A 115,343-nucleotide genomic window follows, 5' to 3' on the forward strand; every position below is an offset into this window, starting at 1 on the left:
AAGCCCTCCTCTGCCTCGCCCGCCGCAGAGCCGACGTGCTCTACGCCATGCTCCGCGACGGCACCTTCTACCAGCCCCAACCCGCCCCAGCCCCTTGACCAAACAGATAGGGGCACCCCCCTCCCTCCCCCGGAGCTCCGTATGACTGCCGTGGATGAGCGGTCGTCCGTGGAGACCAGCAACGCCGCCAGTTCTGGCCTCTACACCTACGACCTCGCCCCGACGAAGAAAGAAGGGCGCCGCTGGGGCGCCTACAACGTCTTCACCCTCTGGGCCAACGATGTGCACAGCCTCGGGAACTACGCGTTCGCCATCGGGCTCTTCGCACTCGGACTCAACGTGTGGGGCATCCTGGCAGCCTTCGCGCTCGCCTCCGTCCTGCTCTTCCTCCTGCTGACGCTCTCCGGCTTCATGGGCCACAAGACGGGCGTCCCCTTCCCCGTGATGAGCCGCATCGCGTTCGGCGTCAAGGGCGCGAAGATACCCGCCGGCGTGCGCGGAGCCGTCGCCATCGCCTAGTTCGGCATCCAGACCTACCTGGCCTCATCCGTACTCAGCGCCCTGCTGGTGGCGATGTTCCCCGGCATGGGCCACCTGGACGACAACGCGGTCCTGGGCCAGTCGACGCTCGGCTGGATCACGTTCCTGGCCCTGTGGGCCCTGCAGATCCTCATCGTCAGCTACGGCATGCAGATGATCCGCCGGTACATGGCCTTCGCCGCGCCCACGACGTTGATCACCATGTGCGCGCTCGCGGCCTGGATGTTCTTCCGCGCGGACGGCTCCGTCTCCCTGTCCATCGACGCGCCGCTCACCGGCGGAGCGATGTGGCTGCAGATCCTGCAGGGTGCCGCGCTGTGGGTGGTGGTCTACGGCACCTTCGTGCTCAACTTCTGCGACTTCACCCGGTCCGCCAGGAGCCGCAGCTCCATCGTCCGCGGCAACGTGATCGGCATACCCGTGAACATGCTCTTCTTCGCCATGATCGTCGCGGTGCTCAGCGGGGCCCAGTTCAAGCTCGACGGACATGTCATCACCAGCCCCACGGACATCGTGCGGACCATCCCGAACATGTTCCTGCTGGCCGTCGCCTCGCTCGCCCTGATCGCCCTGACCGTCGCGGTGAACCTGCTGGCCAACTTCGTCGCGCCCATCTACGCGCTGGTCAACCTCTTCCCCCGGCGGCTGAACTTCCGCAAGGCCGGGCTGGTCAGCGGCGTCCTGGGGCTGGTGATCCTGCCCTGGAACCTCTACAACAGCCCCGTCGTCGTCAACTACTTCCTCGGCGGGCTCGGCGCCCTGCTCGGACCGCTCTTCGGCGTGATCATGGCGGACTACTGGCTGCTGCGGAAGGCCCGCGTGAACGTGCCCGACCTCTACACCGAGGACGCCCAGGGCGAGTACCACTACCGCCGCGGCTACAACCCGCGCGCCGTCGCCGCCTTCGCGCCCAGCGCCGCGGCGGCTGTCGTGCTGGCGCTCGTCCCCGCCTTCCACGCCGTGGCCGGCTTCTCCTGGTTCATCGGCGCCCTCCTCGCCGCCGCCGGGTACGCGCTCATCGCGGACCGCGGCGTCGCGCTCCGCGACGTGGACGGCGAGGCCATCGCCGTCGCCGCCGAATGACCGCACCACCAGTCGAAGACACCAACCAGCAGCAGAGGGCCGGAGCATGCGCATCCTCATCGTGAACGTCAACACCACGCGGTCCCTCACCGACGCGATCGGACGGCAGGCGGGAAGTGCCGCGTCGCCCGGGACCGAGATCGTGCCGCTCACCCCCTCGTTCGGCGCCGAGTCGGTCGAGGGCAACTACGAGAGCTACCTCGCCGCGCTCGCCGTGATGGAGACCGTCCGCGCCTACCGGGAGCCGTTCGACGCGGTGATCCAGGCCGGATACGGGGAGCACGGACGCGAAGGGCTCCAGGAACTGCTCGACGTCCCCGTCGTCGACATCACCGAGGCCGCCGCGAGCACCGCCCAGTTCCTGGGCCGCACCTACTCCGTCGTCACCAGCCTGGACCGTACGGTGCCCCTGATCGAGGAGCGCCTCCACGCGGCCGGGCTCAGCGCACGGTGCGCCTCCGTGCGCGCCAGCGGTCTGCCCGTACTCGCGCTGGAGCAGGACGAGAAAGCCGCCGTCGACGCCATCGCCGAGCAGGCCGCCCGTGCGGTGGAGGACGACCGCGCGGAGGTGGTCTGCCTGGGCTGCGGCGGCATGTCGGGACTGGCCGACCGCGTCGTCGAACGAACCGGGGTGCCCGTCGTGGACGGGGTGACCGCGGCCGTGAAGATCGCCGAGTCCCTCGTCGGCCTCGGCCTGTCGACGTCCAAGGTGCGGACGTACGCACCGCCGCGGCCCAAGGCGGTCCTCAACTGGCCACCGGTGGCGCGCTGACGCCGGTCCGGAGCGCGGGCCGCCGCGCCCGCGCCCGCACCCCCACACGTCATCAGCAGGCGAGTCCCCGCCAGGGGACGCCCGCTCGGAGAGTCGAACCGGAGGACGAGGCCATGATCCACCTGCACACCCGCGACGCGGTCGAGGAGTATCTGCGGGTGCGTGCGGATCTGTTCTGGGCCATGTGCACCGACCACCACAACGGCGTCGCCGCCCAGGAGATCGCGCGCACGGCCGCCGGCGCCTACAGCCCGCCCGTCATCGTGGAATACCTCTCCTGCGTCGCACTGCGCGACGACGCGCGGGCCGCCCTCCGCCGCGCCGGACTCGACCGCTGCGTGGGCGTGCGGTCGACCGGAGCGGGAGGCGGACCGCGCGCCGTGCTGCTCGCCGCGACCCGCGACCCCGCGGAACTGGAGGCCGAGGAACGCCGCACCCTGCCCGAGCGCGTCACCACGGCGTTGGGAAACGCGGGCATCCACCTGGAGATCCGCGACCACACCGCGCTGACCGCCGTGCTGCACGGCGGCGAGGAGGTCCGCCTCCGCCGCGCACGGCACCGGGCCGCCTGAGGGAACCACACAGGCCGCGGAGGCGTCGCGTCCCCTACCATGCCGGGCCATGGCGATGTTCGTGCACGTGACGTCCGCGGCGAACGCGCCGCGCATCCGGCGGTCCGGCATCCGCGCGGCCGGTCACGGCCAGGGCGGGGCGCGCGGGGTCCACTGCTTTCCGGTGCTGCCCTCGTACACGCTCACCCACCAGTGGGTGCGCGAGCTGGCCCGGTTCGGCAGCCGGGGCGGGCTCGTGGCCGTCCATCTGCGCCTTGCGGACACCGAGCCGGTGCTGGTCGGCCGGTACACGGACCGGGCGCGGAACGCCCAGGAGACCCTGCGCGCCGCTGAGGCCGTACGCCGGATCGCGGCGCTGCCCGACCCGCGCGGGTGGGAGGTGTTCGTCCCCAGGGCGGTCACGGCGCGCGAGGTGCACCGGGTCCGCGGCGCGCCCCGCGTGGCGGGCTGGCGCCACCTGCCGGACGCGCACGGGAGGCGGCCGTGCACCTGCGCGGGGTGCCGGGAGCGCGGCGGGTACGGAGCACGGCGGCTGCGCGAGCGTCTCCCGCACCCGCTGGACGGCCCCCCGCCACCCGTCCGGGTGCTGCTCGAGAGGGTCGCGGCGGCCGGCGACCCCGGCGACCCGGCCGTGCTGCGCGAGGCACTGCACTGGTTCGGCATGCGCCGTCGGGGCCCCCTCGACCAGTTGCGCCCTCTCGCCCGCCACCCCGACCCCGGGGTGAGGGAGGACCTGGTGTGGGCGCTGGCCCGCTGGTCGACCCCGGGGGTCGCCGCGCTGCTCGACGGTCTGGCCGAGGACCCGCACCCGGACGTCAGGGAGGCGGTGGAGGACGTCAGGGACGGCTGACCGCAGCCGCGCGTCACCCCGTCGCGGGAGGGGTGCTCAGGCCGTAGGTGCGCGCCGCCGTCCCCGACCACACCTGGACCTGTTCGCTCGGGGCCAGCGCGGCGGTGAGCGTGCGGGTCGTCGCCATGACGTCCGCGTAGCGGGCGGCCAGTGTGCACACGGGCCAGTCGGAACCGAACATCACGCGCTGTGGGCCGAAGGCGTCGAGGGCCGCGTCCACGCAGCCGCGCAGCTCCTCGACCGTCCAGGTGTCCCAGTCGGCTTCGGTGACCAGCCCCGAGAGCTTGGCGACGGTGTTGGGCAGCGCGGCCAGGCGCCGCAGCCCGGCCTCCCAGGCCCGGGTCTCCCCCGTGGCCAGTGGCGGCTTGCCCAGATGGTCGAGCACGAAGGTCAGTTCGGGAACGGCGGCCGCCGCCCGCTCCGCCGCCGGCAGTTGGTGCGGCAGGACGACGAGGTCGTAGCTGAGTCCCCGCGCCGCCACGGCACGCAGTCCGCGCAGAACGTCGGGGCGCACCAGCCACTCGGGGTCGGGCTCGCCCTGCACCTGATGGCGGATGCCGCGCAGGAACCGGCCGCCGGGCAGCGCACGCAGCCTGGACAGCTCCTCCGCCACGCCCGCAGCGGTCAGGTCCGTCCAGCCGACCACGGCCGCGATCAGGTCGCTGCCGGCCGCCAGGGCGAGGAGTTCGGGGGTCTCCCGCGCCTCGGTGACGGTCTGCACCAGGACGCTCGCCGTCACCGAGGCGGCACGGGCCTCGCCCGCGAACTCGGCGGCGGAAAACGAACGGCGCAGCGGTGCCATGGCGGGGCCGCTGATCCAGGGCTGGTCGCGCACGCTCAGGTCCCACACATGGTGGTGCGCGTCGACGACGTGCATGCTGGGCGCCTCTCTCCTCGTCACAGGGCTCGGGCCTCCCCCGGGGTACCGAGGGTGTCAGGTTCGTGGCCTGGCCTCAGGCGCGGGCGGCCGGGGGCGGCTCGGTGAGCCAGAGGTGCTCGATCTCTTCGAGCGACTTGCCACAGGTCTCGGGCACGCGGCGGGCCACGTACCAGGCGGCGACGGCGGACAGGAAGGCGAAGAGCGCGAAGACCGTGCTGCCGATGGCGTGCAGGACGTCGGGAAAGACCAGGGAGAAGAGGAAGTTGAGCAGGTACTGGGTGAAGGTGATCACGCCCATGCCGAGGGCGCGGGCGCGGAGCGGAAGCACCTCGGGGCAGTAGAGCCAAAACACCGGGCCCAGGCCGAAGCCGAAGGCGAAGGTGTAGACGAACACGCAGGTGACGGCGACAGCGGTGACGTCGGGGAAGAGGGCGAGGACGATCATCGGTGGCACCTGTACGGCCAGCGAGAGGGTCAGGAGCTTCACCCTGCCGAGGCGTTCGATGAAGGGCAGCGAGGCCGCCGTCGAGAGCACCAGGGCCGCGCCCACGCAGTAGTTGGCGAGGGTGCCGGCGCTGCCGGACCCTTCGGGGGTGAGGTGCTCGAAGATGATCGGGGCGTAGTAGACGACGGCGTTGATGCCGGTGAAGACCTGGAAGAACGTCAGGATCAGGGTGATGCGCAGGGGTCTGCGGTAGTGCCCGGTGAACAGCTCGCACAGCCCCGCGTGTTGCTCCACGAGGCTGGTGCGGATCTCCTCGACCTCGGCGCGGGCCGCCCCGTCGGTGGAGCGCAGCGTGCGCAGCACCGACTCGGCCTCCTTCACCCGGCCGTGCATCATCAGCCAGCGGGGGCCCGCCGGGCTGATGACCATGCCGGCCAGGAACACGGCGGCCGGCAGGGCACCCAGTCCCAGCATCCACTCCCAGGCACCGGAGGAGGAGAGCACGTCGCCGACGGTGAACGCGACGAGGATGCCGACGTTGACGGACAGCTGGTAGAGCGCGGTGATGCGGCCGCGCAGATGCTTGGGCGCGAGCTCGCTCAGGTAGATGAGGCCGAACATGTTGGCCAGGCCGACCGCGAAGCCCAGGACGAACCGGGAGACCATGAGCGTGGCGGCGTTCGGGGCCAGGCCGCAGCCGATCGAGCCGACAACGAAGATGATGCCCGCCAGGACCAGCAGGTGCCGGCGGTCCCAGCGCCGTGCGGCGAGCGAACCGGCGACGATGGCCGGCAGCGCGCCGAGCAGCAGCAGGCTGGTGACCAGGCCCTGTCCTGTGGAGCTGAGGCCGAAGTCGTCGGTCAGCGGTTCGAGCGCTCCGGATATGGCGCCCGAGTCGTAGCCGTACAGGACGCCCGAGAGACCGCCGAGCACGGCGACCCAGTGCACTCTTCCGGGTACCGCTCCCCCGTCCTGCGCTCGGGCGGCCGCGCCCGTCCGTATCTGTGTCACGGGTTGTCGTCCTTCCGGGTCGGATCGGTTCTCACTGCCCCGACAGGCCACGGACGCGGTGACCTCACGGCCGCCGGTCCGCTTCTTCTCGGGGGTCGGGCAGCTGCCACACCACCGGCAGCCCGGCGTCCGCTCCGCGGGCGGAGTAGTCGTGCACCACGTCGAGGAGTTCGGCCATCCGCGCCTGCCAGCCGACGTTGACCGGAAGGCGCTCCAGCTCGGCGAGCAGCCGCGCGTAGTCCTCGCACTCGATGAGGTGGAACAGGTCCGTGCCGCCGCGCCAGATCGTCCAGGAGGTGCACCCGGCCGCCCGGATGGCGGCGGACAGTCCGGCGGGCACCTCCCGGTGCGCCGCCTCGTACTCGGCGATGCGCTCCTCGCGCACGCGCGTGTGCAGAGCAACCCTCATGACGTCACCTTTCGGTGTCCGGTGTGGCCGAGCAGTCCGGAGGAAGCGAGCGCCTCCCACAGGCCGTCGGGGAACGGCCTTCGGAACTGGGCGGCCGCGTCCCGGACTTCGGCCGGGGTCCGCAGGCCCAGCAGCACCGCGGCGACGGCGGGGTGGCCCAGCGGGAAGCGCGCTGCGGCGGCGCGCAGGGGCACCCCGTACTCCGCGCAGATCCGCCCCAGGCCCTGCGCCCGCTCCAGCAGGTGCCGGGGAGCGGGCCGGTAGTCGTAGGTCGCCTCGGGCCGCGGGTCGGCGAGCACTCCGGAGTTGAAGACGCCCCCGGCCACCACCGAGGTGCCCCGCGCGTGGGCGGCGGGCAGCAGGTCCGCGAGGCCGCTGCGGTCGAGCAGGGTGTAGCGGCCGGCGAGCAGGACGGCGTCGATGTCGGTGTCGCGCACGAACCTGGCGGGCATCGCGGTGGTGTTCATGCCGACGCCGATCGCCTTGACGACACCCTCGCCTCTGAGGCGTTCCAGCGCGGGGTAGGCCTGGTCGAGGACTGCACGCTCGTGGTCGTCCGGGTCGTGGAGGTAGACGATGTCCACCCGGTCGAGTCCGAGCCGTTCGAGGCTGGCCTCCAGGCTGCGGCGGACTCCGTCCGCGGTGAAGTCCCACACTCTGCGCTGGTCGGCCGAGACGGCGAATCCGTGGGCCATGTCGTCGCCCCGCGCGCCACTGACCGGTTCGAGGAGTCGTCCGACCTTTGTGGAGACGGTGAAGTCGTCCCGCGGCCGCCCGCGCAGCGCGGCGCCCAGCCGCCGTTCGGCCAGACCGAGCCCGTAGTGCGGCGCCACGTCGAAGGTGCGCACCCCCTCCTCCCACGCGGTGTCCACCGTGGCCAGCGCCTGCTCCTCGCTCACCGCCTCGTACAGGTTGCCGAGGCAGGCGGCGCCGAAGGCGAGCCGGGTCACCCGAGCCGTGCTCCCACCGAGCACGGCATGCGGCAGTACGCCGCTCATGTGCCGGCCGGCCGCAGGCGCAGCCCCGACATGCCGCCGTCGACCGCGAGTGCCGTACCGGTCACCGATCCGGCGCCGGGCGAGGCCAGGTGGACGATGGCGGCGGCGACCTCCTCGGCAGCGACGAGGCGGCCGTGCGGCTGGCGGGCCTCGAGCGCCCGCCGCTCGGCCTCGGGGTCGTCGGCCGCCGCCAGCAGCCGACCCACCCAGGGCGTGTCGACCGTCCCGGGGTTGACGCAGTTGACGCGGATGCCCTCGCGGACGTGGTCGGCCGCCATGGCCAGCGTCAGCGCGTGCACCGCGCCCTTGCTGGCCGAGTACAGGGCGCGCTGCGGCAGCCCCGCGGTGGCCGCGATGGAGCAGGTGTTGACGATCGCGGCACGCGGCGAGCGCCGCAGGTGGGGCAGGGCGGCGCGGGTGGTGCGCGCGATGCCGACGACGTTGACGTCGAGCACCCGCTGCCACTCGGTCTCGGTGTTGTCCGCGACCGTGCCCGCGGCCCCGATGCCCGCGTTGTTGACCAGGATGTCGATGCCCCCGAGCAGGTCGGCAGCGCGCTGGACGGCCGAGCGGACGGAGGCGTCGTCCGCGACGTCCGCCCTGATGCCGTGCAGCGGTGCCTCCACCTTAGAGGGCTCCAGGTCGAGCACGGCGACCTCGGCGCCGCCGTCGGCCAGCCGCCGGGCGGTGGCCCGGCCGATTCCCGAGGCTCCGCCGGTGACGACGGCGCGCAGTCCGGTGAGTTCCTGCGTGGTCATGCCTGGACCTCCGCGGGGTCGGTGGCGCCCTGGCCGTCGCCGCGCCGGGCGAGATCGGCGGCCCAGAAGCGGCCGTGTGGATAGGTGTAGGCGGCGATCGACTCCGGGCTCATGGCTGCGGAGAAGCCCGGCGTGAGCGGCGCGGCGTAGTGCCCGTCCCGGATCACCACCGGGTCGCGGAAATGCTCGTGCAGGTGGTCGACGTACTCGATGACCCGGTCCTCGGTCGTGCCCGACACCGCCACGAAGTCGAACATCGACAGGTGCTGCACCAGTTCGCACAGGCCGACACCGCCCGCGTGCGGGCACACCGGCACACCGAACTTCGCGGCCAGCAGCAGGATCGCCAGGTTCTCGTTGACGCCGCCGACCCGGGCCGCGTCGAGTTGCAGCACGTCGATCGCGTCCGCCTGGAGCAGCTGCTTGAAGACCACCCGGTTGTGCACGTGCTCGCCCGTGGCGACCTTGACCGGTGCCACCGCGCGCCGGATCGCGGCGTGCCCGAGCACGTCGTCGGGGCTGGTCGGCTCCTCGATCCAGTACGGGCCGAACTCGGCCAGCCGGCTGATCCAGGCGATGGCCTCGGGCACGTCCCAGCGCTGGTTGGCGTCGATGGCCATGCGGAAACCGGGGCCGACCACCTCGCGGGCGGTGCGGCAGCGCCGGATGTCGTCCTCGAGGTCGGCGCCCACCTTCAGCTTGATCTGCCGGAAGCCCGCCGTCATGGCCTCCTCGGCGAGCCGGGCGAGCTTCTCGTCCGGATATCCGAGCCAGCCCGGCGAGGTGGTGTACGCCGGGTAGCCGCCGCGGTGCAGCTCCTCCTCCCTGGCCTCGCGGCCCGTACGGGCGTGGCGCAGCAGGTCGAGCGCCTCCTGCTCGGTCAGCGCGTCGGTCAGGTAGCGGAAGTCGATCTGGGAGACCAACCACGCGGGTTCGGCGTCGGCCAGCAGCTTCCACAGCGGCTTGCGCGCCTGCCTGGCCGCCAGGTCCCACGCGGCGTTGACGACCGCGCCGACGGCCATGTGCATGACCCCCTTCTCGGGGCCGAGCCAGCGCAGTTGGCTGTCCCCGGTCAGGGCTCTGCTCAGCGATCCCGGGTCCGCGCACACCTCGGCGACCGGCCGTCCGACCACGTGCCCGCGCAGCGCCTCGATGGCCGCGACCTGCACGTCGTTGCCCCGTCCGATGGTGAAGGTGAACCCGTGCCCGTCGAGCCCCTCACCGGCGTCGGTGCGCAGGACGACGTACGCGGCGGAGTAGTCGGGGTCCGGGTTCATCGCATCGGAACCGTCCAGCTGCCTGGAGGTCGGGAAGCGGACGTCGTAGGTGTCCATCGCGATGATCCGTGCAACGTCTGCGGACAACTGGGTTCCTTTCGCAGCCTGCCCCGCGGCGGCGCCACCGTTGCGTCGAGGGAGCATCCAACGCCTCAGAGATCGGATGACTGAACGACCGAGTCGACAGTATTCCCGGGCGACCGAGCCGCGCAAGGAAAGATCGGATCTCTTTTCGCGCCACTCGGTACCGAGGTGCGCGGGGCCTGCGCCGCTTGCGGGGCTCGTGCGCTGATTCCCCTGCGTGTGCGCTGAGCGCCGCTGAGTGCGTTGGGTCCGCTCCGCGGAGCGGCGCGCACCCGGCGCCTCGAGTCCTCCCGCACCGCGTTCAGGGCCGCAGGGTGACGACCCCGCCGTCCGGAAGGGTCACCTCCCTTCGCCGGCCCTCCGCCACCACCGTCACCCGGGCTCCCGCCGCACCGTGGAGAGTCGCCTCGGTGAAAGCGCCCCGCGCCCATGCCAGATCGAGCCGCAGCCCGCCGCGCAGCCCGATGCCGGTGACGCGTCCCGCCTCCGCCCACGCGTCCGGCAGCGCAGGCAGCAGTTCGACATGCCCTGGGCGCGACTGGGCGAGCATCTCGATCATCGCCACCGGCGTGCCGAAGTTGGCGTCGATCTGGAACACCGAGGCGGAGCCGGAGAGCCGGTACATGTCGAACATGTTGATGCCGGAGCCGTTGCCGTGGTCCACCGAAGGCCTCATGACCGTCCGCACCAACCGGTACGCCTTCTCCGCGTCCCCCAGCCGGGCCCAGCACATGGCACGCCAGGCGCACGCCCAGCCGTAGCTCTCCATCCCGCGCGCGGTGAGCAGCTTCCTGACCCCGTCGAGCAGCTCGGCGGGTGAGTCCTCGACGGTGATCCTGTCCCCGGGGAAGAGGCCGACCAGCGGGGAGAGATGGCGGTGCTCCTTCTCCCCCAGGTTCTCCTCGGACATCCACTCCTTCAGCCATCCGGTGGTGGAGCTGACGCCCGGCAGGTGGAGCCGGGAGCGCAACCCGGCGACGGTGCGGGCGAACGCGGCGTCCCTGCCGAGCTCGTCCGCCGCGGCGCCGTAGTTGCCGAACAGCTGCCACAGCAGCTCCTGCGCGTAGGTGATGCCGCGTGCGTTCTGGGGGCCGTGCTCGGGTGACCAGTCGTGGTCGTCAACGAGGACCCGGCGCTCGCGCCCCGTGCCGGGGTCGGCGACCGTCACCTCGACGAGCCGCGCCTCCCAGAACTCGCACGCCCCCTTGAGCAGCGGGTAGATCTTCTCGAGGTGCTTGGTGTCCCCGGTGTACTGGTAGTGCTCGTACAGGGAGTTGCACAGCCAGGCGTTGCCGGCCGGGTGCCACCTCCAGCCGTTGCCGCCGAAGATGTTGGTGGAGAAGGCCAGGGTCCAGCCCGCGAGCTTCTCCGAGGTGTTGCGGAAGGTGTTGCGCGGGTCTTGGAAGTGCTTTTGCGTCGTCTTCTCCCACACGGGCTGCTGGGCGAGGCAGTAGTCGGTGAAGGCGTCGAAGCACGCGCTCAGGCCCGCGCGGTCGGGCAGCCAGTAGTTCATCTGGACGTTGATGTCGGAGTGGTAGTCGGACATCCATGCCGGATCGTTGCGGTCGATCCACGGGCCCTGGAGGTTGACGGGCAGGCTGTCGCGGGAGCCGCAGATCATCAGGTAGCGGCCGAATTGCAGGTAAGCGGCCTCCAGTTCGGGGTCGGGCGCGGCGTCCGTCCCGGCGGCTGCCGCGAGCCGGGCGGCCGTGTCCATGCCGCGCTGCTCGTCGGTGGAGGGGCCCAGGTCGACGCTCATCGCCTGCTGGAGGCGCTGGTGATCGGCGACGTGTGTGGCCAGCAGCCGCCGGCCGGGCGTGGCGGCCGCCGAGGCGGCCTTCGCGCGCGCCACCCGCAACGGGTCGAGGGACGCGTCCTTGAAGCCGGCCGAGGCGTCCGGCGCGTAGTTGGTGCCCGCTGAGACGACCAGGTTCACCTCGGAGCAGTCCTCGAAGGTGACCCGGTTCCCGGAGGCGGAGACCGTTCCGCCCGCGCCGACCGCCTTGAGCAGCGCCGCGTATCCGAGCCCGTTGGCCAGTGCGGCCGTGAACCAGGTCTCGGCCGCGCCCGCGTCCGCGGACGTCTCCTCGTCTCGCGTACCGGCGAGGGACAGCTCGCCCGTGCAGCTGCCGCCGGTCTGGGTCAGCCGTATGACGAGCACGTCGTCCGGGTGGCTGGCGTATACCTCGCGCCGGTACGACGCGGTGCCCACCGTGTAGGTGGTGACGGCGAGGCCGTTGCTCAGATCGAGCGTCCGCCGGTAGTCCGAGACCGCTGACGCGGTGTGCCCGGGGATGTCGAGGTACAGCCGCGCCAGCTGTCCGAAGCTGCCGAAGGTGTCGGGCTCGTAGGGGAACTGGCCGTCCGGGCCGAGCGTGTCGTTGGCGCCTCCGCTCCACAGGGTCACGTCGGCGAGGTACAGCGCGTCGTGCGAGGCGTTCTGGGTCGTCAGGGCGCCCAGGCGTCCGTTGCCGACCGGCAGCCCCTGTTCCATGATCGAGGATTCGTCGCCTGGCGTCCCGTACCAGAGGGCCACGGCCTCCTCGCCGGGAACCAGGGCGGGCGACGGGGGCCGGTCGGCGGCGTACGCGGGACGGGAGAACTGTGGCAGGGAGGAGAGCGTGAAGGCCGCGCCCAGCGCGGCGGCCGTGCGCAGCAGCGCGCGCCGGGAGGTGCCGGTTCCCGGCGAGGGATCGGAGGAAGGCGAGGGAACGGAGGGCCGTGAAGGATCGGAGGAGTCGGAGTGACCGGACGAGTGGCCTGCGGAGGTGTGCGGGGGGATCACGGGCGCGTTCGCCTTCCGTCGGTCGGTGCTGACGCACCGGAGAGGTCCGATACATCGGATGACTGCCGACAGAGCTTAGGAAAGGGCAGCGCGGTGCGACAGGGTCCCGACCATGATTTTCCGGCCCGCGGCGTGCGCGCAGCGGTGTCGGGCGGAGATGTGACGCACGGCGCGTCCCCAGGGGTGATCGGGCGCGTGCCCACGGCGCGTGCGGGGTACTCGGCATCGGCCGGCCACCGCCGGGCCGCGCGCACCCAAGAGCAAAGGAGGGGACGCCATGCCCGCACACGGCACCGTCGCGCAGCGTCTCGTCGACACCCACCTCGTCGAGGGGAAGGCCGAGGCCGGCGAGGAGATCGGGCTGCGGGTCGACCAGACGCTGACCCAGGACGCCACGGGCACGCTGGTGATGCAGGAGCTGGAGGCGCTGGGCCTCGACCGGGCGCGGACCGAGGTCAGCGTCCAGTACGTGGACCACAACATTCTCCAGGCCGACGAGCGCAACGCCGAGGACCACGCCTTTCTGCGCTCCGCTGCCCATCGCTTCGGCCTGTGGTACTCCAAGCCCGGCAACGGCGTCTCGCACCCCACTCACATGCAGCGCTTCGGCGTCCCCGGGAAGACTCTCGCCGGATCGGATTCGCACACGTGTGCGGCCGGCTCCCTGGGTATGCTCGCGGTCGGCGTGGGCGGACTCGAAGTGGCGCTGGCGATCGCCGGGCGCCCCCTCTACGTCCGCATGCCGCAGATCTGGGGCGTACGGCTGACCGGCGAGCTGCCGCCCTGGGTGAGCGCCAAGGACGTGATCCTGGAGATGCTGCGGCGGCACGGCGTCAAGGGCGGCGTGAACCGGATCATCGAGTACCACGGCCCTGGTCTGGCCTCGCTGACGGCCATGGACCGCCACGTCATCGCCAACATGGGCGCGGAACTGGGCGCGACCGCCACGGTCTTCCCGTCCGACGAGGCCGTCCGCGCATTCCTGCGCGCCGAGGGCAGGGAGGCGGACTTCACCGAGATCAGCGCCTCCCCCGACGCCGCCTACGACCTCGACGAGGAGATCGACCTGTCGGCGCTGGAGCCGCTGGTCGCCCAGCCCTCGTCGCCCGGCGACGTGGTGCCCGTGCGCCAGGTGGCGGGCGAGCCGGTCTCCCAGTGCGTCATCGGCTCCTCCGCCAATCCAGGGCTGCGGGACTTCGCGGTCGCGGCGGCCATGGTCAAGGACCGGCGCACCGCGGACGGCGTCAGCCTCGACATCAACCCCACCTCCCGCGAGATCCTCCAGGACCTCACCCGCTCCGGCGGTACGTTCGACCTGATCGCGGCGGGCGCACGGCTGCACCAGAGCGGCTGCCTGGGCTGCATCGGCATGGGCCAGGCCCCGGCCGCGGGCCGCAACTCACTGCGGACCATGCCGCGCAACTTCCCCGGCCGCTCAGGCACGGAGGAGGACTCCGTGTGGCTGTGCTCACCGGAGACGGCGGCGGCCTCCGCGCTCACCGGCACCCTCACCGATCCCCGCGACTGGGCGGCGGAAACCGGAACCGCCGCGCCCGCGCTCCACCTGCCCGAGCACGCCTCCGTCAACACCGGCATGCTGGAGCCCCCGCTGCCCGAGGAGAAGGCCCGGACGGTGGAGCTGCAACGGGGCCCGAACATCTCGGCGCTGCCCGACCTCGACCCCCTCCCCGACGCCCTGACGGCGCCCGTCCTGCTCAAGGCGGGGGACAACGTCTCCACCGACGAGATCTCCCCAGCCGGGGCGAAAGCGCTGCCCTACCGGTCGAACATCCCCCAGCTCGCCGAGTTCACCTTCACCCGGCTCGACGCCGAGCATCCGCGCCGGGCCAGGGAGCACGACGGCTTCTACCTCGTCGTCGGCGGCGAGAACTACGGGCAGGGCTCCTCGCGCGAGCACGCCGCCATCACACCCCGGTACCTGGGCATGCGGGCCGTGGTGGCGCGCTCCTTCGCCCGCATCCACTGGCAGAACCTCGTCAACTTCGGTGTCCTCCCACTGGAGTTCGAGAACGGCGGCGACTACGAGCGCGTCCGCGAGGGCGACACACTCCACCTGGCAGACCTGCACGCCGCGCTCGCCCCCGACGCCGAACCCGTACTGCGGCTGCGCAACCAGACCCGCGACGAGGAGTACGCGGTAGGCCACCGTCTCTCCTCGCGCCAGCGCTCCCTCGTCCTCGCCGGTGGCATCATTCCGGCGCTGGCCACGGAGTGAGACCCGTCCGACGACGCGGCCCCCATTCGTCGGCTCGCCCTCCTTCTTCCGGTTTTGTCGCCCAGCCGACGCGTGAACGGGCGACGAACCTCGCGGTATCGGCCATACGGGGCGGCGAACTGGCCGATGATGGGACCAGGTTGCTGTCTCAGAGAGGGGTTCCAGGTGAGCGGGGCGGGTCACACGGCACCGAAGCCGGGCACGAAGCCGCACACGGCGCGGCTGTACGACTATTTCCTCGGCGGAAAGACGCACTACGCCGTCGACCGGGAGGCAGCCGTCCCGGCGCTGAACGCGAACCCCCACTCGATGGTCGCCGCGCGGCAGAACCGGGAGTTCATGCACCGCGCCGCGCTGTACGCGGTGAAGGAACTCGGCATCCGCCAGTTCCTCGACATCGGTACCGGCATCCCCACCGCGCCCAACCTGCACCAGGTGGTCCAGGAGGTGGCTCCCGAGTCCCGGATCGTCTACTCCGACAACGACCCCATCGTCCTGGCCCACGCCCGCGCCCTGATGAGCAGCACCTCCGAGGGAGCCACCGACTACATCGAAGCCGACGTGCGTGACCCGCGGACCATCCTCGATCACGCACACAAGACGTTGGACTTCGAAGCGCCCATCGCCCTGTCGGTCGTCGCGCTGCTCCACTTCCTCCCCGACGAGGACGATCCGTACGGGCTCGTACGCCGGCTCGTGGCCCCGCTGGTGCCCGGCAGCGCGCTGATCCTCTCGCACGGTGCCCTCGACCTCGACGACGGGCGGATGGCGGCCCTCGCCGAGCACTACCGCCAGGCGGTCACGCCCACCCAGTTCCGGACCAGGGAAGAGACCGCCCGCTTCTTCGAGGGGCTCGACCTGGTCGCTCCGGACATCGCTCCGACCTGCGAATGGCGGATGGACCTGGAGCTCGGCCCGGTACGGCAGCTGCCCGGGACCGTCTCGGCCGCCGAGGCGGGCGTCTGGGCGGGAGTGGCCGTCAAGCACTGACCCCACTCCCCCACCGGCGCCCCGGCCGACCGGTCCGCGCCGGTTGACCAGTGCCCCGCCCTGCCCACACCGGCACACGGCACCTGCCGTGCGGGCCGGGGCGCCGGTGCGCATAGGCTCGGCGGATGGCGAAGTACTTCGACGTGCATCCCGACAACCCGCAGCCACGCACCATCCGCACAGTGACCGACAGTATCCGGGCCGGCGCACTCATCGCGTACCCGACGGACTCCTGTTTCGCTCTGGGATGCCAGCTGGGCAGCCGCGACGGCATGACCCGCATCCGGTCCATCCGCAACCTCGACGAACGCCATCACTTCACGCTCATGTGCCAGAACTTCGCGCAGCTGGGCCAGTTCGTCCACGTCGACAACGACGTGTTCCGCGCGGTCAAGGCGGCGACCCCCGGCCGCTACACCTTCATCCTCCCCGCCACGAAGGAGGTGCCGCGCAAGCTGCTCCACCCGAAGAAGAAGACGGTCGGAGTCCGCATCCCGGACCACGTGGTCACCCAGACGCTGCTGGCCGAACTCGGCGAGCCGCTGCTCTCCAGCACCCTCCTGCTGCCCGACGAGGAGGAGCCGATGACCCAGGGCTGGGAGATCAAGGAGCGGCTCGACCACGTGGTGGACGCCGTGGTCGACTCCGGTGACTGCGGCACCGAACCCACCACGGTGGTGGACTTCTCCGGCGAGGCCCCCGAGATCGTACGGCAGGGGGCGGGCGACCCCGCACGCTTCATGTGACCGAGACCGAGACCGAGACCGGGCCGGGCCCCCGGCCCGGTCCCGGGGAAATCGGTTGTACGGGCCACCGCGCCCTGCGAGCATGCGCGGCATGACCTCCGTCTTCCGCGTCCCGTCGTGTCACGCGTGTCACGAGGCGACACGGCGGGTGTGCAGAGGTCCGACCGCCGCCCGGTAGAGGTGTCGAAGACACGTGCGGGTACCCCGAAGACACGTGCAAGGCCTCGATCCCGCCCGCTCCGCCCCGGGGCGCCGTGTCGCGGAACGACGGCATCCGTCCCCGGCCGCCGCGGCCCGAACGAACCCTGGGAGAAGCGATGCACCACCGGACCGACACCACCACCGGATCCGACCAGGACCTCTACCCGGCCGACCGTCTCGGCCACGCCCGTACCGCCGCCGCGAAGGCGGGGCTGGACGCCCTGCTGATCTCTCCCGGAGCCGACCTGCGGTACCTGACCGGCTACGACGCCATGCAACTGGAGCGGCTGACCTGCCTGGTCCTCCCGGCCGAAGGCCGGCCCTTCCTGCTGGTGCCCGCCCTGGAGGAGCCGGCCGCGCAGGCCTCACCCGCCGGAGCGCTGGGCGTGGAGATCCTCGCCTGGCAGGAGACCGAGGACCCCTACGGCGTCGTCGCCTCCCGGCTGCCCGCCTCGGCCACGCGCGTCGGCGTGGACAACCACATGTGGGCGGAGAAGACGCTCGCCTTCCGCGCCGCCCTGCCCCGAGCGGAGCAGGGGCTGGCCGGCACCGTACTGAGCGTGCTCAGGACGCGGAAGACACCGCGGGAGGTCTCGGCCCTGCGGCGCGCCGGGGCGGCCATCGACCGCGTACACGCCCGTATGGGGGAATGGCTGCGGGCCGGACGGACCGAACGCGAGGTCGGCCGGGACATCGCGACCGCGATCGCCGCCGAGGGCCATGCCCGGGTCGACTTCGTCATCGTCGGCTCGGGACCGCACAGCGCCAGCCCGCACCACGAGCTGTCCGACCGGGTGATCCAGCACGGCGACCCCGTGGTGGTCGACATCGGCGGCACCACCGCGGAGGGTTACTGCTCCGACTCGACCCGCGTGTACGTGGTGGGCGAGCCGACCGAGGAGTTCCGCAGGCTCCACGACGTCCTCCTGCGCGCGCAGCGCGCACAGACCGAAGCCGTGCGTCCGGGCATCACGGCCGAGCAGTTGGACGCCGTCGGACGGGACCTGATCACCCAGGCGGGCTTCGGTGCGTACTTCATCCACCGCACAGGGCACGGGATCGGTCTGGAGAGCCACGAGGAGCCCTACATCGTCGCCGGCAGCCGGCAGCCGCTGGCACCCGGCATGGCCTTCTCCATCGAGCCCGGCATCTACCTGCCGGACCGGTACGGCGCACGCATCGAGGACATCGTGGTGTGTACCGAGGACGGCGGGGAACGGCTCAACACCACTGACCGCGAACTGACCGTCCTGTCCTGACGCACCGGCTCCCCTTCCCACGACTTCGCCGGCTGTACGGGCAGGCGCGCGGCGCGGAGGGGACCTCGGCAGACCCCGCGTGGAGGCGCGGAATCCCGAGGTCTTCTACTGGAGGCCATGAGTCCGCATCCGTCCTGGTCCCGTCTCCGTTCTGCCTCCTCACGCCTGGAACGCCTGGGTGGGGCCCAGGCCGGGGCCCTCATGGGCGTCGCCTCGATGTCCACCGTCCAGCTGGGTTCCGCTCTGACGGTGCCGCTGTTCGACCGGCTCGGAGCGCCGGGCGCCGCCGGGCTGCGGCTGGCGTGGGCGGGCGTGCTCCTGCTGGTGCTGATACGGCCGCGCCGCCGCTCCTTCACGGGCCGCGACCTCGCGGCCTGCGCCGTGCTCGGTGCCGTGACAGCGGGGATGATGCTCTTCTTCATGCTCGCCATCGACCGCCTGCCGCTGGGTACGGCGAGCGCGCTGGAGTTCCTGGGCCCCCTCGCGGTCTCGCTGCTCGGTCCCGGAGGCGGACGCCTCCGCTGGACTGCCGCCGCCGCACTCGGCGTCGTGGCGCTGACCGAGCCCTGGCACGGTGGTGTCGACGCGGCCGGAGTGGCGTGCGCGCTGGCCGCCGCCGCGTGCTGGGCCGCCTACATCCTGCTCACCCAACGTGTCGGGGACCGCGTCACCGGCCTGAGCGGGCTGGCCGTCTCCATGCCGGTGGCCGGGATCACCGGGCTCGCCGTGGCAGCCCCTTCGCTGGCCGACCGCCTCGCCTGGCAGCCGGTGCTGATCATGCTGGGGCTGGCCGCGCTCAGCCCCGTACTGCCCTTCGCACTCGAGTTCCTCGCGCTGCGCCGCCTGACCGCGTCCGCCTTCGGCACACTGATGAGTCTGGAGCCGGCCTTCGCCGTGCTGGTCGGCCTGCTGGTCCTCGGGCAGGTGCCCGGCCCGGGGCCCGCGGTCGGCGTCGCCTTCGTGGTGGCCGCGGGGATCGGCGCGACGCGCGCCGGTGCCCGCGAGGCCCTGCCCGCGCCCGCCGCCGCGCCCGCCGCCGCGCCCGCGCCCGAACCCGTGCCTGATCCCGGGGAGCCGGCCCCCGCCTCGTCGGCCTGAGAAGCGTGAGGCCGCCCTCACGGGCTCGGCGGCAGGAAGATCAACCGGTCCGCGACCGCGTCCAGGTGCCGCGGTGGCAGGTCCGTCATGACGGACAACTCGACGACGGAGGAGAAGCCTCCGATCTGGGCGCGCGCCCGCGCGACCTGAGCCGCGCGGGGCGCCGGGATACGCAGCACCTTGGCCAGTGCGGCCTGAGGCACATTGTTGACGTCCACGAGACCGCCGTCGGGAAACGCGCGGTCGCCGAGGTCCACGCGGCCGATCTGCAGTTCCAGCGCCTGCCGCGGGTCGGACGCGGCCAGGGCGCGAGCGGCCTCGCGCGCGGCGCGCGCGTCCCGTTGGGCGGCCAGTACCTCGCGCTGCTTCTCCAGCAGAGGCCGGAACGTGTGGTGATCCGTGCCGTCGGGCTTCCACACGGCACCGCGGATCGCGAACGCGTGCCCGGTCCCGACGACGAAGTTCACGAACATCCCCGCCCCGAAAAGAGCCTCGCTGGTCGCGGACACGTCCGGGTCGAAGGTGAAGACGAGCGCGGTCGCCGCGAGGTAGGGCGCCGTCGCCACGGTCTGCCACCAGCGCTGCATGCGCGCCGCGGCGTGGATCATCAGCGGCGCCGCCGCGAAGCCGAGTGTGAACACAGGCAGCAACGCCCACAGTGTCGTCAGTACGGCCCGCAGCAGGTGTGCGCGCCTGATCGAGCGCTCCCAGTCGGCCATGCTGCCCCCCGGTGCAGTTCGCCGTCGGCAGTGGGTGCTGCCGTGGACCATTTTACGGACCCCGCCCGCGCTCGCCGCGTTCCGGAAGGACGCTGACACGGCTTCGTTACCGGCCCGTGCCACCGCTGTCCCACCACGGGGGCGGACGGGCCGGTCGCCGCGCCGCGCGGCGACTCGAACGGCCGGGCGGGGGCCGGACCTCTGGCGCGCCTTCCACGTGAGCGGGCGGGCAGCGGCGACCCTCTAGATCCGGCACGGACACACACGATTGAGCATGCCCCCCAGGGGTACACGCGCGCCGGACGGTCACCGTGGAAGGGAGCGGAAGGTGCTGAACGGCCCGGTCGGTGGCCCCACCGCCGCGCTGTCGCTGTTGGCCGTGGTCCTGCTCGCGGTGGGCGGACTCCACGGTCTCTCCCGGCTGCTGCGGGTCTCGGCACAGCCGTTGTCCGCCGTTCCGTTCGGCTCGGGTCTTGAGCCGGCCGAGCACGCGGTCAGCCGGTTCCACGTCCGCTGGTACACGGTCACCATGCTCTTCCTCGCCTTCGACATGGAGATGGTCTTCATGTACCCGTGGACGCTGGTGATCTCCGCGGTGGGTCCTGGCGCCGTGATCGAGATGTTCGTCTTCTTGGGGATCCTCTTCGCCGGGGTGACGTACGCCTGGCGGGAAGGCGCCCTGCGATGGACCTGACGGGCGCCCTGCTGCGGGCGACGGCCGCCCGGCCGCACGTGCTGCTGGTGACCACGCCGGGCGGAACCGCGGTGCGCCTGGCGGTCGAGCGGCACCTGCGCCGCCTCGACGTGCCGAGCGCCGACACCCCCGCGGACGCCGACGTCCTGCTCGTCGCGGGCCCCGACTGCCCCTCTCTTGAACCGGCGTTCGACCGGCTGTGGCAGGACATGCCCGAGCCGCGCTGCCGGGCCCGCGTGCGTGGCGCGGACGCGGTCTCCGATGTCGTCGACGACTGCCGCGCCGTGCTGGCGTCCGCGACCGGTCGACGCGAAACGGCCGGGCACGTTGAGGCCGGGTGCCCCTCGGCCGAGTCGCCGATGGCGGAGGTGGGCCCTGACCGTGACGGACTGACGCTGGATCGGCTGCACGTGCCGCTGGGGCCCTTGCTGTCCGACTGGCCGGCGGGGCTGACGCTCCGCCTCACCCTGCAGGGCGACGTTGTCGAACAGGCCCGCGTCGAGGGGGTGCCCGCGCCTGCGGCCGCGCCCTCTCCCCCGTTCTGGGCGGAGCCCTGGCTGCGTGCGGAGGCCGGGGAGCAGGTGACGGTGGGCGCGGCCGTCCGGCGCCGGGCGGCCGCGCATCTCGACAGCCTGGCCCGGCTGCTGTCGGTGGCCGGGTGGCAGGCCGCCGCGACCAGGGCCCGTCGGCTGCGGGACGAGTTGCTGACCGGCGTGGACGCCGCCGCCGTCCGGCCCCGCGTGGAGCGGTTCGCCCGCCGCGTCGGCCGGTCCCGGGTGCTGTACTGGCTGACCCGCGGGATCGGTGAGCTGACCGAGGCCGAGGCCCGGCGCGTCGCCGAGCGCGCCGCAACCGGCACAGCGGAGGCCGGGTTCGGCCCTGCGGTGGGCCAGATCCGCGGTGACGTCCCCGCCCGGTACCGGGCCTGGCTCGCCTCCACCGTGCACGCCACGAGCCTGCTGGAGGACGCCACCCCGCTGGGCACCGAAGGCGTGGGGCCGCGTGGGTGCGTGCGGGACGGTCTGAGGCCTTCGGCGGCCTTGGTCGGCGTCCTGCCTCAGCTGCTGCGAGGCGCCGAACTGGCGGCGGCCCGGCTGATCGTCGCGAGCCTCGACCCCGACCCCGACGAGCTGGCGACCGCGGCGCCGAGGGCAAGGGCCCATGGTTGAGGCGGGACGGTGGTGGACGGTGCTGCTCGCCCCGGCTCTGCTCCTGGCGGGGGCGCTGCTGGCGGTGGCCGCCGACACGTGTGCGGCCGCACAGCACGCGGGCCGTCGCCCTTCCCTGGGCGCGGTCGGGCGGCGGCTGCTGGAGGTGCCGCGTCTGCTGACGGCGCAGCCCCGCACCCTGCCGGCAGCCGACCGGCTGCTGTGGCGGCTGGGCGTGCTCATCGTCCCCGCGGCCGCCGTACTGTCCGTGCTGGTCGTTCCGTTCGGGCACCGCGGTGTCGCCGATCTGTCGGTGGGCCTGGTCTGGTTCAACGCGATGGAGGTGCTCACCTGGGCCGGGCTCTGGCTGGCGGGCTGGGGGCCGAACTCCGTGTTCTCCCTGGTCGGCGGCTACCGTTTCGTCGCCCAGGGGCTGGCGTACGAGCTGCCGCTGATGTTCGCGCTGATCTCCGCCGCGACCGGGGCGCAGTCGCTGCGGCTCGCAGACATCGTCGCGGCCCAGCAGGGGCTGTGGTTCGTGGTGTGGATGCCCGTCGGCTTCCTCGTCCATCTCGCGGGGGTGCTGGCCTTCGCCTTTCTGGGGCCGTTCGCCTACCCGGCGGGACACGATCTGGCCGGCGGCGTACTGGCTGAGGCGTCCGGGGTGGACAGGCTGCTGCTCCAGGCGGGCCGGTGGCTGTGGCTGACGGCCGGAGCCGCGATGGCGGTGCCGCTGTTCCTCGGCGGTGGCAACGGGCCGGTGCTGCCCGCCTGGGCGTGGTCGCTGCTCAAGACGCTGGCGGTGCTGGGCCTGCTGGTGTACGGGCTGCGCCGGGTGCCGGTGGTGCGCGCCGATCGCTATGTGGAGCTCGCCTGGGTGGTGTTGCTGCCGTTGACGCTCGTGCAGGTGCTGGCCGTGGCGTTGGTCGTACTGGTCCGCCAAGGAGGTTGAGAGTGGAGGCGGTGTCGCTGTGGGGCCTGGGCGTGGTGGCGCTCGCCTGCGCGGTCGCGGTGTTCGCCTGCGACTCGATGGCCCGGGCCACCTTCGCGCTGCTGGGTTCGCTGGTGTGCGTCGGCGGCGTGGTGTTCGTGCTCGGACTTCCGTACCTGGGCGTGGTGACCGTGTTGATGATGGTCATGGAGATGGTCGTGATGGCCGTCTTCATGGTCGCCTACATGATGAATCCCGCCGGTCTGATGCCGATGTCGATGCTGCACAACAAACGCGGCGCGCTTGGGATCAGCGCCGCGGTGTTCGCGTCGCTGACCGGCGCCGTCTTCCTGGTGGACTGGCCGCAACGGAGGGGGTCCCCGCCGCGCGACACGACGTTCCAGGTGGGGAAGGCGCTGATGGGCGGGCAGATGCTGACGATGGTGGTGCTCGGTTTCGTGCTGCTGGCCACCATGGTCGCGGCCACCGTCCTGGCCCTGCACCGTGGCCGCTACGACCGGCTCGGTGACGACCTCGACCGGTGCCCTGCCCGTGACCCGGCCGGCGGAGGGGTGGGCCGATGACCTTCGAGTTGGTGCTCGTCTTGGCGGCCGGCCTGTTCTCCGTCGGCCTGTTCGGCGCGCTGTCCCAGCAGTCCATCGTCATGATCATGATGGGGATCGAGCTGATGATCGGCGGGGTGATCGTGGCCGCGGCCGACTTCTGGCACTTCCTGGCTCCGGCCGCCGCGGACGGCCAGGTCGTCATCGTGGTCGCGGTGGTGGCGATGGCGGTGGAGATGGCCATGGGCTTCGCCGTCACCACCGCCCTCTACCGCGCCCGTCAGGTGGACACGACCGACATGGCCAGGGAGTTGAAAGGGTGAGCGCGCTGCTGTGGGCGCTGATCGCTCTCCCGCTGGGCGCGGGAGCCGCGCTGCTCCTGAGCGGCCGCCGCTGGAACGCCCTCGCCCCCGGGCTCGGACTCGCGGCCGCGGCGGGCACCTTCGGGCTCGCCGTCGCCTCTGCGGTGTTCCGGCCCGAGGCGAGCGCCCCGCTGTTCGCCGGGGTGCGCGCCGGGCTGCGGGTCGACGGCCTCTCCGCCGTCCTCGTGGTCGCGGTCGCGGCGGTCACCACGGCGGTGCTCGTGGCCTCGCCCGGTGAGCTGGGGCCGCGGGAGAACCGGGGGCGGTTCTTCGGGCTGATGCTGCTGTTCGCCGGTGCGATGACGGTCACGGTCACCGCGACCACCCTCCCTCCGCTGCTCATGGCCTGGGAGGTGATGGGGGCGACCAGTTGGGCGCTGATCGGTTTTTGGTGGCACCGGCCGGACCGGGTGCGGGCGGCCGACACCGCGTTCGTGACCACGCGCGCCGCCGACCTGGGCCTCTACCTCGCCGCGGGCGCCGCCATGGCCGGCGGGGTGGGCTCCCTCGACCTCACCGCGCTGACCGGCGCTCAGGGAGGGTGGCGGCACGTGGCGTGTGCCGGCCTCGTCGTCGCGGCGCTGGGCAAGTCAGCGCAGCTGCCGTTCTCGTTCTGGCTCTCGCACGCGATGCGCGGCCCCGGCCCGGTCTCCGCGCTGCTGCACTCGGCCACCATGGTCGCCGCGGGCGCCTACCTGCTGCTGCGCCTGCACCCCCTGCTGGTGGCGACCGGGTGGGCCGCTCCTCTGGTCGCCTGGACGGGAGGCGTGACCGCGCTGGCTCTCGGCGTGGTCGCCGTGGCGCAGCGCGCTCTCAAGCAACTGCTGGCCGCGTCGACATCTTCCCAGGTCGGCTTCATGGTGCTGGCCGCCGGCGTGGGCGATCCGAGCGGGGGCACACTGCAACTGCTCGCGCACGCCGCCGCGAAGTCGGCGCTGTTCCTGGCCGCCGGAGCCTGGCTGACGTCGCTGGGCACCGAACAACTGCCCGCGCTGCGCGGAGCGGTGCGCCGCCACCCGCTGCTGGGAGCCGGGTTCGTGGCCGGCGCGCTGGCGCTGGCGGGGCTGCCGCCGCTGTCGCTGTGGGTGGCCAAGGACGAGGTGCTGGCCGCCGCCCGCGCGCAGAGCCCGGGGCTGTACGCCCTCGGCCTCGCCGCTGCCGCCGTCGCCGCCGGCTACAGCGTCAAGGCGCTGTGGTATGTCACCCGTCCGCTGCCGCACGACCACGACCACGACCACGACCACGGCCAGGAACAGGACGGCGGGCGGCGCGGCGCCCGGGGGCCGACCCGCTCGGTGTCCACGCCCGTGGTGGTGCTCGCGGCAGCCGCCGTGTTTCTGGGCGTGGCAGCACTGCCGGGGCTCTCCGGCCCGCTGCGCGGCGTGCTCGGCGGCGGGCAGCAACACGCCCCCAACCCGTGGGAGATGGCGCTCTCGGCCGCCGTCGCCCTGGCAGCGGCGGGCGCGGCCTGGTGGTGGCTGCCGCGCTCCGCCCACGCCCCGCGTACGGCGTCCGCCGGGAAGCGGTGGGCGGCCGACTGGCTCTCCATGGAGCGGGCCGCTCGTGCCGTGCTGGTGCGGCCCGCGTTCGCGCTGGCACGGGCACTGGCCGCGTTCGACGACCGGGCCGTCGACGGAGCCGTACACCACCTCGCGCGCGGCGGCCTGACATTGGCACGGGGCGCCGCACGGGCCGACGACCACGGCCTCGACGGCGCCGTGCGGGCGGTGGCCGCAGGATGCCGCCGCCTCGGCGCGTGGGCGCGCAGACCACAGACCGGACTGCTGCACCAGTACTACGCCCAGGCCGTCGTCGGTTTCACCCTGCTGCTCTCGATCGTGCTGTTGGTGAGGTAATCGTCCGTGCTGACCCTCGTCACCTTCCTGCCCCTGCTCGCCTGCGTCGGCCTCGCCCTGGCTCCGCGCTCCGTGCCCGACAGGGTGTGCGCGCGGGTGTGGGCCGGCACCGCCGCGGCCGATCTGGCGCTGGTCGTCGGCCTGTGGGTGGGCTTCGACCCGCACGGCGGCATGCAGTACCAGCAAAACCACCCGTGGATCCCCGCGGCCGGGGTGGGCTATCACGTCGGCGTCGACGGCCTCTCCCTGCCTCTCGTCGCCATGACGTGCCTGCTGTTCTTGGCCACCGCCCTCTACTCGCTGCGTGAGACGCGCCGGGTGCGCTCCTACGTGTGCCTGTTCCTCTTCCTGCAGACGGTGAGCGTCGGGCTGTTCGTCGCCCTCGACCTGATCCTCTTCTTCGTCTTCTTCGACCTGTCCCTCGTCGGGATGTTCTTCGTCATCGCGGGCTGGGGCCACGGCGGGCGCGCCCGCGCGGCGGCCCTCACCTTCTTCCTCTACACGTTCACCGGATCGCTCGCCCTGCTGCTCGGCTTCATCGGGCTCTCCCTCGCCGCCACCCCGCACACCTTCGACCTGCTGGAGCTGGTCCGCGGCAACCCGCTCGCCGGACAGGGCCTGTACGCGGGTCTCGTCCTGCTGGCGCTCGGTGTCGGGCTGGCCGTCAAGACGCCCACGGTGCCCTTCCACACCTGGCTGCCGCCCGCCCACACGGAAGCGCCCGCCGCGGGCTCGGCCATCCTGGCGGGCGTCCTGTTGAAGATGGGCGCCTACGGTTTCGTGCGCATCGCCATGCCCCTGCTGCCGGGCAGCTGGCGCCGGTACGCGCTGGTCTTCGTCATCGTCGGCACCGTCTCCGTCGTCTACGGCGCGCTGGTCGCGCTGGCGCAGACCGACTTCAAACGCATGATCGCCTACACGTCGGTCACGCACATGGGGTACATCCTCCTCGCCGTCGGCGCCGCGGGCGTCCTCGCCGGGACCGACGCACAGGCCCGCTCCCTGGCGGTGACCGGCGCGGTGGTGCAGATGGTCAGCCACGGCCTGCTCACCGGCGCACTGTTCCTGCTCACCGGCGTCCTGCACGACCGCGGCGGCACCTACGCCATGGACGCCTACTCGGGGCTGTCCTCGCACGCCCCGCGGTTCGCCGCCGCCACCGGCGTCGCCGCCTTCGCCGGCCTCGGCATCCCGGGCTTCTCCGGTTTCATCGCCGAGTTCCAGATCCTCACCGGCAGCCTCGCCTCACAGGCGGTCGCGACAACATGCGCGCTCACCGGCCTGCTGATCACCGCCGCGCTGTTCCTGCGCGCGCTCCGCCACATGTTCCTCGGCCCCTCACGCCTGCCCGCCGCCGCCCCCGCCACGGGCTTCCGCGACCTCGTGCCCAGCGAGGCGGCAGCGACCGTACCGCTCCTGGGCGCGGCCCTCGTCATCGGCGTCGCCCCGCGCTTCCTGCTGGACGTCGTCGAACCGGCCAGCCGCACCGTGACCCAACTGGTGGCCAGGTGAACGAGAACCTCGCCGCGCTCCTGCCCGAGACGATCCTGCTCGGCGCCGCGGTGGTGGGCCTGCTCGCCGGAAGCCTGCTGCCCCGCCGCCGCCAGTGGGCCGTGGCCGTGCTCGCGGCGGCCGCCTGCCTGGCGGGCCTGGCGGCCACCGCGTGGACCATGGCCACCGGGCGCGAACAGACCGTCTTCGCCCACACGTTCGCCGTCGACGCCGCCACCGGCCTCGGCCGCCTGGCCGTACTGGGCGGACTGCTGCTGCTCGTGGCGATGGCCACGCGGACGGTGCGCTCGCACGCGCGTGAGAGCGAGTTCTACGTCCTGCTCCTGATGAGCGGCGCCGGGACACTCGTCCTGGCCGGCGCCAACGATCTGCTGCTGCTCTTCGCGGGTTTCCTGCTCGCCGGCGTGCCCGCTTACGCCCTGGCGGCGTTCGCCAAGGACGGGCGGGGCACCGAGGCCGCCCTGAAGTACTACCTCCTCGGAGCCCTGCTCGGCACCCTCATGCTCGCCGGCACGGCCGTGCTGTACGGCGCCGGGGGCAGCACGCTCTACAGTGACCTGCGCACCACCCTCCCCCACGCCTCCCCCGCTCTGGTCGCCGTCGGCTCCCTGGCGGTGCTGGCAGGCGTGCTGTTCAAGGCCGGGGCCGTCCCCGCGCACTTCTGGGTGCCCGACGCCACCGACGGCGCCCTCGCCCCCGTCGCCGCCCACGTCACCACCCTGACGAAGGTCGGCGGGCTCATCGGCGCCTACCGCCTCGCCCACCAGGTCCTGTGGGGCACCGCACTCGACTGGCCCGGGCTCTTCGCCCTCCTCGCCGCCCTCTCCATGTCACTGGGGAACCTGGCCGCGTTCTTCCAGACCTCCGTCCAACGGCTGCTCGCCTACTCGACCATCGGCCAGGTCGGCTACCTCCTTGTCGCCTTCCCCGTCGCCGCGCGGACCGGCCTGGCACAACAGAGCCTGCTCTTCTACCTGCTCGCCTACACGGTGACCAACCTCGGCGCCTTCGCCGCCGTCACCGCACTCCCCCACGCCCGCACGCTGGAGGACTACCGCGGTCTGGCCCGACACCGGCCGGCTCTCGCCGCCGTCCTCGTCGTCTGCCTGCTCGGCCTGGTCGGCACACCACCGACCGGCGTGTTCCTCGGCAAGCTGGAGGTCTTCCAAGCCGCCGTCGAGGGCGGCTACACCTGGCTGGCCGCGCTCGCCGTCGCCAACACCGTCGCCTCGCTCTTCTACTACCTGCGCTGGCTCGCCCCTCTCTTCCGCCCCGCACCCCACGAACAGCCCAGCGCCGCCCACCGGACCGCGGGCCGCGGCCCCGTGGCCACCGCCTGCGCCGCTGCCACCGCCTCCCTCCTCCTCGGCCTGGCCGGCGGGACGCTCCTCCCCCTCACGACGGGACCTCTCCTGCGCTGATCGGCCGCCACGTGCCACGCGTGAGACCGCGCGGCCTGCCTGAGACCGCGCGGCCACGTGCGGTACGTGGAGCCTCGCTGTCGTGGGGAGCGAGGCCCCGTCTCGTCACGCGGAGGCCAGCAGCGCCTCCAGCGCCTTGGACGTCTCGGGGTGGCGGGTCACCAGTGCCAGGCCCGGGCTCTCCGGGCCTGAGGTGTGCCACGTGCCCTCGCAGCCCAGCAGGTCCGCCATCGCGTCACACGTCGCCGGGTGGGCGGCGAGCAGGTGAGCGGGGCGGCCGCCGGCGGCCCCACGGGTGGGACGTACGTCCTCGGCCGCGGGCTGGGCCCGCCAGGGTGGTGTCCACGCGTCCAGCGCGTCGAGACGGCCGGGGAAGGTGCGGCCGGCCTCCCGGATCAGCAGCGGGGCGAGCTCGGCTCCGCCGGCGCGCAGGGTGGTGATCAGAGACGGCAGCCACGGCAGGAGTACCGGGTCGGGCAGTTGTCCGAACGCCTCGGAGACGGCTTCCACGACGAAGTCCGTCAGTTCGGGGACCGGTTCCAACGCGTGCACGAAGCCGCTGAGGTAGCGCGGATAGGCGTCCAGCGTCAGCGGGTTGCCGAGCAGCTCGGCGCACCTGGCCCGCACATCGGCGCGGGTCAGGTGGCCCAGCTGGGTCTGCGCCGCCCACAGCAGTGCGGTCTTCGAGGCGTCCTGCGGGTGCGACTGGGCGAGGGCGAGTTGGAGTTGCGTCCGGTCGCAGCCCAGCGACAGCGCGAGGGATTCCATGCTGAAGAGGAAGCCCAGCATCGCGGCGACCTGCGGCACGGTGGCGTCCTCGTCGGTGAACGCCGTGGGCAGCAGGGTGCAGTAGTGCGCGTAGCCCGCCTTGACGAAGGACTCGATCCACGGCGGGAGCGCCGGCTCGGCGGTGCGGTAGTACGCCAGCAGCCGCCGTACCCGTCGCAGCACCTCGGGAGCGCCGTCGACCGTGCGTTCGCCCGAGAGCACCTCCAGGGCGCGGGCACCGAGTTCGTCGGCGAACCGGCGGCCCGGCAGATGCAGCGTCGCCGCCTCGACGGTCTCCAGCACCACCGCCGCGGTGGCCTGCGGACCGTACGCCCGCCGGCGCAGCCGCTGTTCGAGCACCTGCTCGATGCTGACGCCCTCGTAGCCCAGTTCGATGAGGGCACGCTGGTGGGTGCCCAGCGCGAGGTCCCAGGACTCCTGGATCGGCCGCTCCCCCAGCTTCCGCTCGCCCATGATGGGCCGGGCGGCGCCCTGCGGCAGCAGGTACCGCAGCATCCACAGCACGTCGGAGCACTGTTCGAGCTCCGGCCGGCCCGCGATGTCCAGCAGCGCCCTGCGTACGCCGCGCTGCTGGAGCCCAAGTTCCAGCGGTGCGAGCCGGTCGTGCACGTCGCGGGCCAGCGGGGGCAGCGCGTCGTAACCGACCTGGCCGACGCGGTCGCCACCCATCATGATCTCCACGAGACGGCGCACGTCGCGGCGTCCGGGCACGGTGTCCTTCTCGATGCAGGTGACGGCCGCGTCCTGGAAGTCGTACGGCGTCGGCTTGGCCCTCTCGCGCATCCCGGCCAGCAGGATCGACGTCTCGAACACCGCGATGGCGTCGGCGGTCGAGGCGAGGTAGCCGTTGCGGCGCGCGGCGCGCACGATCTCCACCGACCAGCCGAGCAGCTCGGCCTCGTCAAGCCGGTCCAGGGCGGGCTCTTGGCGCAGGAAACCGGTCAGCTTGTCCGGCGGCGGCACGGCGGGGTCGCCCCCCGTCGCCCGGTCCGGCGGGGCCGCCGAGGCGGCGGCCGCCTTCTTGGCCTTCGGCTTCCTCGTACCCGCCTGGCCGGCCAGCCGGTACGGCTTCACACGGGTGCGCCTCAGGTTCTTCGCCCAGACGGTCGAGGCGATCGACACCGACCCCGCGGCGAGGCCGAACTGCGCCTCGATCGCCGCGTGGCTGGACGGGATCAGACCGTGCTGCCACCTGGTGGCGCTCACGGGGCTGATCTCGAAGGTGTCGCTGCCGTGGACGCCGAACTCCGCGACGCGACTGGCCGCGTGGAAGGCACCGCAGACGTAGAGGCAGTCGGCCGGGTCGGTGCCGCTCGCCGCCAGGTGTTCCCGCATGCGCGTCCACATGTAGCGCTCGCGGTCCTCGTCGACCCGCACCCGGTGCGCGTCGCCGGGGGCCAGCCGCCGGAAGAGGCTGCCGATGAGGAACATGACCTGGCGGTAGGTGTCGTGGTCGCTGTCCCCCAGCGGCAGCTCGACGTACTGGTGCCACCACTCCGACCAGTGCCGCACCCTGCCGTGGCGCAGCAGGTGCTCTTCCAGGTCGGCGAAGCGGGGTCGCAGGTCGCCGATCTCCACACCGACCGCGTCACCGTGGAGCGCCGCCTCCTCCTCGGGGGGCGGGGCGTCCGGGTCCGCTTGGGCGGCGGGTTCGGCCGACGTCTCGCCGCGCGCGTCCCACTGGAAGACGTGGTCCGAGGAGCGGTCGACGAGGACCAGGTCCACCCCGGGGGTGTCCAGCGCGTAGGCGAGGGCCTGGTACTCGGCCGAGGCCTCGGTGACCGGCGCGACCACGGACAGCGGCGACCACTGCGAGGGGAAGCCGTCGGCCTCGCTGGCGAACGCCTGGAGGGCCACCGGGAGCTTGCAGTTGCGCAGCTCGGGCAGGAGCGGTGCCATGTCCTCGCACAGCTCCAGGTAGACGACCTTGGGCTGCTTGTCCCGCAGGCGGCGCGCCATCGCCAGCGCCGAGGCGGGCGAGTGGTGGCAGACGGGGAAGATCTCCAGCGGCTCGCGCACCGCGCGTTCCACGTCGTCGACGAGGCCGAGAAGGATGCTCTCCAGCCCGTCCTGGCCTTCGGCGAACGCCTCGGCGGCCTCGTGCAGCTGGGTGCGCAGCGCGGTGAAGGTCCGCTCGTCGGGGGCGCTCACGACAGGGTGGCGATCGCGTCGCGGCCGCCCTCGAGGAACTCGTTCCAGGAGCCGCCCTCCTCCTTGCCGCGCGGCTCGACGACGCCGTGCAGGTACTTGTTGAGGATCGCCAGGTCCTCGGGCGCGCGCCGGGCGAGGGACCCCACGAGCGAGGAGGCCAGCGTGTGCGCGGTCAAGGCCCGCTCGCCGAAGAAGTTGCTGTGCAGGATCGCGTCCTCGAGCACCCCGATCTGTTCCGCCGTGGACAGCGCCGACTCCAGCTTCTCGTCGTCGCTGCCGGCCGCGGCCGCCGAGGCGCGCAGGTCGGCGAAGCTGCGCAGCAGCACATCGAGCAGCGTCGGGGGCACGTCCAGCTCGATCCGGTGGCGGCGCAGCAGCTCCTCGGTACGGAAGCGGACGATCTCCGCCTCGCTCTTCTTGTTCGTCACGACCGGTATCCGCACGAAGTTGAAGCGGCGTTTGAGCGCCGAGGACAGGTCGTTGACGCCGCGGTCGCGGCTGTTGGCGGTGGCGATGACGGAGAAGCCGGGCTTGGCGAAGACGATGCTGTCGCTCTCCAGCTCGGGCACCGAGATGTACTTCTCCGACAGAATGGAGATCAGCGCGTCCTGGACGTCGCTGGTGGAGCGGGTGAGCTCCTCGAAGCGGCCGATCGCCCCGCCCTCCATCGCCGTCATGATCGGTGAGGGGATCATCGACTCCCGCGACTGGCCCTTGGCGATGACCATCGACACGTTCCAGGAGTATTTGATGTGGTCCTCGGTGGTGCCTGCCGTGCCCTGCACGACGAGCGTGGAGTTGCGGGAGATCGCGGCGGACAGCAGCTCGGCCAGCCAGCTCTTGCCCGTGCCGGGGTCACCGATGAGCAGCAGCCCGCGGTCGGAGGCGAGGGTGACGATGGAGCGTTCGACGAAGCTGCGGTCGCCGAACCACTTCTGCGAGACCTCCCGCTCCAGGCCGTCGGAGGGCTCCGAGCCCAGGACGAACAGGCGGACCATCTTCGGCGACAGCCGCCACGAGAAGGGCTTGGGGCTGTCGTCGACGGACTCCAGCCAGTCGAGCTCTTCGGCGTACTTGATCTCGGCGGGGGCGCGCAACAGGTCGGACATACCGGGGCCTTTCATGGTGGAGGACACCTCGTTTCAGAGGCGTGTGAAGAAGAGAGGGTGTGCGTTCCAGCACGTTCCAGCCGCCTACGTGGCCAGGCGGCTACGTGGCTACGTGGCTACGTGAGGAATGTCTTGAGCTCGTGGACGAGCTTGCGTATGTGCCCGGAGATGACCGGGGTGCCCAGGCTCTTGAACCGCTCACGGAACCACGGGTTCACGCTGCCGCGCCCGGAGCTGTTGACCGAGCCGACCGGGATGAACTTCGCACCCGAACGGTGCAGGGCCGTCATGCTCTCGAACAGCGGCTCGCTCCACGACTCGTAGAAGTCGGAGATCCACACGACGGCGGAGTTGCGCGGCTCGGCGACCTTCGGCTGTGCCAGCGCCATGGCGGCGGTGCCGTCGGTGCCGCCGCCCAGCTGGGTACGCAGCAGCGTCTCGAAGGGGTCGTGCACCCACGGTGTGAGGTCGAGCGCCTGCGTGTCGTACGCGATCAGGTGGACGTCCACCTTCGGCAGCCCGGCGAAGATCGACGCCAGGATGGTGCAGTTCACCATGGAGTCGACCATCGAGCCCGACTGGTCCACGACGACGATCAGCCGCTGGGGCGTCGTCTTGCGCGCGGTGTGCCGGTAGTAGAGGCGGTCGACGTACAGCCGCTCCTCCTCCGGGCTCCAGTTGGTGAGGTTCTTCCAGATCGTGCGGTCGAGGTCGAGGTTGCGGAAGACGCGCTTCGGCGGCACGGACCGGTCCAGCGCGCCCGCCGAGGCCTTCTCGACCTGGGTGCGCAGCACCTCGGCGACCTCGTCGACGAAGCGGCGGATCAGCGCCTTGGCGTTGGCCAGCGCCACGCCCGAGAGGTTGTCCTTGTCCCGCAGGAGTTGTTCGATCAACGACATGCTGGGGGTCAGCTGCCGGGCGAGCCCCGGGTCGGCCAGCACCTCGCGCAGGTGCATCCGCTTGACGAGGTCGCCCTCGATGGCGCCCAGTTGGGGGCCGATCACGGGGATCAGACGGCTGAGATCGGGCGTCGTGCCACCGCCCGTGCCGGTGCCGGTGGGGCTGACTCCACCGGCGCCCGTGCCATCGGCTCCGTGCCCGGCTCCCCCACCCGCGAGCTGCCCGGCTCCGCCGCCCGCGGCGGGCGCGTTTCCGGCGCCCGCCCGTCCGCCGCGCAGCTCACCGGGTCGGCAGCCGAGCGCGCGTTCGAGCCAGCCCGCGTCGGACTGCCAGCGTGCCAACTGCTCGGCGGTGACGGTGCCGGAGCCGGAGGTGAAGACGTTGAGCAGCACCTTCGAGGTGAGCGCCGCCCGCCGTACCTCGGCTGCCCGGTCGCGCGACCCGTCCTCCTCCGGCTCGGGCACCATCAGCTTGTCGAACTCGGCGGCCAACTCCGGGTGGCGCTGCACGATCGAGTCCACGGAGGCCTGCGGGTCCAGCAGCCCGGTGGGCAGGCCGATGTCCTCGACGACGGCGAGACTCGCCGACTCCAGCGCGGCCTGTTCCTCGTGGTCGAAGAGGCGTGCCAGGAGCCGCCAGTACAGCACCTGGCGACGGTTCTCCTGAGGCTCACCCGGCTCACGGGGCTCATCCGTGGCTGCCGCGTGCCCGTACGGCGTCGGCCGCCCGCTCGTGTGTTCGCTCATTTCCGCAGCAACCTCCCGGCACGCTCCCGCAGCACGGCCACGGCGGCGGTGGCGGCCTTCTCCGCCTTGACGCCGGCCTTGTCCGTCGTGCCACCGGCCCACCCCCCGGCGTGGAGGGCGACGGCCTTCTTCCGCACGGTCTTCTCGACGGCCAGCGGCTGGAGGGTGAACGCTCCGGCGTCCCAGCGGAGCAACCCGATGCAGGCGCTCGACGCCGCGACGGCCTCGGGCGTGAGCGGCCCGGCGGCCGGAACGCGGTCGGTGTCGACGGCGAGCACGTGCCCCGCGACACCGAACGTCAGTCCTTCACCGTCCTTCTCCACCGCGTAGCCCTCCAGGAAGACGGGCACGGCGATCCCCGTCGGATGGCGGTCCAGCGGTGCCGACGCCGCGTCGACGGCGGTGGGCAGGACGACCCGCGCCGTGGCGAAGGCGTCGGCCGCGTCGCCCACCCCGGCGTGCTCGTCGCTCCAGAGCAGGTCGCCCTCCGCGGTGACCGGCATGTCGGTCAGCTGCATGGCCCGGCCCTCGCCGAGTGCCGTCAGCAGCGCCATGTGCGGGCGGAGCAGCTGCCACAGACCGGCTCCGACCACCGTGTCGGGCTTCGGCGCCGACACCGCGGCACGCACCAGCCGCGGCGGTGCTCCGTCGCCGGGCTCCAGCACCGCGTGCACCTGCGCCTGAACGGCCGTCGCGTGCTCCTGCACGTCCACGCCGAGGGGCAGCAGACGGCCGTCGACCGTGCCGGCGCTCGGTGCCTCGATCGCTCCCGGCACCGTCAGCAGCATCGCGCGGGACCACAGGTCGGCCCAGCGGCGCACCGGAACCCGCTCCAGGGACGCTCCGGGGCAGGAGGCGGCGAGCTCGGCCGAGAACCCGTCCAGGAGCATCGCGAGGCGGCGCAGCGCGGGATCGGGCAGCATCGCGGAGACGACCTGCGCCGCCGAGGAGACCACCTCGTGGTCGATGCCCTGCCAGCCGCAGCGCGCCAGGTCGGACAGCCAGGTGCGGGCGGCGGCGAGCAGGTTGGCTCCCTGCTGCCCGCTGCGCTGCGGGAAGGTCTCTTCGGCGAGGGATCGGCCTGTCGCCTCCTGGACGCGCGCTCTGAGAGCGTCGTGGACGGAGCCCAGCAGCGCGGCGCGCGCGGCGGCAAGGGCGACCAGGTGTTCCTCGCCCGCGCTCCCCGCGGCTGCCTTCTCCGCCGCTTCGCCGGCCCTGGCGGCCAGGGGCGTACCCGCGACGGCGTCGGCCAGCCGCGTCAGTCCTGCCGCCTGCGACGGCCGGGGGCGCAGGAGCCCGACGACGAGCACTTCGTCGAACGCGTCGACGGCGGCCAGCGCCTCGTCGAGACCCTCGACGGGCTCGGTGAGCGGATCGGCACGCATCAGGCCACCGCCCGGGTTGGCGGGAACCACTGCATCTCCGGCAGCGGTTCGGTGCTCGGAGCCAGTTCGAGGTAGGCGAGGTGGCGCAGGAACCGGCTGAAGACGGAGGCGGCCGCCGTGGTCTCTCCCTGGAGCGGGCGGGCGGCGCTCATGCCGACGGTGATCGAGTGCGCACTCGGCTCCTCGTCCGCGGCCTCGACCCTCAGGTAGCGGGCGACGCGCTCGGCACCGTACTGGAGCACGGCCTCACTGATGAGCGCGTTGATGTGGTTGCAGAACGAGCCGCGGGCGCCACCGCACGGGCGGTTGTTGTTGGTGCTGCAGGCGAACGCGTAGCTGCCGGCCGCGACCGACGAGACGTAGACGCGCCCGATGTCCGAGCCGCTGGAGACCACGCCCTGCATCCGCCCGTCGGCCAGCTCGACGAACGGGACCTTGGCCAGCTTGCGCGGCCGTGCGGGCGGTATCACCCGCGCCGCGCTCGCCCTCTCCCAGTCTGTCAACGCATGCTCTCCTTCGCGCCAGTTGGGCATCCTCGCCACTGCGGCGGGGATAGGAAGAACATATCCGCGACCACTGACAACGCCGGGAACCGCACCTGGGATCGCGCCGAGGGCCACCCCCGGCGTCCGTGTGCCACCTCCACGACGAGCGGCCTTCATGACAAGGCTGCGGACCCCGACGCCCTCTTGGCAGGTGCGCGGACGCCCGGCACTGTGAACGGCGCACCCAAGCCCCCCACTTCGGAGTGAACGCATGCGGAAGACGCACCCCTCACAGGCGGCCGGGGAAGCCCCCGCCGCGCGGCCCGCCCGGCCCGCGAGATGGCGCACGAAGGCCCCGGCCGTGGTGGCCGGGGCCTTCGCTCTGGTCGTCGCCCTGCCGGGCACGGCACTGGCCGATCCGCCGCAGGCGCTGCCCGCGAACGCCGGCGAGATGGAGAAGAGGTTCCAGCCCGCGTACGACTACGACAAGGACGGCTGTTACGCCACGCCCGCCATCGGTCCTGACGGCACGCTCGCACCGGGGCTGAAGATCGGCGGCGACGTGAACGGCAACTGCCGCGACGCGACCGACCTGGCGAACACGAACACCTACTCCCGCAGCAAGTGCGACAACGGCTGGTGCGCCCTCGTCTACGCCTCCTACTTCGAGAAGGACCAGGCGGCACTGGGCGGCGGCAGCGCGGGCCACCGGCACGACTGGGAGCACGTCGTGGTCTGGGTCCACGACGACCAGGTGGAGTACGTCTCGACCTCGAACCACGGAGGGTTCACCGTCCACACCAAGGACGCGCTGCCCTTCGAGGGCACGCATCCGGAAGTCGTCTACCACAAGGACGGCGTGAGCACGCACTGCTTCCGCGCCGCCAAGAGCGACGGCGGTGACGAGCCGCCCGAGAACCACGAGGGCGCCTGGCAGTACCCCGCGCTCGTCGGCTGGGACGGCTACGCCGCAGGGCTGCGCGACAAGTTGACCGGGGCCGACTTCGGCAGCGCCACACTGGGCATCAGGGACGACACGTTCGCCGACCACCTCGCCGGCGCGAAACCCGACGGCATCCCCTTCGATCCCCGGGCCTGAGGCCGCCGGCCCCTCGCCGGGATCCGGCGGTGTACGCACGGCCGACCGTGACCGGCTCCGTGGCCGCTGCCGTGGTGGCCGCGGAGCCGGTCGCGGTGGGAACGAGTCCCCGACCGGGCGCCGCACCCGCCCGGTCGGGGGCCCGGTCAGCCGTTGTCCGCGCCGTTGCCCGCCAGCACGGGCACGTCGGACACCAGGTGGGAGAGCGGCTCGTCGCCCTTCTCCTGGGACGAGTTGTCCGCGCACTGCTGATTCTGCGGGTTCGAGAGGACGTTGACGTCCTGGACGGCCACGTTGGCGATGATGCCGACGATCGACCCCGCGTTGACGTCGGCGGGCAGGCCCACGCACAGCTTGTTCAACGCCCCCTGCACGAGGTCGAACTGGGGGCTCCCGTTCCCGTGGGTGGCGGCGTTCCCGTAGCTCTGCTCCGAACCGTTGCCGTTGACCGTGGTGGTCCCCCGGTCGTCTCCGATGGCCATGGCCTGGGGTGCCGCGGCGGCCGACACGCCCACCAGTGACGCCGTGGCCGTGACCATCGCCCACATCCTCTTCATCGCGTACTCCCTCTCATCCACTCGCGTTGATCACCGTCGATCACCATGGCGAACACCCGTGGAGGGCGAGCGGTTATCCGGCTTCACTCGAACGGAAGCACGTCACAGGGGCGTTGGCTCGGCCGCCGACAGCGCACCCTCTCCGCACGCCACCGCATACATGCGGACGAGAGGGGCACTTGGGACTCCTACGAGCTGGGAGGACGCCATGACCCTCATGCACGAGTCGACCGGCCGGGCGGATTCCACACGGGAGCCCACGGGGCATGGCGGCGTCGCCTGGGCCGCGCACGGCGAGGAGGAGCCGCCGGAGTCGGCCCGTGAACGCGTCAACCGAAGATGGATCGAGACCCTGCAGGAGACCCGCGTCGCCCAGACCGGGGTGCAGATCCTGTTCGGCTTCCTGCTCAGCGTCGCGTTCACGCCGCTCTTCCGCGATCTCGACGCCTTCGACCGCGTCGTCTACACCGTCACGGTGGTGCTCGGTGCCTCGGCCACGGCCGCTCTGATCGCGCCCGTCTCCATCCACCGCTTCCTGTCCGGGCAGCGCATGAAGGACGACCTGGTCAACACCGCGAGCCGGCTCATGGTGTGCGGCATGGTGCTGCTCGCCCTCACCATCAGCGGGACACTGCTGTTGATACTCCGCGTGGTGGTGCCGGGGCTGCTGGCCGAGGTCCTGGTCGGCTCCGTCATGCTCTGGTTCGCGGTGTGCTGGTATGGGCTGCCGCTGTGGCTGCGCCGCCGCTCCGGGCGCCGCCGAGGACCGCCCGGGACAGGGCCCGGCCGGCCCGCGACGTCCGGCCGCCCAAGGAGCTGACGTACCGTGCCGCAGGCTAGCCCCTGAGCGGGTTCACGGCGTGACGACGACCTTTCCGTGGACGTGGCCCGCCTGGCTCAGCTCGAAGGCGTCGACCAGCCGGGTGAGCGGGAAGGTCTCCGCCACCCGGACCGTCAGCTTGCCCGCGTCGGCGAGGTCGGCCAGTGCGCCCAGGTCGTTCCCGTCGGGACGCACCCACATCCACTGACCGCCCGCCCGTGTCACCGTGTCGTCCGCGATGGAGGCGTGCCGGCCCCCCTCTGCCAGGACGGCCGAGGTGGTGTCGAGGACTCCGCCGACGAAGTCCGCGACGACCTCGACGCCGTTCGGGGCCATTTCACGCACCCGTTCGGCCAGCCCCTCGCCGTAGGAGACGGGTTCGGCGCCCAGCTCGCGCAGCCGGTCGTGGTTGGCCGGGGAGGCGGTGCCGATGACGCGGGCGCCGAGCGAGCGGCCGATCTGCACGCCGAGCGACCCCACGCCGCCCGCCGCGTTGTGGATCAGCACCGTCTCGCCCTCGCGCGTACCCAGGCGGGTGAGCGTCTGGTACGCCGTCAGGCCGGCCAGGGGCAGCCCGGCGGCCTGCTCCCAGGAGAAGGCGGAAGGCCGCCGCGCCAGGCACCGTACGGGCACGGTGACGAACTCGGCGAACGTCCCTCCGTGCACGTAGTCCTTGCGGGCGTAGGCGATCACCTCGTCCCCGCGGGAGAACTCGGGCACGTCGATCCCGGTCGTCTCGACGACTCCCGCGACGTCCCAGCCCGGGACGACGGGAAAGACCGTGTCCATGAGGTCCTTCAGCCCGCCCGCCATGATCTTCCAGTCGACGGGGTTGACCGCCGCGCCGCGCACCCGGACGAGAACCTCGCCGGGGCCCACCTTGGGCCGCGGCTGCCGCGTCGCCGACAGCACCTCCGTACCGCCGAACCTGTCGTACGTCATCGCCTGCATCGTCTCGCCGTCGAAGTCGCCGTGAGGCATGCGGTCGCACCCTTCCGTCGGTGATCTGTCCAGATTCCGAAGAGTACGGGTATGCCCCTGCCGCCGTCCGACACCGTGACCGTGCTCACGGGATGTCCGCCACAGCGGCGGTACGCCGGCTCGACGGCCGCGCTCAGGCGCCCGTGCGGGATGGGGGCGACGCGCTCTCGCTGTCACTTCCCCTGTGCGGCGGGCACAGCGAGAGCGAGCTGTTCGTGAGGCGGCTCGGGGCCGAGCGGGCGCCACAGCAGATCGGGGTCAGGAAAGACACCGCTGTGCGGCCGCAGGGCGATCAGGTCGTCGCGGCCGAGGAGGCGGTGACGGAAGAGGGTATGGCCTCCGTCGTCCTGTGCCAGGGTCTCGGGATGCCAGCCGTGGGCGCGCAGGGACGCCAGCACGGCAGCCGCGTAGCCGGGCGCACGCGCGGCGGGAAACCACAGCAGACGCTGCCCGGCCAGCTCGGGCCAGGTCAGCCGCGACCTGCTCGCGAGCGGGTGTCCGCTGTGCATGACGGCGCCCAGCGGCTCGTCACTGAGGACGCGCAGCGACAGCCCCGTGGTGTCCGCGGGGGTGCGCAGAAGACCGCACGCCAGTGTGCCCGCACGCAGGGCCGCGGTCTGCCGCTCGGAGTCGATCTGCCGGCAGACCACCCGCGCCCCGCGGGCTCGGGTAACGAGCTCTTCCGCGCGGCTGAGGACGGGCTGCGGCACCCCTCTGCACACGCCCAGGGTCACCGTGGGCCGCGCGCCACGCGCGGCGGCGACCGAGGCGCGCAGCTCCGCGAGGCACTTGTTGACCCCTTGTAGCAGCAGCTCTCCCCCCTCGGTCAGCTCCATCCCCGTGGAGCCGCGCTCGAACAGTGGCGTCCCCACGCGCCGCTCCAGCAGCCGTATCTGCTGGCTGAGGCTCGGCTGCGCGATGTGCAGTCGCTCGGCTGCGGCGGTGACGGTGCCGGACTCGGCCACGGCGGCGAAGTACCGCAGGTGGCGCAGTTCCACGCCGGACAGCGGGTCCGTGTCCTCCACCCTCTGAGCAGCCCCCATAGGTGTCAGCCTATAGCGGCGGGGGAAACGGGTCTTGGCGCGGGCACCGGCTCGGGGGCTTGGCTGGAGCCATGTTCGTCATCGTGCTGCGGTACCGCGCGCCAATGGAGACCATCGACGCGCTCAGGGACGCCCATTACGCCCATCCCGACGGGGTGTTCGCCCAGGGGCTGGCACAGCTCGCCGGCCCATTGGAGCCCCGTACGGGAGGGGTGGTGATCGCGGACGGCGAGCGCGCCGCGGTCGAAGCGGCCGTCGCCTCCGATCCGTTCGTCACCAGCGGTGCCGCCACCGCCGAGATCCTGCGGTTCCGGCCGACCTGGCCCGCGGAGCGGGTGCCGTGGCTTCACACGCGGGATGCCGACCCGCAACGATGAGCGCGGCCGTCCCCGGAGTGACCCTGCCGCCGGGAAACGCCCCGGCGACAGGGCGCGACACGGCTCGGTGAAGCGCGCCCGGCGGCTCATGTACGACTTCAGGCCTGGGCGCCCTTCGCGCGGAACCCTACGCCGCGCGGCCGCGCGGACGGGCCGCCGTTGCCGGAACGAGTGACCGCGGGCCACCCGCCGGCAGCCCACTCCGTCCGCGGCGATGCGGGCCGTCGGGCACCGGCGGACCGGTGGCCGAACCCTTGACACCTCCGCACGGCCCCTCCATAGTGCTCCCCTCACAGCGCAACACCGTTGCGCTGAGCGCACCAAGCTGGGTAGTACGGCACGACAGGAGGTGGGCGTATGGCCGGGGCGACCGACCGTTCGCCGCGGGCGGCGAAGCGTTCCGACACGGTCGAGGGGACGCCGGGCTCACAAGCCGCGGACTCCGCCAAGCGGACCACCGCTCACCGGGAGCGCGCCGCGGGCACCTTGCAATCCGCGGATCGCGCCCTGGTGGCGCTGCTGTCCTTCACCGAACAGCGGCCGGAGTGGGGCGTCAGCGAGATCGCCCGGCACCACGGCTGGGACAAGGCCGTGGCCCAGCGGCTGCTGACCACGCTCACCGCCCGCGGCTTCCTGATGTGCGACAGCGCCACCCGCCGCTACCGGCTCGGTCCCGCCGTCTCACGCCTGGCCCGGGTCGGCGAACACAGCGGGGTCCTGCCGTCGCTGGTCAGACCTGTGCTGGCCAGGCTGCTGCGCGAGACCGGGGAGAGCGTGGTGCTCAACGTGCCCAACGGAGGCGGCTACCGGTGCGCCGCCGCCGTGGACGGTACCGGGCCGATCCGCTACACCGCCCTGGTCGGCGCCCTGATGCCCGGGCACGCCGGAGCGTCAGGGCACGCTCTCTTCGCCTACTACCCCGAGGCCGAGATCCGGCAGATCTTCGGGGCCACCGCGCTCCAGCGGTTCACCGACACCACGCTCACCACGGTCGACGCCCTGCTGGAGAGGTACGCGGTGCTCCGCGACCAGGGCTGGGGCATCAGCCACGGCGAGTACGACGTAGCGGTCACGGCCGTCTCGGCCCCTGTCTTCCAGGCGGGGACCATCGCGGCGTCCCTCACCGTCATCGGCCCTAGCCACCGGGTCCGTCACGCGGCCGACGGCATCGTTGAAGCGCTGCTCGCCGGAGCAGCCGAGGCGACCGACGCCTTCGGCGACTGACCGCCCCCTCCGGTCGGCCACTGTCTTCGGCGGCTGAGCCCCTCTCCTCGGATTTCATCCGACCGTCGCCTTCGGAGGCTGACCGCCCCCGGCCGGTCCGGCTCGCCGCCGCCCACCCGTTGCCCGCCGCTCCTGGCGCCCCCGTACGTCCGACTCCTCCTCCATCACAGCCGTCCTCCGCCGCAGCCCTCCCCTCCCCTCTCCTCCCCCGGTAACGGCTCCTTCCCGTCACAGCCCGCCGGGCGGCGCGCCGCGCGCCGCGACCGGCTCCGCCCTGCCCTGCCCTCGCGAGGTCCGCCATGCCTTCTTCCGTCTCCCCGGACACGGACACCACCGCCCCGCCGCCCGGCGGGGCGCCCCCCTCTCATCCGAGAGCGACCGAACCGTTCCTGCTCCTCGTGCTGGTCGTGTTGTCGGCGGTCGGTGCCGTCATCGGGATCGACCTCGTCGCCAAGCTCGGCATCTCCGCGAACACGGCGGTCGTCGGCGCCCTCATCGCCATGCTGATCGGGCGTATCCCGCTGACGGTGCTGCGCCGGATGCGTTCCGTGCACCGGCAGAACCTGGCCCAGAGCGCCATCTCGGCCGCCACGTTCGCCGCCGCTAACGCGTTGCTGACGTCGGTGGCCGTGCCGTACGTGTTCGGGCGCAAGGACCTGGTCTGGCCGATGCTGGCGGGCTCGTTCGTCGGGCTGCTCATCGACGCCTGGGTGCTCTACCGCTCCTTCGGCTCCCGGCTGCTGCCCGCCGAGGGCCCCTGGCCTCCGGGGGTCGCCGCCGCCGAGACCATCGAGGCGGGTGACAAGGGAGGCAAGCGCGCCGCCGTGCTCGCGGGCGGCACGGTCGTCGGGCTGGTCGGCACTCTCTTCCAGCTGCCGCTCTCGGCTGCCGGCGTCGCCTTCCTCGGCAACATCTGGGCGTTGCTGATGTTCGGCGTCGGGCTGGGGCTGCGCGAGTTCGGGCCGCAGCTGTTCGGCACCGACCTGGGAGCGGGTTACGTACCACACGGGGTGATGGTCGGCGCCGGACTCGTCGCGCTGGGCCAGGCGGTGGCTGTCCTGACGCGGCGCAGGAACAAGCGCGCGAGCGCCCCGTCGTCCGGCACGGCGGCCGTCACTCGGCCGTCCGTATCCGGCCAGGCCCCGGGGCCCGCCTCGCCCGTGGTGGACGAGGCGGCGCTGCGGCGCGCCCTGCTGCGCGGGTACGGGCTGTTCACGGCGGGCGCGGTGCTGCTCGCGCTGGCCGGTGGGCTCCTGGGCGAGATGAGCGTGCCCGGGCTGGTCGGCTGGGTGCTGTTCGCGGCGCTGGCCGCGCTGGTGCACGAGCTGATCGTGGGGCTGGCCGCGATGCAGTCGGGCTGGTTCCCGTCCTTCGCCGTCACCCTGATCTTCCTCATTCTGGGGCTGGTCATCGGCATTCCCTCCGTGCCGCTGGCCCTGCTGGTCGGCTACGTCTCGGCCACCGGGCCCGCCTTCGCCGACATGGGGTACGACCTGAAGGCGGGGTGGCTGCTGCGCCGTGACCACCGCCCCTGGGACCCGTGGGAGCGGGCGGGCAGGCGCGAGCAGTTCCGTGCCGCGCTGGTCGGTTTCGCCGTGGCCCTGGCCGTGGTGGCCGTGCTGTGGCAGTCGTACTTCCGCCAGGGGCTGATCCCGCCCGTCGCGAAGGTCTACGCCGACACCGTCCGGCAGGGCCTCAGCGACGGCGACGCGCTGCGCACCATGCTGCTGTGGGCGATTCCCGGAGCGCTGATCCAACTGCTGGGCGGTACGCGACGGCAGATGGGCGTCATGCTGGCGACGGGTCTGCTCATCCTCACCCCGCACGCCTGTGTGCTGGTCCTGGCCGGACTGGCGGTGCGCGTGGTCTACCGGCGGCTGCGCGGTGACCAGGCCGACTCGGAGCTCAACCTCGTCGGCGCCGGGCTCATCGCCGGCAGTTCCCTCGGGGACTCGGCGCAGATCATCAAGGCCGGGTGACTCCTGACGTGACGTCCTCCCCCACACCGCGGTGCGCCCCGCGCGCCCGGCCGCCCCCTCCACCGTGGACAAGCCGCGCACCGCGGCCCGCCGCACGACGCACGCAGTACGAGGAGAACCCCATGGAAATGCACAGCCGTCTCGAACCCCGCGCCGAGTACCTCGGCTTCGAACTCGCCCTCGCCGCCCGCAAGCTGGTCGAGCAGGTCATGCTGGTCAAGCCGGGCGAGCACGTGGTGCTGACCGGCGACACCAGCAGCGACCGGCGGGTCGTCGACGCCACAGCCCACGCGGTCGCCGCCGCCGGGGCGCACCCCGTCATCGTCTGGTACGAGACGCTGCCGGGCTCGTCCATGGAGCCGCCGCGGCCGGTCGCCGGAGCCATCGCGGACGCGGACGTGTGGATCGAGTTCGCCCTCTCCTACCTCATGCACTCCGACGCCTTCCGCGCCGCCATGAAGAACGGCTGCCGCTACACCAATCTGACCGCCATGGACGTGCAGATGCTCGTCGCCACCGTGGGCCGCCCGGACTTCGACGGCGTGATACGGCTCGGCAAGGCGCTGGTGAAGCTGCTGGAGGAAGCCGACGAGGTGCGCATCACCTCCGCGAACGGCACCGACATCACAGGACGCAACGGGACGCGGCCGATCAACCTGCGCGGCAAGCCCGCCGAGAAGCCGGGCGAAACCGTCATGCTCTCCGGGCAGATCTCCTGGAACCCCCTGGAGGAGACGCAGAACGGCACACTCGTCTTCGACGGCGCGCTGTGGCCGCCGGACGAGCTGGGGCTGCTGCGCTCCCCGGTCCGCTGCACCGTCGAGAACGGCGTCGTCACGGCCATCGAGGGCGGACAGGACGCCGAGACGTTCCGCCGCTGGATGGAGTCGTGGGACGACCCGAACATGTTCCGCGTCGCGCACTGGTCGCTGGGCTTCAACCCCGGGGTGCCGGCGCCCACCGGCCGTATCGTCGAGGACGAGCGGGTCTTCGGCTGCGTGGAGCTGGGCATCGGCACCAAGGGCGCCTGGATCGGCGGCGAGCCGTGGGTCGCGGCCGCGCACACCGACGGCAGCGTGCTGGGCCCCTCCCTCTACCTGGACGGCGAAGCCATCGAGAAGGACGGCCGCTACGTGCACCCGGAGCTGGTCCGTATCTGCGCCGAGCTCGGCGTCGCGGGGTACTGACCACCGCGAACCCGCCCTCGTTCCGCACGGGGAGGGGCGCTGTCCCCTCCCCGTGCGTCCCACCTCCCCAGGAGTCGCCCGATGAACTCTCCTGCAGGCCCGCGCGCCCACGCGCCGGTCACCTACCGCCACGACGGCCTCGTGTGCACCGACCACACCCTCGACGTCCCCCTGGACCACACCGACCCCGGCGGCCCGACGCTGGCGCTCTTCGCCCGCGAGGTCACCGCGGCCGGCCGCGAACACGACGACCTGCCGCGGCTGCTGTGGCTCCAGGGCGGGCCCGGCGGACGCGCCGAGCGCCCCAACGCCGCCGGGGCATGGCTGCGGCGCGCGCTCCAGGACTACCGGGTCGTGCTCATGGACCAGCGGGGTACAGGACGCAGCACCCCCGCGGACCGGCGCACCCTCGCCGCCTTCCCCGACGCCGAGGCGACCGCGGCCTACCTGGCACACTTCCGCGCGGACTCCCTCGTCCGCGACGCCGAAGCGCTGCGCGCCCACCTCCACGGCAGCGCCGACCCGCTGGACGCGCCGCCCTGGACAGTGCTCGGGCAGAGCTTCGGCGGCTTCTGCGCCCTGAGCTACCTCAGCCTCGCTCCCGAAGGCCTGGCCCAGGTGTTCGTCACCGGGGGCCTGCCCACCCTCACCGGACACGCCGACGACGTCTACCGCGCCGCCTACGCCCGCACGCTGGCGCACAACGAGCGGTACTTCGCCCGCTATCCGGGCGACCAGGCGCCGGCCGACGCCGTCGCCGCGCACCTGGAGCGCAACGACGTCCCGCTGCCCTCGGGCGAACGGCTGAGCGTGCGCCGCTTCCAGACGCTGGGCATCACCTTCGGCACCGCCGCGAAGTTCGACAGCCTGCACTACCTGCTGGAGACCGCGTTCGTACCTGGCCCGCGGGGGCCCGAGCTGTCGGATGCCTTCCTGCGCGGCGCTGACGCGGTGCTCTCCTTCGCCGAACGGCCCCTCTACGCGCTGCTGCACGAGCCGATCTACGGCCAGGGCGGCAGGCCCACGGCATGGTCGGCGCACCGGATCCGGGAGGAGTTCCCCGCCTTCGACGCCACGGGCATCGCGGACGGCGGCGCGGGGCCGCTCCGCTTCACCGGCGAGATGATCTACCCCTGGCAGTTCGAGGAGGACCCCGCGCTCGTACCGTTGCGCGAGACCGCCGAGGTGCTGGCCCAGCGCACCGACTGGCCGGCCCTGTACGACCTGGACCGGCTGGCGGCCAACGAGGTGCCCGTCGCGGCCGCCGTCTACTACGACGACATGTTCGTCGACCGGGAGCAGGCGCTGGAGACGGCGTCGCGGGTGCGCGGGCTGCGGCCGTGGATCACCAACACGCACGCCCACGACGGCGTCCGCACCGACCCCGCCGTCCTGGACCGCCTGATGGCCATGGCCCGCGGCGCGCTCTGAGCGGCGCGCTCCGGGCACGGGCAGGTGCGGTGCACGCCCGTGCCCGGAGGAGGTCCGGCCGGCCGGCCGACAGCGGGACGGGTCACCCGAAGGGCGTCAGGGTGAGTGTCATCTCCTGCACGCCGCCGTCCTCGATGTAGGAGGCGAAGCCGCCCACGTCGTCGAAGGCGAAACCGTAGGCCTTGCCGTCCTCGGTGGCGGCGTGCATGGCCTTGGCGTAGTGGTGGGTGAGGTCACCCTGGTAGAAGGCGGCCGGGTCGCTGGTGGGCTGTTCGGCCGTCGACAGCAGGGTGGTCCGGTTGAAGGCGGCGCCCAGGATGGCGGCAACCGGTCCCGTGGTGCCGTCGTTGGGCGCTGCCAGGGCGCCGTCGCAGAAGAGGACGTCCTTGGTGGTCGGCTTGGAGAACGAGACGGAGGCCGGCCCCGTGAAGGACAGCGTGTCGCCCGCCACGCGGCCGGTGAAGTCGCCCGCGTTGGTGGTGACCTTGAGGTCCTTGCCCTGGTAGGCGGACCAGACCTCGTCGATGTAGGACGCGAAGTAGTCCTCGGCGAACAGGCCGGCGCCGAGGCCGTGTCCTGGCGCGATGACGCGCTTGTCGTCGATGACGAGCCGGGAGAACGCCTCGACGCCCTTGACCTGGTCGAAGATGCCGGCCCGCGCGCCGGGCTTGAGCGTGCCGGTCGTCTGATCCGAGGCACCCTTGAGCCCGATGGCCAGCGGAACGCTGAACATGTCCACCATGGTGGTGTTGCAGTACATGGCGCCGCCCTTGTAGGTGAACTCGGCGCAGTCGTGCACGATCGGGTAGTTCGGGTCGGACTCGACCCAGGCCGCGGGGTAGGCCAGGGAGGCGCCCTGATCGGTGCCGACGGCCTTGAACTTCAGCTTCTCGCCGCAGGAGACGTAGATCCGGCCGGACATCTCGGGCAGCTGCACGGTCGTCTCGTTGCCGGACAGCGAGATGGCGTAGTCGGTGTAGCCGTCAGGACCGTTGTCGGAGAGCTGCACCTGCCGCAGCTCGCCCTCGGGGGTGACGTAGCACTGGTTGGTGCCGTCGTTGCCCACGATGTAGAGGTAGATCGACGCGTTGTCGTAGGCACCGCTGTTGTTGACGATTTTCAGCGGCAGGGCCGCCTTCGGCTGCGAGGGGCTGCCGGCGCTCGCCTGCTGGGCTATGAGCGCTCCTGCGGGGACGGCGAGTGCGGTCGCTGCGGCGCTGCGCAGCAGTACGCGTCGGCTGAAGGGGGACACGGGATCGAACCTCCGGTGTTCGCGACGGTCACCCGGCCGGCGGGCGGTAACCCGTCGGACCTGGTGTGGGTGCGGGTTGCCTGCCGGGCCGGGCCGCGCCGGCGGGTGCCGTCCACGTCGCGGCCAGGCAGGTCGGCGTGACGTCGCGCGCTCGCGGACCGCGGGTTCGCGGACCGTGCCGCCGCTCCCGGGCGCCCCGGAGCCGGTGCCCCGTCGGTGGGCACACGTGTGGCCGTCGTCATGACATGCGCTCCTCTTCGGTGGGGGGTGATGAGCGCTCTCACGTCACGGAAAAGCACCGTGTCCGAAGGTATGGACCATCGTCAAGAGGCAGGCGCACATTCGCTGTGATCTCGCCCCGGATTGAACCGGACGCGGCCGGCAGCCGTAATGAGACCGGCCCGTCCGGGAATTCGGACGGGCCGGCGGCGTACCCGCGCCGCCGGCCAGAGCATGTCAGTCGGGGCGTTCCGCGCTGCCCGCCGCGACGGCGTCCGACAACCCCACCGGCAGCGGGGACCGGTGCAGAATGCCGAGTGTCCGGGTGGCGCGGGTCAAAGCGACATACAGGTCGCTCGTGGCGAACTCGGCGGGCTCGACGACCAGGACCCGGTCGAATTCGAGGCCCTTGGCCTGTCGCGGAGCGAGCAGGACGAGGTGCCGGGTCAGGTCGGGATCGGCGCCCGCGACGACCCCCGGAAGGAGGGCGGCCAGATCATCGTGCAGTCGCCGGGGCGCGATGATCGCGAGGCGTCCCTCCTGCGGGGTCTCGGCGGCCGCTGCCTCGGCAGCGGCCGCCGCCAGGTCGCCGGACACCTGCCTGATCCACGGCAGGGCGCCTTCGGAGCGGACCGAGGAGGGCGGCGCGAAGCCGGGCCGCTCGGCGGCCACGACGGCGGCGGCGAGCTCCATCACCTCGGTGGGTGTGCGGTAGTTGACGTCGAGCCGGGTGTGCTCCCAGCGGTCACCGACGTAGGGGTCGAGGATGTCCTCCCAGGAGCCGACACCGGACTCCTCGGAGGTCTGCGCGGGGTCGCCGACGAGGGTCATGGAGCGCGAGGGGCAGCGCCGCATCAGCAGCCGCCACGCCATCGGGGAGAGCTCCTGCGCCTCGTCGACGATGACGTGTCCGAAGGCCCAGGTGCGGTCGGCGGCGGCGCGTTCGGCCGCCGTGCGGTGGTCGGCCTCCTCGTGGCGTTCGGCCATGCGCTCGGCGTCGATGATGTCGTGCGCGGCGAGGACCTCCGATTCGGTGTCCTCGAACTCGAACGACTCGGAGCCGCGGGCGACCTCCAGGACGCCCTGCGCGTACGCGACGCGCTCCTGGCGTTCGGCCTCCGCCGCGGCCTGCCGCGCGCTGTCGTCCTCGCCGAGGAGTTCGGCGGCCTCGTCCAGCAGTGGCGTGTCCGCCGGGGTCCAGTCGGCGGGCGAGGTGCGGGGCCTGCGGACGGCGGAGGCGTCCTCCTCGGACAGGCGGGTGGGTTCTGACAGATAGTCGGCGACGAACTCTTGGGGGCTGATGTCGGGCCACAGCTGGGCGATCGCCGCGTGCACGTCGGGGTTGGCGGCGATGGTCTTGCCCAGTTGGGCGATGTCGTCGGGGCCCAGGAGGTTCGGGCCGCCGTAGGGGTCGGTCCCGATGCGTTCGACGAGCTGTGCCGTGAGCGCGTCGACGACGCGGAAGGCGAAGTGCGGCCGGGCCAGGTTGTGCGGGAGCGAGGTGGCGCGTGCGGCCTCGCGGGCCTCGTCGGCGAGGTGCCAGTCGAGGACGAGGTCGCCGTCGTCGTTCGGGATGATCATCGGCTCGCCCGGCTCGGGCACCTGCTGCCGGTCGCGGACGGCCAGCCGCAGGATCTCCGCCATCTCGGCGCGGCCCTTGACCTCGGCGGCGTGCGCGCTGTCCGTGCCCCGTGCCTCGACGCCGGGGAAGAGCTCACCGAGCGTCGCCAGCAGCACTCCCGTCTCGCCGAGCGACGGCAGCACCTCGCCGATGTAGGCGAGGAACGCCGGGTTCGGGCCGACGACCAGCACGGCGCGCCTGGCGAGGAGTTCGCGGTGCTCGTAGAGCAGGAACGCGGCCCGGTGCAGCGCCACGGCGGTCTTTCCGGTGCCGGGGCCGCCCTCCACCACGAGGACGCCGCGGTGCGGTGCGCGGATGATGCGGTCCTGCTCGGCCTGGATGGTGCGCACGATGTCGCTCATGCGGCCGGTGCGGGCGGCGTTCAGGGACGCGAGGAGGACGGTGTCGCCGCTGGGGTCCTCGTGCCCGGTGCGTGCGGTGTCGCCCAGGTCGAGGATCTCGTCGTGCAGCTCGGTGACGGTGCGGCCCTGCGTGGTGAGGTGGCGCCTGCGGCGCAGGCCCATGGGGGTGTGCCCGGTGGCCAGGTAGAAGGGGCGGGCCGCGGGAGCGCGCCAGTCGATGAGGATCGGGGTGCGCTCGGGATCGTCCTCCTCGTCCTCGCGCAGGCCGATGCGGCCGATGTGGTGCGCGGTGCCGTCCGCCAGGTCGATACGGCCGAAGCACAGCGAGCCGTCGACGGAGTTCAGCGCCGTCAGCGACCTCGTGCGTTCCGCCAGGCGCACGTCGCGTTCGACGCGCCCCTGCTTGGTGTTGCCGTCCGGCACCTGTGCCTGGGCGACCGCCGATTCCGCCCACCGGCGCAGTGCGTCGACACGCGCGTAAAGGTGGTCGACGTATTCCTGCTCGCTCCGCAATGCGACGCTTTCCCCGTTTGACAAATCGGCTCCCTGCCCGTTATGCTGACTCTATTGACGGCCCCAATTCGGGGCCTTTTTCTGTGGGCACACAGAAACAACCAAGGTAGCTCAGGAAATCCCCGGTCGCAATTCTGCGACCGGGGATTTCCGATACCGGGCGAGGCGCTGCCGCTACCCCTGGGAGAAGCGCAGGGTCACCAGCTCGAAGGGGCCGAGCGCCAGTTCCACCGAGCCGTCCTCGGTGGTGGTCACCGCCGTGCGCCCGGCGGACAGCGGCCGCTCCAGCAGATCGCAGGCCGTCACCCCCGCGAAGGCGAATCCGGGCGTCAGGTTCACCGGTGCGCGCCCGCCGTGCGCCTCGTGGAAGCGCACCACCACGTCGCCGCTCGCGTCGTCGGCGAGCTTGACCGCGCTGAGGACCACGGCCTCGTTGTCGACGGCCACCAGCGGGGCCACCTCTGCCGTGCCCTCGGTCTCCCGCACGGGCAGGTTGATGTGCCAGCCCTCGCGTACCGCGTCCCCGATTCCGGCGCCGGGGAGCAGGGCGTAGCGGAAGCGGTGCACTCCCTGGTCGGTGTGCGGGTCGGGGAACCGGGGAGCGCGCAGCAGCGAGAGGCGCACGGTCGTGGTCGTGCCGCCCGCCGCCGAGGTGTCCTCGCGGGTGGCACGCGCGCCGCGGGTGACGTCGTGCCCGTAGGTGGAGTCGGTCACCAGCGCGGCGCCCCAGCCCGGCTCCTCCAGGTGGAGGAATCGGTGGTTGCAGGCCTCGAACTTGGCGGCGTCCCAGCTGGTGTTGGTGTGGGTGGGCCGGTAGAAGTGTCCGAACTGGGTCTCGGAGGCGTACCGGTCGGTGTGCAGGTCGAGGGGGAAGGCCGCCTTGAGGAACTTCTCCGTCTCGTGCCAGTCGACCTCGGTGTCCACGTCGAGCCGCTTGACCCCGGCGGCCAGGGTGAGCACCTGCGTGGCGGACGAGGCGCCGAAGGAGCGGGTGACGCGGACCGAGGCCGCGGCGGGCCGCCCGGCGCGCGCCGGCTCCTCGGTCAGCGCGACCTCGTCGGCGTCGGTGAGGTCGGTGACGGTGTTGCGGTAGAACGCGTCCACGTCCCAGGCGTCCCACATGTTCGGGAAGTCGGGGTGGAGCTGGAGGAGGTTGGCCGCCTGCCCGGGGGCGACGGCTTCCCTGCGGGCGGCCAGGTCGTAGGCGGAGACGACGAGTCCGCGCTCGTCGATCTCCACCCGCAGCAGCCCGTTGTCGAGGGTGAAGCCGCCGCCCTCGCGGGCGGTGGCGGCCACGGTGCCCTCGGGGACGGCGAGCGGGGCCGCGCCGCCTGCGGGCACGCCGCCGCGGGCGTGCGGGGAGGCGTTGAAGGCGACACGGCCCTCGCCCGCACCGCCTTGCGTGAGGGCACGCTGTGCGGCGTCGATGAGGTCGGTCAGTTCCGCGGCGACCCGCGCGTAGGTCTCCTCCGCCTCGCGGTGCACCCAGGCGATGGAGGAGCCCGGCAGGATGTCGTGGAACTGGTGCAGCAGCACCGTCTTCCACAGCCGGTCGAGCTGGTCGTACGGGTAGGGGTGTCCCGCGCGCACGGTGGCGGTGGCCGCCCACAGCTCGGCCTCGCGCAGCAGGTGTTCGCTGCGGCGGTTGCCCCGCTTGGTACCGGCCTGGCTGGTGAGGGTGGCCCGGTGCAGCTCCAGGTACAGCTCGCCCGCCCACACCGGCGGGTCGGGGTACTCGGCCTCGGCCTTGGCGAAGAAGGCGGCGGGGCTCTCCCACTCGACGGTGGCCGAGCCCTCCAGGTTCCGCATCCGCGCGGCCTTGGCGATCATCTCCCGTGTGGTGCCGCCACCGCCGTCGCCCCAGCCCGTGGGCGCCAGCGAGCGGGTGGCGCGACCCTTGTCCTTGAAGTTGCGGGCCGCGTGGGCGATCTCCGAGCCCTTCATGGAGCAGTTGTAGGTGTCCACGGGCGGGAAGTGGGTGAAGATCCGGGTGCCGTCGATGCCTTCCCAGTTGAACGTGTGGTGCGGGAAGGAGTTGATCTGGCTCCAGGAGATCTTCTGGGTGAGCAGCCACTTGGCGCCGGCCGCCTTGATGATCTGCGGAAGGCCCGCGGCGAATCCGAAGGTGTCGGGCAGCCACGCCTCGTCGTTCTCGACGCCGAACTCGTCCAGGAAGAACCGCTTCCCGTGCACGAACTGGCGGGCCATCGCCTCGGAGCCCGGCATGTTGGTGTCGGACTCGACCCACATGCCGCCGGCCGGGACGAAGCGGCCCTCGGCAACCGCCTCCTTGACCTTCGCGTAGACCTCGGGCCTGTGCTCCTTGATCCAGGCGTACTGCTGAGCCTGCGACATGGCGTAGACGAAGTCCGGCTCGTCCTCCAGCAGCGCCGTCATGTTGGAGGTGGTACGGGCCACCTTGCGCACCGTCTCGCGCAGCGGCCACAGCCACGCGGAGTCGATGTGCGCGTGGCCGACGGCGGTGATGCGGTGCGCCGAGGCGCGGGCGGGGGCGCTGAGGACGTCGGTGAGGCAGGCGCGTGCCGCGGCGGCGCTGCCCGGGACGTCCTGCAGGTCGAGGGCGTCCAGCGCGCGGTCGAGCGCGCGCAGGACCTCCCAGCGCCGGGCGCCGTCGGCGGGCAGCTCCCGCATCAGCTCGTCCAGCACCTCCAGGTCCATCACCAGGTTCCAGACGTCTTCCTCGAAGACGGCCAGGTCCATCCGGGCCAGCCGGTACTGGGGCTCGCTGCCTGCGGTGTCCTTGTCGCCCAGGTCGGTGGGGAGGAAGGGGTGGTAGTCGAGGATCACCGGGTTGGAGGCGGCCTCGATGTGCAGGTCGACCGATTCGCCGCCCGCCGCGCTCTCGGCGACGCGCACCCACTGGTTGCGCGGGTTGAGCCCCTTCACCGGCGAGCCGTCGGGGCGGTAGACCAGACCCTCGCACTGGAAGCCCGGCATGTTCTCGTCGAAGCCCAGGTCGAGGACGGCCTCGACGGTGCGGCCCGCCCAGTCGGCCGGCACGCTGCCGGTCACCCGGAACCAGCTGGTGCCCCAGGGCGCGCCCCACCTGTCCCCCACGGCGACCGGGGAGTGCGGCGCCGCCAGCCCCTCGGCGACCGGGACCGGCTCGCCCGGCGCGTGCCAGACCGTCACCTGGAGCGGGACGGAGGAGGAGTGGACGGCGGGGCGGATGCGTTCGTCGAGGACCCGCTTGAGGCGGCCTTCGGTCAGTGCGCGGTCGTCGTGCATAAGTGCTGCTCTCCGTAGGGGTTTCCGGTCGGGCTTACCAAGGGTGGCTGGTGGAGGCGGAGGAGGACGAGTGGGTGTACAGCTCCCCGACGGTGTGCAGGGTGAAGCGGGCGGTCTTCTCGTCCTGTTCGGGGCGGAGCCCGGGTACGAAGAAGGCGTGCTGGCAGGTGGCGCCGAGGAAGCGCCGGGTGCCGTCGGGCAGCACGCGGTGCAGCGCGTAGTGGCGTACCCGCCCCGGGGCGGGCTGCCAGGCCAGGCGCAGCGCGGTGGTGCCGTCGCCGTCCGGTGCCGCGTCGGTGACGCGCAGCGCGCGGGGCGGCGCGTCAGGCGCCTGGTGCCCGTCGCGCACGGCGAGAGCGCCCAGCCGCCAGCTGGTCGCGGGCGCTGTGCCGCCGGGTGGCCCGTCGACGGGGGTGATGCGTACGCCCAGCGTCCTGACGGTGCGTGTGCCGGATACGGGCAGGTGGGGACCGAGGCGTACGGTCGCGGTGACCCAGCCGGCGGCGTCGGGCCTGGCGGTGCCCGCGGGCAGGTAGATGAAGGGCACAGGCGCGCCGGGGCGGTCGGGTTCCGCGAGGGCGACGGCCAGTTCGACGCTGACGCCCGCCGAGCCTTCCGCGGCGCGGTGGGTGAGCGAGACGGTGGTGTGCGGGCCGGCGGGCAGCCGGGTGGAGTACAGCTCGATCGTCACGGGTGCGTCGAGCCGGCCCGCGACCAGCAGGCTGCTGCCGCCGTGCCAGGCGTCGGCGAAGTCGAAGGAGACCTGCGGCCGGGTGCCTGTGGTGGTCAGCGCCCAGCGCCGGGCGGGCAGCCTGTCCTGCAGCCCGAGGTGGTTCCACTGCGCGTCGGAGGTCGCCCGGCCCTCCTCGTACCACCGCAGTCCGTGACCGGTGTTGAAGGTGGTGGCGAAGGGGACGGCGTCGATGGTGGAGCGGTCGGCGACCACGGCCGCCGGTGCCCGCCAGCCACCGCCCGGATGCCAGGCCTGGGTGGGGTCGAGTGAGGTGCCGGTCCAGAACCTGTCGTCGGCGGCGTGGAAGCGCTCGGGTGTGCGTTCCTTCTCCCCGAGGTGGGTGAGGGTCCATTCGGGCCGGTAGAAGCCGTAGCTGACGGTGTGGGGCTTGTCGGTGGGGACGAGGGCGTCCCAGTCGACGTCGGTGTTCCAGCCCTCCTGCTCGACGTCGACGCCCGCCTGGAGCGCGTAGCGGTCGCGGCCGAGGTCTTCGGCGAACCGGCCGGAGGAGGCGAGGCTGTCCGGGGTCCACCTGAAGTCGAGGAACATCGCGTCGCTGACCTTGCCCCGCGCGTCGTGGAAGAAGTCGCGGTTGGTCTCGTTCAGCGCGCCCTGCCAGCCCACCTCGCCTGTGCGGGTGAGCGCGTCGTACCAGGTCAGCCGCAGGCCGTGGGCGTCGCACAGGGTTCGCATCCGGCGCAGGAAGCCGTGCATGTGCCCGGCGAGTGCGGCGTCGCCGCCCTCGGTCTCGGCGTTGACGAACCAGCCGTCGAAGCCGTGGGCCACGGCCACCTGGGCCAGCCGGTCCGCCAGCGGGTAGCCGCCCGAGGCGTCCCGCTGCACGAGGTCGCGGGTCCAGCGCAGCGTTCCGCCGTGGCCGACAGGCGGCAGGAAGACGGTGCCGAGGACGGGCACGCCGTTGCGGTGCGCGGCGTCCACGACCGGGGCGTTGGGCGCGAGGATCAGCCCCTCCCCCGCCGAGCCTCCCCAGAAGACCAGCTCGTCCAGGTACGCCCACTGGGTGAGGGCGTAGTAGTCGGCGCTGCCGCCGCCCTGCGCCGGATTGCCCGCTGTGTGGTCGAAGGCGACCAGGGCGCTGATACGAGCCTGCCCCGGCCTCGCCGAGGTGTTGGCGGCGACGGGTGTGAAGCGCCGGGCCAGGGGGACCGAAGCCCTGTTGAAGGGCAGGTCCGCGTCCTCCTCGGGACGCCAGTCCTTCAGGCTCCGCCACACGACGCCCTCGCCGGGCGAGCCCGAGGGGAGCGTGTCGGGGAACCAGTAGGAGGCGTAGGGCTGTCCGGCTCCACTGCCCGCGCCGGAGGCACGGGCGGCGGCACGCGCGGAGGCGGGCACGGTGAGCGGACCGAGGAGGGCGGCGGCGGCCGTCGTGGCCGAGCCCAAGACGGTGCGGCGCCTCATGTCTGCTCCTCGGTGGTCCGTGCGGCGGCCTGCTCGACGGTGACCAGGTCGGTGATGCCGCGGGCGGCCAGGTGTGCGGTGTCGCGGGACCGTTCGGCCAGCACCACGGCAGGGCGCACCCCCGCGGCGGTCAGCCGCGCGAACGCCTCGAAGAAAGCGCCGCCGGGTGCGCACACGGACCTGCCGGGCCGGGCGCCGTCCGCGTCGCCGCTGACTCGTGGCCCCCCGGGATGCTTCCCCTCAGGACCTTCGGGATGCGCGTCGAGCACGAGGGCCGTGGTGCGCGGTGCGGGCGCTCGCGCGGCCACCCGGTACTCCCGTACGGCGTCGGCCAGCGCGCGGGCCGCGGGCTTGGGCTGCTGGTCCTCGGTGAACAGGCCGAGGGAGTACTCGAGTTCCGGGAAGTCGGCGAGACCGCGGGAGACGTCGTGGGAGCACCACCAGGTGACGCCCCACACGTCTTCGCAGTCGAGTGCCGCCTCGACGGTCGCCCGGGTGAAGGCGGCGGCGTGCTCGGCGGGGACGTGCGGTGCGGGTGCGCCCACCTCCTGGAGCCACACAGGCCTGTGCGGCTCGTCGGCCCACGCCTTGGACAGTTCGATCAGGTAGGCGGCGTGGTGTTCGGTGGCGGTCCCCGCGTGGCCGTGCCGCTGCGCGGTGCCGTTGAAGACCCAGGAGTGGACGGCTGTCGCGGCGCCGAGGCGGGCGGCGTGCGCGGGGGTGAAGGGGTGCCCGTCCAGGTACCAGGCCGCGTCGTACTCGGCGTGCAGGTGCCACTTGTCGGGGGCGCCCTCGCGGCAGGCCTCCAGCATGCGCCGCAGCCAGCGTTCGGCCTGGTCCTGGGTGATGCGGTCGGGGTCGGGGTGCGGGTCGCCGGAGAACTGGTTGATCTCGTTGCCCACCGTCATGCCGAGGAAGTGGGGCCGGTCGGCGAGGGCGGCGGCGAGAGTGCGCAGGTAGGTGGCCTCGCCCTCGACGACGTCCGGGTCGGTGAAGAGGTTGCGGCGGTGCCAGGTCCCGGTCCAGGCGGGCAGGAAGTCGAAGCTGGACAGGTGGCCCTGCAACCCGTCCACGTTGACGTCGAGGCCGCGTTCACCGGCGGCGTCGACGAGCCGCACCAACTGCTCGACGGCGCGGGGCCGCACGAGGGCCCGGTTGGGCTGGAAGAGCGGCCACAGGGGGAAGACGCGGATGTGGTCGAGGCCGAGGGAGGCGATGGCGTCGAGGTCGGTGCGCACCGCGTCCAGGTCGAAGTCGAGCCAGTGGTGGAACCAGTCGCGGGAGGGGGTGTAGTTGACTCCGAAGCGCGGAGCGGCCGAGGGCGTGGGGGCGGACGTGTGCGTCATCGTGTGGTGGTGTTCCCGGGGGTAGGGGGCGGCGTTGTCGCGGTGCGGTGTCTCAGCCCTTGACGGCGCCCTCACCGACGCCGCGGAAGAAGTAGCGCTGGAGACAGGCGAACATCACGATCAGCGGCAGTACGGCGATGATGGTGCCGGCCGCCACGAGCCGCTGGTCGTCGGCGAAGGTGCCGTGCAGGTAGTTGAGGCCCACGGTGAGGGTGAAGTTGGCGGGGTCGCTGAGCACGATCAGGGGCCACAGGAAGTCGTCCCATGCGGCCATGAAGGCGAAGATCGCCACGACGGCCAGCGTGCCCTTGACGGAGGGCAGCGCGATCCGCACGAACCGCTGCCAGACGTTGGCGCCGTCCACGAGGGCGGCTTCCTCCACCTCGAACGGCAGGTGGGAGAACGCGTTGCGCATCAGCAGCACGTTCATGGCACCGACGGCGCCGGGCAGCAGCACCCCGAGCAGGGTGTTGTTGAGGTGGAGCGCCCGCGCCATGGTGAACTGGGCGATGATGATGCTCTCGAGCGGGACGAGCATCGCCATCACGAAGACGACCACGGCGACCCCGCGTCCGCGGAAGCGGAGCCGGGCGAGCGCGTAGCCCGCCAGGGACGCGCCGACGAGGTTGGTCGCCACGCTGCCGACGGCCACCGCGAGGGAGTTGAGCGCGTAGTCCCACACCGGGATGATCTCGGCGACGCCCGCGTAGTTGTCGAGGGTGGCATCCGAGGGCAGCAGCTTGGGCGGGTAGCTGTAGATGTCCTCGCCCGGCCCCTTGAGCGAGGTGGACAGCTGCCACAGGAAGGGGCCGACCATGACGGCGAACACGACCAGCAGCAGCAGGTAGCGCAGCGCGGTCTGCCACCCGGGGGGCCGTCTGCCGTCCTCCCCCGCCGGCCCGCGGAGCCGGCGGGGACCCGGGCTCCCTGAGCGGCGCGCGCCTTCGCGGCCCGCCTGCTCGGTGTCCGGTCCGGTGCGCGGCGCCGGATGCGCGGTGGCGGCTCCCATTACGCGTCCTCCTTCCGGTTGGCCCGCAGCACCAGCAGCATCAGGCCGAGCGTGATGACGAAGACGACGACGGAGAGCGCCGAGGCGTATCCCACGCGTCCGTTGAGTCCGGTACCGACCTGCTGGACGAGCTGCACCAGCGTGGTGTCCTCTCCCGCGGGGCCGCCGTTCTCCCCCGCGAGGAGGTAGACCTCGGAGAAGACCTTGAAGGCGCTGACCGAGGAGAGCGCGCCGACCAGCACCATGGTGCTGCGCAGGGCGGGGACGGTGACGCTGAGGAAGCGGCGCACGGGCCCCGCCCCGTCGACGGCGGCGGCCTCGTGGAGCTCCCTGGGCACGTTGTTCAGCACCGCCAGGTAAATGATCATGTAGTAGCCGAGGCCCTTCCAGACCGTCAGCAGCATCGCGCTCAGCAGGATCAGCGTCGAGTCGCTGAGGAAACCCACCGGGCTCGCGCCCAGCGCTTCGAGGATGCCGTTGACCAGCCCGCGGTCGTCCAGCATCCAGGACCAGATCAGGCCCACGACCACCACGGAGGCGACGACGGGTGTGTAGAAGGCCGCCCGGAAGAAGGCGATACCGGGAATGTGCCGCCTCACGAGCATCGCGAGCAGCAGCGGCAGCAGCACCAGCAGCGGCACGGTCACCAGCACGTACAGGCAGCTGTTGCCGAGCCCCGTCCAGAACATCTCGTCGTGCAGGAGCCGGCGGAAGTTGGCGAGCCCCACGAAGGAGCCCGGCACCAGCGTCCGGTTGTCGGTGAAGGAGTTGCCCACGGTCAGGAGGAAGGGGGCGAGGCTGAAGGCGGTGACGGCCAGCAGACCGGGCGCGAGGAACAGCCACGGGCTGGCGGGCAGGTGTCTGCGCACGCGCCGGGGCGCCGGCTTGGGCGCTGTCCCGGGTGGTGCGGTGGTGGCTGACGTCATTCCGGTTCCTGGTCCTTTTCCTGGTCCTTCGATCGGCTCGACTCGTCGCGTCCGGCCCACGCCTGTGCGCTGCGGCGGCGCGGTCCCACGCCCCGCCGCCGTGCGGCCTGGTCCCGCGCCTCAGCCGAGTTGCAGCAGGCGGTTGCATTCCTCCGCGGCGCGGCGCAGCGCCTTCTCGGGCGACTCGTCACCGCGCAGCGCCCGGGTGACGGCGTTCTGCAGCACCGTCTTCATGTCGTCGCTCAACAGCACCGGGGTGTAGTTGACGGCCTTCTCCAGCGACTTGGCGGAGGCGACACGCACCCGCGTCTTGTCCGTGCCGTCCTGCTCGGTGAAGAAATCCCCGTCCAGCGCGCCCTTGGTGCTGGGGAAGACGGTGGTCTCGTGGGCGAACGCCATCTGGTTCTCGGCGTTGGTCACGAAGTGCGCGAAGGCGACGGACGTGGCCTTGTTGTCACCCGCCGCGTTGACCATCAGGCCCTGCACGTACATGTTGGGGTGCCCGGTGTTGTTCGGCGCGTCGGTGATACCGATGTGCTCGTAGAGACTCGGTGCGTCCTTCTTGAACTTGTCCAGGTCCAGGGCGCTGCCGGGGTTCATCGCCACGGACTGCTGCATGAACTTCCGCCCTGCCTGCTCGGGCGTGGAGGTGAACGCCTGCGAGTCCAGGGCCCCGGCCCGGTAGAGCTTCCTGTAGCGCTTCAGCAGTTCGACGCCCTTGGGCTCGTCGAAGGTGAAGGCGGTGCCCGAGGAGTTCATCACCCGCACGCCGTAGCGCCCGAAGTCCTCGATGGTGGGCACGTTGGCCAACGTCGCGATCTTCCCGCCGCTGCGCTCGGCCATCGTCAGCGCGGCGTCGAAGAGTTCGTCGTAGGTCCGCGGCGGATCGTCCGGGTCGAGGCCTGCCTTGTCGAAGAGACGCTTGTTGTAGAAGAGCGGCCCGGTGTTGAGGTACCAGGGGAAGGCGTAGGTGCCCTTCATGCCCGGTATCTTCGTGCTCTTCCACGCAGCCGGCAGGTACTCGTCCCGGTACTGCGGGGCCGCGCTGTCGAGATCGAGCGCCAGGTGGGCCTTCGCCAGCGGGGCGGCGAGATCGGGTGAGACGTTCACGACGTCGGGCAGGGTGCCGCCGGCGGCATCCGCGCTGATCTTGTCCGCGTAGCCCTCCGCGGGCTGGTCGACCCACTTCACGTGCGTGCCCGGGTACTTCTTCTCGAACTTGTCGATCAGCTTCTCGAAGTAGCCCCGATAGGCGGCCCGCAGGCTCCAGGTCTGGAAAGTGATCGTCCCGCGCACCTCGCCCTCGGCGCTCGTGGTGTCCACGTTCTGTGTCCCCACGGTGCAGGCGGAGAGGGCGAGGGCCCCCACGAGGGCGAGGGCGGCCGCGCGGGAACTGCGCACGGCTTCGCGGGACTTGCGCACGACGAACAGCTCTCCTTCGAGCAGGACGGGAACACGCCGCGGAGCGGCCGCCGTCCGGCGAACGAGCGGACAGGGGCTCCCGGCGGGACGGCGCTGACATCGATGTCAGGCGGCGGTGCCGGGGAATAAGCTGCATTGCCGCGCCGGGAAAGTCAATAGCTCCCCGGAAAAGCGTCCTTCGTCTTACCGGTACCCGTGCCGGGGCCCTGGGCGGCTCTTGCGTCCGGGAGCTAATGCGCTTTAGCTTGTGACTGCTTAAGCGGTTTAGCCGGGGCCTCGGGTTGCCGTCCGCCGGGGGCCGACCGACCCCGGGTGCGTGGCGGGAGCGGTGTGCGGTGGGCCCGGGCGGCGGCCGGTCCCGGGCTCCCGCCTGGGGTGCGCGGCGGCTGGTCCCCGGTGGCGGTCGGGCCGCGAACAGCAGGGCGTCGGCGGCGAGCTGCGGGCAGTGGGCGATTGCTGCCAGGATTGCCACCGCAAGCCGCCGGGACCACGGACGCCGCCGCAGGAAGGCTGCCGGGACAACCGGGGCGGTCGGGGAACCGGGACGAGGCGAGACGAGGGGCGGGCTGACGTGGATTCCGTGGACGCGGTGCACACGGAAGGAGCCGTCGAGGCGGACAGCGCGGACGAGACGGCGGCAGCGGCGGACCGTACGCGGGAGGCCGAACCCGAGAGCAGCCCGAGCGAGCGCGGCCCGAGCGGGGTTGGGCCGAGCGGGGTTGGGCCGAGCGGGGTTGGGCCGAGCAGCACGGGCGAAGCGCCGGAAGCGGCGCGAGCGGCCGGCGCCTTGGAGGTGCCGGCGCAGCGGCGTCGCCCGACCATCAAGGACATCGCCCGGCGGTCCGGCGTGTCCGAGAGCGCCGTCTCGTTCGCCCTCAACGGCCGCCCGGGGGTGTCGGAAACCACCCGCGCACGAGTGCGCCGGGTGGCCGAGCAGGTCGGTTGGCGGCCCAGCACGGCCGCCCGGGCGCTGTCCGGTGAGGGCGCTGCCACCATCGGCCTGGTGCTGGCACGCCCCGCGCGCATGCTCGGGGTCGAGTCGTTCTTCCTCCAGCTCATCTCCGGCGTCCAGCAGGTACTCGCACAGCGCAGGCTCGGCCTGCTCTTCCAGGTCGTGGAGGACGTGACGGCCGAGTGCGCGATGTACCGCCACTGGTGGGCCGAGCACCGCGTCGACGGTGTGCTGTTGGTCGACCCGCGCTCGGCGGATCCGCGGCCCGGGGTCCTGGAGTCGCTCGGGCTGCCCGCCGTCGCCATCGGCGGCACCGAGACCCGGCCCCGGCTCTCCGCCGTCTCCGCCGACGACGCGGGAGCCATGACGTCGGTCGTCTCCCACCTGCACGCGTTGGGGCACCGCGACATCGTCCACGTCGCGGGGCTTGCCGGGCTGGCGCACACCGAACGCCGGATCGCCTCGTTGCGGGCCGAGGCCGGACGGCGTGGCCTGCCGCGTGCCAGGTCCCTGACGACCGACTACTCGGATGCCGAGGGCGCGGCGATGACCCGGCGGCTGCTCGACGAGGACGCGCCGCCGACCGCCGTCATCTACGACAACGACGTGATGGCCGCCGCGGGCGTGGCCGCCGCGGCCGAGCGGGGTCTGTCGGTCCCGGGTGACCTGTCCATCGTCTCCTGGGAGGACTCGGTGCTCTGCCGCATGGTGCACCCGTGGCTGACCGCGCTGGCCCGCGACCCGGTCGCCTTCGGGCGCGGCGCCGCGCAGGAGCTGGCCCGCCTCCTGGACGGCTCGCCCTCCCGCACCGTCGGGGTGCCGCTGCCCGAACTGCTGGTGCGGGAGAGCACCGCGGCACCGAAGAGCCGGCCCGTCCCGCCCCGGCCCGGCCGCGTCTCCTCCGACAGGGTCGCGGGCGCCAGCTCGGGCCCTGACTCGGACTCGGCTCCGGACTCGGCTTGACCCTCACGCCGCGTGAGGCCGAAGAGTGAGGTCCATGAGCGACCACTACGACGCGTTCGAGATGAGCCCCGTACCCACGCCAGGACCGGACGCCGTTCCTCCGGAGCCGTTCCGCGGCATCTACGGCATGCCCGCCTTCGCGACGATCCCCACGGACGACTTGGCGGCGTCGACGGACTTCTGGACCCGTGGACTCGGCTTCGTTGATCTGTTCAGCATCCCCGGGGAGGTCGTGCATCTGCGCCGGTGGGCGTTCCAGGACGTCCTCCTCATCCCGGCGACGGGCGTCCCTGGACAGCCGGCGGGACCGAGCCTGAGTTTCGCGTGCGTGCTCGGCCAGGTCGACACCGTCGTCGAGGCCTGTCGTGCGTTGCGCCGGGACTCGGTGGAAGGCCCGCGCGACACCCCCTGGAACACCCGCGACGTCGTGGTGACCACACCGGAGAACGCACGGATCGTCTTCACCGCGGCGAAGCCCTTCGACCCGTCCAGCCAGGAGGCCCGCAACCTCGCAGCCGTCGGGATCGAGCCACCGGGGGGCACCGGTCGCGGCGACAATGACCGGCATGCCTGATACCACCGACGTCGACGGCCTGACCGTCGGTCAGGTCTCGGCGCGCCTGGACGTGACGGTCCGCGCGCTGCACCACTGGGACGAGATCGGCCTGGCACGGCCCTCGCTGCGCACGGCCGCCGGGTACCGGCTCTACACCGCCGCCGATCTGGAACGCCTCCACCGCATCGTCGTCTACCGCGAGATCGGTCTCGGCCTGGACCGGATCCGGGCCGTGCTGGACGACTCGGCGGACGTGCCCGGTGCGCTGCGCGCGCAGCGCACCCAGGTCGCCGAACGGATCGAACGCCTCCAGCGGCTCAGCGCCGGACTGGAGCGGATGATCGACGCCCACGAGCGCGGCCTGCTGCTCACCCCCGAGGAGCAGGCCGCGCTCTTCGGCCCGCGCTGGGACCCGGACTGGCCTGCCCAGGCCCGCCGGCGCTACGGGGACACCACGCAGTGGCGGCAGTACGCCGAACGCTCGGCCTCCCGCGGCCCGGAGGAATGGCAGGCCGTCGCCGACGACGTCGCCGGCCTCGACCGCGCCCTCGGAGAGGCGATGGACGCCGGCGTCGCACCCGGCAGCCCGGAGGCACATCAACTCGTCGAGCGGCACCGGGAGGTTTTCGCCTCCTACTTTCCGCTGACCAGGCAGATGCAGGTCTGTCTCGGCCGCATGTACGAGTCCGATCCGGGGTTCGCCGCCCACTACGACGGCATCCGCACCGGCCTCGCCCCGTGGTTCCGTCGCCTCATCGACGCCGACGCGCGTGCCCACGGCATCGACCCGGACACCGCGACCTGGGAGTAGAACGCGGGGCCCGGCCCGTGAGTCCGTCCGGCGGGAGCGTCCTCGCGCGTCCGCGAGAGCGCCGGGGCCGGGTCGGCCTCACGGCCCGCCGCGGCCTTCCGCCGCGTCGAACGCGGGTGCCAGGGGAGCCATCGCCGCGCGCAGCAGATCGGGCAGCGAGCCGGAGGGTACGACCAGACCTCCGGCCCCGAGGCTCTCCGCGGGCCCGCCGGCTCCGGCAGCCTCAGCGGCCCCGTCGGCTCCACTCACTCCCGGAGCCCCCGCCGACGACCTGAGCCAGCCTTCCAGCGCGATGCGCACCGCCGCGGCGACGCTCGCCGCGAGGACGCGAGCCGTCTGCACTCCGGCGTCGGTGAGACGTTCGGCGACCACCACCGTGAGAGGGGCCTCGATCCCGGCGGCGGCGTCGAGGAACGCGTCGCGCAGCGCGGTCCCGGTGGCGATCAGCAACAGCGCCTGGCGCTCGCGCTCACCCGGGTTCGTGTACTGCTCGATCACCGCCTCGCTGACGGCGTCGGCCAGACGCGTCCCCGCGGGCCGCGCCGCGACCGCCGCAGCGATCCGCGTCTCCCGGTCCGCGGTGACGGCGGCGACGATCGCCTGCTCGCGGCTGGCGAAGTAGTTGTTGTAGGTGCGGGGTGAGACCCCGGCCGCTTCCGCGATGTCCTCGACCCGCACTCGGTCGGGCCCGTGCTCCACGGCCAGGCGCAGAGCCGCCTCACGCAGCGCTTCCCGCGTGGCTCGCTTCTTCCTCTCCCGCAGCCCTGGGGGTGGTGTCGTCACAGGCGTCAGCGTTCCACACGCAGATGCGTGCCCGCAAACTTGCGCACACGCGAATCTGCGCACGCGCAAACTTGCGTGCACGCACTTTTATTGTCAGGCTCGACGCGTTCAGGAGCGGCAGCCTCGCCCGTTGAGCGACGGCGGCAGCCTCGACCCACCCCCGGGCGGCGGCGACCTCGCCCCGCCCGAAGCGACAGGGAGAAGAGCGGATGCGAGCAAGAGGAATGACCTACGACACCGGACTCGTCGTGCACGGCCAGATGTCCCGCGAGCACTTCGAGCCGGAGGTCGTCCGGCGTGAACTCGCCATCATCCGCGACGATCTGCACTGCGACGCGGTCCAGATCATCGGCGGCGATCCGGACCGGCTCGAGCTGGCTGCCGACGCCGCCGCCGAGCTCGGTCTGGAGGTCTGGTTCTCGCCCTACCCGCTGGAGCTGGACCCCGACCGCATCCTCACGCTCTTCAGCGACTGCGCCGAGCGGGCGGAACGGCTCCGACGCAAGGGCGCCACGGTCGTGTTCGTCGCAGGGGTGGAACTGAGCGTGATGAACCGCGGGTTCCTGCCCGGCGAGAGCCCGGAGGACCGGGTCGGGCAGCTCATGCGGCGACCCGAGCGGCGGCCCGAAGCCCTGCGCGAACTCGGCGTGCGCATGAACGCCTTCCTCCGCGACGCCGCCGCCACGGTGCGCGAGCGTTTCGGAGGCGGAGTGACCTACGCCGCCATCCAGTTCGAGCAGGTCGACTGGGCCCCCTTCGACTTCACGACGTTCGAGCTGATCCGCTCCGCCGAGATCGCCGACGGTTTCCGCGACGCGGTACGCACCCTGGCCGGCGGCCCGAAACCGCTCGCCCTCACCGGATTCGGCACAGCGGCCTACCGCGGCGCGGGAGACAGGGGCGGGCGGGTGCTGGAAGTGGTCGAGTACGACCCGGACACCAGGGTCCCGGTACGGCTGAACGACGTGTACGAGCGCGACGAAGCCGGCCAGGCCGCCTACCTGAGCGAGCTACTGGAGGTCTTCGACGCCGAGGGCGTGGACAGCGCCTTCGTGTTCCTGTTCGCCCTCGCCGACTATCCGCACCGCCCCGACGGCGACCCCAGGGACGATCTGGACCGGGCAAGCCTGGGCATCGTCAAACCCCTCGAAGGACGCCGGGGCCACACCTACCCCGACATGGAGTGGGAGCCCAAGGAGGCCTTCGCGGCAGTGGCCCAGCGGTATCGCAGGTGACAGGTCCCATGCCCGGACCGGCAGCGCCGCACCTGACGCGCGATCGACGACACCTGGACCTGTGACGACGGTGCCGGTGTCGCGAGATGCCACGGACAGACAGGCATCACGGGTGATGCGGGCGCCAGTCGGGCACGTCTGGACCGCTTTGGTGGACCCCGACGCGCTGACGGCCTGGCTCCCTCCAGCCGGAATGGTCGGCAGGTTCGAGCGCTTCGACGCCCGGCCTGGGAGTCCTACCGGATGGTGCCTGTACCGGCGCATCCGGCGCGCCCGGCAGGGCCACCGCGGACTCCGATGTCGTCGAGGCTCGCTTCGTCGACGTCGTTCCCGCACGGCGCGTCGCCGGCCTGCGCACAGGGGCCCGGGCCGCCCCCAACGGCTCGGGCCAGGCGTTTCGCCGCCCGGGCCCCCGGATACCCGGGGACCTGCGCTTGCCGTGTGAGTGCCGAGCCGCAAGCATCAGCTTCGGCCAGGCCACGACGCTGCGGACCCGTCCAGGACCGCGGCGTGACCTGCTCCCGACGGATCTTCCTCACGTCATGCCTGAGTCACACGAACCCCCGCAGGAACCACAGGAACCACAGGAACCACAGGAACCCTACGGGCCGCGCGAACCGCACGATCCTGTGCGGCCGTCGCACCCCGACCCCACGCCGCCGAACCCCGGTCCAGGACCTGGTCCGCCCGCCCCGGAACCGGGCCCCGCCCCGGGGCCCGCGCCTCCGCCTGGGCCGGACCCGGTGCCGCCGAAGCCACCGCCGCCGGGTCCCGACCCGGTGCCGCCGCATCCGCAACCGCCCACTCCCGGGCCCGAACCCGGCCCGGCCCCCGACCCGGTGCCTCCCCTCCAGCCGCAGCCCGACACCGGCCGGTCCGGGACCGCCCGACCCAGCGCAGGCGGTCCCCGCACCGGCGGATCCGTCCGCGACGTGGCGCCGAAGTCGTCGCGTCGGTCCCGGCCGGAGGGGGACGAAGGATCGGAGGGGCACGAAGGAAATGAGGGACCTTTGCGGTGAACTTTTCACTCCGTGCGCACATCCAACTCTGTGAACGACGCAAGAAGCGCCCTGCACAGAACAGAGATGGGACGGACCGCATGACTGAGCACAGCACCAGCACCGCACGGGGGCGCGTGGCCAGGCGCGTCGCGGGGGCGGGCCTGGCACTCCTCGCGACCGCGGGTGTCGGGATCGCCGGGGCCGGATCGGCGCAGGCGGCGGAGGCGCGGAGCACCACACCGACCTGCACCACCTCGGGGCTGACCGCCTCGTTCGGGCAGAAGCTGGGTGGCGGGATGAACCACGAGGGGGTGGTTCTCAAGCTGACGAACACCAGCGGTCACGACTGCGCGCTGCGCGGATACGCCGGACTGGGCCTGGAGGACTCCGAGCACCGGACGCTGAGCTCCACCGCGGAGTGGGGCAGCACCTGGTACGCGCAGGACCCCGGCAAGGAGACGCTCACGCTCGACGACGGCGAGAGCGCGGAGGCCGTCGTGTCGTGGACGCACGCCAACACCGGTACCTCCGAGGCCCGTCACGCCTCCTACCTCCAGGTCACACCGCCCGCCAATACGGCTCACAAGACGCTGGAGCTCCCGGCGTGGGTGGACAACGGCCGCCTCCAGGTGACGGCGTTCTCGCCGCACGCCGAACTCAACGGCTGACGCGGGGCGGGCCCGGCGAGGCCCGCCGGTAGACGAAGAGGGCGCACCCGGACGGGTGCGCCCTCTTCGGCGTTCCCGGATGACCTGTCCGGGAGGTGTGAAGAAGCCGTCCCGACAGCCACGGGGGAAGCTGCCGGGACGGCTCCTCACACCCTACGGGTCCTCCGTGGTGGTGGGCATCCCGTGGACACAACCCGGCCATGCTCTGGGCACAGGAGGACCCTGCGCGGGCATGCCAGCCCCGCGGCACCCCACGAGCCGCAGAGAGCACAGAAGTCACAAGGACCACAGGCATCACTTCTCACACAGAAGTCACACCGATGTATTGACGTCCATTCACTGGACCCTCAGCATGAATACATTCATGCAGTACGGCGAAGGGAAGGTGCGACGTAATGGCCGGTGTGGTGGAGCGGCGCTCGATCGATGTCGTCCCGGATGCGGAGCGGTACGGCACGGCCTTCAGTCAGTTCACGCTCTGGCTGGGCGCCAACCTCCAGATCACCGCGGTCGTGACGGGCGCCCTCGCCGTCGTCTTCGGCGCGCAGGCGTTCTGGGCGATACTCGGCCTGCTGATCGGCAACCTGCTGGGCGGCGCGGTGATGGCGCTGCACTCCGCGCAGGGACCCCGGCTGGGACTGCCGCAGATGATCTCCAGCCGCGCCCAGTTCGGAGTCCGGGGCGCGGCGGTACCCCTCGCGCTCGTCATCGTGATGTACATCGGCTTCTTCGCCAGCGGCAGCGTCCTGGCGGGCCAGGCGGTCGGCGAGCTGACGCACCTCGGGGAGACCCCCGGCATCATCCTGTTCGCGGTCATCACCGCCGTGGCCGCCGCCGTCGGGTACCGGGTGATCCACGCGCTCGGCAGGATCGCGGGCCTGGTGTGCGCGATCACCTTCGTCTACCTGGGCATACGGCTGCTCCAGCGCGCCGAACTGACCGACCTGCTGGCCGACCGCACCTTCTCGTTCCCGCTCTTCCTGCTGGCCGTCTCTCTGGCGGCCTCCTGGCAGCTGGCCTTCGGCCCGTACGTCGCCGACTACTCGCGCTACCTGCCGCGTTCCACCTCGGCGCGGGCCACGTTCTGGTGGACGCTCGGCGGTTCGGCGCTGGGGTCGCAGTGGTCCATGACGTTCGGGGCGCTGGCCGCGGCGGCGGCCGGGTCCGGCTTCGTCGGCAACGAGGTGGGCTACGTGGTGGGGCTGGGTGGGGCCGGTGTGATCGTCTCGTTCCTGTACTTCGTCATCGCGCTGGGCAAGCTGACCATCAACGTCCTCAACACCTACGGCGGCTTCATGTCGGTGGTGACGGGCGTCAGCGGTTTCCGCGGCCAACAGCGGCTGGGGCCGCGCGCCCGGGCCTGCTACATCGCCGGAATCATGATCGCGGGCACGGTGGTGGCGCTGATCGGGAAGGACAGCTTCCTGACGTCCTTCAAGGACTTCCTGCTCTTCCTGCTCACCGCGTTCACGCCCTGGTCGGCCATCAACCTCGTCGACTACTACGTGATCGCCAAGGAGCGCTACGACCTGCCCGCGCTCAGCGATCCGCACGGCCGCTACGGCGCCTGGCGGTGGAAGGCCCTGGCCGTCTACGCCGTCGGGCTCGTCGCGCAGTTCCCCTTCCTCGCCACCCACTTCTACACCGGGCCGCTGGTGGAACCGCTGGGCGGTGCCGACATCTCCTGGCTCGTCGGCCTGGCCGTCCCCGCCGTCCTCTACTGGCTGGTGACCCGCAGGGACACCGGCCACATACCGGAGCGCACCATCCTGACCGTTCCCGCGCCGGCGACGGCCGACCGGCAGGAGACGACGCAACCGGCAGGGTGACGGCCGCGGGGTCCGGGCACAGCGCGGCCCGGGCCCGGCGCCGGTCACGGCCGCCCGGCACGGTCACGGCATTCCCTCCCGTTCACCGTTACGGTTTAACCTTCAACCAGTACGGCGCCGCAGCCCACCCGACGCCCCCGGGCGCCGGCTCCGCGGCGGCCGTACGGACGACACCGAGGGAATGGGAGACACCACCGTGAGCACCCCGACGAAGCTCGCCGTCATCTACTACTCGGCCACCGGCACCATCGCCGAGATCGCCAAGGAGATCGCGCGCACGGCGGAGCAGGCCGGCGCCGAGGTCCGGCTGCGCCGAGCCGCCGAGCTCGCCCCGCAGGAGGCCATCGACTCCAACCCGGCGTGGGCCGCGAACGCCGCCGCCACCGCCGACACACCTCTCGCCACCCCGGACGACATGGTCTGGGCCGACGCCGTGATCTTCGGCACGCCGACCCGCTACGGCAACGTCGCCTCGCAGCTGAAGCAGTTCATCGACACGCTCGGCGGCCTGTGGGCCGAGGGCAAGCTGGCCGACAAGGTCTACAGCGGCTTCACCTCGTCCGCCACCAGCCACGGCGGCCAGGAGTCCACCCTGCTGGCCCTCTACAACACGGTGCACCACTTCGGCGGCATCCTCGTCGCCCCCGGTTACACGGACCCGGCCAAGTTCGGCGACGGCAACCCCTACGGCACCTCCCACGTCGACGCGCAGGGCAACAACCCGGTCGACGACACCACGCGTACCGCCGCCCGCATCCAGGCCGAGCGCGTCGTGAAGGTCGCCACCGCCCTGAACTCCGGCGGCGTCACCAACTGACCTTCCGGCACCGCCCGCCACCACGGGCGCCGACCCGTGGTGGGGGCCCGAAGCGGCTGTTCCGGGCCCCCACCGTACGGGGCCCGGAACAGCCGCTTCGGGGCGGTGGCCCCTCGGCGCGTCCCGCCTCCACCGCCCGGTGCGCTCAGGCGTCGACAGCCGCGGGTTCGGCGGCGGCCGGAGTCGGCGAGACGTCGGACCCGCTGCGGCGAGCGGCCGGGATCGCGGCGGCGACGGCCGCGGCGACCAGCGCGACACCGCACCCGATCAGCAGCCCGGTGCGGAACCCGCTCTCCGAGGTGAAGGTGTAGCCGCCCTTGGTGAGGGTCATCTGGGCGAGGACGACGCCGACCACTGCGGCGCCGATCGACGTACCGAGAGAGCGCATGAGGGTGTTGAACCCGTTGGCGGCCGCCGTCTCGGACTGCGGGACCGAGCCCATGATCAGGGCCGGCATCGATCCGTAGGCCAGCCCGACCCCGCTGTTGACCACGATCATGACGACCATCAGCCCCCAGGCCGTGCCCATCAGCGGAAGCGACAGTCCGTAGCCGAGGGCGATGACCAGGACGCCGCTGATCAGCGTCGTCTTGGGGCCGCGGGCGTTGGTGAGCATGCCGCCGAGCGGCGAGACGAGCATCATCATGATGCCGCCGGGTGCCATCCACAGACCGGCGGCGAGCATCGACTGCCCCAGCCCGTACCCGGTGGCCTCGGGGAACTGCAGGAGCTGGGGGATGACCAGCATGCTCGCGTACATGCCGAAGCCGACGAAGATCGAGGCGACGTTGGTGAACAGCACGCGCGGGCGGGCGGTGGTGCGCAGGTCGATCAGCGGGTCGTGCGTGCGCACCTCCCAGACGCCCCAGCCGACGAGGACCACGGCCGCGGCGGCGAACAGTCCCAGCGTGGTGCCGGAGGTCCAGCCCCAGTCGCCGCCCTTGGAGACGGCCAGCAGCAGGCAGACGAGGCCGACGGCGAGCCCGAGTGCCCCGGGGCCGTCGAACCGCTGCCCCCTGGCGGCGGCGGGCACCTCGGGGATGAAGAACCAGAGCAGGACGCCGACGAGCGCCGCCATGCCCGCGGCGCCCCAGAACAGGACGCGCCAGTCGGCGTACTGCGCGATCGCGGCGGCGATCGGCAGGCCCAGGCCACCGCCGATCCCCATGGAGGCGCTGACCAGGGCGATGGAGGAGCTGAGCTTCTCCTGGGGGACCACGTCGCGCAGCAGGGCGATGCCCAGCGGCACCATGCCCATGCCCATCCCCTGGAGGCACCGGCCGACGATCATCGGCACCACCGTCGACGACAGGGCGCACACCACGGAGCCGGCCATCAGCGGCACGGCGCACACCAGCAGCATGCGGCGCTTGCCGACCATGTCACCGAGGCGGCCGAAGACGGGCACGCAGACGGCGCCCACCACCAGCGTGGCCGTGATCACCCAGGCGGCGTTCGACGCGCTGGTGTCGAGAATCTTCGGCAGCTCCGCGATCAGCGGGGTGACCAGCGTCTGCATGATCGCTGCCGTGATGCCCGCGAACGCGAGCGTGGCAACCACGCCGCCCGCGCGGGCTGAGGGCTTGGTGGCCTCCATGCCGGAACTCCTCGATGTCTGACCGAACATTGGTATGCATCGTACATGCAATATGGCCCATGCATTCCCTGTGTCCCATACACAGTTATGAGAGAATGCCGTCGGGCAGCCGACGCCGCCGGGCGCCCATGGCTCGCAGGGAAAGCAGGAGGCAGCACGGCACATGAGCAACCGCAGCCACGAAGTCGAGTACGAACAGATGCTGTTGAGCCGCCACGGGCTGTGGCAGCACAAGGGTGGCCGCGGCAAGGACGGGCCCATGGAGCGGAGCGCCTACATCCTGCTCAGCCGGATCCGCGTCCAGGGTCCGATGTCCATCGGTGAACTCAGCGACGCCTTCGGTCTCGACGCCTCCACGCTCAACCGCCAGACGGCGGCGGCGATGCGTTCAGGACTGGTCGAGCGGATCCCCGACCCGGCGGGCGGCATGGCACGCAAGTTCCAGATCACCGACATGGGCGCCCGCATGCTCGACGAGAAGCGGGACTACTTCGTGCAGGCCCTCGACAAGGTGATGGCCGACTGGTCGGACGACGACATCGCCCACTTCGCCTCCTACCTCAGGCGTTTCAACAGCGACATCGAACGCATCGAGGGCCGCCCATGGCCCCGCCCCGGGACCGACGGCCCCTGAGACCGGGACGGCGCCCCACCCGGCGAGCAGCGCCCCACAAGCCCGCCTGAACGGTGGCGCACCTGCCGGTGCGGCGGGTCAGTCCCGAGGGGCGGAAGGGCGCAGGGGGAGCAGCGGAAGCGCCGAGAGCAGCACGGCGCCCGACAGGCCCACGGCGTTGAGGATCTGGTCACTGGTGCCGTACACGTGCAAATGCTGCGCGTGGTAGATCAGGTGCAGCACGTTGAAGACCAGCCACACCACCGCGGTGATCCGGACGAAGGCGTCGTCCCGGGCGCGGAGTCCGGCGGCGCCCGCCAGCAGGCCGAGGGCCAGCAGCAGCGCGCCGGTGTCCTTGGCGAGATGCGGGTTGTAGGGGCCGAGCGGCGGCAGCCACGTGCGGCCGAAGCCGGGGAAGTTCTCGTACCAGTTCTCCGGCGCGAAGTAGGCCCACGCGCCGGTGGACAGGGCGGATACGGCCAGCAGGCCGAGCACGGCACAGCGGAGTTTCACGTTCATGCCCCTACGACCGGCCGCCGCCCCCTGAATGTGACACGTCGGGTGGATGCCCGGGCGGCGGAGCGGACCACTCGTGAGCGTGCCCACGGTCCGGGCGTGCGGCTCCCCCCCTGTGCCCGATCGGGCCGTGACGATGACCGAATCGATGCCCGAAGCGGGGCGAGATGGCGGCTGCCGAGGTTCCGGTGGCGTGCCGGTGCCCGTTCTCCTCCGTACGGTGTTGGCCCGCGACCGTTCCCCCACCTGTCCGGTCACACAGCAATCGATGTTCCGTACGATCGGTGTCCTCCGCACGGTGCGTCCCTTTCGTACGGACCGTGAAGCCGCAGTGCGCGCCTCGACCCGGCAGTGCTGCCCACGGTTCGCGCAGGGGGGCGGACCGGCCTCGCCGGGCATCCGGGGCGTCAGTCATCAAGCAAAGGACCGCGGAACGAAGATGCAGCTGTCTCCCACGTCCAGGCCCGTCGACTCGCGCGGGGAGCAACTGGCGGCGTTGCGGAGAACTCTGTTCACCGGCCGGGAGGCCGAACTGCGCGTCTTGCGCACTCTGATGTCCGAGGACCGGCGCGGCTGCTTCGTGGTGTGGCTGCACGGCACGGCGGGCGTCGGAAAGACCGCGCTGCTCCAGCGCTTCGGGGACGAGGCCCGAGGGCACGGCCGCACCTGCCGCACGGTCGACATGCGCTTCACCGAGCCCACCCCCGAGGCGTTCTCGGCGGCTCTCGAAGCACAGGGCCCGCCGGGCGGCACGGGGGTGCTGCTGGTGGACTCGGCCGAACTGCTGGGCCCGCTCGAACAGTGGCTGCGCCGGGTCTTCCTGCCGAGCATGCCCGCGGACGCGCTGCTCGTCCTCGCCGGCCGTACTCCGCCCGCCGCCGAGTGGCGTACCGACGCGCAGTGGTGGCACGCGCTGCGCAGTCTGCACCTGCCGGGCCTGGACGACGGTGAGGCCGCGGTGATGCTGCGCAAGAGGCAGGTGGCGGAAGCGGACATACCCGTCGCCGTGCGTTCCGCGCACGGGCTGCCGCTCGCCCTGACGCTGATCGCCGATAAGAGGGTCCGCGGCGCCGGGACCGAGGAACCGCGCCCGCACTGGGAGCTGCGCCACTCCCCCGATCTGGTGCGCGAACTGCTGCGCCTGCTCCTGCGCGAGACGCCCTCGCTGGCGCAGACGGACGCGCTCTACGTCCTCGCACTGGCCAGGATCACCACCGAGGAACTGGTGCGGCACGGGCTGGAGACGTCGGCCCAGGAGGCGCGGCAACTGTGCACCTGGCTGCGGGGGCTCTCGTTCGTGCGGAGCACCGCGGAGGGGCTCGTCCCCCACGGGCTGGCGCGTGACGCGCTGCTGGCCGACCTGCGCTGGCGGGGCACCGAGAAGTACGAGCGGCTGCTGGGACAGGTGCACCGGCACCTCGCACACCGGCTGTCCCAGCGGACGGGCGACCGCTGGGCGAACGGTGCCGACCTGGCGTACGTGGGACGGCACAACCGCGTCCTGCGCGACGCCTTCGACTGGCGGGGCGCGCACCGCCTGGTGCCGCGCCCCGCACGCCGGGACGACCTGAAGACCGTCCTGGCCGGCGTCGCGGAGAAGCACGGCGATCAGGCGGCGCTCCTTGCCGAGCAGTGGTGGACCCGTCAGCCGTCCGCCTTCACCGTCTTCGAAGACGCCCGGCGGGAGGTCGTGGACTGGCTGATCGCCCCCTGTCTGGAGGCCGGTACCCCCGCGATGCCCGAGGACCCGGTCGCGCTGGCGGCCCTGGAGCAGGTCACCGCCTGGGCGCCGCTGCGCCGCTCCGAACGGCTGCTCGTGACCCGCTGGAGCTCCGGTGCGCACGGGGCGTCGCCCGCCGTCGCCTTCGGTCTGACGACACTGTGGGCGACCACACCGGGCCTCGCGGTCAGCTGGACCGCCACCGTCGGAGAACCGGCGCCCCTGCCGTCCGTCCTCGCGCTGTACGGACACCAGCCGGCCGACGCCGTCCTCGACGCCGACGGACGGCGGGTGACCCCGTTCGTGCACGACTGGCGTCTTGTTCCCTTCGGCCGGTGGAGCCACACCCTGCCGACGAGGCTGCTGACGGACGAGCCGCCGGCCGCTCGGGCACCCGCCGCCGCGGCCGGACCGCCGATGCCGTGGCCGGACTTCGCCGACGCCGTCAAGCAGGCCTACCGCAGCGTGCGGGACACCCGGCGGCTGGCCGAGAACGCGCTGCTGGACACCCGGCTGGTCCCGCCCGGGAGCGGCGCCTCGGCACTTCGCGAGGTGCTGACCGAGACGGTCGCGCGGTTGCGCTCCAGCCCGGGCCAGCAGCAGTTGGGCACCGTTCTCGACCTCACCTACCTCAGCGGTCCCCGCAGTCAGCAGGCCGCCGCGAGCCGTGCGGCCCTCTCGTTCAGCACCTACAGGCGCCGGCTGTCGACCGCGCTGACGAAGGCCGCGGAACTGCTGCGCGAGCGCGAACTGTACGGACAGCACGGGGAGTGAAGCGGCGCGGACGCCAAGGGCGCCACTCGCGGGGCGTGTGTCATGTGCCGCGCGGGGCGCGGGGCGCAGGGCGCGCCGGCGGGAGTCACTTGCCGCGTGCGTGGCGGAAGCGGTCCAGGCCGTCACCGAGGTCGACGAGGCGCTCGGGGTAGCCCAGGGCGGCGAACTGCTCCTCGCCGAGCTTCCACGGCTCGTGCACGTACCGCTTGGGCACGTCGGCCAGTTCGGGCACCCACCGCCGTACGTAACGGCCCTCGGGGTCGTACTTCTTCCCCTGGGTGGTCGGGTTGAGCACCCGGTTGGGGCGGGTGTCGGTACCGGTGCCGGCCATCCACTGCCAGTTCATCTGGTTGTTGGCGATGTCGCCGTCCACCAGGTGGTCGAGGAAGTGGCGGGCTCCCACGCGCCAGTCCACGTACAGGGTCTTGGCCAGGAAGCTGCCGACGAGGAGACGCCCCCGGTTGTGCATCCAGCCCTCGTGCCGCAGCTGCCTCATGGCGGCGTCGACCACGGGGTAGCCGGTGCGTCCCCGGCGCCACGCCTCGGCCTCTCTGCGTGCCTGCTCGCCGGTGCGCCAGCGGTCGTGGTGCGTACGGTAGTCGTCCCGCGAGGTGCGCGGCCGCGCGGCGAGGACCTGGTGGTGGAAGTCCCGCCAGGCCAGCTGCCGTACGAAGGCCTCGGCGCCGGGTCCGCCCTGCCGGCGGGCGCGGGCCACCAGTTCGGCCGGTGAGAGGGTGCCGAAGTGCAGGTGGGGCGAGAGGCGCGAGGTGGCGTCGGCGGCCAGGTCGTCGTGGCGGTCCTCGTAGGCGTCGATGCCGGAGCGGAGCCAGTGCGCGAAGCGCTTGCGGCCCGCGCTCTCCCCGCCCTCCGGCACCCCGGGGGAGACCCCCTTCGTCCGCGTGCGGGAAGGCACCTTCTCGGACGTGACGCCCTCGACGGCGCGGATCCGCCGGGGCGCTCCCAGCGGGTCGCGCCGATGGGTGTCCTCCCAGCGGCGGAAGTAGGGCGTGAAGACGGCCATGTGGTCCTTGCCCGACGGGGTGATCTCGCCGGGGGCGACGGCCGTGACGACCCGGTCGTGTACGCACAGCCGCCGCCCGGCGGACTCCAGCGCGGCACGGAGCCGCTCCTCGCGGCGGGCGGCGAAGCCGCTGACGTCCGCGGCGACGTGCACCTCGGCGGCGTCGGCCTCGTGCGCGACCCGGCAGACCTGTTCGACGACCTCCCCGGTACGCACGATCAGCCGCGCCCCGCGCTCCCGCAGCCCGTGGTCGAGGTCGGTGAGGCAGTCGGCGAGGAAGGCCATCCTGTTGGGTGCGGCGTAGCCCGCGGCGTCGATGCCGGTGTCGCGTACGAAGAGGGGAACGACGCTGTCGGCCGTCTTGGCAGCGGCGCGGAGCGGTGGGTTGTCGCGGAGCCGTAGGTCACGGGTGAAGAGCGCGACGGCGGCGGTCATGGGGCTGCTCCAGCATCGGTGACGGCGCCGGTGGGGGCGGCCCGAGGTGCGGCCACCGCCGGTGCGGGCGCGGGTGGTCCAGCATCCCGCCACGCGCACCCGGGACGGGCGGATACGCCCGCTCCGGCGTGTCGGCACAGCCGCCTCTGCACTGGGTGCGCGTTCCCGCGCTCCGTCCCGGCGCCGGGACGGAGCGCGGGAACGCCGGTCAGCCGCCGTTCGTGTAGCGCGCGAAACCGTCGATGAGTCCCTGGCGGCTGGGGTTGTTGAACTCGCGTACGGAGAAGTCCCGCATCAGCGACGTCTCGGTGGGCCGGTAGAGGCCTTTCTCGTAGTAGCCGGCGCCTTCGAACGTGCCGGTCTGCCCGCCCGCCGGATCGTCCTTTCCGAGCCAGGTGTGCCACTTGGTCTGCCGCTGCGCCATCTCCTGCGCGCTGTAGGTACTGATGTTGACGTCCTCCGGCTCGGGCCCCTGGTAGGTCCCGGACTCCCCGTAGCCGTACTCGTCGGCGAGCCTGCCGATGGAGTGCGCCATCTCGTGGACGGCGATGAGCCCGGAGGCCGAGTTGTCCGAGGAGAGGGTGGAGACCCCGTCGAAGGGATAGCCGGTCAGCCTGTTGTACCCGGCGCCGCCGTACTTGGCGGAGTTGGCGACGACCATGACGATGTCGGCCGCGGGCGCCTGCGCGGCGTACGTGTTGACCTTGTCCAGGTCCGCGCACAGCAGCCGTTCCAGCCCGTCGCACCAGAAGTACGAGCCGAGGGCGGTGTCCCGCCGCACGTCCTGTGAGGGGTCGCCGGAGACGCCGGACTCGTTCGAGACGGCGTCCACGGTCCACACGTTCATCTTGTCGGTGTTGCTGCCGTACGGCTCCACGGCGGTGACCTCGGCCCACTGGGCCTCGGCGTCCGCGTGGAAGTCGGCGAGCTGGTCGGCGGTGTAGCCGTCACCGACGAGAACCAGGTCGAGCCGTTCCGCGCTCGGCCCGGTCCGCCGCAGCGCGGAGACGCGTCCGTCGGCCGCACTCTCCTCGGCGCCGAGAGCGGTGTGCGGGGCGACGGCGTCCTCGGGGGTGGCGGTGGGCACGCCGGTCCGGTGCCCTGTGGGGCCTGAGGGCCGAAAGGACTCCACCGTCTGGCTGTCGGCGACGTGGGCGGGCCGCGCCGTTCCCCGGGTCTGGGGAGAAGGCGGCTCGGCGTGGGCGCTCGCGGTGACCGCCGCTGCGGACAGCACGGCGGTTGCGGCGGCCAGGGCGGTGAACCGGCGTATGCGGGTGCGCGCGGCGGCTCGTACGCGTCTGGGCATGGCTGCTCCAGGGAGTGGGGGGCTGCGCGGCAGAGTTGATAAGCCGCTTGGTAAACGTGCTTAACTGGCCGCTCAACGTAGAACGTTGGGCAGTGCCCGACAAGACTCCGTGCCCGCACCGCGCCCGCGGAACGGGCGGGGTCCGGCGAGGAGTGGGGACATACCGTGGCCGAACGGTCCGAGACGGTGGGCGAGCGCGTGTACCGGCTGCGCACCCAGCGGGGCATGACGCAGCGCCAGGTGGCGGCCCCGGCCTACACCGCCGCCTACGTCTCCACCGTGGAGGCGGGCAAGGTCCGCCCCTCTCAGAAGGCGCTGCACCACCTGGCCGACCGGCTGGGCGTGGACAGCCGGGAACTGCTCACAGGACAGCCCGCTCACCTGGCCACCGGCCTGCGGCTCGGCCTCACCGGCGCCCAGCACACCCTCGCCACCGGAGACACCGCCGAGGCGGCCCGCGCGTTCGCCGGTCTGCTGGCCGAGGCCGAGGAGTACGAACTGACCGAGGAGAGCGCCGCCGCCCAGCTCGGGCTCGGCGAGTGCGCCCTGGAGTCCGGTGACCTCGCGCAGGCGCACACGTCCTTCGAGGCGGCCGAACGGCTCCTCTCCGAGGCGGCACCGGCCCGGCGCGCCCCCGCGGTGCGCGGACGGGCCGTCGCCCACCTGCTGGCCGGCGAACTGCGCTACTCCTGCTACCTGCTGGAGAACGCCCTGGACGAGTTGAACAACTCGGGACACCACGATCCGGACGCGCTGCTCCTGCTCTACACGGCGGCCATCGCCCCGTACCTCGACATGGGCGCGCACGCGCGGGCGGCGCACGCGGCAGAGCAGGCGCTGTCACTGGCGCCGTCGGCCACCGACAGCGCGCGTGTCGCCGCCATGCACCGCTCGGTGGCCCGCACGCTCCTGGCGGAGAACCGCATCCCCGAGGCCGACGCCTCCCTCGCCAAGGCCGCCGAGCTCTACCGCGGGCTGCGTCTGCGCACGGAGCTGGCCCACTGCCACTGGATGCGCGGTTACGTGCACGCGCAAAGCGGCGGTCTGGAAGCGGCCGAACGGGAGATGCGCACCGCGCGCGAGATGCTCACCGCCAAGCGGGCGACGCTCTACGCGGAACAGGTCGAGGTGGAACTGGCCGACGTCGTACGGCGCCGGGGCAGGACGGGCGAGGCCAGGGAACTCCTGCGCGGCGTACTGGCCACGGCGGGCCAGGAGCGTGCGGCCGTGCACGCAGGAGCGGCGCACCGGCTGCTGGGGCTGATCGCCCAGGAGGCCGGAGAGCTGGAGGAGGCGGAGGAGCACTACGTGTCGGCGCTGTCGCTGCTGGAGCGGGCCGGAGCCGCCGGCGACCTGGCCGACGTGTGCCGCCTGCTGGGTGACCTCCTGCGCCGCGCGGGCAGGCCGGAGGCGGCCATGGACGCCTACCGCACCGGCCTCGGACCGCGCATGACCCGGGGCGTCACCACCCTCGGTCCGGCCCCCGCCGCACCGCCCGCGTAGGCGCCGGCGACCGCGGCACGGCCGCACTCGGGACGGCCTGGGGCGCGGTGGGAACCGCCGGGGAACAAGGGCACGGACGGGGGCGTTGTGTACGCTTCCCCGGCAGCGCGCTCGGGTGTCCCGCATCGATCGATGTGATCGTTTCGTAGTCTGGACACCCAAGGGCGTACACCGTGCCACCAGGGGTACGGTTGCGTCGGTCTCACGCCCACGATTCCCGAGGAGCTCCGCGAAATCCCTCATGACTGCTGACCCGGACAAGGCTGAATTCGACCTTCTCTACGAGGACGCGAAAGCGGGCGTCGCCGAGGCGCGGCGGCGCGTGCTCGACGCCTCCGCCGACGGGCCCGACAGCGACCGGCTGGCCGAAGCGCTGGACGAGCTGGAAGCGGCGCTCGCCCACCGCGAAGCGGCCCGCCTGCGCACCCGCGACGACGCCTGGCTGCTGACCGCGCTCGGCGCGGCCAACGCCATCGATCCCGAGTTCCACGGCGACGCGGGACCGGGCCCCGAAGGGCCCGCCGACTGAGGCCTCCCGCCTCCCCGGCACCTCCCCCGCCAGGCAACCGGCGGCGGGCGCATGCCCCCGGCAATCGGCCCGTTGGCCGAGAAGCGCCGCCACGGGGCCCGGTCCCCCTGCGCGGTCTTGTGGGGTGCGCCCGGTAGCGGTTTCAGTGTGGTGAGCAGCTCACGTCCGGTACGCCACCACCACGTGGACCGAGGGGGCGGGCATGACCGTCATCGCGTCAGGGGAAGTGCGGGAACTGCTCACGGAGGAGGCGGCGCTGGCGCGGGTGCACGGCATCTGCTTCAAGACCGGGCCGCCGCGCCGGGTCGGCGTCGAACTCGAATGGCTGGTCCACCCCGTCGGCGGTTTCCCACCGGCACCGCGGACGGGAAGTGTGCGGCAGGCGGCCCCCGGACGTGAGCACGTCGGCGCGGCCGCGCTGGAAGCGGCGGTGTCCGAGTTGCGGGACCTGTCGCTGTCGTCGGTGGTGTCCCTGGAGCCCGGCGGGCAGGTCGAGTTCAGCTCTCGCCCGTCGGAGTCCCTCCCCGCGTGCATCGAGGCGGTCGGCGCCGACCTGACCGCTGCCCGGGAGCGGCTGGCCCGCCACGGCATGCGGCTGGTGGGCAGGGGCCTGGACGAGCGGCGCGGCCCCCGGCTGCTGGACGCCCCGCGCTATCGCGCGATGGAGGCCTTCTTCGACCGCACAGGACCGGCCGGGCGCACCATGATGCGCTCCTCGGCGTCCGTGCAGGTGTGTGTGGACGCGGGCGTCGCGGGGCGCGGGCCCTTCGGGCTCCGGCGGCGCTGGTTCCTCGCCCACGTGCTGGGGGCCGTACTGACGGCCGCCTTCGCCAACTCTCCGGTGCTGGAGGGCGACTGGGCGGGCTGGCGGTCGGGGCGCCAGGCCGTGTGGGCGGCCCTGGACGGCTACCGTAACCTCTCCCCTCCTCCGGTGAGCCGGGAGAACCCACGTTCCCTGTGGGCCCGGCACGCGCTGGACGCGCCGGTGCTGTGCGTGCGCTCGCGTGAGGGCCCGTGGACCGTGCCCGGGGACGGCATGACCTTCCGCCAGTGGATCGGCCACTGGTCGGGCCGCGGCCGGCGGCACGGCTCGCCCCCGGGTCCTGACGGTGCGGCTCTCAGACCGCCTGAACCGGCGGACCTCGACTACCACCTGACCACACTCTTCCCTCCGGTACGGCCCTGCGGCCACCTGGAACTGCGCATGATCGACGCCCAGTCGGGTGACGACGGCTGGATCGTGCCGCTGGCCGTGACGACCGCCCTGTTCGACGACGCCGTCGCCGCGCAGGCCGCCTTCCGGGCCGTACGGCCGCTGACCCACCTGTGCGCCGGCGCGCAGGCGCCACGCAACGCCCTGTGGGAGCGGGCGGCCAGGGACGGGCTGAGCGACCCCGGGCTGCACCGTGCTGCGGCCGCCTGCTTCGCCGCCGCTCTGGAAGCGCTGCCGCGGATGGGCGCGGACCGGAGCGTCGTCGCGGCCGTCGGCGACTTCACCGCCCGCTACGTGACCCGGGGCCGCTGCCCCGCCGACGACACCCTCGACGCGTGCGGCAGCGCGACCCCTGCCGCCGCTCCCCCATCCGCCGCGCCGTCCCGTCCCGGGGGCGACGCGGGAAAGGAGAGGTCCCGATGACCGCCGGCATCACGGAAGACGGCGCCGGGCTGCGCACGCGGGCGCTCGACGCGCTGGACGCGGCGCGCCGGCGCACCCTCGGCCTCGCCGACTGCGTCGAGGACGGAGAGCTGGCTGCACAGCACTCGCCGCTCATGTCGCCACTGGTGTGGGACATGGCGCACATCGCCAACCAGGAGGAGCAGTGGCTGCTGCGTGCCGCAGGCGGCCTGGACGCGCTCCGCCCCGAGATCGACTCCCTCTACGACGCCTTCGAGCACCCACGCGCCGACCGTCCGGCGCTGCCGCTGCTGCCGCCCGGCGAGGCGCGCGGCTATCTGACCCAGGTGCGCGGTCGCGCCCTCGACGTGCTGGACCAGGCGCGCTTCAGCGGGGCCGGCCGGCTGCTGCACGGCGGTTTCGCCTTCGGGATGATCGCCCAGCACGAGCAGCAGCACGCCGAGACGATGCTGATCACCCACCAGCTGCGGCGCGGCCCCGCCGCGCTGAGCGCTCCCGCTCCCCCGCCCGCGCCGTCCGACGTGGCGTCGCTGCCGTCGCAGGTGGCGATACCCGGCGGCCCGTTCACCATGGGCACCGACGACGAGCCGTGGGCGCTGGACAACGAGCGCCCGGCCCACCGCCGCGAAGTGGGGGCCTTCCACCTCGACACGCTGCCGGTCAGCAACGGCGCCTACCTGCGGTTCGTCGAGGACGGCGGCTACCACCAGGAGCGCTGGTGGCATCCGGCGGGCTGGGAGCAGGTGCGCCGCCACGGATGGCAGGCGCCGCTGTTCTGGCGCAGGGACGGCGCCGGCGGATGGTGGCGGCGCCGCTTCGGGGTGCCGGAGCCGGTGCCGGCGGACGAACCTGTACTCCACGTCAGCTGGTACGAGGCCGACGCGTACGCCAGGTGGGCGGGGCGGCGGCTGCCGACGGAGGCCGAGTGGGAGAAGGCGGCCCGTTTCGACCCGGCCACCTCCGGCAGCCGCCGCTTCCCGTGGGGCGCACAGCCGCCGGGCCCGCACCACGCCAATCTGGGCCAGCGCCACCTTCGGCCGGCGCCGGTGGGCAGCTACCCCGAGGGGGCCTCCGCGACGGGGGCGCGGCAGCTGCTGGGCGACGTGTGGGAGTGGACGTCGAGCGACTTCGGCCCCTATCCGGGCTTCGCCGCGTACCCCTACCGGGAGTACTCCGAGGTGTTCTTCGGACCCGCGTACAAGGTGCTGCGGGGCGGCGGTTTCGGGGTGGGCGCCGTGGTGGCGCGGGCGACGTTCCGCAACTGGGACCACCCGGTGCGCCGGCAGATCTTCTCCGGGTTCCGCACGGCCTGCGCGTCGGCCTGCCGGGAGTGCGGCTGATGTGCCGCCACCTTGCCTACGTGGGGCCCGCGCGCGCCCTGGGCGATCTCCTGGTGCGGCCCGAGTCCTCCCTGGTGCGCCAGTCGTGGGAGCCGCGCCGCCAGGGCCACGGAACGGTGAACGCGGACGGCTTCGGAGTCGGCTGGTACGCCGAGGGCGACCCCGTCCCGGCGCGGTACCGCCGCACCGGCCCGGTGTGGGCGGACGGCTCGTTCACCGACCTGTGCCGCGTGGTGCGTTCCGACGGCGTGCTGGCAGCGGTGCGGGACGCCACGGACGGCTGCGCCGGCGGGGAGGCGGCCGTCGCCCCGTTCGGCGCGGGCAACTGGCTCTTCAGCCACAACGGTGCGGTCACCGACTGGCCCGCCTCGGTCGCCGACGTGGCCGCACGCACGCTGAGCACGCGGGAGCTGCTCGACGTGGAGGCGCGCACCGATGCCGCGCTGGCCTGGGCGCTGGTACTGCACCGGTTGCGCTGCGGCGCCTCGCTCGCCGCGGCCGTGGCCCAGGTGGCCGCCGCGCTGACACGGGCGGCACCCGGATCGCGGCTGAACTTCCTGCTCACCGACGGGCGCGCCGTGGCAGGGACGGCGGTGGGCGAGTCGCTGTGGGTGCGCTCGCGGCCGCGGGGATCGCTGACGGTGGCCTCGGAGCCGTACGACACGGATCAAGGCTGGCGGCAGGTGCCCGAGGGGTGCGTCGTCGCAGGGGACGCCGCACACGCGGAAATTCTTGGCTTGGAGGATCTGTGAACATCCCCCGTTTCTCCCTCACCCGCAGCCTGCCGCCCGGGGCCACCTCGGCGGCGCTGGCGGCCGACGTGGCCCGGGGCCTGTCGCGCGTGCCCAAGGAGCTGCCGCCGCGGTGGTTCTACGACACGCGGGGCAGCGAACTGTTCGAGGAGATCACCGGCCTGCCCGAGTACTACCCGACCCGGGCCGAACAGGAGATCCTCACGCGGCACGCCGGAGACATCGCCCGCCTGTCCGGGGCGGGTGCCCTGGTGGAGCTGGGGTCGGGCTCGTCGGCCAAGACGCGGCTGCTGCTGGACGCGCTGCCCGAGCGGCTGGTGTACGTGCCGGTGGACGTCAGCCCCTCGGCCCTGGAGGCGGCCGGGCGCGCGCTGCTGGCCGAGCGCCCGGCACTGAGGGTGCACGCCATGGTCGCCGACTTCCTGTCCGGGCTCCCGCTGCCGGCCTCGCCCGCCCCCCGTCTGGTGGCCTTCCTGGGCGGCACAGTCGGCAATCTCCTGCCGGCCGAACGCGCCCGTTTCCTCACCTGGCTGCGCACCTCGCTGGCCCCTGGCGACGCGCTGTTGCTGGGCACCGATCTGGTCAAGGAACCCGCGGTGCTGGTGGCCGCCTACGACGACGCGCGGGGCGTGACCGCCGAGTTCAACAAGAACGTCCTGCGGGTGCTGGCCCGCGAGCTGGACGCGGACTGCGATCCGGCCGACTTCGACCATGTCGCGGTATGGGACGCTGAGCGCGAGTGGATCGAGATGCGGTTGCGTGCCCGTGCGGCGCTGAGCGTGAAGGTACCTGCGCTCGACGCGAGCTTCGACTTCCATGCGGGTGAGGAGCTGCGCACCGAGGTGTCGGCCAAATTCCGTCCCGAGGGGCTGCGGGCCGAACTCGCGGGCTGCGGCTGGCGCCTGGAGCGGATGTGGACGGACACCCGGAGCCGTTTCGCGCTGAGTCTCGCGTTCCCGGCGCCGTGAAGTGGCCGCGCCCGGTGCGGGACCGACCCGGGCGCGGCCGTCGTCACGTCCACGGGGCCTCGTCCTCGGCGCTGTCCGTCAGCGGCATCTCGGCCCAGATCGTCTTGCCGTGCGGCCCGTAGCGGGTGCCCCAGTGCTGGGCGAGCTGGGCGATCAGGAACAGGCCGCGACCGCCCTCGTCCACCGTGGTGGCACGGCGCAGATGGGGTGCGGTGCTGCTGCTGTCGGACACCTCGCAGGTCAGGTACCGGTCGCAGAGCAGTCGCACGGTGATGGGAGGTGCCCCGTAGCGGACGGCGTTGGTGATCAGCTCACTGAGGACGAGTTCCGCGGTGAAGGCGGTCTCCTGAAGCCCCCATGCGGTCATCTGGTCCATGCAGGCCGACCGCACCCGGCCGACCGCCTCGGGGTCGCTGGGCACCTCCCACTCGGCGACGCGGTCGGGCGGCAGCCTGCGGGTCACGGCGACGAGCAGCGCGATGTCGTCCCTGCCGGTGTGCGACCTGCCGGGCAGCAGCGCCTCCAGGAGGGCGCCGCACGTCTCGTCCGGGTCGCGGCCCGTGCGGGCGACCGCCTCCAGCAGCGTCTCCAGCCGCTCGTCGAGGTCGCGGCCGCGCGAGCGGATCAGGCCGTCGGTGTAGAGGACCAGCCGGCTGCCTTCGGGGACCGTCAGGGTACGCGTCTCGAACGGTGAGGTGCCCAGTCCGAGGGGGAGGTTGGCCGGCACGTCCAGGTACGCGGTCGTGCCGTCGGGCCGGGCCAGCGCGGGCGGCGGGTGGCCGGCTCCGGCGAGGTGGCACTGGCCGGTGGCCGGCTCGTACAGGACGTAGAGCACGGTGGCGCCGGTGACCGTCTCGGTCTCCGGGCCGCGGGTGGGGTCCTGGTCGATGCGGACCACCAGCTCGTCCAGGTGGGCGAGGAGTTCGTCGGGCGGCAGGTCGAGCGAGGAGAAGTTGTGCACGGCCGTCCGCAGCCGTCCCATGGTGGCGGCCGCGTGCAGCCCGTGTCCGACGACGTCGCCGACGACCAGTGCCACGCGGGCGCCGGGCAGCGGGAGGACGTCGAACCAGTCGCCGCCGACCCCGGCGGCCTGCGCGGGCACGAAGCGGTAGGCGGCGTCGACCGCGTTCTGTTCCGGCAGCCCGCCCGGCAGCAGGCTGCGCTGCAGGGTGACGGCCATACCGTGTTCGCGGGCGTACCGCCGCGCGTTGTCCACGCAGACGGCCGTACGGGCGACCAGTTCCTGCGCGGAGGCGAGGTCCTCGGGCTGGTAGGGCCGCTGGTCGCGGCGCCAGAAGCTGGCCAGTCCCAGAACGGTGCCCCTGGCCCGCAGCGGCACGGTGATCCGCGAGTGGAAGCCCGCGGACAGGATGTGCGCGGCGCCTTCGGGGTCGACCCTGCGCCACTCGGTGGCGGCGGCCAGGTCGGGTTCGAAGACGGGTGCGACCTCGACCGTGCCGCCCGTCGCGCGGAAGGCCACCGGCGGGATGCGCGGCCTGCTGCCCAGAGGCTGCAACGGGTGGTCGCCGACGGCCGAGCGCAGGGCGACGCGCCGCACGGTGGCGGTGGTGGGGTCGGGCAACGGCTCCTCGCCCTCGATCACCGGATCGAGCAGGTCGACGCTCACCACGTCGGCGAACCGGTCCACAGCGACCTCGGCGAGCTCCTCGGCGGTGCGCTCCACGTCGAGAGTCGTGCCGACGTGCAGCCCCGCCGTGTAGAGCAGTTCGAGACGCTCGGCGGCGACTTCGGCCTGCCCTGCCACGTCCCGCAGCTCGGTGGTGTCCCGCAGGGTGGTGACGGTGCCGCTCGGGTCGCCGTCCCCGCCGGTGGTGCGCTGGTTGACGGCCAGCAGCCGTTCGCCGACGGGGTGCACCTCGTCGGTGGCCGTACGGCCCGAGACCAGCAGCGCTCCGACGCCGGACGGCAGGCGCAGCGCGCCGATGCGCTGCCCCTGCGCGCCCGCGGGCAGCCCAAGGAGCCGGAGGGCCTCGTCGTTGGCCAGGAGCAGCCGCCGGTCGGCGTCGAGCACGAGGACGCCCTCGCGGACCGCGTGCAGGACCGCGTCGTGGTGCTCGTACATCCGGGTCACCTCGGTCGGTCCGAGGCCGCGTGTCTGCCGTTTGAGCCGCCTGCTGATCAGCCCCGCGCCCGCGGCGGCCGGCAGGAGCGCGCCGACGGCGCCGACACCGACCCAGGGCAGTTCCCCATCGAGCCGGTCGGCGACGGTGGCCAGGTCGACGCCCGCGGTGACGAGGCCGACCACCTTGCGGTCCGAGTCCCGTACGGGCGCGACCGCTCGCACGGAGTCCGTGGGCTCGCCGCGGAAGTGTTCGAGGTAGGTCTCACCGGCCAGTGCCCGGCTGAAGTCCCCCGCGGCGCGCCTGCCGATCAGTGCGGTGAGGGGGTCGGAGAGGCGCACGCCGTCGTCGTCGAGCACCGCCACGAAGTCGATGCCGCACGCGTCGCGGGCCCGCAGGCTCACGGGTTGCAGTGCGGCCGTCGGCCGGGCGGAACGCAGGGCCGCGGCGGTGGAGGGTGCGGCCGCCAAAGTGCCGGCGCATGCCAGTGACCGGTCGCGGGCGCTGCGCACGTCGGCGGCGCGGGCCTGCCAGGCGAGGAGGGCGGCGCCTGCCATCACGAGCAGCAGGACGATCGCCAGCTGCAGGGCGAACACCTGGGCCGCGACGCTGCGTCCCGCGAACCGTGCTCCGCGCTCCCCTGGCTCGGGGGCCCGTCGCCACCCGTGCCACCGCCTCAGCCGTCTTCGCCACTCCCGCGCCATAGAGCATGGTCTACCGCCCTTTGCGCGCGTTTTCGCGGACGCGCCTCCCGGGCAGCGGGCGACGCACCTCGCGTGGGTGCGCCTCCTCGGGCACCGGAGCGGTGGGCGACACTCAGTGTTACTGTACCTACTGGTATGTACAGTCAGCAGAGAGGACACGCCGTGCCCTTCGTCCGGATCGATGCCCTGCGGGCCGACGCCGACCGACTCGACGCACTCGGCCGCGCTGTGCACGAGGCCCTGGTGGAGACGCTCGGCATCCCACCCGACGACAGGTTCCAGGTACTCGTCGGCCACGACGGCTCCACCAGCACCCTGCGCCACGACACCTACTGGGGGATCCAGCGGGACGACGGCATCGTCTACATCGCCGTCACCATGCGCGCCGGGCGCACACCGGAGAGCAAACAGGCGCTGTACCGGCGCATCGCCGAGTTGGCGCACACCTACGCCGGCACCGAGCCGCGCAACATCTTCGTCACCGTGACCGAGAACGCCTCCGCCGACTGGTCGTTGGGGAACGGCGTGGCGCAGTACCTCGCCTCCGACGAGGCCGGCGGGGTGCCCGGGGCGGCCGATGGCAGCTGAGCGCCCATCCGGCGCAGATCACGGATCGATTGCTTCGGCCCGCACCCATTGACCTGGCCGCCGGTGGAGTTCTAGGTTCCCGCCATCGATAGGAAACTTTCCTAACGAACCCGCCGCCCGTGCACCGTCGCCCGGGCGGCCCGCACGGACGGGGCTCCACCTTGGCCACCACACACGCCGACTCCAGCGGCATACCCGGCACCCCGGGAGCGCCCGGGACCCCGGGAACGCCACGCGTGCTGCGGGCGATGAACGACCGGGCCGCGCTCGACCTGCTCGTCGCCCACGGGGCACTGACCCGCACCCGGATCAGCGAACTGACCGGCCTGTCGAAGCCGACCGCCTCCCAGCTCCTCAACCGGCTCACGGAGACGGGGCTCGTGCGGACCAGGAACGAGGAGCGCGGCAAACCCGGCCCCAACGCGCTGCTGTACGAGATCGATCCCGCCGCCGCACACGTCGCCGCGCTGTCGGCCGACCCCTGGGGCATCTCGGCCGTGGTCTCCGACATCACGGGCACGGTCGTCGGCCGCGCACGCGTCGAGGCCGACTCGGTGGCCGACCACGTGCGCCACCGCACGGCGCAGTTGGTCAAGGAGGCCGTCGACGGCGCGCTGGCGGACGCGGGCCCCGGCACCCGAGAGCCGCACACCACCGTCATCGGCACACCCGGCGCCATCGACCCGCACTCCGGCGAGCTGCGCTACGCGCCCCACCTGCCCGGTTGGCACTCGAGGACCCTGCGCGCCGAACTGGCCGAAGTACTCGGCGCCCCCGTCACGATCGAGAACGACGTCAACCTCGCTGCCATGGCCGAACAGCACGAGGGTGCCGCCCAGGACCACGACAATTTCGCGCTGGTCTGGGTGGACAACGGCACGGGCGCGGCCATCGTCGTGGACGGCGCACTGCTGCGCGGTGCGACGGGCGGCGCGGGCGAGATCGGCTACATGCCGCTGCCCGGGGCGCCGTTGGCCCGGGGCGGCCCAGGCGAGTACGCGACGGCGCGGGCGGGCGGCGGCTTCCAGAGCCTCGTCTCCGTCTCGGCCGTCCGCGAACTCGCGGGGGACGGGCCACTCGCCGACGCGCTGACCGACCCGTCCGTGCGCGAGGAGACCGCACGTCGGCTGGCGGCCGGGATCGCCGCCGTCGTCGCCGTCGTCGACCCCGAACTCGTCGTCCTGTCGGGAGCGGTGCCGCAGACGGGCGGCGAAGAACTGCGCGCGCTGGTCGAGCAGGAGCTGACCGGGCTCGCGCTGCCCCGCCCGCTGCTGCGGCTGAGCGATCTGGACGGCGACCCGATTCTCACCGGAGCGCTGCTGTCCGCCCTGGCACAGGCACGCGAGCAGGTGTTCGACACCGCCTGACGGCGGTCACCGCGCCCCTCCGCTCACGCCCTGCGGCCACCCACCACGCACCGCCCTCCCGCCGGTGCGTCCCCGCTTCCCCACCCAGGCCCCACCCCACCCTGCCCTGAAGGAGTTCTCATGCCGCCTCCGCGTCCGCGCGCCTGGCCGGCCGTGCTGCTCGCCACCGGGCTGCTGCTGTCCGGCTGCGCCAACCCCAGCGTCGGCAGCGCCGACGACGATCCGCACGCGCCCGTCACGCTCAAGTTCTGGCACGGCTGGTCCGAGCCCGGCGAGGTCAAGGCGATCGACAAGAGCATCCAGCGCTTCGAGAAGCTGCACCCCAACATCCACGTCGAGACCACGGGCAACGTCAGCGACGCCACCGTCAACCAGGCGCTGCGGGCCGGCGGCGACAAGGCACCGGACGTGGTGTCCTCCTTCACCACGAACAACGTCGGCCAGTACTGCGACTCGGGGATGTGGGTCGGCCTCGACCCCTTTCTGAAGAAGAGCGGTGTCGACAAGAAGAAGGTCTTCCCCTCCACGCTGCTGGACTACACGCAGTACGAGGGCACCCAGTGCGCGCTGCCGCTGCTGGCCGACGCCTTCGGGCTCTACTACAACAAGGACGCCTTCGCGAAGGCCGGTATCGACCGTCCGCCGCGGACCATGTCGGAGTTCGCCGAAACCGCGGCCAAGCTCACCGAGCGCGACGGCGACCGGGTCGAGCGGGCCGGCTTCATGCCCAACTTCCGCCTGTACCAGAACAGCCCGGACCGGATGTTCGCCCAGTGGGGCCCTCGCTACTTCGACGAGGACGGCAAGGCCCGCCTCGCGAAGGAACCGCTCACGCGGCAGTTCTACCGCACGATGAAGAAGCTCTCCGACGCGCAGGGCGGTTACCCGGCACTGGAGCGGCTGCGACAGAGCTTCGGCGACGAGATGTCCCGGCAGAGCGGGTTCATGACCGGCAAGCTGGCGATGCACCTGGACGGCGAGTGGCGCGGCCTGATGCTCAAGGAGGACAAGCCCGACTTCGACTGGGGCGTGGCGCCGCTGCCGGTGCCCGACGACCAGGCCGACACCTACGGACGCGGCTACCTGACCGGCACGGTCGCCGGGATCGCCCACAGCAGCACGCATCAGAACGCGGCGTGGGAATTGCTGAAGTTCCTGACCACCGACACCGAACAGGTGGTGTCCTTCGCCAACGCGATCCACAACGTGCCCTCCACCAAGGCGGCCCTCGCCTCCCCGAAGCTGGACGCCGACCCGGCCTTCCGCACGTTCCTGCGGATCGCGAAGAACCCGCACAGCCAGGCGCTGCCGCCCTCGACGACCGGCGGCATGTACGTGACGGCCTTCCAGGACTTCTCCTACTCGGTGGAGGCGGGAAAGGTCGACGACGTGGACGCGGGGCTGCGCGAACTCGACCGGCAGATCGACGCCGACACCCTCCAGGCCAAGAACTAGGAGCGCGGCCATGGCACTCTCCCTCTCCTCCGGCACCAGGCCGGACACGCCCGGCACCGCCGCCCCGGCCCCCGACGCGTGGCTGCGCCGCAAGAAGAGGCGCGACAGGCTCCGCACGATCGGCTTCCTGTCACCCTGGCTCGTGGGGTTCTCGGTCTTCTTCGGCTATCCGCTGGCCGCCACCGTCTACTTCTCCTTCATGCACTACAACCAGATCAAGCAGCCCGAGTTCGTGGGACTGCGCAACTGGTCGTACGTCTTCACGCAGATGCCGCTGTTCGGCCCGGCGCTGTGGAACACGCTGTGGCTGGTCGTGGTGATGGTCGCGCTGCGGGTGGTCTTCGGCGTCGGCATCGGGCTGCTGGTGACCAAGCTCAAGAGCGGTGTGGGCTTCTTCCGTACCGCCTTCTACGTGCCCTACCTGGCTCCGCCCGTGGCCGCGACCGTGGCCTTCGTCTTCCTGCTCAACCCGGCGACCGGACCCGTCAACGAGATCCTGGCGGCGGTCGGCATCGACGGGCCGAACTGGTTCAACGACCCGAACTGGGCCAAACCGTCGCTGGTGATGCTCTCGCTGTGGGGCATCGGCGACCTCATGGTGATCTTCATGGCCGCGCTGCTGGACGTGCCCAAGGAACAGTACGAGGCGGCCGAGCTGGACGGCGCGGGAGCACTGACGAAGTTCCGCTTCGTCACCTGGCCGAACATCACGCCGATCGTGATGTTCGCGGTGGTGACCGGTGTCGTGCAGACGATGCAGTACTACACGCAGGCGCTCGTGGCGGGAAAACTGGCCTCCGGCGTCACCATCGGCCCCGGCACGGTCATCCAGCCCGGCTACCCCGACCACTCGACGATCACCGTGCCGCAGCTCGTGTACCAGCTGGGCTTCCAGAACTTCAACACCGGGGCCGCCTGCGTGCTCTCCCTGGTGCTGTTCGCCATCGCGATGGCCGTGACCATGCTGCTCATGCGCCGCAAGAGCGGCCTGCTGTCGGCGGAGGACTGATCAGATGACGACCCCGACCACTCCGGCGGCCACGCTGCCGTCCGCTGCGGCCCAGCCCTCGCGGGCGGCCCGCACCCCCTCCCCCGGCCCCACCGCGGCGAGCCGCAGGGCACGCCGCAAGCGCGTACTGCACTGGATCGCCGTGCACTGTGTCGCCGTCGCGCTCGCGCTGGCCTTCGTGCTGCCGTTCGTCTTCATCCTGCTGACCTCGGTGATGGGCGACGGGCAGGCCATGAGCGGCGAGCTGTGGCCCGCCTCGTGGCACTGGGAGAACTACGCGAAGGTCTTCCGCACCCCCGGCTTCCTCGACTGGTGGCGCAACTCGCTGATGTACGCGCTGCTGGGGACGCTGTTCACCGTGTGCTCGTCCCTCCCCGTGGCCTACGCGCTGGCGAAGTTCCGCTTCCGCGGCCGGCGGACGGCCATGCTGCTGGTGATCTCCACGATGATGCTGCCGCCGCAGGTGATCGTGGTCCCGATGTACCTGGTGTGGGCGCAGCAGTTCCACCTGTCGGGATCGCTGTGGCCGTTGATCATCCCCATGGCGTTCGGCGACGCGTACTCGATCTTCCTGCTGCGGCAGTTCCTGCTGACGATCCCCAAGGAGTACATGGAGTCGGCCCGGATCGACGGCTGCGGCGAGGTGCGCACCCTGCTGCGCGTCGTCGTCCCGATGGCCAAGCCCGGCATCGCCGCCGTCGCGCTGTTCCAGTTCTTCTACTGCTGGAACGACTACTTCGGGCCCCAGATCTACGCGGCCCAGAACCCGGGCGCCTGGACGCTCAGTTACGGGCTCGAATCGTTCAAGTCCGCGCACAGTGTGGACTGGAACCTGACGATGGCGGCCACCTTGCTGGTCATGGCGCCGGTCATCATCGTCTTCTTCTTCGCACAGAAGGCCTTCGTCGAAGGCGTCACCCTCACCGGAGTAAAGGGCTGAGACACACATGAAGCTCGCAGTGGTCGGCGGAGGCTCGACCTACACCCCCGAACTCATCGACGGCTTCGCGCGGTTGCGCGACGTTCTCCCCATCGACGAGCTCGTCCTGATCGACCCGGCAGCCGACCGGCTGGAGCTGGTCGGCGGCCTGGCCCGGCGCATCTTCACCAAGCAGGGCCACCCCGGCACCGTCACCACCACGGCCGACCTGGACGCCGGCGTGGACGGCGCGGACGCCGTGCTGCTCCAGCTGCGCGTCGGCGGACAGGCGGCCCGCGACCGGGACGAGACCTGGCCGCTGGAGTGCGGCTGCGTCGGCCAGGAGACCACCGGCGCCGGCGGCCTCGCCAAGGCGCTGCGCACCGTGCCCGTCGTCCTCGACATCGCCGAGCGGGTCCGCCGCAGCAACCCGGACGCCTGGATCATCGACTTCACCAACCCCGTCGGCATCGTCACCCGCGCGCTGCTCACCGCCGGACACAAGGCCGTCGGCCTGTGCAACGTGGCGATCGGCTTCCAGCGCAAGTTCGCCAAGCTGCTCGAGGTCTCCCCCGCCGAGATCCACCTCGACCACGTCGGCCTCAACCACCTCACCTGGGAGCTGGGCGTGCGGCTCGGTGGCCCCGACGGCACGGACGTGCTGCCGAAGCTGCTGTCCGAACACGGCGACGCCGTCGCCGACGACCTGCACATGCCCCGCACCCTCGTCGACCGCCTCGGCGTCGTCCCTTCCTACTACCTGCGCTACTACTACGCGCACGACGAGGTGGTGCGCGCCCAGCGCCAGAAGCCCACCCGGGCCGCCGAGGTCGCGGCACTGGAGAAGCAACTGCTCGAGATGTACGCCGACCCGGCGCTCGACACCAAACCCGAACTGCTCTCCCGCCGCGGCGGCGCCTACTACTCCGAGGCCGCCGTCGACCTGGCCGCCTCGCTGATGCGCGAGGGCGGCAGCACCCACCAGGCGGTCAACACCCTGAACAACGGCACCCTGCCCTTCCTCCCCGACGACGCGGTCATCGAGACCCAGGCCCGCATCGACCGGGACGGCGCACACCCGCTGCCGGTACCCGCCCTCGACCCGCAGTTCACCGGCCTGATCGCGCACGTCACCGCGTACGAGGACCTCGCCCTCGGCGCGGCGCTGCACGGCGGCCGCGACCGCGTCTTCAAGGCGCTGCTCGCCCACCCCCTCATCGGCCAGATCGAGTACGCCGAGCAGCTGACCGACCAGCTCCTCGCGCACAACAAGGAGCACCTGGCGTGGGCCTGAGCCAACCGCGGACCGCACTCGGGACCGAGGCCACCGCGTCGCGCCCGCGGGCCGAGGGGCCGGCCCCAGCCGTCCTGGCCATCGACGCGGGCAACAGCAAGACCGACGCTGCTCTCCTCGGCGCCGACGGCAGCGTCCTGGGCACGGCACGCGGCGGCGGCTTCCGCCCCTCGGCCGTCGGCGTACGCACCGCCGTCGACGTGCTGGCCGACGCGGTGTCGCGGGCACGGCGGGCCGCCGCCGGCCCCCACCCGCTGCCCGCCGTGGAGCAGGTGATGGCCTGCCTGGCCAACGCCGACCTGCCCGTCGAGGAGGAGCAGTTGGCGGCCGCGCTCGCCGAACGCGGCTGGGGCAAGGACGTCACCGTGCACAACGACACCTTCGCCGTGCTGCGCGCCGGGCTCGACGCGCGGCACGGTGACGCCGCACCGTGCGGTGTGGCCGTCGTGTGCGGCGCGGGGATCAACTGTGCCGGAATGCTGCCGGACGGACGTACCGCGCGCTTCCCCGCACTCGGCCGGCTCTCGGGCGACTGGGGCGGCGGGGGCGGACTCGCCGACGAGGCACTGTGGCACGCCGCCCGCGCCGAGGACGGCCGCGGCGCGGCCACCGTGCTGGCGACCGCGCTGCCCGGTCACTTCCAGCTGGCCTCCATGTACGCACTGATCGAGGCCCTGCACCTGGGACACATCCCGTACGCGCGGCGACTCGAGCTGACTCCGGTCCTGTTCGAGGCGGCCGACGGCGGAGACGCCGTGGCCTCTTCCCTGGTGGCGCGTATGGCGGAGGAGGTCGTCACGATGGCGACGGTGGCACTGCGCCGGCTGGAGCTGCTGGACGCGGACGTGCCCGTGCTGCTGGGTGGAGGGGTGCTGGCCGCAGCTCACCCCCTCCTCAACGACCGGATCGGCGAGCTGCTCGCCAGGCGCGCCCCGCGCGCCGTGCCCCGCGTCGTGCACGCCCGTCCCGTCCTGGGCGCGGCGCTTCTCGGCCTCGACGCCCTGGGCGCACCGCTGGAAGCACACGCGAGGGCGCGCCGCCACTTCGAACACGGTCGGGACGGAGGAGGTCACCCCACGGGCGAGAAATTGCACTGACGCAAAACTGGCATGCAGTTAACTTTTCGGGGAGGGTGACCTGGCCGAGGCACCCGCGCACACCGCCGACCGGGACCCGAAAGGGGCACTATGACACCGCACGAGGCCTCACAAGGCCACGGCCCGCACCAGGCCGCCGTGGACCGTGCGAACGCCGCCCTGCAGACGCACACCCTGACCGAGGGGTGGCGGGACAGCCCCAGCCAGACCTTGGGCCGCGTCCTGGCCGACCTGCTGCACTGGTGCGACGACACGCAACGGGACTTCGACGCCGCCCTGGCCCGCGCCCGACGGCAACATGCCGCCGAAGGCAACGGCAGCCCTGGCCGACCGCCGGAGTCGGGCGGCGGCGAGTCACCGTGAGCAGCGGACGGTAGCGGCTCACAGGCCCGCGGGGGCGGGGCACTTCGCGGCCCCACCCCCGCGGCCCCAGGTGTCAGCGTCCGCCGCCTGAGCCGACGACGCCACCCAGCAGCTCGTCCAGCACCGTGCCGGCGACCTGCAACGTCGCCTGCTCGCGCGGGGTCAGCTCATCGGGCTGGTCCTGCGGCGCGTCAGCGGCCGCTGCGGACCCGGCGGCGAGGACGGTCGCCGCGAACAGGGTGACCAGGGTGAGGGCCGAGCGACGGAACATGCACACTCCTGCGGTACGTGACGAACGGGTGCGCTTCCCACCCTTGGTGCGGCAGCCACGTGCGCGGGGACGGCTGGCCCGGGCTCCTGCGAACGGACCACCCACGCCACCCTTGCGGCCGCCCGACAGCCACAGGGGGCGGCACTCTCAGTGGTCGACGCCTCCCAGCAGGTGCTCCATCCGCTCCTCCAGGAGCCGCACCGCACCGGGCTGCCGGCCCGGGACCCGGCGCCGGAGGACGACGAGCTCCGGCACCAGCTCACGAGCGGCCTCCACGTTCTCCACGCGCAGCCGCTCCCACTGGTGGTGAGCCCTGTCGACAGCGCCCTCCACCTCGGACGAGTCGTCCGGCTCCCCCTGCTCCAGCCGACCGCGAGCCACCCACATCCACAACTCGCAGCTGCGCGCCGGAGCCCCGGCCAAGCGTGCCAGGTCGGCGCGGACCTCGACCCAATGCAAGACGCCCTCCGAGCCGGGGCCTTCGGTCTGCTCGGCGGTCCGCTGCCAGGCCACGGCGATCCCTTCTGCCTCCTCGTGGCGGCCGGCCCGCGCGGCGGTCATGATCGCTCCGTGCGGATCCTCCCCGCCCTGGGCCGAGGAAGCGGCAGCAACCTCCGCGGGGGGAGGGACCGAGACCGGTGCGTGCGGGTGCACCGCCTCGGACGGTGCACCGGAGGCGGTGTCCACGTCCGGCGCGGTGGGCGGAGAGGTTCCTTCCGTCCCTTCCGGGACGAAGGGCGGAGTCTCCGCGTTCGGCTCGAAGGCAGGAGAATCCGCTTCAGGCGGCGCGAACGGCTGGAGGTCCGCGGGCCGCTGTGCTTCCCCAGGCCGCGATGCGTACATGGGCTGCTCGGCGTCCGCAGGCCGCGGTACGTCCGTGAGGTGTTGTGCGACCTGTTCCGAACGCGGCGGCGGCTGCGAACCGTTCGCCGACTGCGGTGGGGTGGGCTCGGTCGGGACGGGCGCGGCGCCGGGTGTCCACGGCGGGAGGCCCTCTTGCGCGTGCGGAGCCCAGCCGTTCTGCGCGGAGGGCTGCCAGGACTGATACCCGTTCTCCGCACTCCCCATGGGGGCGGCCGCACTGCCCGTGGGGGCGGCCGGTTCGGCTGTCGCCGAGGCCACGAAGACGGCCTGGAGTTCCTCCGTCGCATGGGAGGCGGAAGCGGCCCGTTCGTGCAGCTCGGCGAAGGGCATACGGCCACCCGCCCGCCACATGCGTACGCACTCCTGGAGGTAGGTGGGTTCCGTCGGAACTGCGCCGCCCCTCAGGCGCCGCCACTTCGACTCCCGGCCGTGCCGCACGACGCGCCCGAACACACCGACCCCGGGAGCATCCGGCAACCCGCCGGCCCTGACGGTCTCCCACGCGTCGGCTTCGGCCGCCACGTCCAGCAGCACGGTCGTCGAACCAGCGGGGCGTATCGCCAACTCCCCTATCAGCCACTCCCACGGCAGCCCGCTGTAGCGCACCGCTGCCGACCCCTGGCCGGGAGCTCCCAGACCGATGTGCAGTCCTCCCTTGCGGGGGTCCTTGCGCAGCTCGCCCACGATCAGCACCAGCAGCCGGCCCGAAACCCCCGCGACCAGGCGGACGCGGGCCAGCACCATCTGCGGGTCCACCGGGCCGACCAGCTCGACGACGTCCACGCCGCCCCGTGCGGCGCCGCCGCCGTGTCCGGCCGCACCGGCCAGGACCCCGCCCCACGAGACGCCGCCCAGGCCGGCCACCACCACGCCGACGTCCATCAGCCCTCCGCCGACGCCCGCCACCACCAGCACGCCGTCACCCGCGGCCTCGGAGCCCACACCCGGTACCGACACCAAAACCCCCCACACACCAAAACCTGTAGAACACGGACAGTTAGCAGCCGATGACACCGACGGACGGCGGAGCCCCGGACCTTGCCGACAGCAACCTCCAAACCTTCGGCAACGGACTCCAATTCAACACGACGCGCTGCGCCTGAGCGATCCGGACGGCCCTGCGGACCGACCGGGGGCCGCCGCGGACGGGGCCGTGCACGACCGCCGGAGTGGATTCGGACGCCGCACCGGTTCGCCACCCCATCGGGTGAATTCTGCCGGGAGGCCCGCCCGGACAGCTCTCCGGGCCAGGGTGACGAAGAATCACGAGCAACGAAAGGAAGGCTACTCGGTACGATCAGATTCTCTCTCATGTTCACCTCTTACGCTCACATACGAAAAGAAGCGGGAACCATTTCACCGCACTGACGCGTTGCCCCACTGTGGGCGGGACGCGCAGACGCCCCGTGCAATTGCCGATGAATTTGCACACGGCATCCACTCATGGCGGACGACCTGCCCGGACCTGTAGCTTCCGGCGGAAGGGGGACCGCGACGGAGGGGATGGGAGGGGAAGAGAACGTTGAGCGTTCGGATGCCCTCGCCGTGCGAACAACGCGGCTCAGCGGAATCCGCTGCCGGTAAGTGCGCGAACACGCAATCCGCCCGGCAGTGGAACGGCCCGGAGACCCGGCCTGAGGAAGGCTGCGGCGTGCCGGTGGAGTTCGCCGCTTTCTGCGCGCTGTACCGGACCCGGTATCTGCAGTACGCGCACAGCCGCTTGGCGGACCGGCCAACAGCGGACATCGCGGTGCGTACGGTGTTCGCCCAGCTGGCGGAGCAGTGGGACCAGGCGCTGCGCAGCCCGCACACCAACGCCTATGCCTGGCGTCTGCTCAACCGGCACATCAGCGCCCTCGAGGAGCCGGCAGACGAGACCGGAGGGGAAGCAGCGCGCCCGAAGGCACACGGGGCCGGCCGCTCGCTCCTGCCCGACCACACCAACGAGACCCGCATCCTCCACCAGGACCTGGGCATTCCGTTCGTGGAGGCCACCGAGATGATGGGACACGCCTCCCCGCGACCGCGCTGAGCCGCGGTGCCCCCGGCTGCCCGCTCCTTCACGACACTCTCCTCCGCCGCTGCGCCCGAATGCGCCCGTGCGCTCCCGTACGCGGGGACGGCGGCGGGAAGTTTCTCCGCGATGAGCGAGGAACGGGGAGCGCCCCCCCGTGGGTGAGGGCGGCATCCCCACGAGCGAGGGGGTGAGCGATGCACGGTTCCGCCACGGTCGCTTGGTTACTGGCGGCTCTCTGCGCGGTGACGGGTGTCTCGTGCGTGCTGCGTGCACGCGGAGCCGACCACCGGCAGCGTGCCGACGCGGGCGGCGAGGCAGCGATGGGCTTCGGCATGGCGGTCATGGCCGTTCCCCTGCTGTGGAGCGCGGCACCCACGGTGAGCGCCCTTCTGGCGTGGGGTTTCACCGCGGTCTTCGGCGCGCTGCTGGCACACGGCGCGTGGCTGGCGACGTCCGGCAGGCGCGGGGGCAGGGCCCGCCGGAGGAAGTCCCGGCGGCGAGAGGGAGGGGCGGACCGGGGCGGGGCCTGGTTCGCGCACGGCGGTCCGCGCCGGCACGTGCACCATCTGGTCGGCGGAGCGGCCATGTTGTACATGTCGCTGGCCATGGCCCTCGGCACGGCGGGCGCGTCGGGCACCGCCCATGAGGGCTCTCACTCCGCCCACTCCGCGCCCGGTGGTGTGCCCGTCGTCACGGGGCTGCTGCTGGGCTACTTCGCGGTGTACGCGCTCTGGACGGCCGCGCGGCTGATGCCTGTCGCGGCGGACCGGATGGCCGCGGGGGTGGCCGGCGGAAGCACGAGCGCTGCCGTGGGCGCGCCCGCCGCCCCCCTGATGCGCCAGGCGGGGATCGCCGCGGGGTGCAGGCTGGCGATGGCCACGGGGATGTTCGCCATGCTGATCACGCTGTGATGAGTGAGCCATGCTGATCGCGCTGTAACGAGTGAAACGCGGCCGCACAGTGAGCCGCGTCACTTCTGCACTGTCGGGCGTATCACTGTCTCGTAACGGCCTCTTAGGCTGAGCGGCATGACGGTCCCGCTCGCGTTGATGGTGCTCGCCCTGCTCGCCGCGGGCTTGGCACCGCGCGTACTGACCCGCTCCTCCTGGCCCGACCGTGAGCCCGTGCTCGCCCTGTGGGCGTGGCAGTGCCTGGTGGGTGCGGTGCTGTTGTGCTGCGGGCTGGCGATGGCGCTCTCGGGTGCCGCCGCCTTCGCGGTGGTGCGCAGCCATGTCTTCGCCGGGGCCCCCGACGGGGTGGTGCGGGTGTACACGTCCAGTGCGTACGCGCCGTGGGCGGGAGCGCTGTGCCTGTTGCTCGCCTGCGGGGGTGCGTGGACCGGCGCCATGCTGCTGCGGGAGATCAGGGACGCGCGGACGAGGCGCCGCAAGCGCCGCGCGGAGCTGCGCGAGCGCGTGCCGCGGCTGCCGGGTGAGTCCGCGACCTCCAGCGAACGGCTGGTCGTGCTGGAGGAGGAGAGGCCGGACGCGTGGTGGCTGCCGGGTTCCACACCGCAGTTGGTCATCACCAGCGCTGCGCTGCGGCGGCTCAAGGGGCGGCAGTTGGACGCCGTGCTCGAACACGAGCAGGGGCACGCGCGGGCCCGCCACGACTGGCTTCTGCACTGCTCGTCCGCGCTGGCCACCGGGTTCTCCCGAGTGCCGGTGTTCGCCTCTTTCCGCGATCAGGTGCACCGCCTGGTGGAACTGGCCGCCGACGACGCCGCCTCCCGCCGATACGGCCGGCTGACCATCGCGCTGGCGCTCGTGGAGCTCAACGAGGGCCGGGGAGTCTTCGGTCCCTGTCCGACACCGGTCGCCATGGTGCCGCAGCGGGTTCACCGGCTGCTGACGGCCGCTCCCCGGCTGCCGGTCAGCCGCAGGGTGCGGATGACCGCCGTGGCCTCGCTCGTGCCTGTCGTGCCGCTGCTCGTCGCCTTCGTCCCCGGCCTCTCGGCGCTGCGCTGATCCCCGTCTCCCTCCGGGTTCTCCGGCTGGCCCCCTGGCTGCGGCCGCTGGTGGGCCGGTTCGGGGCGGGAAGGGGAGGGACGCGCCGGGGACTTGCTACGCGGCCGGTGACAGGCGCGATGATCGGCGCATGCGTGGTCCGATCCGACGAAGCCCTCCCGGCGTCTGGCAGGCCGCAGTGGCGGCCGTGCTGGGAGCCGCCGCCGTCCTGCTGATCGTCCTGGCTCTGCTGCCGTGGCAGCCGCTCGCCGCCCTCGACACGGATGTGGCCTCCACGCTGCACACGGCGGCGCTCGAGAGCCCGGGGCTCACCCGTGCCAACCGGGTGCTGACCGACTGGGTGTGGGACCCGTGGGCCTTCCGGCTGCTGGTGGCCGTCGTGGTGGTGTGGCTGCTGTGGCGCGGAGAGCGCGCGTTGGGCTGGTGGCTGGCCGGCACCGTGCTGGTCGGTTCCGGGCTCCAGCAGGGCCTGAAGGCGGCGCTGGCGAGGGAGAGGCCCCAGTGGCGCGAACCGGTCGACTCCGCGCACTACGCCGCCATGCCGTCGGGGCACGCGATGACCGCCGCGCTGGTGTGCGTGGTGCTGCTGTGGCTCTGGCGCGAGCGGGGGCTGTCCGCCGGTGGGGCGTGGTGGCGTTCCGCGGCGGTGGTCGCGTGCGTGTCCGTCGTCGGGGTGGCGTTCACCCGCGTGTGGCTGGGCGTGCACTGGCTGACGGACACTCTCGTGGGCGTCCTGCTCGGTACGGCGCTGGGGCTGGCCTCAGCGGCCGCGTGGGCGGCCCTGCACGCCGGAGAGAGCCGGCGAGAGACTGCCCGCCCTCTCGGCCGGTAGCGCACCACGGGAGCCGTAGCGCACCACGGCAACGGTGGAAGAGGGTTTCAGGGCTTCCTGGCGACGCCTCCGACGTTGTCGACCTCGTCGGGTTCGCCGAACGGAAGGGCCTCGGGACGCCACCGGGTGACGGAGACGAGTCCGGGTTCGAGGATGTCGAGCCCGTCGAAGAAGCGGCCGATCTGGTCCCGGGAGCGATTGACGCGGGGGTTGTCGCTGGTGCGGTTCCACTCGCGCACCATCGCGCGGACCGCTTCGGGATTGACGACCTCGGCCGAGTCGCTGAAGACCAGGTGACTTCCGGACGGAAGGGCGTCCAGCAGGCGGGCGACCACCTCGTAGGCGCTCTCGTCGGTGATGTGGGCGGCGACACCGAGCAGTATCAGGGCGACGGGCCGCTCGAAGTCGAGGGTGGCGGCGGCTCCGCTCACAATCGCGTCGGGCTCGCGCAGGTCCGCGTCGATGTAGTGGGTGACGCCCTCGGGCGTGCTGGTCAGCAGGGCACGGGCGTGGGTGAGGACCAGAGGGTCGTGGTCGACGTAGACGATCCGCGCCTCGGGCGCGACACGCTGGGCGACCTCGTGGGTGTTGTCGACCGTGGGCAGCCCGGTGCCGACGTCGAGGAACTGCCGGATGCCGACGTCGCCCGCCAGATGCCTGACCGCACGGCACAGAAAGGCGCGCTGCGCCCGTGCGGTGGTCACGATCCCGGGGTTGCTGCGGGCGATCTCGTCACCGACCTGGCGGTCGATGTCGTAGTGGTCCTTGCCGCCGAGCCAGTAGTTCCAGATCCGCGCCGAATGCGGCAGCGTGTCGTCGATCTCTTCCGAGTCGGGCCCCAGGCGGTCCGCCATCGCTCTCCCCTGCTCTCCGCGCATGCGCTGACGCTGTGTGCGCACTAACGTACCCCTGCCCGGGAGTTCGAGTGCCGCACGGAGAAGCGACGTCCTGTTTCAGCTGGTTGACGTCGATATCGGGGCGATCCCCCGCGTCGCCCCGATATCGACTGCTGCGCCGGACCTCCCCGCACGAGGGGCGCGGACATCCGAAGACTCACTGAGTATATTGGCTGCCAGCCAGCCAACGCAGGAGTTACAGGATGTCCCCTCGGAGCGCATCGGTCAATGAGGAGTTGCGACGACGTTCGCGCGAACGCCTGCTGCAGGCGACCGTCGAGCTCGTCGCCGAACACGGTTACGAGGCGACGACACTGGGTGCGATCGCCGACCGCGCGGGCTCGGCACGCGGCCTGATTTCATACTATTTCCCGGGCAAGCGCCAGTTGTTCCAGTCCGCCGTGCACCGGCTGATGCACCTGACGCTGGCCGAGGCCCTGGAGCGCGCGCCGCTGTCCGAGGAGCCGGGCAGCGGCGAGGAGGCGCTGGCCCGCGCCATCGACGCCATCATGGGGCTGGCACGTGACCACCCGGTGCTCATGCGCGCCCACATGGCAGGCATCCTCCAGCAGGAGGGGTTCGTCCAGTGCGACGAACAGCGGCGCCTCGCGGCCCTGCTGCGCACGGCGGTGGCCCGCTACGGATCCCCCGACCCGGACCGCGACTACCCACTGCTGCGCGCGAATCTCATGGGATCCGTCGTCGCGGCGCTTCTGCCGGGCGCTCCGATGCCGCTGGAGAGGCTGCGGGGAGAGCTGTTCACCCGGTACGGACTGGCCTGGGACCGTGGCACGCCGCCCGAGAACCCCGGTGAGCGGACGGACAGCGCCTCCTCCGCGGCTCTCATCCGTCAGGTGGGCCGTGTCTCACCATGCGGCCAAGAGCCGGCTTCCGGGCCGCCGCAGGGAACCGCGGATCAGCGGTAGGACGGACGGCACGGACGGCACGGCACGACAGCCGTCAGAGACCGCACCTGTGCCTGTGCCTGTGTCCGTGCTCGTGCTCGTGCTCGGCCTCGTCTGAGGCCGAGCGGAGCCCGCGCGGAAGCCCCGTTGCACCCGGACGGAAGCCCCGGTGAGCCCGGGTGGCCACACCGCGGCCGTGCGGATGCCGCGCCCGCCGGACGGCGGGCCGACGCCGGGGCACGGCGCTCGCGTTCAGCGGCGGGCGTGGCGGGGCGGCAGCAGGCCGTCGTCGCGGGCGTCCGCGATGACACGGAGGGACTTGCGGCGGCTGTGCCCGGTGAGCCGCATGACGGCCAGGACCGGGTCGGCGCCCTGCTGCCGGGCAGCGGTGTACGCCTCGGCCACCGCGCGCCGCGCCGCCTGCCCGCGAGGCCCGGGCGGCCGCCCCCGGCCCCTCACCGGCGCGGGCGGCGCCGCCGCGGGCAGCACGCACGCTCCCGTCACCCATACGGTGGGAGCTTTCTGCGGGGGCCGGAGCGCGTCCGGGCACGCGTCCGCCAGCGGCCCGTCCAGCCACGGCGTGAGCTCCGTCAGCGCACGTGGCGTGAGCGGCGGGTCGGCCCGCACCTCCTCGACGCGGATCGCGTCGTCCACCACAGCGGCGAGTACCTCCACCTGAACGCCGTCGGACAGGGTCAGACCGACGGCGTACCAGGGCGCCTGCCCGCTCGCGTCGTACGGTGCGGGGCACGCGCCGGTGCCGTGACCCAGCAGCTGCCACGCCGGACGGGGCGGCCCGGACGGCTCACTGTCCGGTGGCGCGGTGTCCGGCGGACAGCCGGACGGTTCGCGCGAGTGGTCACGGGAGGAGTGGTCACGCGGGGAGTGGTTCGGAGAGCAACGGGAGTATGGGGGTCTGTCCGACACGTCGCGGCACCGTAGTCACGGAAGCCCGGCGGGGTGTCCCGGCGCGCACGGGTCCTCCGACGGCACCCCGATCGACGGAGCCGCCGGCAGCCCGAACGGCGCACCCGTGCCGCCGTACGGGGGCCCGGGGCGCGCGCCGACCGCGCGTTCCTCCGCTGCCGGACCGGAGTGTCAGTGGGCCGGTGCAGACTGTCCGGTACCTCAGGACAACGGCGCCTCCAAGGTGGTGCCGGCATGGCGGACGTGCTGCTCGCGGTAGGTACGAGAAAGGGTCTGTTCCTCGCCCGGCAGAAGGCCGGGCAGCGCGGTGCGGGCAGCTGGGAGTTCACGGGCCCGCACTTCAACGCGCAGGCCGTCTACTCCCTCAGCGTCGACCGGCGTGGCCCGGGAGTGCCTCGGCTGCTGGCGGGAGGGGACAGCGCCCACTGGGGCCCCTCGGTCTTCCACTCCGACGACCTGGGCAAGACGTGGAAGGAGCCCGCCCGTCCGGCCATCACGTACCCGAAGGACACCGAAGCGTCCCTGGAGCGGGTGTGGCAGCTGCAGCCGGGCGGCGCGGACGAACCGGGTGTGGTCTACGCCGGGACGGAGCCGGGCGGCCTGTTCCGCTCGCAGGACGGCGGCGAGTCCTTCGAGCTGGTCCGCCCGCTGTGGGAGCACCCGACGCGGCGCGACTGGGTGCCGGGCGGCGGCGGGCTGGGGCTGCACACGGTCCTGGTGGACCCGCGCGACTCCCGGCGGGTGACGGTGGCCGTCTCGACGGGCGGCGCCTACCGGACAGCGGACGGCGGAGCGAGTTGGGAGCCGTGCAACCGCGGCGTGTCGGCCGTCTTCCTCCCCGAGGGGCAGCGCTACCCGGAGTACGGGCAGTGTGTGCACAAGGTCGCATGCGACGCGGAGGACCCGGACAGGTTCTATCTGCAAAACCACTGGGGGGTCTTCCGCAGCGACGACGGCGCCGACACCTGGCAGTCGATCGGCGAGGGCCTCCCCTCGGACTTCGGCTTCCCCGTGGCCGCCCATCCGCGCCGGGGCGGCGTGGCCTACCTGTTCCCGCTCAACGCGGACACCGACCGGGTCCCCGCCGGGCACCGCTGCCGCGTTCACCGCACGCAGGACGCCGGCGGCAGCTGGGAGGCGCTGGGCGCCGGTCTGCCACGGTCGGCGCACTACGGCCCGGTGCTGCGGGACGCGCTGTGCACGGACGATGCGGACCCGTCCGGCGTCTACTTCGGCAACCGCAACGGTGAGGTGTTCGCGAGCGCGGACGAGGGCGAGAGCTGGCGACAGCTGGCCCGGCACCTGCCGGACGTGCTGTGCGTACGGGCGGCGGTGATCGGCTGAGCCGCTGAGGCACGTGGGCGGAGCGGTCCCGTCCGGGTGGCGGCCCGGCCGGGCCGGATGAGCCAGTCCGGCTGAGCCAGTAGAGTGACGGCTCGTGGCTGCACGACCGTTGAACGAGATTGTCGAACCGGGCTGGGCCAAGGCGCTGGAGCCGGTCGCCGAACGAGTCGCCTCCATGGGCGACTTCCTGCGCGCGGAGATCGCGGAGGGGAGAACCTATCTCCCCTCGGGAGCCGACGTCCTCAGAGCCTTCCAACAGCCGTTCGACGAGGTGCGCGTCCTCATCGTCGGCCAGGACCCTTACCCCACGCCTGGGCACGCGGTCGGTCTCTCCTTCTCCGTCGCCCCCGACGTGCGGCCGTTGCCGGGCAGCCTGGAGAACATCTTCCGGGAGATGAACAGCGACCTGGGTCTCCCCCGCCCTTCGAACGGCGATCTGACGCCCTGGACGCGGCAGGGAGTGCTGCTGCTCAACAGGGCGCTGACCACAGCCCCGCGCAGGCCCGCCGCCCACCGCGGCAAGGGGTGGGAGGAAGTCACCGAACAGGCCATCCGGGCGCTGGTCGCGCGGGAGCGTCCACTGGTGTCGGTGCTGTGGGGCAGGGACGCACGCAACCTGCGCCCCCTGCTGGGCGGCCTGCCCTCGGTGGAGTCCTCGCACCCCTCCCCCATGTCCGCGGACCGGGGGTTCTTCGGTTCGCGCCCGTTCAGCCGCGTCAACGACCTGCTGGCCCAGCAGGGGGCCGAGCCCGTGGACTGGCGCCTGCCGTGAGCACCGGGGCGGCCGGCGAGGGCGCATGGGTGCTCGGAGTGGACTCGGGAGGGTCGGGGCTCCGGGTCGCCCTGGGGTGGCAGCAAGCGGACGTGGGGGCGAGCCCCCGGCCGGCGGGGAGCGTCACCTGTGCGGAGCCGGTCCGCACGAACGCCTCCGGCATCGACCCGGCGCACATGGCGGAGCAGTTGGTGCCTGCCGTGCGGACGTTGCTGGCCGAGGCGGAGGCCGCATTCGAGCCCGGTTCCGGGATGCCGGCCGCGGCCGGCGCCAGGCGGGGTCCAGGGCCGCGGATCGCGGCGGCCTGCGTCGGCGCAGCGGGGATGGCCACGCTCGGCGACGGCCTGCGTGCCGAGCTGCCCGGTCTGCTGGCACGGGAGTTCCGGGTACGCCGGTTGGCGCTCGCCGCCGACGCCGTGACGGCGTACGCGGGCGCGCTCGGCGAGCAGCCGGGGGCGGTGGTGGCGGCGGGCACCGGGATGATCGCCATGGGCTCCGATCTGGCCACCTGGCGACGCGCCGACGGCTGGGGCCACCTGCTGGGCGATTGCGGCAGCGGTGCGTGGATCGGCCGAGCGGGCCTGGAGGCGGCCATGCGCGCCCACGACGGGCGGGCGGGTGGCTCGACAGCGCTGCGGGACAGGGCGGAGACCGTCTTCGGGGTGCCCCTCAGCGGGCTGCCGGGGCGGCTGTATCCGCGCACCGACCGTCCCGCCGTGCTCGCCTCGTTCGCGCCCGAGGTGGCACGGTGCGCGGAGCGGGACCATGTGGCGGCGGGCATTCTGCGGGCGGCCGCCCGCGAGATCGCGGCCAGCGCCGTGGCGGTGTGCCCGTCCGGCGATACGACGCGCCCTTCCGGCAGCGAGGGAACCGTGTGCTCTTCCAGCGGCGGCGAGGTGCTGGACGAGGGGCTGCGGGGGGTGCGCGGGGGGACGCCCGTGCGCGTCGCCTTCACCGGTGGCCTTTTTGCCATGGGTGAGCCCCTCCTCGGACCGCTGCGCGCCGAGTTGGCAGAGCAGCTGCCGCAGGCCCGGGTGGTCGAGGCCACGGGAGGCCCGCTGGACGGCGCGCTACTGCTCGCGGGCCGCCTGGCCACGGGCGGCGTCGCGCTGCCGCCCGACCCGGCTCTGCTGCGCCTTACGGACGCTCCTGGGACCGCCTGAGGCAGTCCCCCGCCCGCCCCGGACCGTGCCCCCCCCTGTGCGCGCAGGCCTGTCCTGCCCAGCTCGTCGTGACCTCTCGCGTGGCCCGACGGACACATCCGGTCGGAGAGGGAGCATCCCGGGGCAGGAACAGTCAGAAAACAGCGCTCTTCGACCCGGGCGAATCGGGACATACGCCCACCTGCCTCCCCCGGCCGAACAGCCGACCTCAGCAAGGCATTAGCATGCGGGCGCATGAGCTCCCCCACAGGACCGGACAATGGCCTGCCCGTACGAATGCCACGTCCCCGCCGGCCCGGACGGCACCGCCGCCCGGAGCCCGTCGTCGCCCCCGAGGGCGCGCCGGCCCTGGTTTTGGCCGTCCCCGGCACCCCCTCCAGCGCCACGCGCAGCCTCGCGGAAGAGACGCTGAGTATCGCGCGCTCGGAGCTGCCCGGTCTGGACGCGCGGATCGGTTTCACCGACGGTGACGACGAGGAGTTCCCCACCATCCGCGCCGCCCTCACCTCGGCGGTGAGCGACCGTGCCACCCGGATACGGTACGCGCGGGAGGCCCGCGAGATGTCGGCCGCGACTTCGGACGGAACGGCCCCGGAGGAGCCCGAGGCCCCGGTCGCCGCCCCGGTCCGCGAGGAGGAGGACGACGGCCTGCCCGCCGTCGTCGTCCCGCTGCTGGCCGGACCGGACGCCGCCCAGCTGCGGCGTATCCGTCAGGAGGTGCTGGGCAGCGGCTCCGGAGCCGAGCTGACCGACGTTCTGGGGCCGCACCCGCTGCTCGCCGAGGCCGTTCACGTGCGGCTCTCCGAGGCGGGCCTGGCACGTGCCGACCGGGCGCGGCTCTTCACCGTGGCGACGGCGGCGGACGGCATCATCCTGGCCACCGTCGGCGGGGAGGAAGCCGTGCAGGCGGCCGGTATCACCGGCATGCTGCTGGCGGCCCGGCTGGCGGTGCCGGTGCTCGCCGCGGCGCTCGACGACGAGGGCGCCATCCAGCACACGGCCGAACAGCTGCGCGGCTCCGGTTCGCAGAACCTGGCCGTCGCCCCCTGCCTGATCGGCCCGGAGATCGCTGACGGGCTGCTGGAGGCCGCCGCTCAGGAAGCGGGCTGCTCGGCGGCGGAACCACTGGGTGCCTACCCCGCGCTGGGCAAGCTCGTGGCGTCCACGTTCGCGGCCAAGGCCGGGATCGCCCAGCCTGAGGCAGCCCAGCAGCAGGGCATGCCGGTGCACTGAGCCGTCGGCCCGGTCGCGCGCGGCGAAGCGGGCGGTCGGAGGCGCGCGGCCCGAGGCGGGCGGCCCGAGTCCGGGCGACGCGGCGGACACGCGCCGTACGCGGCGGACACGCGCCGTGCGCGGCAGAGGCGCCGTACCCGCGCGGAGACCCTCCGGCGGGTACGGCGATTCCGTCCGACCGGACCTCGCCTTCCCTCAGCGCGGGTATGGCGAGTCCGCCCGCCCGAAGGGACCGTCGAACCGGTCAGCCCAGAGAGACGAACCGGTCAGCCGAGGGGGACGAACCGGTCAGCCGAGAGGGGCGTCGAAAACGACGCAGGATGCGGCAGGAGCCGGCAGGGAGCCCCCTCGGTGCGGCATGCCGGTCTCACGGTCCACGTCGAACCAGGTGACCTCACCGGACCGTTCGTTGGCCGCGTACAGCCGCCCGCCCGCCGGGGGCGCGGCGAGATCGCGCGGCCAGTGTCCGCCGCACGGAACGGTGGCAGTGAGGACGGGCAGCTCATCCGCCGTCAGGTCGAGAACGGCGATGCTGTCGTCACCCCGGTTCGCGACCCAGGCGAAGCGTCCGTCGGGCGAGAGGACCAGCGCGGAGGGATAGTTGGCCGGGCCCGTGCGTCCGGACGAAACGACCCGGGTCTCCCCCAGGGACTCCAGCTCACCTGTCCTGCTGTGCCAACGGCAGGTCGTCACCGTCGAGTCCAGTTCGTTGACGACGTACACCCGCTCGGCCTCCGGCGATGCCGCTGCCCGGCCGCGCGACTCAGCGGCGAACGCCAGATGGCGCGGGCCGGTTCCGGCGCGGAGCGGCACCTCGCGGTGGAGGTGGAGGCCTGAGGACGTGCCCCGCAGGTCGTAGATCCACACCGAGTCGGTCCCCAGATCGGTGACGAGCAGCCACTGCCCCGACGGGTCAGGTACGACGGCGTGGGCGTGCGGTCCCTCCTGCCTGTCCGCGACGGGCCCGCTTCCATGGTGCTGATGAGTGGCGGGAGCGGGTTCCAGACCTCCGTCGGCGTCCAGGGGCAGGGCAGTGACGCTGCCCGAGGTGTAGTTCGCCGTGAACAGACGGCCATCCGCCACGCTCAGATGCGTGGGGCCTGCGGCGTCCACGGAAACGGTGTCCCCCAAAAGCTCGGGGGGCTCCTCGTGGCGCAGGGAGAACGCCGCGGCGCCGCCCTGATCGCTCTCGCTGACCGCGTAGAGGGTCCCCCCGGCGGGGGCCAGAGCCAGGAACGAGGGATCCGTGACGGCGCCTTCCGTGTGATGCAGCGGAGTGAGGGCCCCCGTGGCGGTGTCGAGGGCCGCCGTGGTGATGCCGCGGCCTCCCGCGGAGGTGAACGATCCGATGTAGGCCCGTGCCCGGCGCTGTGTGCCCTCGGCCATCGCCCTGCCCTTCGCCGCTCCGTCTGGGGGCAACGACGGTAACAGGTACACGTGCTGTGGTCTGGGCCAATCGTCAGCCGTCGGCTGCTCGCCGACCATCCGCTGCCTGTCGACCGTCCACCGGAAGTGACCGTGCGCCGGCCGTCGCCCCCTTCCCGGAGGGCCGGCGCGTTACGTCGGCTCGGAACCGGTCGGGAGCACCAGTGCCGAGTCCGCGTGGAGCGTGAGGTGCACCGGCATCCAAGTGGTGGCGTCCAGCGGCGACTCGCCGGTGCCGGGGTTGCGGGTGTAGCGCGGGTGGGCTCCTCCGCTGATCTGCCAGCGTATGCGGTGGCCGGCCGGGAAGCGGTGGGCGGTGGAGCTCATCGGGACGGTGATCTGCGCGGACGACGCCCCTTCGGCCGTCCGTAGTCGGCGGAACCCGTCGCAGAGGTTGACGGAGCGGCCCTGTGGGTCCACGTCGCACAGGCGGGTGAAGACATCGGCGTATCCGGTGTCCGTGGAGATGGCCAGGCGTGCGGAGACGGGGCCCAGGATGTCGAGGGGCTCGGTCAGCGGTGGGCCGGTGAAGGTCAGCACATCGTCCCGGGCCTCCAGAGCGCGGTTGTCCCGGGGCCCCGCGGTGCCGGACAGAGTCGGACCACCGAGGGAGGGGGTGGGGTCGGCGGGGTCGTAGCGCAGCGCCGCCACGGGTGCGGAGTCCGTCGGGGCATGGTGGGTGAGATGCCCGCCGGTGAGCGGATACCAGGGGGTGGCAGCGGTGACCGGCGGCCAGTGGTCGAGGTCCCGCCAGGAGGTGTCGCCGCCGACGTGCACGCGCACCGCTGTGGGCCGCAGGCCGGAGGGGTCGGCGCACAGGTGGGCACGCAGCCAGGCGAGGCTCTCGGCGAACACCTGCGGCCACCCGCGCTGGAGAGCGGACGTGTGCGTCCAGGGGCCGACGAGCAGGGTGGTCTCACATCCCGCCTGGCGCAGTCGGCCGTGCTGCTCGAGGGTCTGGTCGGCCAGCGCCTCGTACCACCCGGTGATCAGAGCTGTGGGCACGCGAAGCCGTTCCGCGGACTCCCGCGACTCCCGCGACTCCCGCGACTCCCGCGACTGCACCAACGACGCGCCGTGCCAGTAGGCGTCCTCGGCGTCCGGGTGTGTCAGCACCTCCTCCAGCCACGGCGGTTCGTCCCCGAGGGCGGACACGTACGCCCCACGCAGCGGCTGCTCGGTGGTGACGTGGCGCAGGCGGCGTCGGAGACGCAGTGTCGCCCTGAGAAACGGCGCCATGCCCTGGTGCTGGTACTGCATGCCGACGGCCACGGCGAGGGTGTTCTCCAGACGGAGCGCACCGTCCGCGTATAACAGGGCGTAGGGATCGTGCAGCCCTACCTGCACCACAATCGCCTTCAGTTCCGGCGGTGGGTCCGAGGCCAGCGCCTCTTGCACGTAGCCCAGGTAACTGGGCCCGACGGTTCCCAGCGTCCCGTTGAACCAGGGTTGTTCGCGCAGCCAGGACACGGTGGCCAGGCCGTCGGCGGCCTCGTTGCGCCACAGGTCGAACACGCCGCCCGAACCGCCGGTGCCGCGGCAGCTCTGCAGGAGAACGTGGAAGCCCTGTTCGGCGAAGAGCAGGCCGTACTGCGGCGACCACGGCAGGCCTCGGCCGTACGGCGAGCGGACGAGGAGGGTGGGGAAGTCGCCCTGAGTGCGCGGAAAGTAGTGGTCAGTGAGCAGCGGGCTGCCGTCGGACCCCGGCACCACCAGCCCCGGTTCCCATCCCGCCTCGTGCTGTTTCGCCGGCAGTCCTCGCCAGGTCGCCCTCATCAGCCGTGAGGACAGTGGCGGCTTTCCGGCGGGTGGCGCCCAGGCGTGCTCCGCGACGGCTTCGGGCGTGCGTGATGACATCGTCCCCTCCTCTATTCCCGTACTACGTACGAGAATAGAGGATGCTTGGATGGTCTTCGCAAGAGCAGGCGCCCGGCAGCCGGGGAACCCGACGGCCGGAATCGTTCGTCAGCCGGATCGCGCAGCAGCTCATCAGCCGGATCGCGCAGCAGCTCGACAGCCGGTACCGCGCAGCAGTCAGCAGTACGCGGCAGCAGGGAGAGGAGAGCGGAACCGTGTCCCGTGACGGAAGGTCCGGCACCGAGGGCGTCGGCCCCGAAGAGCTCTGGTTGCGTCCCGGTGAGCCGCGCAGGGGCCGCAGGCCTTCCTTCAGCCGGGAGGCGATCACCGCAGCCGCTGTCGCCCTCGCGGACGCCCAAGGGCTCGAGGTGGTCACCATGCGGCGGGTGGCCGCCGAGGTCGGCGCGGGCGTCATGTCGCTCTACAGCTACGCCCCCGACAAGGACACACTGCTGGAGCTGATGGTCGACCACGTCACCGGCGAACTCGCGGTGACGGACCCACCCAGCGGCGACTGGCGGGCCGATCTGAAGACCGTGGCCCGCCTGCAGCGCGCCCACATGCTGCGCCACCCCTGGCTGCCCGCCGCCCTGCTCACCCACCGCGTTCCGGGCCCCAACACGCTGGCCTTCCTGGAACACGTGCTCGCCGTCCTGCGGCCCAGCCGGCTGGACGGTGCGGCGAAGCTGGAGGTCTTCGCCCAGCTCACCGCATTCGTGACGGGCCACGTCTCGCACGAGATCGCGCAGGCCGCGGTCTCGCGATCGCCGGAGCGGACCGCGGCCGAGGCCCGCTATCTCGCCGCCGTCGCTGCCGACGGCAGCCACCCCCAACTCGCCGAGGCCCTTTCCGCCCCCCGACGCCCTCTCTCGCCCGACGCCACCTTCACCCGGTTCCTCAACCGCCTGATCGACGGCCTCGACACCGACTGAGGCCACGCATCCGCGTACCCCCGTACGTCACATCAGCGCTCGGCCGGCGTGCCCCCGTACGTCACCTCAGCTCCGGGGCCGGCGCTGGTGGAAACGGCGGTGCAGCTCGCGGAGTTCGTCTGTCAGGTCGGGCACCGGACCGTGCACCGGCACGCCGGGCAGCACCTCTTCGATCGCCAGCGGGCGGACGGGGGAGGCGGGAGCGTCCCAAGCGGCGAGCCACTCGGTGAGCTGAGCGGTGGAGTGCGCGTAGACGATACGGCCGAGCCCGGCCCAGCCGTGCGCGGCGGAGCACATCGGGCAGTGCTCGCCCGAGGTGAACACCGTGGCGGCCGCCCGCTCCCGTTCGCTCAGGTGGTCGACGGCCCATCGCGCCAGCGCGAACTCCGGGTGGCGAGTGCGGTCGTCGAGGCTGTGCACGCGATTCCGGTCCTCCGCCAGCGACCGGCCGTCGGCGCCGACCAGCACCGAGCCGAAGGGCTCGTCCCCGGCCGCGAGGGCCTCGGCGGCCAGCCCCACGGCCCTGCGCAGATGAGACCGCTCGGCGGCGGTCAGCTCGACCGGCTCGTCGGCCCGCTCACCGGTCGGCCCCTCGGCCCGCTCACTGCCCGGTCCCTCAGTCGGTTCATCGGTCGTCACGGTCGTCCTCCTCGCCATACGGTCAGCCACCGTCCGCGCCCGCGGCCCGGGTGGGACCAGGGCCGCGGCCATGATCGTCTCAGCCTGCCAGGCCCGGACCCGACCCGACCAAGACACCTCACGGAGCCGCCGGCGTGCCTGTCAGCCGCACCACGACGCCGAGGGTCCGGTCCGCCGACGGCGGCCCGTACGCACCCTGCCGTAGCACGACCGACCGGCGTGGCGGCGGCACCGCGCGCGGCGGGGAAAGCATCCGGGGGACGAGGGGCGACGTTCCGTCCCTCGTCCCCCGAGGCTGAACCGCCTACTTCTCCAGCACGCTTGTGCGGGTGAGCGGCAGGTGCACGGTCTCCCGGAAGGAGAAGAGCACCACCAGGGCCGAGACGGCCGCCACGATCATCAGATAGAACCCGGGTGCGAGGGGGCTCCCGGCGAGCGAGACCACGCCCGTGGCCACGAACGGCGCGGTGCCGCCGAAGAGCACGTACGCGGCGGTGTATCCGATGGCCGAACCGCTCGCCCGCAGCTGCCCGGGGAACATCTCGACCATCGCCGGTACGTTGGAGGTGCCGATGACCGCGACGAGGACGGCCAGCACCGTGGCTCCCACGACGGCTCCGGGCAGCCCGGTGCCGATCAGCCAGAAGGCCGGAAGAGTCGCCACCGCGAAGCCGCCGCAGGCCACCAGCAGCATCGGTTTGCGTCCGAAACGGTCGCTGGCCGCCGCCATCAGCGGGCACGCCGCGCTGTAGGCGAGCATCGCCACCACGCTGGTGAGCATCGCCTCCGCCTTGCTGTAGCCGACCTCCTCCGACATGTAGGCGATCATGTAGCTGCTCATCAGGTAGTAGCCGATCGCGTTGGTGATGCTGTAGCCGAACAGCGTCAGCACCTGCCTGCGGCACACCCGCCACGCGTCCCGCAGCGGCGCCTTGTGCACCGCGTCGCGCTTCTCCATCGCCCGGAAGACCGGGGTGTCCTGGATCCGGCTGCGCAGGTAGAGGCCGATCAGACCGAGCGGTCCCGCCAGCAGGAACGGAATCCGCCAGCCCCAGCTGTTCAGTGCCGCCTCGTCGAGGGAGGAGGTGAGGGCCAGGCCCGTCATGGCGCCCGCCACCGAGGCCAGGCCGACCGTGAGCGGGACGACGCTGGCGTAGCGGGCGCGGCGGCCCTCGGGGGCGTACTCCATGATGAAGGCCGCCGCACCGGTGTACTCGCCTCCGGTGGAGAAGCCCTGCACCGTGCGGAGCAGGAAGAGCAGCACGGGTGCGGTGATGCCGAGTGTGGCGTAGCCGGGCAGCAGCCCGATCAGGAACGTCGACCCGCTCATGCACAGCACGCTCAGCGCGAGCATGCGGTTGCGGCCGATCCGGTCGCCGTAGCGGCCGAAGAAGGCGGCGCCCAGCGGGCGGGCGATGAAGCCGCCGGCGAAGACCGCCCAGGTGGCCAGGAGGGCGGCCGTCGCGTCGTACTGGGGGAAGAACAGCCCGGCGAGGGTGGCGGACATGATCGCGTACGCGCCGGAGTCGAACCACTCGACGAAGTTGCCGACGGCGGTGGCCG

General features: G+C 72.5%; 94 protein-coding genes and 1 pseudogene (1 of these 95 running past the window's edge). 57 read left to right on the plus strand and 38 right to left on the minus strand.

The features are described 5' to 3' along the window. The first annotated feature begins 141 nt into the window (after positions 1-141). The 4 genes and pseudogenes from DTL70_RS14110 to DTL70_RS14125 all read left to right on the plus strand — a co-directional run bounded on the left by DTL70_RS14110 (position 142) and on the right by DTL70_RS14125 (position 3,817). Positions 142-1,623 (plus strand): annotated as a pseudogene (locus tag DTL70_RS14110) (NCS1 family nucleobase:cation symporter-1). A gap of 46 nt (positions 1,624-1,669) precedes the next feature. Next, complete coding sequence (locus DTL70_RS14115) at positions 1,670-2,395, plus strand: aspartate/glutamate racemase family protein (RefSeq protein WP_114022272.1); 726 nt, start codon at positions 1,670-1,672, stop codon at positions 2,393-2,395. Between the two features lie 113 nt (positions 2,396-2,508). Then, a complete protein-coding gene (locus DTL70_RS14120; RefSeq protein WP_114022273.1) occupies positions 2,509-2,967 on the plus strand; it encodes a hypothetical protein in 459 nt (152 codons plus the stop codon). A gap of 49 nt (positions 2,968-3,016) precedes the next feature. Beyond that, positions 3,017-3,817 (plus strand): HEAT repeat domain-containing protein, encoded by an 801-nt coding sequence (locus tag DTL70_RS14125; protein ID WP_181860929.1) that lies wholly within the window; start codon positions 3,017-3,019, stop codon positions 3,815-3,817. Between the two features lie 13 nt (positions 3,818-3,830). Here DTL70_RS14125 and DTL70_RS14130 read toward each other — a convergent pair whose 3' ends face one another. The 7 genes from DTL70_RS14130 to DTL70_RS14160 all read right to left on the minus strand — a co-directional run bounded on the left by DTL70_RS14130 (position 3,831) and on the right by DTL70_RS14160 (position 12,464). After that, complete coding sequence (locus DTL70_RS14130) at positions 3,831-4,694, minus strand: amidohydrolase family protein (protein ID WP_114022274.1); 864 nt, start codon at positions 4,692-4,694, stop codon at positions 3,831-3,833. 76 nt (positions 4,695-4,770) lie between these two features. Continuing rightward, the gene (locus DTL70_RS14135) at positions 4,771-6,204 is read right to left on the minus strand and encodes a sugar porter family MFS transporter (RefSeq protein ID WP_114022275.1); all 1,434 of its coding nucleotides are present in this window, start codon (positions 6,202-6,204) and stop codon (positions 4,771-4,773) included. A 13-nt stretch (positions 6,205-6,217) separates the two neighbouring features. Continuing rightward, a complete protein-coding gene (locus tag DTL70_RS14140) occupies positions 6,218-6,562 on the minus strand; it encodes an L-rhamnose mutarotase (RefSeq protein ID WP_114022276.1) in 345 nt (114 codons plus the stop codon). Continuing rightward, positions 6,559-7,560, minus strand: a complete 1,002-nt coding sequence (locus DTL70_RS14145) for an aldo/keto reductase (protein WP_114022277.1) — start codon at positions 7,558-7,560, stop codon at positions 6,559-6,561. The genes DTL70_RS14140 and DTL70_RS14145 overlap by 4 nt, the downstream gene beginning before the upstream one ends. Further along, the gene (locus tag DTL70_RS14150) at positions 7,557-8,318 is read right to left on the minus strand and encodes an SDR family NAD(P)-dependent oxidoreductase (protein ID WP_114022278.1); all 762 of its coding nucleotides are present in this window, start codon (positions 8,316-8,318) and stop codon (positions 7,557-7,559) included. The genes DTL70_RS14145 and DTL70_RS14150 overlap by 4 nt, the downstream gene beginning before the upstream one ends. Further along, entirely contained in the window at positions 8,315-9,682 is a 1,368-nt protein-coding gene (locus DTL70_RS14155; protein WP_114022279.1) for an L-fuconate dehydratase, read from the minus strand. The genes DTL70_RS14150 and DTL70_RS14155 overlap by 4 nt, the downstream gene beginning before the upstream one ends. A 298-nt stretch (positions 9,683-9,980) precedes the next feature. Next, positions 9,981-12,464 carry a glycosyl hydrolase family 95 catalytic domain-containing protein gene (locus DTL70_RS14160; protein WP_245979363.1) on the minus strand — a complete coding sequence of 828 codons (2,484 nt, stop codon included), beginning with the start codon at positions 12,462-12,464 and terminating at the stop codon, positions 9,981-9,983. Between the two features lie 277 nt (positions 12,465-12,741). On the opposite strand from DTL70_RS14160, the gene DTL70_RS14165 reads away from it, so the two are divergent. The 5 genes from DTL70_RS14165 to DTL70_RS14185 all read left to right on the plus strand — a co-directional run bounded on the left by DTL70_RS14165 (position 12,742) and on the right by DTL70_RS14185 (position 18,994). Beyond that, positions 12,742-14,700, plus strand: a complete 1,959-nt coding sequence (locus DTL70_RS14165; protein ID WP_114022280.1) for an aconitate hydratase — start codon at positions 12,742-12,744, stop codon at positions 14,698-14,700. Positions 14,701-14,865: 165 nt separating this feature from the next. Next, positions 14,866-15,690 carry an SAM-dependent methyltransferase gene (locus DTL70_RS14170; RefSeq protein WP_245979364.1) on the plus strand — a complete coding sequence of 275 codons (825 nt, stop codon included), beginning with the start codon at positions 14,866-14,868 and terminating at the stop codon, positions 15,688-15,690. Positions 15,691-15,815: 125 nt separating this feature from the next. Next, a complete protein-coding gene (locus DTL70_RS14175) occupies positions 15,816-16,436 on the plus strand; it encodes an L-threonylcarbamoyladenylate synthase (RefSeq protein ID WP_114022281.1) in 621 nt (206 codons plus the stop codon). Between the two features lie 317 nt (positions 16,437-16,753). Then, positions 16,754-17,896: a M24 family metallopeptidase gene (locus tag DTL70_RS14180; protein ID WP_114022282.1), complete on the plus strand. Its 1,143-nt coding sequence runs from the start codon at positions 16,754-16,756 to the stop codon at positions 17,894-17,896. A gap of 117 nt (positions 17,897-18,013) precedes the next feature. Next, positions 18,014-18,994: an EamA family transporter gene (locus DTL70_RS14185; RefSeq protein WP_245979365.1), complete on the plus strand. Its 981-nt coding sequence runs from the start codon at positions 18,014-18,016 to the stop codon at positions 18,992-18,994. A 17-nt stretch (positions 18,995-19,011) separates the two neighbouring features. On the opposite strand, the gene DTL70_RS14190 is transcribed toward DTL70_RS14185, so the two are convergent. After that, the gene (locus tag DTL70_RS14190; protein WP_114022284.1) at positions 19,012-19,713 is read right to left on the minus strand and encodes a helix-hairpin-helix domain-containing protein; all 702 of its coding nucleotides are present in this window, start codon (positions 19,711-19,713) and stop codon (positions 19,012-19,014) included. Between the two features lie 331 nt (positions 19,714-20,044). Between DTL70_RS14190 and DTL70_RS14195 the strand changes: the two genes are divergently transcribed. From DTL70_RS14195 to DTL70_RS14230, 8 genes are read left to right on the plus strand one after another with little or no spacing between them, the layout of a single operon-like run. Beyond that, complete coding sequence (locus DTL70_RS14195) at positions 20,045-20,407, plus strand: NADH-quinone oxidoreductase subunit A (protein ID WP_242757869.1); 363 nt, start codon at positions 20,045-20,047, stop codon at positions 20,405-20,407. Next, positions 20,398-21,576 (plus strand): hypothetical protein, encoded by a 1,179-nt coding sequence (locus tag DTL70_RS14200; protein ID WP_114022286.1) that lies wholly within the window; start codon positions 20,398-20,400, stop codon positions 21,574-21,576. The genes DTL70_RS14195 and DTL70_RS14200 overlap by 10 nt, the downstream gene beginning before the upstream one ends. After that, entirely contained in the window at positions 21,569-22,507 is a 939-nt protein-coding gene (locus DTL70_RS14205) for a complex I subunit 1 family protein (protein WP_114022287.1), read from the plus strand. The genes DTL70_RS14200 and DTL70_RS14205 overlap by 8 nt, the downstream gene beginning before the upstream one ends. A 2-nt stretch (positions 22,508-22,509) precedes the next feature. Next, positions 22,510-23,070 (plus strand): NADH-quinone oxidoreductase subunit J, encoded by a 561-nt coding sequence (locus DTL70_RS14210; protein ID WP_114022288.1) that lies wholly within the window; start codon positions 22,510-22,512, stop codon positions 23,068-23,070. Further along, entirely contained in the window at positions 23,067-23,372 is a 306-nt protein-coding gene (locus tag DTL70_RS14215; protein ID WP_114022289.1) for an NADH-quinone oxidoreductase subunit NuoK, read from the plus strand. The genes DTL70_RS14210 and DTL70_RS14215 overlap by 4 nt, the downstream gene beginning before the upstream one ends. Continuing rightward, on the plus strand, positions 23,369-25,267 hold the full coding sequence (locus DTL70_RS14220) for a proton-conducting transporter transmembrane domain-containing protein (protein ID WP_114022290.1): 1,899 nt from the start codon (positions 23,369-23,371) through the stop codon (positions 25,265-25,267). The genes DTL70_RS14215 and DTL70_RS14220 overlap by 4 nt, the downstream gene beginning before the upstream one ends. Before the next feature lie 6 nt (positions 25,268-25,273). Then, positions 25,274-26,779, plus strand: coding sequence for a complex I subunit 4 family protein (locus tag DTL70_RS14225; RefSeq protein WP_114022291.1), 1,506 nt, complete (start codon positions 25,274-25,276; stop codon positions 26,777-26,779). Then, entirely contained in the window at positions 26,776-28,200 is a 1,425-nt protein-coding gene (locus DTL70_RS14230) for an NADH-quinone oxidoreductase subunit N (protein WP_114022292.1), read from the plus strand. The genes DTL70_RS14225 and DTL70_RS14230 overlap by 4 nt, the downstream gene beginning before the upstream one ends. Positions 28,201-28,305: 105 nt before the next feature. Here the strand turns inward: DTL70_RS14230 and DTL70_RS14235 are convergent, their stop codons facing one another. The 5 genes from DTL70_RS14235 to DTL70_RS14255 form a co-directional block, all read right to left on the minus strand. Further along, entirely contained in the window at positions 28,306-31,140 is a 2,835-nt protein-coding gene (locus DTL70_RS14235) for a DUF5682 family protein (protein ID WP_114022293.1), read from the minus strand. Further along, on the minus strand, positions 31,137-32,249 hold the full coding sequence (locus DTL70_RS14240; RefSeq protein ID WP_114022294.1) for an ATP-binding protein: 1,113 nt from the start codon (positions 32,247-32,249) through the stop codon (positions 31,137-31,139). The genes DTL70_RS14235 and DTL70_RS14240 overlap by 4 nt, the downstream gene beginning before the upstream one ends. A 116-nt stretch (positions 32,250-32,365) precedes the next feature. Next, positions 32,366-33,895, minus strand: a complete 1,530-nt coding sequence (locus DTL70_RS14245; protein ID WP_114022295.1) for a VWA domain-containing protein — start codon at positions 33,893-33,895, stop codon at positions 32,366-32,368. Beyond that, positions 33,892-35,310 carry a hypothetical protein gene (locus tag DTL70_RS14250; RefSeq protein WP_114022296.1) on the minus strand — a complete coding sequence of 473 codons (1,419 nt, stop codon included), beginning with the start codon at positions 35,308-35,310 and terminating at the stop codon, positions 33,892-33,894. Before DTL70_RS14250 ends, DTL70_RS14245 begins: the two co-directional genes overlap by 4 nt. Continuing rightward, entirely contained in the window at positions 35,280-35,813 is a 534-nt protein-coding gene (locus DTL70_RS14255; protein ID WP_114022297.1) for a hypothetical protein, read from the minus strand. Before DTL70_RS14255 ends, DTL70_RS14250 begins: the two co-directional genes overlap by 31 nt. Before the next feature lie 223 nt (positions 35,814-36,036). On the opposite strand from DTL70_RS14255, the gene DTL70_RS14260 reads away from it, so the two are divergent. Beyond that, positions 36,037-36,864 (plus strand): NPP1 family protein, encoded by an 828-nt coding sequence (locus DTL70_RS14260; RefSeq protein WP_114022298.1) that lies wholly within the window; start codon positions 36,037-36,039, stop codon positions 36,862-36,864. Positions 36,865-37,010: 146 nt separating this feature from the next. On the opposite strand, the gene DTL70_RS14265 is transcribed toward DTL70_RS14260, so the two are convergent. Beyond that, positions 37,011-37,421, minus strand: a complete 411-nt coding sequence (locus DTL70_RS14265; protein WP_114022299.1) for a rodlin — start codon at positions 37,419-37,421, stop codon at positions 37,011-37,013. Positions 37,422-37,629: 208 nt separating this feature from the next. Here DTL70_RS14265 and DTL70_RS14270 point away from each other — a divergent pair, with 208 nt between their 5' ends. Next, a complete protein-coding gene (locus DTL70_RS14270) occupies positions 37,630-38,241 on the plus strand; it encodes a DUF6328 family protein (RefSeq protein WP_245979366.1) in 612 nt (203 codons plus the stop codon). A gap of 33 nt (positions 38,242-38,274) precedes the next feature. Here the strand turns inward: DTL70_RS14270 and DTL70_RS14275 are convergent, their stop codons facing one another. Together DTL70_RS14275 and DTL70_RS14280 are read right to left on the minus strand one after the other, a co-directional pair. After that, entirely contained in the window at positions 38,275-39,192 is a 918-nt protein-coding gene (locus DTL70_RS14275) for an NADP-dependent oxidoreductase (RefSeq protein WP_181860941.1), read from the minus strand. Positions 39,193-39,395: 203 nt separating this feature from the next. Continuing rightward, positions 39,396-40,265 carry a LysR family transcriptional regulator gene (locus DTL70_RS14280; protein ID WP_114022301.1) on the minus strand — a complete coding sequence of 290 codons (870 nt, stop codon included), beginning with the start codon at positions 40,263-40,265 and terminating at the stop codon, positions 39,396-39,398. A gap of 71 nt (positions 40,266-40,336) precedes the next feature. Between DTL70_RS14280 and DTL70_RS14285 the strand changes: the two genes are divergently transcribed. The 5 genes from DTL70_RS14285 to DTL70_RS14305 all read left to right on the plus strand — a co-directional run bounded on the left by DTL70_RS14285 (position 40,337) and on the right by DTL70_RS14305 (position 46,463). Next, entirely contained in the window at positions 40,337-40,642 is a 306-nt protein-coding gene (locus tag DTL70_RS14285; protein WP_114022302.1) for a YciI family protein, read from the plus strand. A gap of 357 nt (positions 40,643-40,999) precedes the next feature. Continuing rightward, a complete protein-coding gene (locus tag DTL70_RS14290) occupies positions 41,000-41,866 on the plus strand; it encodes an IclR family transcriptional regulator (RefSeq protein WP_114022303.1) in 867 nt (288 codons plus the stop codon). Positions 41,867-42,165: 299 nt separating this feature from the next. Next, complete coding sequence (locus DTL70_RS14295; protein WP_114022304.1) at positions 42,166-43,845, plus strand: OPT/YSL family transporter; 1,680 nt, start codon at positions 42,166-42,168, stop codon at positions 43,843-43,845. Positions 43,846-43,967: 122 nt separating this feature from the next. Further along, positions 43,968-45,032, plus strand: a complete 1,065-nt coding sequence (locus DTL70_RS14300) for a 2,5-dihydroxypyridine 5,6-dioxygenase NicX family protein (RefSeq protein ID WP_114022305.1) — start codon at positions 43,968-43,970, stop codon at positions 45,030-45,032. 81 nt (positions 45,033-45,113) lie between these two features. After that, positions 45,114-46,463, plus strand: coding sequence for an alpha/beta fold hydrolase (locus DTL70_RS14305; RefSeq protein WP_114022306.1), 1,350 nt, complete (start codon positions 45,114-45,116; stop codon positions 46,461-46,463). A gap of 82 nt (positions 46,464-46,545) precedes the next feature. Here DTL70_RS14305 and DTL70_RS14310 read toward each other — a convergent pair whose 3' ends face one another. The 8 genes from DTL70_RS14310 to DTL70_RS14345 all read right to left on the minus strand — a co-directional run bounded on the left by DTL70_RS14310 (position 46,546) and on the right by DTL70_RS14345 (position 60,513). Continuing rightward, positions 46,546-47,715 carry a beta-1,3-glucanase family protein gene (locus DTL70_RS14310; protein ID WP_114022307.1) on the minus strand — a complete coding sequence of 390 codons (1,170 nt, stop codon included), beginning with the start codon at positions 47,713-47,715 and terminating at the stop codon, positions 46,546-46,548. Between the two features lie 456 nt (positions 47,716-48,171). Then, complete coding sequence (locus tag DTL70_RS14315) at positions 48,172-50,430, minus strand: HelD family protein (RefSeq protein ID WP_114022308.1); 2,259 nt, start codon at positions 50,428-50,430, stop codon at positions 48,172-48,174. 174 nt (positions 50,431-50,604) lie between these two features. Further along, a complete protein-coding gene (locus tag DTL70_RS14320; protein ID WP_114022309.1) occupies positions 50,605-53,679 on the minus strand; it encodes an alpha-mannosidase in 3,075 nt (1,024 codons plus the stop codon). A gap of 34 nt (positions 53,680-53,713) precedes the next feature. Continuing rightward, positions 53,714-55,831 (minus strand): endo-beta-N-acetylglucosaminidase, encoded by a 2,118-nt coding sequence (locus DTL70_RS14325; RefSeq protein ID WP_114022310.1) that lies wholly within the window; start codon positions 55,829-55,831, stop codon positions 53,714-53,716. Next, a complete protein-coding gene (locus DTL70_RS14330; RefSeq protein ID WP_114022311.1) occupies positions 55,828-57,177 on the minus strand; it encodes a glycoside hydrolase 5 family protein in 1,350 nt (449 codons plus the stop codon). The genes DTL70_RS14325 and DTL70_RS14330 overlap by 4 nt, the downstream gene beginning before the upstream one ends. A 52-nt stretch (positions 57,178-57,229) precedes the next feature. Then, positions 57,230-58,186 carry a carbohydrate ABC transporter permease gene (locus DTL70_RS14335; RefSeq protein ID WP_114022312.1) on the minus strand — a complete coding sequence of 319 codons (957 nt, stop codon included), beginning with the start codon at positions 58,184-58,186 and terminating at the stop codon, positions 57,230-57,232. Then, positions 58,186-59,112 carry a carbohydrate ABC transporter permease gene (locus tag DTL70_RS14340; RefSeq protein WP_114022313.1) on the minus strand — a complete coding sequence of 309 codons (927 nt, stop codon included), beginning with the start codon at positions 59,110-59,112 and terminating at the stop codon, positions 58,186-58,188. Before DTL70_RS14340 ends, DTL70_RS14335 begins: the two co-directional genes overlap by 1 nt. 120 nt (positions 59,113-59,232) lie before the next feature. After that, positions 59,233-60,513, minus strand: coding sequence for an ABC transporter substrate-binding protein (locus DTL70_RS14345; RefSeq protein WP_114022565.1), 1,281 nt, complete (start codon positions 60,511-60,513; stop codon positions 59,233-59,235). An 814-nt stretch (positions 60,514-61,327) separates the two neighbouring features. Here DTL70_RS14345 and DTL70_RS14350 point away from each other — a divergent pair. The 3 genes from DTL70_RS14350 to DTL70_RS14360 are packed head-to-tail and all read left to right on the plus strand — an operon-like array spanning position 61,328 to position 63,816. After that, positions 61,328-62,449 carry a LacI family DNA-binding transcriptional regulator gene (locus DTL70_RS14350; RefSeq protein ID WP_114022566.1) on the plus strand — a complete coding sequence of 374 codons (1,122 nt, stop codon included), beginning with the start codon at positions 61,328-61,330 and terminating at the stop codon, positions 62,447-62,449. A 34-nt stretch (positions 62,450-62,483) separates the two neighbouring features. Further along, the gene (locus DTL70_RS14355) at positions 62,484-63,023 is read left to right on the plus strand and encodes a VOC family protein (RefSeq protein ID WP_114022314.1); all 540 of its coding nucleotides are present in this window, start codon (positions 62,484-62,486) and stop codon (positions 63,021-63,023) included. Continuing rightward, positions 63,016-63,816 (plus strand): MerR family transcriptional regulator, encoded by an 801-nt coding sequence (locus DTL70_RS14360; protein WP_114022567.1) that lies wholly within the window; start codon positions 63,016-63,018, stop codon positions 63,814-63,816. The genes DTL70_RS14355 and DTL70_RS14360 overlap by 8 nt, the downstream gene beginning before the upstream one ends. Positions 63,817-63,894: 78 nt before the next feature. Here DTL70_RS14360 and DTL70_RS14365 read toward each other — a convergent pair whose 3' ends face one another. Beyond that, positions 63,895-64,599 (minus strand): TetR/AcrR family transcriptional regulator, encoded by a 705-nt coding sequence (locus tag DTL70_RS14365; protein WP_114022315.1) that lies wholly within the window; start codon positions 64,597-64,599, stop codon positions 63,895-63,897. Positions 64,600-64,808: 209 nt separating this feature from the next. Here DTL70_RS14365 and DTL70_RS14370 point away from each other — a divergent pair, with 209 nt between their 5' ends. The 4 genes from DTL70_RS14370 to wrbA all read left to right on the plus strand — a co-directional run bounded on the left by DTL70_RS14370 (position 64,809) and on the right by wrbA (position 70,149). Beyond that, positions 64,809-65,834, plus strand: a complete 1,026-nt coding sequence (locus tag DTL70_RS14370; protein ID WP_245979367.1) for a glycoside hydrolase family 113 protein — start codon at positions 64,809-64,811, stop codon at positions 65,832-65,834. Positions 65,835-66,933: 1,099 nt separating this feature from the next. After that, positions 66,934-67,503: a DUF4232 domain-containing protein gene (locus DTL70_RS14375; protein WP_114022317.1), complete on the plus strand. Its 570-nt coding sequence runs from the start codon at positions 66,934-66,936 to the stop codon at positions 67,501-67,503. A 395-nt stretch (positions 67,504-67,898) separates the two neighbouring features. Then, positions 67,899-69,332 carry a purine-cytosine permease family protein gene (locus DTL70_RS14380; protein ID WP_114022318.1) on the plus strand — a complete coding sequence of 478 codons (1,434 nt, stop codon included), beginning with the start codon at positions 67,899-67,901 and terminating at the stop codon, positions 69,330-69,332. 196 nt (positions 69,333-69,528) lie between these two features. After that, entirely contained in the window at positions 69,529-70,149 is a 621-nt protein-coding gene (gene wrbA, locus DTL70_RS14385; protein WP_114022568.1) for an NAD(P)H:quinone oxidoreductase, read from the plus strand. Positions 70,150-70,294: 145 nt separating this feature from the next. On the opposite strand, the gene DTL70_RS14390 is transcribed toward wrbA, so the two are convergent. After that, entirely contained in the window at positions 70,295-71,746 is a 1,452-nt protein-coding gene (locus tag DTL70_RS14390) for an MFS transporter (RefSeq protein WP_114022319.1), read from the minus strand. A gap of 163 nt (positions 71,747-71,909) precedes the next feature. On the opposite strand from DTL70_RS14390, the gene DTL70_RS14395 reads away from it, so the two are divergent. Further along, positions 71,910-72,380 carry a MarR family winged helix-turn-helix transcriptional regulator gene (locus DTL70_RS14395; RefSeq protein ID WP_114022320.1) on the plus strand — a complete coding sequence of 157 codons (471 nt, stop codon included), beginning with the start codon at positions 71,910-71,912 and terminating at the stop codon, positions 72,378-72,380. Between the two features lie 78 nt (positions 72,381-72,458). Here DTL70_RS14395 and DTL70_RS14400 read toward each other — a convergent pair whose 3' ends face one another. Continuing rightward, positions 72,459-72,878, minus strand: a complete 420-nt coding sequence (locus tag DTL70_RS14400) for a hypothetical protein (protein ID WP_114022321.1) — start codon at positions 72,876-72,878, stop codon at positions 72,459-72,461. A 436-nt stretch (positions 72,879-73,314) separates the two neighbouring features. On the opposite strand from DTL70_RS14400, the gene DTL70_RS14405 reads away from it, so the two are divergent. Continuing rightward, positions 73,315-75,369 (plus strand): ATP-binding protein, encoded by a 2,055-nt coding sequence (locus DTL70_RS14405; RefSeq protein WP_114022322.1) that lies wholly within the window; start codon positions 73,315-73,317, stop codon positions 75,367-75,369. Between the two features lie 85 nt (positions 75,370-75,454). Here DTL70_RS14405 and DTL70_RS14410 read toward each other — a convergent pair whose 3' ends face one another. Together DTL70_RS14410 and DTL70_RS14415 are read right to left on the minus strand one after the other, a co-directional pair. Further along, positions 75,455-76,825, minus strand: a complete 1,371-nt coding sequence (locus DTL70_RS14410; RefSeq protein ID WP_114022323.1) for a cryptochrome/photolyase family protein — start codon at positions 76,823-76,825, stop codon at positions 75,455-75,457. Between the two features lie 208 nt (positions 76,826-77,033). Continuing rightward, positions 77,034-78,131: a M64 family metallopeptidase gene (locus DTL70_RS14415; protein ID WP_114022324.1), complete on the minus strand. Its 1,098-nt coding sequence runs from the start codon at positions 78,129-78,131 to the stop codon at positions 77,034-77,036. Between the two features lie 165 nt (positions 78,132-78,296). Between DTL70_RS14415 and DTL70_RS14420 the strand changes: the two genes are divergently transcribed. From DTL70_RS14420 to egtD, 6 genes are all read left to right on the plus strand, one after another. Next, positions 78,297-79,634 (plus strand): helix-turn-helix domain-containing protein, encoded by a 1,338-nt coding sequence (locus DTL70_RS14420; RefSeq protein ID WP_114022325.1) that lies wholly within the window; start codon positions 78,297-78,299, stop codon positions 79,632-79,634. A gap of 241 nt (positions 79,635-79,875) precedes the next feature. Beyond that, complete coding sequence (locus DTL70_RS14425) at positions 79,876-80,163, plus strand: hypothetical protein (RefSeq protein WP_245979368.1); 288 nt, start codon at positions 79,876-79,878, stop codon at positions 80,161-80,163. Positions 80,164-80,365: 202 nt separating this feature from the next. Further along, positions 80,366-81,799, plus strand: a complete 1,434-nt coding sequence (gene egtA, locus DTL70_RS14430) for an ergothioneine biosynthesis glutamate--cysteine ligase EgtA (protein WP_114022326.1) — start codon at positions 80,366-80,368, stop codon at positions 81,797-81,799. Continuing rightward, positions 81,796-83,139, plus strand: coding sequence for an ergothioneine biosynthesis protein EgtB (gene egtB, locus DTL70_RS14435; protein WP_114022327.1), 1,344 nt, complete (start codon positions 81,796-81,798; stop codon positions 83,137-83,139). Before egtA ends, egtB begins: the two co-directional genes overlap by 4 nt. Then, positions 83,139-83,891 (plus strand): ergothioneine biosynthesis protein EgtC, encoded by a 753-nt coding sequence (gene egtC, locus DTL70_RS14440; RefSeq protein ID WP_114022328.1) that lies wholly within the window; start codon positions 83,139-83,141, stop codon positions 83,889-83,891. Before egtB ends, egtC begins: the two co-directional genes overlap by 1 nt. Before the next feature lie 2 nt (positions 83,892-83,893). Continuing rightward, the gene (egtD, locus tag DTL70_RS14445) at positions 83,894-84,859 is read left to right on the plus strand and encodes an L-histidine N(alpha)-methyltransferase (protein ID WP_114022570.1); all 966 of its coding nucleotides are present in this window, start codon (positions 83,894-83,896) and stop codon (positions 84,857-84,859) included. Between the two features lie 43 nt (positions 84,860-84,902). Here the strand turns inward: egtD and DTL70_RS14450 are convergent, their stop codons facing one another. Beyond that, positions 84,903-87,644 carry a SpoIIE family protein phosphatase gene (locus tag DTL70_RS14450; protein ID WP_114022329.1) on the minus strand — a complete coding sequence of 914 codons (2,742 nt, stop codon included), beginning with the start codon at positions 87,642-87,644 and terminating at the stop codon, positions 84,903-84,905. Between the two features lie 162 nt (positions 87,645-87,806). Between DTL70_RS14450 and DTL70_RS14455 the strand changes: the two genes are divergently transcribed. The 8 genes from DTL70_RS14455 to DTL70_RS14490 all read left to right on the plus strand — a co-directional run bounded on the left by DTL70_RS14455 (position 87,807) and on the right by DTL70_RS14490 (position 95,736). After that, positions 87,807-88,232, plus strand: a complete 426-nt coding sequence (locus DTL70_RS14455; protein ID WP_114022330.1) for a tautomerase family protein — start codon at positions 87,807-87,809, stop codon at positions 88,230-88,232. 248 nt (positions 88,233-88,480) lie between these two features. Next, positions 88,481-89,599, plus strand: coding sequence for an ROK family transcriptional regulator (locus DTL70_RS14460; RefSeq protein WP_245979397.1), 1,119 nt, complete (start codon positions 88,481-88,483; stop codon positions 89,597-89,599). A gap of 120 nt (positions 89,600-89,719) precedes the next feature. Then, positions 89,720-91,054 (plus strand): ABC transporter substrate-binding protein, encoded by a 1,335-nt coding sequence (locus DTL70_RS14465; RefSeq protein ID WP_114022331.1) that lies wholly within the window; start codon positions 89,720-89,722, stop codon positions 91,052-91,054. A gap of 10 nt (positions 91,055-91,064) precedes the next feature. Next, positions 91,065-92,063 (plus strand): carbohydrate ABC transporter permease, encoded by a 999-nt coding sequence (locus DTL70_RS14470; RefSeq protein ID WP_181860930.1) that lies wholly within the window; start codon positions 91,065-91,067, stop codon positions 92,061-92,063. A 4-nt stretch (positions 92,064-92,067) separates the two neighbouring features. Further along, complete coding sequence (locus tag DTL70_RS14475; RefSeq protein ID WP_114022332.1) at positions 92,068-93,003, plus strand: carbohydrate ABC transporter permease; 936 nt, start codon at positions 92,068-92,070, stop codon at positions 93,001-93,003. A 7-nt stretch (positions 93,004-93,010) separates the two neighbouring features. Beyond that, the gene (locus tag DTL70_RS14480; RefSeq protein ID WP_114022333.1) at positions 93,011-94,276 is read left to right on the plus strand and encodes a 6-phospho-beta-glucosidase; all 1,266 of its coding nucleotides are present in this window, start codon (positions 93,011-93,013) and stop codon (positions 94,274-94,276) included. Then, positions 94,273-95,373, plus strand: a complete 1,101-nt coding sequence (locus DTL70_RS14485; RefSeq protein ID WP_245979398.1) for an N-acetylglucosamine kinase — start codon at positions 94,273-94,275, stop codon at positions 95,371-95,373. The genes DTL70_RS14480 and DTL70_RS14485 overlap by 4 nt, the downstream gene beginning before the upstream one ends. A 90-nt stretch (positions 95,374-95,463) precedes the next feature. Beyond that, complete coding sequence (locus DTL70_RS14490) at positions 95,464-95,736, plus strand: hypothetical protein (protein WP_114022335.1); 273 nt, start codon at positions 95,464-95,466, stop codon at positions 95,734-95,736. Positions 95,737-95,809: 73 nt separating this feature from the next. On the opposite strand, the gene DTL70_RS14495 is transcribed toward DTL70_RS14490, so the two are convergent. Further along, positions 95,810-96,007 carry a hypothetical protein gene (locus DTL70_RS14495; protein ID WP_114022336.1) on the minus strand — a complete coding sequence of 66 codons (198 nt, stop codon included), beginning with the start codon at positions 96,005-96,007 and terminating at the stop codon, positions 95,810-95,812. 147 nt (positions 96,008-96,154) lie between these two features. Continuing rightward, positions 96,155-97,828 (minus strand): hypothetical protein, encoded by a 1,674-nt coding sequence (locus DTL70_RS34270; RefSeq protein ID WP_245979369.1) that lies wholly within the window; start codon positions 97,826-97,828, stop codon positions 96,155-96,157. Between the two features lie 694 nt (positions 97,829-98,522). Here DTL70_RS34270 and DTL70_RS14505 point away from each other — a divergent pair. From DTL70_RS14505 to DTL70_RS14520, 4 genes are all read left to right on the plus strand, one after another. Continuing rightward, the gene (locus DTL70_RS14505; RefSeq protein WP_245979370.1) at positions 98,523-98,903 is read left to right on the plus strand and encodes a hypothetical protein; all 381 of its coding nucleotides are present in this window, start codon (positions 98,523-98,525) and stop codon (positions 98,901-98,903) included. Positions 98,904-99,148: 245 nt separating this feature from the next. Further along, positions 99,149-99,799 carry a DUF5134 domain-containing protein gene (locus DTL70_RS14510; protein ID WP_342776491.1) on the plus strand — a complete coding sequence of 217 codons (651 nt, stop codon included), beginning with the start codon at positions 99,149-99,151 and terminating at the stop codon, positions 99,797-99,799. A 117-nt stretch (positions 99,800-99,916) separates the two neighbouring features. After that, positions 99,917-100,855 (plus strand): M56 family metallopeptidase, encoded by a 939-nt coding sequence (locus DTL70_RS14515; protein ID WP_114022338.1) that lies wholly within the window; start codon positions 99,917-99,919, stop codon positions 100,853-100,855. A 130-nt stretch (positions 100,856-100,985) separates the two neighbouring features. Then, the gene (locus DTL70_RS14520) at positions 100,986-101,687 is read left to right on the plus strand and encodes a phosphatase PAP2 family protein (protein ID WP_114022339.1); all 702 of its coding nucleotides are present in this window, start codon (positions 100,986-100,988) and stop codon (positions 101,685-101,687) included. Positions 101,688-101,734: 47 nt separating this feature from the next. Here the strand turns inward: DTL70_RS14520 and DTL70_RS14525 are convergent, their stop codons facing one another. Continuing rightward, on the minus strand, positions 101,735-102,541 hold the full coding sequence (locus tag DTL70_RS14525; protein ID WP_114022340.1) for an SAM-dependent methyltransferase: 807 nt from the start codon (positions 102,539-102,541) through the stop codon (positions 101,735-101,737). Positions 102,542-102,786: 245 nt separating this feature from the next. Here DTL70_RS14525 and DTL70_RS14530 point away from each other — a divergent pair, with 245 nt between their 5' ends. Next, entirely contained in the window at positions 102,787-103,509 is a 723-nt protein-coding gene (locus DTL70_RS14530; RefSeq protein ID WP_114022341.1) for a TetR/AcrR family transcriptional regulator, read from the plus strand. A gap of 231 nt (positions 103,510-103,740) precedes the next feature. On the opposite strand, the gene DTL70_RS14535 is transcribed toward DTL70_RS14530, so the two are convergent. After that, entirely contained in the window at positions 103,741-104,415 is a 675-nt protein-coding gene (locus DTL70_RS14535; RefSeq protein WP_342776492.1) for a DUF6214 family protein, read from the minus strand. 234 nt (positions 104,416-104,649) lie between these two features. Here DTL70_RS14535 and DTL70_RS14540 point away from each other — a divergent pair, with 234 nt between their 5' ends. The 4 genes from DTL70_RS14540 (at position 104,650) to DTL70_RS14555 (ending at position 108,927) form a co-directional block, all read left to right on the plus strand. Beyond that, complete coding sequence (locus DTL70_RS14540; RefSeq protein WP_114022342.1) at positions 104,650-105,759, plus strand: WD40/YVTN/BNR-like repeat-containing protein; 1,110 nt, start codon at positions 104,650-104,652, stop codon at positions 105,757-105,759. A 94-nt stretch (positions 105,760-105,853) separates the two neighbouring features. Continuing rightward, positions 105,854-106,531, plus strand: a complete 678-nt coding sequence (locus tag DTL70_RS14545) for a uracil-DNA glycosylase (protein WP_114022343.1) — start codon at positions 105,854-105,856, stop codon at positions 106,529-106,531. Next, positions 106,528-107,694 (plus strand): N-acetylglucosamine kinase, encoded by a 1,167-nt coding sequence (locus tag DTL70_RS14550; protein WP_114022344.1) that lies wholly within the window; start codon positions 106,528-106,530, stop codon positions 107,692-107,694. The genes DTL70_RS14545 and DTL70_RS14550 overlap by 4 nt, the downstream gene beginning before the upstream one ends. A 234-nt stretch (positions 107,695-107,928) precedes the next feature. After that, the gene (locus DTL70_RS14555; protein WP_114022345.1) at positions 107,929-108,927 is read left to right on the plus strand and encodes a sirohydrochlorin chelatase; all 999 of its coding nucleotides are present in this window, start codon (positions 107,929-107,931) and stop codon (positions 108,925-108,927) included. 288 nt (positions 108,928-109,215) lie between these two features. Here the strand turns inward: DTL70_RS14555 and DTL70_RS14560 are convergent, their stop codons facing one another. Both DTL70_RS14560 and DTL70_RS14570 read right to left on the minus strand, forming a co-directional pair. After that, on the minus strand, positions 109,216-110,313 hold the full coding sequence (locus DTL70_RS14560; RefSeq protein WP_114022346.1) for a lactonase family protein: 1,098 nt from the start codon (positions 110,311-110,313) through the stop codon (positions 109,216-109,218). A gap of 171 nt (positions 110,314-110,484) precedes the next feature. Next, positions 110,485-112,209: a CocE/NonD family hydrolase gene (locus DTL70_RS14570; RefSeq protein WP_425470364.1), complete on the minus strand. Its 1,725-nt coding sequence runs from the start codon at positions 112,207-112,209 to the stop codon at positions 110,485-110,487. A gap of 215 nt (positions 112,210-112,424) precedes the next feature. Here DTL70_RS14570 and DTL70_RS14575 point away from each other — a divergent pair, with 215 nt between their 5' ends. Beyond that, positions 112,425-113,141 (plus strand): TetR/AcrR family transcriptional regulator, encoded by a 717-nt coding sequence (locus DTL70_RS14575; protein ID WP_114022348.1) that lies wholly within the window; start codon positions 112,425-112,427, stop codon positions 113,139-113,141. A 66-nt stretch (positions 113,142-113,207) separates the two neighbouring features. On the opposite strand, the gene DTL70_RS14580 is transcribed toward DTL70_RS14575, so the two are convergent. Together DTL70_RS14580 and DTL70_RS14585 are read right to left on the minus strand one after the other, a co-directional pair. Beyond that, a complete protein-coding gene (locus DTL70_RS14580) occupies positions 113,208-113,696 on the minus strand; it encodes a nucleoside deaminase (RefSeq protein WP_245979399.1) in 489 nt (162 codons plus the stop codon). A gap of 388 nt (positions 113,697-114,084) precedes the next feature. Then, positions 114,085-115,343, minus strand: partial view of an MFS transporter gene (locus DTL70_RS14585; RefSeq protein ID WP_114022350.1) — the 3' portion only. It continues 97 nt past the right edge of the window; the window shows 1,259 of its 1,356 coding nt (coding positions 98-1,356); its start codon lies beyond the right edge, outside the window; its stop codon occupies positions 114,085-114,087.

The organism is Streptomyces diacarni, from assembly GCF_003323715.1.
Classification (GTDB): Bacteria; Actinomycetota; Actinomycetes; order Streptomycetales; family Streptomycetaceae; genus Streptomyces; species Streptomyces diacarni.

Excerpts from the sequence above, each read along its gene's own strand:
- DTL70_RS14115 (WP_114022272.1), top strand. The coding sequence starts at position 1,670 with ATGCGCATCCTCATCGTGAACGTCAACACCACGCGGTCCCTCACCGAC.
- DTL70_RS14120 (WP_114022273.1), top strand. The coding sequence starts at position 2,509 with ATGATCCACCTGCACACCCGCGACGCGGTCGAGGAGTATCTGCGGGTG.
- DTL70_RS14125 (WP_181860929.1), top strand. The coding sequence starts at position 3,017 with ATGGCGATGTTCGTGCACGTGACGTCCGCGGCGAACGCGCCGCGCATC.
- DTL70_RS14130 (WP_114022274.1), bottom strand. The coding sequence starts at position 4,694 with ATGCACGTCGTCGACGCGCACCACCATGTGTGGGACCTGAGCGTGCGC.
- DTL70_RS14140 (WP_114022276.1), bottom strand. The coding sequence starts at position 6,562 with ATGAGGGTTGCTCTGCACACGCGCGTGCGCGAGGAGCGCATCGCCGAG.
- DTL70_RS14145 (WP_114022277.1), bottom strand. The coding sequence starts at position 7,560 with ATGAGCGGCGTACTGCCGCATGCCGTGCTCGGTGGGAGCACGGCTCGG.
- DTL70_RS14150 (WP_114022278.1), bottom strand. The coding sequence starts at position 8,318 with ATGACCACGCAGGAACTCACCGGACTGCGCGCCGTCGTCACCGGCGGA.
- DTL70_RS14165 (WP_114022280.1), top strand. The coding sequence starts at position 12,742 with ATGCCCGCACACGGCACCGTCGCGCAGCGTCTCGTCGACACCCACCTC.
- DTL70_RS14175 (WP_114022281.1), top strand. The coding sequence starts at position 15,816 with ATGGCGAAGTACTTCGACGTGCATCCCGACAACCCGCAGCCACGCACC.
- DTL70_RS14180 (WP_114022282.1), top strand. The coding sequence starts at position 16,754 with ATGCACCACCGGACCGACACCACCACCGGATCCGACCAGGACCTCTAC.
- DTL70_RS14185 (WP_245979365.1), top strand. The coding sequence starts at position 18,014 with ATGAGTCCGCATCCGTCCTGGTCCCGTCTCCGTTCTGCCTCCTCACGC.
- DTL70_RS14190 (WP_114022284.1), bottom strand. The coding sequence starts at position 19,713 with ATGGCCGACTGGGAGCGCTCGATCAGGCGCGCACACCTGCTGCGGGCC.
- DTL70_RS14200 (WP_114022286.1), top strand. The coding sequence starts at position 20,398 with ATGGACCTGACGGGCGCCCTGCTGCGGGCGACGGCCGCCCGGCCGCAC.
- DTL70_RS14205 (WP_114022287.1), top strand. The coding sequence starts at position 21,569 with ATGGTTGAGGCGGGACGGTGGTGGACGGTGCTGCTCGCCCCGGCTCTG.
- DTL70_RS14215 (WP_114022289.1), top strand. The coding sequence starts at position 23,067 with ATGACCTTCGAGTTGGTGCTCGTCTTGGCGGCCGGCCTGTTCTCCGTC.
- DTL70_RS14240 (WP_114022294.1), bottom strand. The coding sequence starts at position 32,249 with ATGTCCGACCTGTTGCGCGCCCCCGCCGAGATCAAGTACGCCGAAGAG.
- DTL70_RS14245 (WP_114022295.1), bottom strand. The coding sequence starts at position 33,895 with ATGAGCGAACACACGAGCGGGCGGCCGACGCCGTACGGGCACGCGGCA.
- DTL70_RS14255 (WP_114022297.1), bottom strand. The coding sequence starts at position 35,813 with ATGCCCAACTGGCGCGAAGGAGAGCATGCGTTGACAGACTGGGAGAGG.
- DTL70_RS14260 (WP_114022298.1), top strand. The coding sequence starts at position 36,037 with ATGCGGAAGACGCACCCCTCACAGGCGGCCGGGGAAGCCCCCGCCGCG.
- DTL70_RS14265 (WP_114022299.1), bottom strand. The coding sequence starts at position 37,421 with ATGAAGAGGATGTGGGCGATGGTCACGGCCACGGCGTCACTGGTGGGC.
- DTL70_RS14270 (WP_245979366.1), top strand. The coding sequence starts at position 37,630 with ATGACCCTCATGCACGAGTCGACCGGCCGGGCGGATTCCACACGGGAG.
- DTL70_RS14275 (WP_181860941.1), bottom strand. The coding sequence starts at position 39,192 with ATGCAGGCGATGACGTACGACAGGTTCGGCGGTACGGAGGTGCTGTCG.
- DTL70_RS14280 (WP_114022301.1), bottom strand. The coding sequence starts at position 40,265 with ATGGGGGCTGCTCAGAGGGTGGAGGACACGGACCCGCTGTCCGGCGTG.
- DTL70_RS14285 (WP_114022302.1), top strand. The coding sequence starts at position 40,337 with ATGTTCGTCATCGTGCTGCGGTACCGCGCGCCAATGGAGACCATCGAC.
- DTL70_RS14290 (WP_114022303.1), top strand. The coding sequence starts at position 41,000 with ATGGCCGGGGCGACCGACCGTTCGCCGCGGGCGGCGAAGCGTTCCGAC.
- DTL70_RS14295 (WP_114022304.1), top strand. The coding sequence starts at position 42,166 with ATGCCTTCTTCCGTCTCCCCGGACACGGACACCACCGCCCCGCCGCCC.
- DTL70_RS14300 (WP_114022305.1), top strand. The coding sequence starts at position 43,968 with ATGGAAATGCACAGCCGTCTCGAACCCCGCGCCGAGTACCTCGGCTTC.
- DTL70_RS14305 (WP_114022306.1), top strand. The coding sequence starts at position 45,114 with ATGAACTCTCCTGCAGGCCCGCGCGCCCACGCGCCGGTCACCTACCGC.
- DTL70_RS14320 (WP_114022309.1), bottom strand. The coding sequence starts at position 53,679 with ATGCACGACGACCGCGCACTGACCGAAGGCCGCCTCAAGCGGGTCCTC.
- DTL70_RS14325 (WP_114022310.1), bottom strand. The coding sequence starts at position 55,831 with ATGAGGCGCCGCACCGTCTTGGGCTCGGCCACGACGGCCGCCGCCGCC.
- DTL70_RS14330 (WP_114022311.1), bottom strand. The coding sequence starts at position 57,177 with ATGACGCACACGTCCGCCCCCACGCCCTCGGCCGCTCCGCGCTTCGGA.
- DTL70_RS14335 (WP_114022312.1), bottom strand. The coding sequence starts at position 58,186 with ATGGGAGCCGCCACCGCGCATCCGGCGCCGCGCACCGGACCGGACACC.
- DTL70_RS14340 (WP_114022313.1), bottom strand. The coding sequence starts at position 59,112 with ATGACGTCAGCCACCACCGCACCACCCGGGACAGCGCCCAAGCCGGCG.
- DTL70_RS14355 (WP_114022314.1), top strand. The coding sequence starts at position 62,484 with ATGAGCGACCACTACGACGCGTTCGAGATGAGCCCCGTACCCACGCCA.
- DTL70_RS14360 (WP_114022567.1), top strand. The coding sequence starts at position 63,016 with ATGCCTGATACCACCGACGTCGACGGCCTGACCGTCGGTCAGGTCTCG.
- DTL70_RS14370 (WP_245979367.1), top strand. The coding sequence starts at position 64,809 with ATGCGAGCAAGAGGAATGACCTACGACACCGGACTCGTCGTGCACGGC.
- DTL70_RS14375 (WP_114022317.1), top strand. The coding sequence starts at position 66,934 with ATGACTGAGCACAGCACCAGCACCGCACGGGGGCGCGTGGCCAGGCGC.
- DTL70_RS14380 (WP_114022318.1), top strand. The coding sequence starts at position 67,899 with ATGGCCGGTGTGGTGGAGCGGCGCTCGATCGATGTCGTCCCGGATGCG.
- DTL70_RS14390 (WP_114022319.1), bottom strand. The coding sequence starts at position 71,746 with ATGGAGGCCACCAAGCCCTCAGCCCGCGCGGGCGGCGTGGTTGCCACG.
- DTL70_RS14395 (WP_114022320.1), top strand. The coding sequence starts at position 71,910 with ATGAGCAACCGCAGCCACGAAGTCGAGTACGAACAGATGCTGTTGAGC.
- DTL70_RS14400 (WP_114022321.1), bottom strand. The coding sequence starts at position 72,878 with ATGAACGTGAAACTCCGCTGTGCCGTGCTCGGCCTGCTGGCCGTATCC.
- DTL70_RS14405 (WP_114022322.1), top strand. The coding sequence starts at position 73,315 with ATGCAGCTGTCTCCCACGTCCAGGCCCGTCGACTCGCGCGGGGAGCAA.
- DTL70_RS14410 (WP_114022323.1), bottom strand. The coding sequence starts at position 76,825 with ATGACCGCCGCCGTCGCGCTCTTCACCCGTGACCTACGGCTCCGCGAC.
- DTL70_RS14415 (WP_114022324.1), bottom strand. The coding sequence starts at position 78,131 with ATGCCCAGACGCGTACGAGCCGCCGCGCGCACCCGCATACGCCGGTTC.
- DTL70_RS14425 (WP_245979368.1), top strand. The coding sequence starts at position 79,876 with ATGACTGCTGACCCGGACAAGGCTGAATTCGACCTTCTCTACGAGGAC.
- egtA (WP_114022326.1), top strand. The coding sequence starts at position 80,366 with ATGACCGTCATCGCGTCAGGGGAAGTGCGGGAACTGCTCACGGAGGAG.
- egtB (WP_114022327.1), top strand. The coding sequence starts at position 81,796 with ATGACCGCCGGCATCACGGAAGACGGCGCCGGGCTGCGCACGCGGGCG.
- egtC (WP_114022328.1), top strand. The coding sequence starts at position 83,139 with ATGTGCCGCCACCTTGCCTACGTGGGGCCCGCGCGCGCCCTGGGCGAT.
- DTL70_RS14450 (WP_114022329.1), bottom strand. The coding sequence starts at position 87,644 with ATGGCGCGGGAGTGGCGAAGACGGCTGAGGCGGTGGCACGGGTGGCGA.
- DTL70_RS14460 (WP_245979397.1), top strand. The coding sequence starts at position 88,481 with ATGAACGACCGGGCCGCGCTCGACCTGCTCGTCGCCCACGGGGCACTG.
- DTL70_RS14465 (WP_114022331.1), top strand. The coding sequence starts at position 89,720 with ATGCCGCCTCCGCGTCCGCGCGCCTGGCCGGCCGTGCTGCTCGCCACC.
- DTL70_RS14470 (WP_181860930.1), top strand. The coding sequence starts at position 91,065 with ATGGCACTCTCCCTCTCCTCCGGCACCAGGCCGGACACGCCCGGCACC.
- DTL70_RS14475 (WP_114022332.1), top strand. The coding sequence starts at position 92,068 with ATGACGACCCCGACCACTCCGGCGGCCACGCTGCCGTCCGCTGCGGCC.
- DTL70_RS14480 (WP_114022333.1), top strand. The coding sequence starts at position 93,011 with ATGAAGCTCGCAGTGGTCGGCGGAGGCTCGACCTACACCCCCGAACTC.
- DTL70_RS14490 (WP_114022335.1), top strand. The coding sequence starts at position 95,464 with ATGACACCGCACGAGGCCTCACAAGGCCACGGCCCGCACCAGGCCGCC.
- DTL70_RS14495 (WP_114022336.1), bottom strand. The coding sequence starts at position 96,007 with ATGTTCCGTCGCTCGGCCCTCACCCTGGTCACCCTGTTCGCGGCGACC.
- DTL70_RS14515 (WP_114022338.1), top strand. The coding sequence starts at position 99,917 with ATGACGGTCCCGCTCGCGTTGATGGTGCTCGCCCTGCTCGCCGCGGGC.
- DTL70_RS14520 (WP_114022339.1), top strand. The coding sequence starts at position 100,986 with ATGCGTGGTCCGATCCGACGAAGCCCTCCCGGCGTCTGGCAGGCCGCA.
- DTL70_RS14525 (WP_114022340.1), bottom strand. The coding sequence starts at position 102,541 with ATGGCGGACCGCCTGGGGCCCGACTCGGAAGAGATCGACGACACGCTG.
- DTL70_RS14530 (WP_114022341.1), top strand. The coding sequence starts at position 102,787 with ATGTCCCCTCGGAGCGCATCGGTCAATGAGGAGTTGCGACGACGTTCG.
- DTL70_RS14540 (WP_114022342.1), top strand. The coding sequence starts at position 104,650 with ATGGCGGACGTGCTGCTCGCGGTAGGTACGAGAAAGGGTCTGTTCCTC.
- DTL70_RS14555 (WP_114022345.1), top strand. The coding sequence starts at position 107,929 with ATGAGCTCCCCCACAGGACCGGACAATGGCCTGCCCGTACGAATGCCA.
- DTL70_RS14560 (WP_114022346.1), bottom strand. The coding sequence starts at position 110,313 with ATGGCCGAGGGCACACAGCGCCGGGCACGGGCCTACATCGGATCGTTC.
- DTL70_RS14570 (WP_425470364.1), bottom strand. The coding sequence starts at position 112,209 with ATGTCATCACGCACGCCCGAAGCCGTCGCGGAGCACGCCTGGGCGCCA.